The organism is Microbacterium bandirmense (assembly GCF_037204185.1).
Classification (GTDB): domain Bacteria; phylum Actinomycetota; class Actinomycetes; order Actinomycetales; family Microbacteriaceae; genus Microbacterium; species Microbacterium bandirmense.
In genome coordinates, this window is record NZ_JBBDGM010000009.1 from 1 (window position 1) to 111,873 (window position 111,873).

A 111,873-nucleotide genomic window follows, 5' to 3' on the forward strand; every position below is an offset into this window, starting at 1 on the left:
GGGTTTGAACATGAAGCGTTGGGTGGACCTAAGGGGATTCGAACCCCTGACCTCCTCGATGCGAACGAGGCGCGCTACCAACTGCGCCATAGGCCCGTGAACTCAGTCAGAATATCACGCGTTCAGCCGGTCGCACGACGAGCGAGCAGCTCGCGCACGTGCGCCTCGATCTCCGCGTCGTCGATGACCCCCATGCGCGCGTACGGCGACTCCTCACCCGCGGCGGCCGGTGACACCGGAAGCGTCGCCGGGGCCGGCGGAGCCAGTTCCTCGGCGCGACGACGCGGCTCGGCGCGCCTCGCGGCACGACGACGCTCGTCCTGGGCATCCGCGGTCGCCTGCGCGGTCTGCGCGCGCGATCCTGCCATCGTCACCATTGGCTGCGGCAGCGGCCGCGGGGTCCAGGACGCCGGACCCTGATCGTGCAGCGGCGGAGACACACGGGCGACGGGAGCCTGCACCGCGGCGGGCCGCGCACGACGGGCGGCGCTGCGCGCCACACTTGCCATGCGCGCGAGCAGAGTGATGCCGATGAGCGTCAGCAGCAGGCCGCCGATCGCCGGCATCCATCCCCCGACGGCGACAGCGTTCCAGACGCCGAAGCCGAGCGCGCCGACGCCCACCACCGACATCGCCGTCGCGGTGAGACGCACCCGGCGGCGGGCACGCGCCTGTCGGATCGCCGGATCCTGGCGCGTGGCGGCCAGCTCCCGCCGCAGTTGCTCGAGGCGCGCATGCTCCTGCTCGGCCTGCACCCGCTTCGCGAGTCGCTGCTGCGCGTGCGCAGTGCGGGTCGTCAGCTCCAGCCTCACCTCATCGGGCGTCTCGCTGGTCTCGGCGAGCACGCGCAGCGCCTGGTTCAGGCGCACCGCGTTGCGCTCAGCGGAGTAGTACTGGTGCCGTCCGCGCCAGCTGGGCAGGAAGTACAGCGCCCACAGCAGCACCGCGACCAGGACGATCACGCCCCCACTCAGCACCGGCCCATCCATAGAGACCACGGTAGGCGACCGCATCCGCCGCGCTGACACTTTCGGTCGCGTGTCGTCGCGACTTGCTCACCCCTGGCGGAGGTCGGACGGCGGAACGATCGCCGCATCCTCCGGCGCCTCCCCCGCCACCCAGCGGGCGAGCACTCCGCGGGGCACATCCTCGCGCGTCAGCGCGAAGGCGTAATGGTCGCGCCAATCGCCGTCGATGTGGATGTAGCGCCGCCGCAGACCCTCGTAGCGGAAGCCCAGCTTCTGCACGACCCGCAGGCTCGCGTGGTTCTCGGGGCGGATGCAGATCTCCATCCGGTGCAGTCCGTACTGTTCGAACGCGGCGTCGGTCGCCAGGGCGACGGCCGTGGGCGTGATCGCGCGCCCGGCGAAGCGCTCACTGACCCAGTAGCCGATCGTCGCCGAAGCCAGCGATCCACGCGCGACGCCCCATACGTTGAGCTGCCCGGCGGTCTCGCCGTCGTACTCCATCACGAAGGGGTACCCGCCGCCGTCGCGGTACTGCTGCAGCAGACGGCGGATGCTGACGCGCATGTCGAAGGTCGCGACACCCCCGGGGATCGTCGCCTCCCACGGCTGCAGCCAGGAGCGGTTGGACAGCAGCTCCTTCTGCAGCACCCTGGCGTCGCGGGCGCGCACCAGTCGCAGTCCCACCGGACCGTGCTGCAGCGGCGCCAGGGCTTCGAACTGCATGATCATCCCGATGCCTACAGTCGAGCCGCGAACTCGCGCAGCCACGGGCGCAGCTCATCGCCGAGATCTTCGCGCTCGACGGCGAGCTGCACGATGGCCTTGATGTAGTCCACCCGGTCGCCGGTGTCGTAGCGGCGCCCCCCGAAAACCACACCCACGACTCCCGGGCCGTCGGGTTCGGAGGCGAGCTCCTGCAGTGCGTCGGTCAGCTGGATCTCGCCGCCCTTTCCCGGGCCGGTGCGCTCGAGCACGTCGAACACCGCCGGCGGGAGCACATAGCGACCGATCACCGCGAGGTTGGAGGGAGCGGCATCGGCGGTGGGCTTCTCTACGAGTCCGGTGACCGTCACGACACCATCGTGCTCGGTCGGCTCCACGGCCGCCGCGCCGTACAGATGGATCTGCTCCGGCGCGACCTCCATGAGGGCGATGACGGCGGCACCGGTGCGCTCGTGCACCGCGATCATGTCGCTCAGCAGCGTCTCGCGGTCGTCGATGAGGTCATCGCCCAGCAGCACGGCGAACGCGCTGTCACCGACGTGGGTGCGCGCGCGCAGCACGGCGTGCCCCAGCCCCTTGGGCTCACCCTGGCGGACGAAGTGGATGTCGGCGATGTCGCTGGACTTCATCACGCGCTCGAGCCGACCGTGGTCGCCCTTCTGCTGGAGCCGGCCCTCCAACTCGGGCACCGAGTCGAAATGGTCGGAGATCGCGTTCTTGTTGCGCCCGATGATCACCAGGATGTCGTGGATGCCGGCGCCGACCGCCTCCTCCACGACGTACTGGATCGCGGGCTTGTCGACTACCGGCAGCATCTCCTTCGGCATCGCCTTGGTGGCCGGCAGGAACCGTGTTCCCAGCCCGGCGGCGGGGATGACCGCCTTGATCTTCGTCATGCGCCACAGCATAGTCGCGCGCGACCTCGCCGCCGCGTCGACCCGACCGGTCACCGCCCACTCGCCCCACCGTATGCTCGATGCCATGTCGACCGATATCGAACAGCAGAAGAGAGCATTGCGCGCCGAGCTTCGGGAACGTCGTCAGCTGCTCTCCGAAGCGCAGCGCGACGAGGCGGCCGTCGGCCTGGCCGCCCAGTTGGATGCGCTGGTCGCCGCGCATGGCGCCCACTCGGTCTCGTGCTTCCTCTCCACGATGACCGAACCCGAGACGCGCCTCTTCCTCCGCGGGGCGATCGACCGCGGCATCCGGGTGCTCTTGCCCATCACCCGAGCCGACGGCCTGCTCGACTGGGCCGTCGCCGACGATGCCGACGACGTGGCCGAAGGGCTGTTCGGCCTTCCCGAGCCCACCGGCGAGGTGCTCGGGCCGATCGCGGTGAACGACGTCGACCTCATGATCATCCCGGCGGCGGCCGTCGACCGTGACGGAACGCGACTCGGCTGGGGGCGGGGATACTTCGACAAGACCATCGGCTCGATGGAGAGATGTCCCCCTGTCTACGCGGTCATCTATGATTCGGAGGTACTCGATTCACTGCCGCGCGAGATCCACGACCAGCCGGTGGACGGCATCGTCACGCCGTCGCAGACCATCAGGCTCTCGACCGCGCGCAACTGACAGGGAGCCCCATGCCCACCTATGCCTACGCGTGCACCGCGTGCGATCACCGTTTCGACGCCGTGCAGAGCTTCTCCGACGACGCCCTCACCATCTGCCCCGAATGCGGCGGATCGCTGCGCAAGCAGTACGGATCCATCGGGATCACCTTCAACGGCGCCGGGTTCTACCGCACCGACTCGCGCGGAAATGGCGGTGCCGCGAAGAAGGATCAGGCATCATCGAAGACGGATTCTTCGGCGAGCTCCACTCCGGCGCCCGCGAAGACCCCGGCCTCTTCCTGAGGCCGTCACTATCCAGGGGGTTGCCATGATTCAGGGTTTCAAGGAGTTCATCACCAAGGGCAATGTGATCGACCTCGCGGTCGCGGTCGTCATCGGGGGTGCCTTCACCGCCATCGTCAACGCGGTCGTCTCTTCGATCATCAACCCGCTCGTCGAGCTGTTCTTCCAGGCCGACGAGGCCGGCAAGGTCGGCATTCAGCTGACGGGCATCTACGGCCAGGTGGTCACCTTCCCGGTCGGTGAGCTGATCTCGGCCGTCATCAGCTTCCTCGCCGTGGCGCTGGTGGTCTATTTCGTGTTCGTCGTGCCGATGAACAAGTACAAGGAGCGCCAGGCCGCGAAGAACCCCGCGGTCGAGGAAGAGACCCTGCCGACCGAGCAGGAGCTGCTCATCGAGATCCGCGACTCGCTGCGCCGGAGCAGCGCAGACTGACGCACAAGTCACGAAGGCGCCCTCCCCGCTCGTCGGGGAGGGCGCCTTTCTCATGCACGCGGGCGCGCGTCCATAGTGTCCGTGCGGGTCAGTAGTGCGGCGGCACCTCGCGCAGCATCCGATCATCGTTCGGACCGCGGCCCTCCTTCGGGTCCCGCTTCCGCTCGTCTCGGACGTGCGGCTCGGCTGTCGTCCCCTCGACGGGTGTCAGCTTCGCGCGACGCGCACCGGCGACGCGCACGATGCGCTGCCGCTCGCCGTCAGCCATCCTGATCGCGCGGATCGTCGAGATCGAGCGGCTGCGTGTCGTGCTCGGCGCGCACCGCGTCCTCGTCGATCCCGAGAACCGTGCCGATGCGCCGGGCGACCGTCGCCGGATCGCTGTACAGGTCGAAGGCGTGCACGCGCACGTAGTGCCAGCCGAGGCGGCGCAGCACCTGTGGACGCAGCCGCAGGCTCTCGCGCAGCGACTCGCCCCGCGACTCCGGATCGGACTCGATGACCACGGCACGGCCGTCATGCTGCGCGACCAGCGGAAGCAGCCCGCGGTAGTCGACGTCGACCGACGCGCCCAGCCGCCGCAGTTCGCGCGCGAGGGCGAGTGTGAGCGGGTCGGCGAGGTCTTCCAGCCGGGCATCGCGGGCGCGCGCGGCCAGCCCGCCCAGGATCGACATCAGCGTGGATGCGCCGTGTTCGAGGCGGCCCTGGTCGAAGGCCGACGGGCGGATGCACGAGACGATCACCATGGAGCGCCGTGCACGCGTCATGCCGACGGTGAGCAGACGCTCGCCGTCCTCCTGCGACAGGTCTCCGAAGTCGCTCAGTACACGGCCGTGCTTGGTGAGGCCGTAGCCGAGCGAGAAGATGACGCGGTCGCGACTCTCGGCGACCGACTCCTCGAGGGTGAGTACGGCGAACGGCTCAGCGGTGTCGCGGCCGACGAAGTCGGCGACGTCGGAGCGGCCGGCGAACGCGGATGCCACGGCAGCGCGCACGCGCTCGGCGTGACGACGGCTGGCGGTGACGACCATCAGCGTCTCGGTCGGGCGGTGCACGGCGTGCTCGACGACCAGCGTGACGACGCGCGCCACCTCGGCCTCGGGACTCTCGACGGCACCGGATACGGGGTCGGGCGCCCCCACTCCCCCTTCGACGTAGTCGACCGTGAGGCTGCCGCGACCCAGGTACGAACCCGCCCACGGCAGCGACACGATGTCACCACCGTAGAAGGCGTCGTTGATGAGCTCGGCGAGATCCTCGCCACCGGCGCGATAGCTGCGCGTGAGGGTCACCACCGGGAAGAGGTCGGCGAGCCGCTCGAAGGCCGACACGTTGTCGAAGTCGACCTCGGGCTCCCACCCGGCATCGGGCAGCGTCGCGACCGAGAACGGTGTCGGTCGCTGGGTGACGGGGTCACCGAAGGCCACGATCTGCCGCGCACGACGGATGGCCGGTGCGGCCTCGGCGAGGTTCACGGCCGCAGCGTCGACCAACAGCACGGCATCGAACTCGACCGAATCCGGGATCGCGGGCACCTCGTAGGGTGAGGCGATCCAGACCGGCGCGAGCACGCGGACCAGGTCGGGAGCGGCCGACACGATCTCGGCCGTGGTCGCCTCACCGCTCTTCAGCGCCTGACGCAGATTCGCGGCCTGCTCGGGCTCGTCGACCATGGCGATGCGCCACTGGTTCGCGAGGTTCCATGCCAGCAGCGGGCCGGCCATCGCCGTGTGCGCCTCGTCCACCAGGCGGAAGTCACGCTCGAGACGGTCGACGACCGCGGTGTTCGCGCCCAGCAGGGACCGGTCGTCCTGCAGGGCGCGCTCGAGCAGCGACTGCCACCAGCAGAACTCCAGCTCGTCGGCCACCCGATCCTCGGGCACGTGGCGCACCGAGAGGTCTGCCAGCAGCGGGCGCAGTCCCATCGCGGTCAGCGCATCGCGGATCTCGGTGCGCTCGACGAGGTTGTCGAACACCGCGGAACGCGCTGCGAGCCCCGAGAGCGTGCGCACCAGACGCGCCACCGGCAGCGCGGTCAACGGCTCTTTGCGCCCCAGCGCCGCATCCAGCTCGGCCAGCTCAGCCGAGACCCGCTGCCAGGCGACATGCACGTCGGAGAGTCCGAGCGGCACCTGCGGCGCCACGCCCGCGTCGACGTAACGCTGCCACTGGGTGCGCTGATGCTGGATGCGCAGCAGCGCCTCGTGCATCTCGGTCACGTGCGCGCCCGGCCGCACGTACTCGCGGGCCAGCTTCTTCAGGCGTCGCCGGTTCGCCGCTGACATGCCCGGCGAGTCGCGTCGCGATCCGTGCGCCTGGATGAGCTCGCCGAGCGGCCTCTCGAAGACGGTGGGGCTGAACTTGTCGAGCGAGTCGCGGATGCCGTGCAGCAGATGCACGTACTCGCCGAGCTCGTCGATCGTCGAGAACGGCCGCATGCTGGTCTGCGCGATCAGCTCGTACCCGCGCTCGAGAAGGGCGGGCACGGCGGTGCTGTGCAGCCGCCCGGCGAGCGCATGCGCGTGCTGCGCGGCCTCGGCGCTGTCGAAGCTCACGCCGTACCACGGGGAGTCGTCAGGGCCGAAGCGGAACTCGCCCAGACGCGCGGCGCGCGTGAGCGCCTGGGCCGCGTCACTGCGGTCGCCGACCAGCTTCTCGAGAGTCTCCATCGACAGCCGTGCGCCGGTCGACGGCGGCACCGGGCGCAGCGCGAGACGCGTCAGCTCGCGCGTCGCATCGAGCACGGATGCCCCCGTGCGCCCCACCGGCCCGGTCAGCGCCGAGCGGTAGTCGCGCAGCACTGCGCGCAAGCGCACCAGCGCCTCGTCGACCTCGGTGGCCTTGGGCTGCGTGGCCTTCTCACTGCGGCTGATCGCCTTGATGAGGTCCCGTCGTGACGAGGACGGCGAGACAGCGAGTCCGTCGAGCCCGATGCCCGCCAGCCGATGGGTCACGCCGTCGAGCGTGGAGCGTCGGGCCGACACCACCAGGACACGCCTGCCGGCCCGGACGAACGCGCCCAGCGCGTTGATCACCGTCTGGGTGCCGCCGGTGCCAGGAAGGGTCGCGACGACGAGGGAGTGCCCGGCGGCGATGCGCGCCAGCACGTCCTCCTGCTCGGCGTCGGCGTCGACGAGCAGACTCTCGGATGCCGGTGCGCGGTCGTCCGGACCGGTGACCGTCGGCACCTCCCTCGGCGCGGCCACCCGCTCGCGGTCGTCGCTGTGGCCGCCGAGGGCGTTGAGCACCGGATGGTCGAGATCGACCATGTCGCGCACCATGGCGCCGGCGACATCGGCGAACGTCGAGACGATCAGACGGGGATGCACCGCGAACGTGTCGATCGATTGCGTCAGTGCCCGCAGTCGGTCGATGACGGGCTGGGGTTTGAAGATGCCGCCGTCGTAGGCGAGCGCGGCCAGGCCCGTCGGGTCGAGGTCGAGCCCGAAATGCTCGCGGGCGACACGCACGAGCTCGGGATTCACCTCGAACGCACCCTGCAGCTTGAGTTCGTAGTCCGCGTGATGCCGGCGGATGGCCAGCGGACGCAGCAGCACGGGCGCGGCGAAGTCGGCCCCGCCGACGCGCCAGCGTGCGATGCCGACCGCCAAGCGCACGGTGTCGATGCCGCGGACAGCGCGCAGCTCGGTGTTCCGCGCCGTGATGCGCTCGGCAGCCAGGCGGGCCGTGCGCAGGCCGACCTCGTCGCGGAACAGGTTCGACAGCAGCGTCGAGCGGCCGGTGATGAACTGCGGCAGGCTGCCCGGGTGCGCCGTGGAGATGTCGATCCCGGCATCCGGCGCCTCAACGAAGGTCACCAGCGGGGATGCACCGCCGAGATCGGCCGCCTGGGCACGAAGGCCAGTGCGCGTCGCCTCGGCGGCGTGGGCGATGTCGACACCCGTCGAGGAGTCGCTCAGATCGCCGAGCTTCACCGTGGATTCTGCCCCCGCGGCCTCGGCGCTCTTGGAATCACGTCGCCACACATCGCCCAGCCTAAGCGGCGCGGGCCCCGCATCCGGTATCCCTGGCCGATTCACGGCGATTCGTGGCCGCGCACGCGACTTGTCCTGCACAACCTGCGGTTTCGACGAGTTGTCCACTGCGGCCGCGATCGCGGCATCCCACGATCGTCTTCGGCGGCAGGATGGGCTCATGACCTTCCGTTACGACTTCGCTCCGACCCCCTTCGGCGATGGACTCGCGGTGTTCTCGGATGCCGGCATCGTCTCCTTCGATCTCTCCGAGGCCGACGATCCGCATGCGCCATGGCTGCTCGAGCGCGTCTCCCGTCAGCTCAGCGCGGTGCCCGAGCTCGACGCCGGCGCCGCCGATGAGCTGGCGCATCTGCTCGATGAGTACTTCAACGGCGAGCCCGTCGACTTCGCTCGGCGGCTGCGACTGGACTGGCGCCTGGCCGAGGGGTTCACCCGGTCGGCGCTGCGGGCGGTGTGCGATATCCCCTGGGGCGAGACGATGAGCTACGGCGAGGTGGCCGTCGTCGCCGGCAGCCCGGGGGCGGCGCGTGCCGTGGGCACCGCCTGCCGGCTGACCCCGTTCTCGGTGATCGTCCCTGTGCATCGGGTGATCCGCTCCGACGGCACGCCCGGCCACTACGGCGCCCATCCCGAGCGCAAGCGCTTCCTGCTCGACCTCGAGCGCGAAGCCCGCTCGGGGTCGTGAACGCAGCGGACCCCGGCGTGTAGGCCGCCGGGGTCCGCTGGATCGGAGCGCACACCTGCGAGCGCGTGCTCAGTGCGCAGCAGGTGTCAGTGCTCCGGCAGGTGTCAGTGCTCCACCGCCTTCTCCGCTCCGAAGCCGGTGAGCGAACGCACCTCCATCTCTGCGGCGAGCGCCTTCGACTCCGCGGTGCGGGCGGTGACGGTGCCGAGCCAGCCGAGGAAGAACCCGAGTGGGATCGAGATGATCCCGGGGTTGCTCAGCGGGAAGATCGCGATGTCGATACCGGGGATCATCGAGGTCTCGGAACCCGAGAACACCGGCGAGATCACGATCAGGCCGATCGCGCCGATCAGACCGCCGTACATGCTCCACACCGCACCACGCGTGTTGAACCGACGCCAGAACAGCGAGTAGAGGATCGTCGGCAGGTTGGCGGATGCCGCGACGGCGAACGCCAGCGCCACGAGGAAGGCGATGTTCTGCCCCTGTGCTCCGATGCCGCCGACGATCGCCAGGACCCCGATCACGAGGACCGTGCGTCGGGCGACCTTGACCTCGCCGTTCGGCGCGGCAGTGGACTTGCCGTCCTTGTCGCGCTTGATCACGTTGGCGTAGATGTCGTGGGCGAACGATGCCGCCGCCGTGATCGTCAGTCCGGCGACGACGGCGAGTATGGTCGCGAACGCCACGGCCGAGATGAAGCCCATCAGCACGGGACCGCCCAGTGCCTGCGCGAGCAGCGGGGCCGCGGAGTTCACCCCGCCGGGCGCCTCGAGGATGTTCTCGGGTCCGACCAGCGCGCCGGCGCCGTAGCCCAGCACCAGGGTCAGCAGGTAGAACAGGCCGATCAGCCAGATCGCCCACACCACCGAGCGCCGTGCCTCCTTCGCCGTCGGCACCGTGTAGAACCGCATCAGCACGTGCGGCAGACCGGCCGTGCCGAGCACCAGTGCCATGCCCAGTGAGATGAAGTCGATCGGGTTGGCCCCGTACTTCAGCCCCGGGCCGAGCACCTTCTCGCCCGCAGGCGATTCCGCCACGGCGGCTTCGAGCAGAGTGTTCAGGCTGAACCCGTTGAGGGCCAGCACCCAGATCGTCATCGCGACGGCGCCGGCGATCAGCAGGCCGGCCTTGACGATCTGCACCCAGGTGGTGCCCTTCATGCCGCCCACCAGCACGTAGACGATCATGAGCACGCCGACCACGGCGATGACGATCGACTGCCCGACCCTGCTGTCGATGCCGAGCAGCAGCGAGACCAGCCCGCCCGCGCCGGACATCTGGGCGAGCAGGTAGAAGAAGCACACCGCGAGCGTCGTGATCGCGGCGGCCATCCGCACCGGACGCTGCTTCAACCGGAACGCGAGCACATCGGCCATCGTGAACTTGCCGGTGTTGCGCATCAGCTCGGCGACCAGCAGCAGAGCGACCAGCCAGGCCACGAGGAAACCGATCGAGTACAGGAAGCCGTCGTACCCGTTCACGGCGATCGCACCGCAGATGCCGAGGAACGACGCCGCCGACAGATAGTCGCCGGCGATGGCGAAGCCGTTCTGGGTGCCGCTGAACGAGCGTCCGGCAGCGTAGTAGTCGGCCGCGGTCTTGTTGTTGCGGCTGGCACGGATCACGATGAACAGCGTCACGGCGACGAAGGCCGCGAAGATCGCGATGTTCAGGACGGGGTCGTTCTGCGACGCCTCCGCCGCGATGACCGTCGGGTTCATGCCGTCACCTGCGCCTTCTCGAGGTCTTCACGGATCTCTGTCGCGATCGGGTCGAGCCTCCTGTTCGCGAAGGAGACGTAGGCCATCGTGATCGCGAATGTCGTCACGAACTGTCCGAGGCCGAAAAGCAGGCCGACGGTGATATCACCCCACACGCGCTGGCTCATGAAATCGACGGCGAACGCCGCCAACAGCACATATGCGAAGTACCAGATGAGGAAGAATGCGGCGAGCGGAAAGATGAAAGAGCGCTGCGTGCGCTTCAGAGTGCGGAACCGCTCGGATTCCTCGACCGCGATGTAGTCGATACCACCGCCGGATTCTTCATTGGTCAGATCTGTCATGGGGCCTCCTCGCCGCATGTCGGATACCGCACGGCGGCGCCGTGCGAGTGGTAGGGTCGACGCTACGAAACGGCTGGACGCGGTCGTCACCCCCGAAAGTTGGTACTGGTGTGAGAGCGACTGCGCAGACGGGACCCGTCGAGGAGCTCATCGCTGAGGGTGTCCGCGAGCTCGCGCAGCGCACCCACTTCCCCGTCGCGTTCGGCGGCCTCTTCGACCATGGCTCGGTGACCGTCACGAGCATCATCGGCAACCGCACCCGCAGCCTGGACGGGCTGAGCGTGCGTCCGGAGCGCGGACTGGGCGGCCGGGCGATGATCGAGTTGCGGCCGCGGATGACCAACGACTACCGCACGTCACAGCAGATCACCCACGACTATGACGTCTATGTGCTGGGCGAAGGCTTGCGCACGCTGCTCGCCGTGCCCATCATCGTCGGCGGACGCTCCCGTGGCGTGCTCTACGCGGGCGCGTGGGAGCAGTCTCAGATCGGCGGGGTGACCACGGCGCCGGCGATGGGCGTGGCGCAGCGGATCAGCGCCGAACTGCGTGTCCGCGACGAGGTCGATCGTCGCGTTCGCGAGCTCGCCCCGTCACCGGCGATGGATGCCACGCAGCGGGAGGATCTTCGCGAGAGCTTCGCCGAGCTGCGCAGCATCGCCGCCATGGTCGCCGATGACCGCCTGCGCACGCGGATCGAGGCGGTCGAGCGCCGCCTGCTCGGTCTCGCCGAGCCGCAGGGCGCCCCACCGACCGCACCGCTGCAGACCGTGCACCTCTCGCCACGCGAGCTGGACGTGCTGGCCTGCGCGGCGATGGGGGCGACGAACGCCGAGATCGCCGCTGATCTGGGTCTGCGCGAGGGAACGGTGAAGGCCTATCTGAGCGCTGCGATGTCGAAGCTCGATGCGTCGACCCGCCATGCTGCTGTGGCGCGCGCCCGCCGCCTCGGACTTCTGCCCTGAGATTCCTCTGTGGCACACGCGAATCGGTATTGCGCGCACGAATTCACGGGTCGGAAATGCGTGTTATTGATTGCTCTGCGGTTATTTTGCGAATAGCGTGTCCTGCATGGCTAGAAGAATTGTGCATCAGCTGGTTGACGATATCGACGGAACGCTTCTCGAGGTCGGCGAAGGCGAGACCGTTCATTTCTCGGTGAATGGCGTCGCGTACGAGATCGACCTGACGAACGCGCACGCCGAGGAACTGCGCGAGGCGCTCGCGCCGTACATCACGGCGGGTCGCCGCACGGCGGCATCCGGCTCCCGCACGAGTGCGCCGCGCAAGCGCGCCGCTCGCAATTCCGATTCGTCGGCCATTCGCGCGTGGGCGAAGGAGCAGGGTCTCGACGTGTCCGAGCGCGGGCGAATCTCGGCGGAGGTCCTCGAGGCGTACAACGCCGCGCACTGACACCGGGTGATGGCCGGGACCCAGCGGGGCCCCGGCCATCATGGTCAGCGATAAGGGAATGGTGCCCTCGACAGGATTCGAACCTGCGACCTGCCCTTTAGGAGAGGGCTGCTCTATCCAGCTGAGCTACGAAGGCGCATTGCAAGTCTAACCGGCCGCTCTACGCGGCCAGCGCCAGATACGGCTCCCAGCGCGGGTCACCGCGCTCGACGCCGCGCACCGTCCACGCCGTGCCCCGCGGCGGTCGCGGCGTCATGCGGAGCGCCCATCCCATCTCCTGCGGCGTGCGGTCGCTCTTGGCGTTGTTGCACGCGAGGCAGCACGCGACCAGGTTCTCCCAGCTGTCCGCCCCGCCACGCGATCTCGGCAGCACATGGTCGATGGTCGCGGCGGACTTGCCGCAGTATCCGCACCGATGCTCGTCCCGGCGCAGCACGCCACGGCGGGTGACCGGCACTCTTCGTGTCGACGGCACCCGGACGTATCGGGTGAGCAGGATCACGACGGGCCGTTCGTAGGCGACGCGTCCGGCCCAGACCGGTTCGCTCTCCACGTGTTCGATCACGCTGGCCTTGTCGTTCAGGACGAGCACGAGGGCTCTCTTGAACGAGACCACGGTCAGGGGCTCGTATCCGGCGTTCAGGACCAGTGTGCGCATCGTCGTCATCCTCTCGATCCGCCGGGATGGCTTCCCGGCACTCTCGACTCACACGACGTCACACGGGCGGCAGCGACCGCGGGGACGACGAAGGCGCTGTCTACTGCAGACAGCACCTTTCGCGCCCGGTTGCACCGAGCTGTTCCCGCGGACGAATCCGAGGCACGCGACGACCGTGCACATCCATGGTGCGGATGCCCGGTATCGGTTCCATCGGAGTCTCCTGCCCGTACGACGACGCGTACAGGCTAGCCCATCCCCCTTACGGAGCAGCGAACCGCGGGTGAAGCCCGACGAACGTGTCGGATCAGGCGTTGGCGCCCAGCCAGCCGATCGGCTCGACGCGCGACCCGTTGACCTCGACCTCGAAGTGCAGGTGCGCACCGAAGGACCGACCGGTGTTTCCGACCTTGCCGATGAACTGACCGGCCTCGACCGTCTGACCGGCCTGCACGGCACGTGTGCCGTTGGTCATGTGCGCGTACAGGGTGGAGACGCGCTGACCGCCCACGACCGAGTCGATGACGACGGCGACGCCGTAGCCGTAGTGACTCTCCGACGAGATGCGCACCACGCCGCTGGCCGCGGCGAAGATCGGGGTGCCGGCCGGAGCGACCATGTCAGCGCCGTTGTGACCATTGCCGAGCGTGCGGCTGACGTAGTACGAGCCCTGCGGGACCGGGTAGCGCACGGCTCCGGACCCGGCAGCGACCAGTCGCAGGTCGGCGTCGCTGATGCGCACGCCGGGGTTTGCCGCTGCCACTCGGGCGGCTGCCTCGGCGCGGGCCTTCGCGGCCGCTTCCGCCTTCTTCTTCGCGATCTCGTCCGGCGTGGTCGCGGAGTAGCTGCCGCGCTTGAGCGGGGCTGCGGTCGCCTCGGACGCGACCACGAGCGACTGCGCGTCACCGACGGCCATCTGCTGCAGCGTGGTCGCCTCGCTCTGCACGGAGGTCGAGGCGGCGTAGGAGGGAAGCGCGACGGCGGCGACCAGTGCGCCGACGGCCGCGAAGATCGCGACGGTGCGCATGGGCTTCACGCTGGATCGCTTCGTGCGGGTAGCGCGGGGGCGAGCGGGCTTCTTGTCTTCAGCTGTGTCAGTCGTGACGATATCTGCGGCCAAAAGGGATTCCTCCTGCGCCTCCACGCTCGGGTAAGCGTCGGCTCATCAGCAATGTCGATTCTCGGGCACGTGAGACACGGCACGTTGTGCGAACTACTCGCGAAGACGATGAGCCGAGGAGGCGATCTTCGCGATTCGTCCCCTGCGGGCTTCTTCACCGAGGACCTGACCGAGGTTACCGGAAGATAACGATCTTGTCACCCTCAGAACCTGACAATCCCCTCAACCGCGCCGATAATGCACTCTGATCAGGCGTTCGTCCCGATGAGGAAGATGTGCGATGCGAGCTCGACGGGCAGCTCCAGCCCCGCGTCGCTGCCCTCCATCTGGATCAGCACGTAACCCTCGCTGTACCGGTAGTCGCCGGTGGCGCCCGGCACGACGCCGGCGTCGCGCAGCTGCTCGAGCAGTTCGGGGTCGACCTGCGCGGGCTCGGCGAGACGACGCACGGTGCCCTGGATCGGCCCGCCCTCGGCATCCAGCTTCTTCACCAGACCGATGACCCCCTCGTCGAACGCGGGCGTCTCGATGTCGCCGAGCTGGTCGAGACCCGGGATCGGGTTGCCGTACGGAGACTCGGTCGGATGCCCGAGCAGTTCGACCAGCCGGCGTTCGACCTGCTCACTCATCACGTGCTCCCAGCGGCAGGCCTCGTCGTGCACGTACGCCCAGTCCAGTCCGATCACATCCGACAGCAGGCGTTCCGCCAACCGGTGCTTGCGCATCACGTCGACAGCCTTGCGGCGTCCGGAGTCGGTGAGCTCGAGACGGCGGTCCTCGGAGACGACCACCAGGCCGTCGCGCTCCATGCGTCCCACCGTCTGCGACACCGTGGGACCGGAGTGTCCGAGGCGCTCGGAGATCCGCGCGCGCAGGGGCACGATGTTCTCCTCCTCGAGCTCGAGAATGGTGCGCAGATACATTTCTGTGGTGTCGATCAGGTCGGTCATTCGGCCCCTCCGGAGTTCTTAGGCAAGCCTACCTTCCCGGTGCCCGACATCGGCCGTCATACGTCCGGGCGTCGTCGCGGTCGCACATAGAATCGTGACCATGGCGATCGAGATCCCCCGTGAACTCCTGCCCGTCGACGGACGCTTCGGCTGCGGCCCGTCCAAGGTGCGCCCGGCGCAGGTCGAGGCTCTCGCCGCCGCGGGTGCGAGTCTGCTCGGCACCTCGCACCGCCAGGCCCCCGTGAAGAACCTGGTCGGCAGCGTGCGCGAGCGGCTGTCGCAGCTGTTCCGTCTGCCCGAGGGCTACGAGATCGTGCTCGGGAACGGCGGATCGACGGCGTTCTGGGACGCTGCCGCATTCGGCCTCATCGAGCGTCGCAGCCAGAACCTGGTGTTCGGCGAGTTCGGCGGCAAGTTCGCCAAGGGCGCGGCAGCCCCGTGGCTGGAGGCCCCGGATGTGCGCAAGGCCGAGCCGGGCACGCTGACCTCCCCCGAGGTCGTCGACGGCGTCGACGTGTACGCCTGGCCGCACAACGAGACCTCCACCGGCGTCGCCGCCCCGGTTCGCCGCGTGAAGGCCGACGCCCTCACCGTCATCGACGCGACCAGCGCCGCCGGCGGCATCGACGTCGACATCGCTCAGACCGACGTGTACTACTTCGCACCGCAGAAGAACCTCGGCTCCGACGGCGGTCTGTGGTTCGCGGCCGTCTCACCCGCGGCGATCGAGCGCATCGAGCGCATCGCCGCCTCGGACCGATACATCCCCGACTTCCTCAGCCTGAAGAACGCCGTCGACAACTCGCGCCTGAACCAGACGCTGAACACCCCGGCACTCGCGACCCTGCATCTGCTCGACAGCCAGCTGGAGTGGATGCTGTCGAATGGCGGGCTCGACTGGGCCGCCGCACGGACTGCCGAATCGTCGGCGCTCCTGTACGACTGGGCGACAGCATCCGATGTGGCCATGCCGTTCGTCGCCGACGCGGCGCACCGCTCCCCCGTGGTCGTCACGATCGACTTCGACGACACCGTGGATGCCGCCGCCATCGCGAAGACGCTGCGCGCGAACGGCATCGTCGACACCGAGCCGTACCGCAAGCTCGGGCGCAACCAGCTGCGCATCGCGACGTTCGTGTCGATCGAGCCCGACGACGTGCGTCAGCTGATCCGCTCGATCGACCACGTGCTCGCCCAGGGCTGAGCCCGGAGGCGCAACTCAGGACTCGGTGTCGGATGCCCGATCCTGGGCATGCTCGTCAGAATCCTCGTCAGACTCGTCGTCGTTCGGCTCGTCATCCGATTCGTCGTCCGAGTCATCCGAATCGTCGGCGTCTTCGTCGAGCTCGTCGATGTCGACGCCATCGAGGTCTCCGCCGTGCAGATGCGGGGAGCCGTCGTCGTCGAAATCGGCCGCGGCGAGGTCGTCGACGTCATCGAGAGCGCCCTCGTCGCCGTCCGACTCGTCATCGTGCTCATCCTCATCGGCACCCTGCGCGGCGAGTTCGGCCTGGTGCGCACGGTATTCCGCGAGACGCTCCGCCCACGGCACCCAGTCCGGCGCCAGCAGCGATCGGTCGCCGGGCATCAGCTCGACCTCGAGCACGGTCGGGTCGGCGTCGTCGAGCTGCGCGACGCTGACCGTCCAGTACCAGCCCGGATAGCCCGGCAGGCGGTTCTCGAAGCGCAGCGACACCACACCATCGTCCTCGGCGGTGTACCCGGCCGACGGCCCGACCGTCGAGGCGGGCGTGACCTCGTGCAGCGCGGCGAGCGCGAGATCGCGCGTCGCGGCGGCCAGTTCGTCAGGCGTCGAGATCATCGGCGACCTTACGCAGCACAGCGGCCACCTTGCGGCTCTGGCCCGCGGACGGGTAACGGCCGCGACGCAGGTCGCCACCCATGTCGTCGAGCAGGCGCACCAGGTCTTCCACGATGATCGCCATGTCGTCGGCGTTCTTGCGGTTGGCCTTCGCGAGGCTCGGCGGGGCGTCGAGCACGCGCACCGAAAGCGCCTGCGGTCCGCGACGGCCATCGGCCAGTCCGAACTCGACTCGGGTGTTCTTCTTCACGACGCTGCCCTCGGGAAGGGCAGAGGCGTGCAGGAAGACGTCCTGGCCGTCATCGGAAGCGATGAAGCCGAACCCCTTCTCGTCGTCGTAGAACCTGACCTTGCCGGTGGGCATGCGAGAACCTCACTGAAAACGGTGGAAAGCCGCGCGGAGGCGCGACCCCCTCCAGCCTACCCGGCTGCGGCCGGCCGGCAGGCGATACGCTGGGAAGGATGAGCACGCACGAACCCAGCCCGGAACCGCGCACCGGAGCACTGGAACGCTTCCTGGCCTACGCCGCGTTGATCCTCGCGGCCGCATCGATCATCAGCTTCTTCGCGATCATCATCGGCACGGCCACCGGCATGAATCAGGATGCCTTCGGCGACGGTATGTGGCCGTTCGTCGCGGCCCTGCCGCTGTTCGGGCTGCCGCTGGCCTTCGTGATGATCATCGCGCTGCTGACCATCAGCTTCGTGCGCAGGGGACGCGCGGACAAGAAGTCCTGATCCGATGAGCACCCACGCACGTCCGCTCGCCGACAGGCTCGCCGCGGCGAGCGACGCGCAGCTCGAGGAGCTGCTGCGGCGCAGGGGTGTGCGTCCCGACGTCGACTGGGACGACTTCTTCGACGCCGCCGAGGCACTGCTCGAGCCGGCGTCGATCGAACGGGGCCTGAAGGCGCTCACCCGAGACGAGGCGCGACGGCTGCACGACATCGTCGACGGACGGCAGCAGGGCGACCTTCGGGCAGCGGAAGCCGGAACCCCCGAAGACCTCGCCCTGATCGACGCCCAGGGACGGGCCCCCGTCCCCGTGGCCGCGCAGGTGCACGACATGCCCGCAGTGCCCGACGCGCCGCAGGCCGCTGTGCCACGGGCATCCGATGCCGTCTCGGCGCGCGCCGCCGAGCGCGCCTTCACGACCGTGGGTGGTCTCGCCGACCTGCTGCTGGCCACCCGATCCGCCCCGCTGACGCTGGTCGCCACCGGCACTCTGAGCGCCTCGGAGCGGCGGCGCTTCGGCGAGGACGATGACCTCGATCAGCTGCGGGTCCTCGCCGAGCTGGCCGGTCTGGCGCGCCCTGTCGATCGTCGACTGCGCGTCACCACGGCGGTCGACGACTGGCTGGCCGCCTCGTTCGCGCCGCGGTGGGCGCACCTCGCCGCCGCGTTCCGTGACGCCCTGCCTGCGGGCATCCGCGTCGGCGACGGGTGGGCGCCCGTCGTCGCGTGGCCACACGCGCACCCCTGGGACCCGACATGGCCGGCCAGGGCGGCTCAGCTGGCCGATCTCGCACGACGGCTGGGGCTGCTCGCCGAGGACGGCTCCGAGCCCGAGTGGGCGGCCGCACTGCGCACGGGGTCCGAGATCGACACGACGCCGCTCGAGGCGCTGCTGCCCACCGAGGTGGACCGGCTGTTCCTGCAGAACGATCTGACCGCGATCGCTCCCGGCCCGCTGCAGCCGGCGCTCGACAACCGCCTGCGGGCCATGACCGAGCACGAGTCGGCGGCGCAGGCCTCGTCGTACCGGTTCACCGCCGACTCGATCGCCCGCGCCCTCGTGGAGGGCGAGACCGAACAGAGCATCCTGCAGTTCCTGCGCGAGGTGTCGCTGACCGGGCTGCCGCAGGCGTTGCAGTACCTGGTGGCGCAGACCGCCGCACGACACGACCTGGTGCGCGTCGGGCCCGATGCGACCGGGGGCACGATCGTGTCGAGCACCGACGCGCACCTGCTCGAGGCGATCGAGGTCGACCGCAACCTGCGCCCGATGGGTCTCGTGCGCGAGGGCGAGCATCTGACGTCGCGGGTGGGTGCGCAGACCGTCGCCTGGGCGCTGACGGATGCCCGGTACCCCGCCACCCTGGTCGATCGCGACGGCTCGGCGGTCGCGGCGACGCCCGCGCACCCGGCCCCGGGCGGGGCCGAGGAGCCGCCATCGTATGCGCCGCTGCTCGCCCGACTGCGCTCGCACCAGGGCCCGGACGCGGATGCCGCCTGGCTCGATCGCGAGCTGGAGGCCGCCGTGCGCGCCCGCGCCGTGGTGCTCGTGGAGGTGGCGATGCCCGACGGCTCCCGCCGTGAACTGACGCTCGAGGCGTCCGGCGTCGGCGGCGGACGCCTGCGCGGCCGCGACCGCACCGCCGATGTGGAGCGCACCCTGCCGGTGCACAGCATCCGCTCGGTGCGCGTGCTGGAGAGCTGACCCCGCACGGCGACGGTAGACTGGTCTGCTATGTCTGATGGCCCCCTGATCGTCCAGAGCGACCGCACCGTGCTGCTCGAGGTCGCGCACGCCGACGCAGAGTCCGCGCGGCACGAGCTGGCGATCTTCGCCGAGCTCGAGCGCGCACCGGAGCACATCCACACCTACCGCATCACCCGGCTGGGCCTGTGGAACGCGCGCGCCGCCGGACACACCGCCGACGACATGCTCGAGACGCTCGACCGCTGGTCGCGCTTCCCCGTGCCGCCCTCCGTGGCCGTCGACCTGCGCGAGACGGTGAACCGCTACGGGCGCCTGGTGATCGAGCGCGACGACGAGGGAGCACTCGTGCTGCACTCGTCCGACCCGGCGGTGCTCACGCAGGTCGCGAACAACAAGCGCATCCAGCCGCTGCTGATCGGGCATCCGTCTCCCGAGAGCTACGTCGTCGATGCATGGGCGCGCGGCCAGATCAAGCAGGAGCTGCTCAAGATCGGCTGGCCCGCCGAAGACCTCGCCGGCTATACGCCGGGCACGCCGCATGAGATCGACCTCGCCGAGGACGGCTGGACGATGCGCCCGTACCAGCGGGAAGCCGTCGACGCCTTCGCGAAGGACGGCTCGGGCGTGGTGGTGCTGCCCTGCGGCGCCGGCAAGACGATCGTCGGCGCGGGCGCGATGGCCGCCACCGGCACGACGACCCTGATCCTCGTCACGAACACCGTCTCGGCACGGCAGTGGCGCGACGAGCTGCTCAAGCGCACCTCGCTCACGGCCGAGGAGATCGGCGAGTACTCCGGGCAGGCGAAAGAGGTCAAGCCCGTCACCATCGCGACGTACCAGATCCTCACCGCCAAGCGGAAGGGCCAGTACGCGCACCTGTCGCTGCTCGACGAGATGGACTGGGGTCTGATCGTCTACGACGAGGTGCACCTGCTGCCGGCTCCGGTGTTCAAGCTCACCGCCGACCTGCAGGCGCGCCGCCGCATCGGACTGACTGCCACGCTGGTGCGCGAGGACGGCCGCGAGGGCGACGTGTTCAGCCTGATCGGCCCCAAGCGCTTCGACGCGCCGTGGAAGCAGATCGAGGCGCAGGGCTTCATCTCGCCAGCAGCCTGCTACGAGGTGCGTGTCGACCTGCCGCCGAGCGACCGGCTGGAGTACGCGGCGGCGACCGATGACGAGCGCTATCGGCTGGCGGCCTCGGCACCGGCGAAGATCGCCGCGGTGCGCGAGTTGATCGACAAGCACCCCGGCGAGCGCATCCTGGTGATCGGACAGTACCTGGATCAGCTTGAGTCGCTGTCCGACGCGCTGGGAGCCCCGCAGATCACGGGCGCGACGCCGGTGGATGAGCGTGAAGAGCTGTACCGGCAGTTCCGCGAGGGCGAGATCTCGCTGCTGGTGGTGTCGAAGGTGGCGAACTTCTCGATCGACCTGCCCGAGGCGTCGGTTGCGATCCAGGTGTCGGGGTCGTTCGGCTCGCGCCAGGAGGAGGCGCAGCGTCTCGGACGCCTGCTGCGCCCGAAGCAGTCGAACCACACGGCGAGCTTCTACACGCTGATCGCGCGCGACACGGTCGACCAGGACTACGCGCAGAATCGTCAGCGGTTCCTCGCGGAGCAGGGCTACAGCTACACGATCATGGACGCGCACGAGCTGAGCGCCGCGTAGCGGGCGGCGGGGCTCAGCGTCAGCTGCGTTCGTCGCCCGGCTTCAGGCCGCAGCGCCAGCAGGGCGCCGCGAGGTCGTCGAGCAGCGCGCCGCAGTCCGGGCACACCTTCGACAGCCAGCAGGCGCTGTCGCCGCCGTCGTCCTCACCCATACCTCGGATGCTACTCCGCCGTGCGTCATCGGGTTCACGCTCGGGCGATCGTCGCGCCGATCGCGACGCCGACCGACCCGAAGAACACCACGGCGCTGAAGATGGCGTGGAAGGTGACCAGGGCCGGGAGCCGTCCGGTGAACACGGTGCCGATGGCTCGCACGTAATCGCGCATGCCCGCGGGGGCCGCGCCGCGCACCTGCCTCGAGCGGGCGACCATCTGCGTCTCGCCGAACGGGATGCCGATGCACAGGCCGACGACCGCAAGCCACGCCCAGAGCACCCCGCCGGTGGCGACGAAGACGATCCAGGATGCGAGGCAGGCGAGCACCACGACGACATGCGTGATCACTGCTCGCGCACCGGCGCCGTGCGCATGGCGGGCCCAGCCGACCAGCAGGGCGATCCCCGCCACGGCCTGCACGATCCACGCGCCGAGGATGATCAGGTCCATGACGGAACTGTACTACTTTCGTAGTGATTTGTCACTAGAAACGTAGTGCATCTAGGCTCATCGAGTGAGCAGCATCCGAGAGCGCGCGCTCAACGCCGCCATCACCCTGGTCGGGACCGAGGGCGTGCGCGCCCTCACGCACGGCCGGGTGGATGCTGCCGCAGCGCTTCCGCCGGGATCCACCTCCAATCATTTCCGCACGCGCGCAGCCCTGCTGGGCGGAGTCGTCGCGTGGATCGCCCAGAGCGAGCGGGTGGATGCCGGCGAACCCGGCATCCACTCGGAGACGCAGCTCACCGCCGCGCTCACCCGCATGGTGGAGGTGCAGTCCGGCGCGCTGTCGGCGCGCACGCGCGCCCGCTACGCCCTGTTCCTCGAGGCCGACGACGACGCCGCGCAGCCGCTGCGCGCACAGCGGATCGGCTTCGAGAGCTGGGTGCGCGGCATCCTGCTCGAGATAGGCGGCACGGAGGCCGCCGATCGAACGCCCTTCCTGATGGCGGCGGCCGAGGGCGTGCTGCTGCACCGACTCACCGTCGATCCGAACGCTCCGGTCGCCGACGTGATCGCCCGCGCCGTGCGGGGTGCGCTGCACGATTGAGCGGCCGCGCGCCGCAGACAATCAGCCGATGCCACGGTGAAGTCACCATAATGGGGGCATGACTGATGCGCGCATCCTGGTCGTCGACGACGAACCGAACATCCGCGACCTGCTCTCTCGGGGTCTCAGCTTCGCCGGATTCAAGGTGAAGACGGTCGCCAACGGCGCGGCCACCATCTCGGCCGTCCTCGAAGAGGAGCCCGACCTCATCATCCTCGACGTCATGCTGCCCGATATGAACGGGTTCAGCGTCACCAAGCGACTGCGGGGCGCCGGATTCACCGCACCCATCCTGTTCCTGACCGCCAAGGACGACACCCAGGACAAGATCGAGGGGCTCAACTCCGGCGGCGACGACTACGTGACCAAGCCCTTCGCGCTCGACGAGATCGTCGCCCGCGCCCAGGCGATCCTGCGACGCACCATGCAGGCCGACGAGGAGTCGCTGATCCGCGCCGGCGAGCTGTCGATGGATCAGGACACCCACGACGTGTTCGTGGGCAAGGTCCCGATCGAGCTGAGCCCGACCGAGTTCAAGCTGCTGAAGTACCTCATGCTCAACCCCAACCGGGTGCTGTCGAAGGCGCAGATCCTCGACCACGTCTGGGAGTACGACTTCAACGGCGACGCCGGAATCGTCGAGAGCTACATCTCGTACCTGCGCCGCAAGATCGATCCGCACACCGAGGAATCGGTCATCCAGACCAAGCGCGGCTTCGGCTACATGCTGAAGGTCGGCAAGTCCGCGTGACGCGGAGTCGGTGACGGGAATGGCGAACGGATCCGATTCCGTCACCCTGTGGTGGCGTCGGATCAGTCTGCGCGCCAAGGTCACCGGCGTCACCGTCGCCGTGCTCGCGCTGGGTCTGGTGATCGCCGGAATCGGCACGGTGCCCATCCTGCGGGGCGCCATGATCAACAACATCGACGCGCAGCTGCCGGCCCTGGCGACCACGGGGCAGGCCGAGCGGTTCTTCGACGTCACCGCGGGTGACGACGGGATGCTCGTCTTCGCGCCTGCCGCCGATGCTCCGCGCTCGACCGACTTCGTCGTCGCGTTCTACCAGACCGACGGCACCCCGATCGCCGAGGCGGGCGGGCAATCGGCCGACTCGCGACCAGCCTTCCCCGAGACGTTCACGCTGCAGCAGGCCAAGGCCAAGGAAGACCAGGTCCTGCCGCTGAACAACCCCGACGGCCTGGAGTTCCACGCCGCCGTGTCGCCCCAGCCCGCCCAGAGCGCTCAGAACATCCTCTACGTGCAGGTCGTCGCGCTGCCGCTCGAGGAGGCCGACCGCATCGTCGGCACCTATTTCGCCGTGTACACCACGGTCGCTCTGGTGACCATCCTGCTGGCGGCTCTGCTGACACGAGTGCTGGTGACGCTCACGTTCCGCCGCCTCGGCCATGTGGAGTCGACCGCCATGGCGATCGCGGCGGGCGACTTCAGCCAGCGACTCACCGATCTGGAGCCCACCACAGAGGTGGGGCGCCTGAATGCGGCCATCAACACCATGCTCGACCGTGTCGACCGTTCGATCGCTCAACGCGATCGCACAGTGCAGAACATGCGTCGCTTCATCGGCGACGCCAGCCACGAGCTGCGCACTCCCCTGGTCAGCGTGCGCGGCTATGCCGAGCTGTACCGGATGGGCGCCATCCACGGCGACGAAGACACGGCACGGGCGATGGAGCGCATCGAGAAAGAGGCGATCCGCATGGGGGTGCTGGTCGAGGACCTGCTCGCCCTCGCGCGGCTCGATGAGGAGCGCTCGCGAGAACTGCAGATCGAGCCGCTCGACCTTCGCCCGATCGCGCGCGACGCGGCGCTGGATATGCGCGTGGCGGCCCCGGCGCGCACGGTGACCGTGATCGACACCACCGCCGACGGAACGACCGAGACCCGCACACGGCCGGCCGCGACGGCCACATCGGCCAAGCCGGCCCCGGCGCCGGGGCGGGCCGCGGGTGCGCTCGCCCGGCTGCGCCGCCGCCCGAAGGCCGGCGCACAGCCGCCCAGAACGCCGGCAGCGGACTCGCCGGTCGCTCGCCAAGGCGGCGATGGCACGACGCCGGGCGGCTTGCCGGCGATCGACTTCACCGAAGCGACAGATGCCCCGGTGCGCACGCCGCCGATCGTGCTCGGCGAGGACAACAAGGTGCGACAGGTCGTGACGAACCTGCTGGGCAACGCCCGCCGCTTCTCGGCCGAGGACGCCCCCATCGAGATCGTCGTCGGAGCGGATCGCCGACGTGGGGTCGGCACGATCGCGGTGGTCGACCACGGTGACGGGATCCCCCCGCAGATCCGGGAGCACATCTTCGAGCGGTTCTGGCGGGCCGACACCTCGCGCGCCCGGGAGACCGGTGGCTCCGGGCTCGGCCTGGCGATCGTGGCATCGATCATCGAATCGCTGCACGGCACGGTCCGGGTGGACGAGACGCCGGGTGGCGGGGCGACGTTCGTGGTGTCGCTGCCGCTCGCCCCGCCGCAGGCCACACCCGCGCACCTGCTGGAGGAGACCCAGCCGCTCGACCGCCTGGAGCTTTGACCTCTCCTCCTGCACAATCGGGGCATCCGCCGAGTTGTCCACCGGCTCCGGCATCCGCCGCTCTCACTCGCCCGACGCACTTCTAGAGTCGGAAGCCCGTTGAGAGGAGAACCCCATGTCCGTCTTCACCGTCGACACCGATGCGGTAGCCGCGGCGCACGGCGCAGCCAGGGCCACGATGGAGCGCCTGCAGAGCGAATCGACCGCCCTCATGGCGCAGCTGACGCAGCTGCAATCCACCTGGACAGGCCCCGCGTCCGTGGCGTTCCAGCAGTGCGGTGAGCAGTGGCGCGGCGCGCAGCTGCACGTCGAGCAGGTGCTCGCATCGATCAGCACCGCCCTGGGCGCCGCCGCGAACCAGTACGCCGAGGCCGATCAGTACTCGGCGAGCCTGTTCCGCTGAGCCTGAGGACGCAGAACGCCCCCTGCCGGAGCAGGGGGCGTTCTGTCTGAGCCGTGGGCTTCCGATCAGTCAGATCAGAAGTCCATGCCACCCGACGGGTCGGCCGGAACAGCCGGCGCCTTCTCGGGCTTGTCGGCCACGACCGCCTCGGTGGTGAGGAACAGGCCGGCGATCGATGCCGCGTTCTGCAGCGCCGAGCGGGTGACCTTGGCCGGGTCGATGATGCCCTGTGCGAACATGTCGCCGTACTCGCCGGTGGCCGCGTTCAGGCCCTGGCCGGCGGGGAGCTCGGCGACCTTGTGCGACACGACGCCGGGCTCGAGACCGGCGTTGATGGCGATCTGCTTGAGCGGTGCCTCGGTCGCGACACGCACGATGTTCGCGCCGGTGGCCTCGTCACCCTCGAGGGCGAGGTTGTCGAGCACCTTGGCCGACTGCAGCAGCGCGACGCCACCACCGGGGACGATGCCCTCCTCGACGGCCGCCTTCGCGTTGCGGACGGCGTCCTCGATGCGGTGCTTGCGCTCCTTCAGCTCGACCTCGGTCGCCGCACCCGCCTTGATGACGGCCACGCCGCCGGCGAGCTTGGCGAGGCGCTCCTGGAGCTTCTCGCGGTCGTAGTCGCTGTCGGTGTTCTCGATCTCGCGACGGATCTGGGTCACGCGGCCCTCGATCGTCGACGCCTCGCCGGCGCCCTCGACGATCGTGGTCTCGTCCTTGGTGACGATGACCTTGCGAGCACGGCCGAGCAGGTCGAGGGTGGTGTTCTCGAGCTTGAGGCCGACCTCTTCGGTGATGACCTGGCCGCCGGTGAGGATCGCGATGTCCTGCAGCTGCGCCTTGCGACGGTCGCCGAAGCCGGGGGCCTTGACGGCGACCGACTTGAAGATGCCGCGGATCTTGTTCAGCACGAGCGTCGCGAGAGCCTCGCCCTCGACGTCCTCGGCGATGATGACGAGCTCCTTGCCGTCCTGGATCACCTTGTCGACGACCGGCAGCAGGTCCTTGATGTTGCCGATCTTCTGGTTGGCGATCAGGATGTACGGGTCCTCGAAGACCGCTTCCTGGCGCTCGGGGTCGGTGACGAAGTAGGGGTTCAGGTAGCCCTTGTCGAAGCGCATGCCCTCGGTGAGCTCGAGCTCGGTGCCGAAGGTCTGCGACTCCTCGACGGTGACCACGCCCTCCTTGCCGACCTTGTCGATCGCCTCGGCGATGAGCTCGCCGATCTCGGGGTCAGCGGCGGAGATCGATGCCGTGGCGGCGATCTGCTCCTTCGAGTCGATCTCCTTGGCGCTGCTCAGCAGGTCTTCGGTGATGGCCGCGACGGCCTTCTCGATGCCGCGCTTGAGCGAGATGGGGTCGGCGCCGGCTGCGACGTTGCGCAGACCCTCGCGGACCAGCGCCTGGGCCAGCACGGTCGCCGTGGTCGTGCCGTCACCGGCGACGTCGTCGGTCTTCTTGGCGACCTCCTTGACGAGCTCCGCACCGATCTTCTCGTACGGGTCGTCGAGCTCGATCTCCTTGGCGATCGACACACCGTCGTTCGTGATCGTGGGGGCGCCCCACTTCTTCTCGAGCACGACGTTGCGACCGCGCGGGCCGAGGGTCACCTTGACGGCGTCGGCCAGGATGTTGAGGCCGCGCTCGAGGCCGCGACGGGCCTCCTCATCGAAAGCGATGATCTTTGCCATGAGTCTTTCGTCCCTCCCGGACGTAGGCGATGGGATTTAGCACTCAGAGTATGCGAGTGCTAACACCCAGTTTGGCACTCGACCCATGAGAGTGCAAGCCGTCGGGAGTGGGCGTTCGCCCAGCGCGGATCACTCCGCGGGGGCCTGCTCGCCATCTTCCGGCGCGTCGGTGGCGCGATCGAGACCGATCACGACGGTCAGCTGCGGCTGATCGGTGTCGTTCATGCCCGCGTAGAAGTCGCTCTGCTGCACCTCTGCCCCTCCGAGCACCTCGGCGACCCCGAGGGCTGCGGCCTCGTCGGCGGCTTCGACGTAGAACACCGTCGTCTTCTCGAACTCCTGGCTCGATCCCTCGCTGCCGAAGACGCCGTCTTCCGGCCATCCCTCGGCCAGCAGCGCCTCGCGCGTCGACGCCACCAGTCCGCCCTCGGGTGTCGCGTTCAGGATCAGCACACGGTAGGAGGTGTCGACCTCGGGAGCCGTGCCCTGCGTCTGCTGCGGAACGCTGAGGGCGGCCTCGTCAGGGCCGAACGAGATGCGGTCCATCATGACCAGCGAGACGAAGATGCCGCCGACGATGAGCACCAGCGCGACGGCCGCCGACCACAGCAAGACGACGAAGCCGTTCATGCCGGGCTGCTCGGCACGGTGCGCGCCGACGCGTCCGGACGTGCGGGGGATGTCGTCGAAACGGTCATGTGGGGGCTTTGACACCCCTCGATGCTAGCGGGGCGACCCCGAGAATCCGCACCGAGCGACCGGGCGGCGCGTCAGCCGGCGAAACCCCGCATGCGCGCCGTGCGCTGCGCACCGCGCGCGTCGCGCAGCCGGCGCAGGCGGCGCACCAGGAGCGGATCGAACTGCAGGGCCTGCTCGGTCTCGATGATGCGGCCGAGCAGCTGGTAGTACCGGGCGGGACTCATGCCCAGCTGCGTCCGGATGGTCTCCTCCTTCATGCCGCCGTGTCGCGGCCAGGCCGCTTCCAGCGTCAGGATCGCGCGATCGCGATCGGAGAGTTCCCCGAGCATGTCCTCAGGCTACGCGGCGTCGGCGCCATCACCGGCACGCCACTCCCACCACCGTCCGAGCGGATCGGCATCGGCGAGGACCTGCCCGTCGAGCGCGACGGCGAAGCCGTCGAAGTCGCCGCGATCGACGGGTGGTTGCCAGCCCTCGTGCAGACCAGGGGCGTCGATGGTGATCCACCGTGCGTCCAGGGCCCGGATGCGATCGATGAGCGCCGTCCTGGCCGAGCGCGGCAGATACACGAGCATGCCGGGCGTCGTGACGACCAGCGTCGCATCGCGCGGTGCGACGGCCACGAGCTCATCGAGTCGCTCGGCCGCGTCGCCGGCGCGCAGCAGTGGCGGGTCCTCGGCCGCGATGCGCATCGCGGCCTCGATCCGCGTGGCGCGCTCGTGCTCCCCCGGCCAGATCAGCGACCGCATCCACTCGCGATCGGCGGCGTCGCGCACGTCGACGGGCGCCAGGTCGATGCCGCCGCGCCACACCACCTCGGGCATCCTCAGCGGTGGCATGGCCCCGCGCACGACACTGGTCAGCACGACGTCGGAGGGGCCTTCGTCGGGGTCGAGACGACCGCGCTCCGCACCGTCGTCGCCGATGAACCGGTAGGAGTACCGATCGGGGTACAGGCACAGTCCGGCCGCCGCACCGAGCTCGAGCAGGGCGAGCGGGCCCTCGATCCGGCCCAGCGCCGGCAGCAGGGCGGCCAGGCGCAGCGGCTCGTTGGTCTGCACGGTGCGGCTCTGGCATCCGTCGACCAGCGCGGCGGCGTGCTCGAGCATGAACCCGCGCCACTCGGGGTACGGAGCGAGAGGCGCTCCCAGCATCCGACTGACCGCGAAGACCAGCGGCGGCTGCCGATCCTGCGGGCTGATCTGCTCCAACAGCGTCAGCATCTCAGCATCCGCCGCGATCCCCGCCGCCCACGCGGCGTACAGCGCGCTGCGGCCCGGCGCCTCGTGCTCGGCGAACCGGGTGTAGCGCTCGCGCACGGCATCCGTCATGCTCCCATTCTCGCCGACGCATCCCGGCGCCACCGGCGCCGAACCGGTGGAGAATAGAGGCATGTCGTACAGCGTGAACAAGACGGATGCCGAGTGGCGGGCCGAACTCGGCGATGACCAGTACGCGGTGCTGCGCACCGCCGCGACCGAGCGCCCGTGGACCGGCGAGCTGCTCGACGAGAAGCGCGACGGCCTCTACACCTGCGGCGCCTGCGGGGCAGAGCTGTTCCGCAGCGGCACCAAGTTCGATTCGGGATGCGGCTGGCCGAGCTTCTACGAGTCGGTGCGCCCAGAGGCCGTGGAACTCATCGAGGACCGCTCGCTGGGCATGGAGCGCACCGAGGTGCGCTGTGCTGCCTGCGGCTCGCACCTCGGCCATGTGTTCCCCGACGGGTTCGGCACGCCCACGGGCGACCGGTACTGCATGAACTCGATCGCGCTGAACTTCACACCCGACAAGTGACCGCCCTCGAATCGGTGCTGCGGCGCACCTCGTGGTCGAAGGTCACCGACGAGGCGCCCACACATGAGCAGCTGGTGCCGTTGGTCGAGGCCGCCGGACGCGTCGCCGATCACTCCTCGCTGCGACCATGGCGGCTGATCGAACTGCGTGGTGACGACCGGCTGGTGCTCGGAGAGGCGCTGGCGAGTGCCGCGGGCGACGACAAGCCCTCGACGAAGCCGCTGCGCGCTTCGCTGCTGATCGCGATCGTCGCGTCGTACCGCGCCAGCGAGAAAGTGCCGCGCTGGGAGCAGGAGGCCGTCGCATCCGGGGTGGCGCACACGCTCAGCCTGCTGCTCGATGAGGCCGGCTGGGGCGTCATCTGGCGCACCGGTGGACTCACCCGCTCGGCGCAGGTCGCGCACGCACACGGACTCGGTGAGAACGAGGAGCTGCTCGGCTGGCTCTACGTCGGCGGCAGGCCCGAGGGCAAGGATGCCGGTCGGCGCAAGCCGGTCGATGTCGACGCCGTGCTGAGTCGGATGCCTGCGCCGGGCGCGACCGACGACGCTGCTCTCCAGAAGCTCGAGAAGCCCAAGAAGGACAAGAAGGATAAGAAGCGCGCGAAGCAGGACAAGAAGCGTGCGAAGAAGGCGAAGAAGCGCGCGAAGGCCGACAAGAAGCCGAAGGGCTGAGACGCGTCAGCGTCGTCGCGGCAGCGCGACGACGACGGATGCCACGGCGACGACGATCATCGCGATGAGCTGCCACAGGGCAGGCCCCGCCTCCACCGGCCAGAGCAGGTCGATCGCGATGGATGCCGTCAGCTGGCCGAGCACGCTGCCGAGCCCGAGCAGCAGCACGCCGGTGTGCGGCACCAGCCACGCGCCGAGCAGGATGTAGGCGAAGCCGAGCAGGCCGCCGACATACAGCCACGGCTCGGTCGGCAGAGCGGCGGGCATGCCGGTGATTGCGATGCTGGCGCCGCTCGCGACGAGCAGCACGGTCGTGCCGGCGATGAAGCTCATGAGTGTCGCGGTGATCGGCGAGGCCGTGGCGCGTGCGAGGCGCCCGTTCGCCCCGGCCTGCCAGGCGATGCCGGCGCCCGCGAGGAACGGCAGCAGAAGCAGCCAGAGCGGAGCGGTGGCGAGCACATCACCGCCCAGCGAGATCGCGACCGCGACCAATGCGAGCGCTCCTCCGATGACGCGGCCTGGTGTGACCGCGACGACGCCGGAGGGACCGAAGCCGATGCGGTCGAGCAGCAGACCGTGCAGCGTCTGCCCTGCGACGACGCCGACGGTGAACAGCGAGACTCCGAGCACCCCGGCGACCAGCCCCTGCGTCGAGACGGTCAGCGCGCCGCAGGTTCCCCCCAGCAGCATCCAGAACGGGATCGTGCGTGATCGGATGCCCGTGGCCAGACGCGTCACTCCGGCTCGTGCCGAGGGGATGACGGGGATGACGATGAGCAGGAACGCGAGCCCGACGGCGAACGAGATGAGGCCGGCGACGATGCCGTCGCCGATCCGCACTCCGAGAACACCGTTGATGCGGGCTTGCACTGCCGTCATGATGCCGATGCTGACCGCTCCGCCGAGGGCGACCCAGGTGGGCAGGTGGCGCTTCTCGGTCATCCTGGCAACATTACCCGTGCGGCGATGAAGCTCCCCGATGTGGGTGGGGGTCATTACGCTGGCCGCATGTGCGCGAGCTACGGGCTGGATCCCCGGTTCACCGATGCCGAGCTGCTGGCCGAGGCCGATGAGGCTGTGCTGGACGGGCTGCGGTCGTGGGCGCAGCAGAACGCCGGCGAGACACTGCGACCCACCGGCAAGAACCTGCGCAACGTCAACCCGCTGGTGACGGCGGGCGAGGGTGGCGCCACGCTCGAGTCGGCGTGGTGGGGGTACCTCGTCGACGGCGCCCCGGCGAAGTTCCCCTCGATCAACACCCGCTCCGAGCGTCTGCAGGATCGCCCGGGCGGTCTGCGCTCCCGTGCCCTCGTGCCGGCGACCGGCTGGTACGAGATGCAGAAGCCCGATCGCGTCTGGCACGAGTTCGGACTCGGCCCCGGCGTGCTGTTCGGCATGGCCGCCGTCACCCAGCGCGGGCGCACGCCCGACGGCGAGTGGACGACGTGCTACTCGATCGTCATGCGTCCGTCACCCGCGCACCTCGCCGGAATCCACGATCGGATACCCGTGCTGATCCCGACTGCTTTCGCCGACGACTGGCTGACCGGCGAGCCGTCCCGCGAGCTCATCGATGCGGCCCTGACGGCCGCCGAGACGCTCGACGAGCGGGTCAGCGCCGCCGCCCGCCCCGATGACAAGGGCGAGGGGATGCTGTTCTGAGAGCCGACTACGGGACTCGAACCCGTAACCCCCGTATTACAAGTACGGTGCGCTACCAATTGCGCCAAGTCGGCGAGGGCCGCCACAGGCGGACCGTCACAAGCATAGTCACGGCGCGGGCGTCTCCCGCACCCCGCGTCAGGACTTCGGGGCGGGGGTGGCCTGATCGGTGGGCACCGGCGTCGGGGTGGGCGTCGGCTGGGTCGCCCCGAAGTACTCGTCACTGGCGGTGGTGAGCACGAACTGCGAGAACTCCGCCGGGTCGCCCATGGCCCCCACGTACGCCTTGCCCTCGACGACGACCAGCGCTTCGTTGTTGAGCTTGAGATCGTTCGAGCCGGGCAGCGGACCCTCCAGGGCGCGCGCCGTGGCATCCTTCGCCCACTTCACGAAGTCCTGCCCCTCGATGCACTCGCGCACCTTCTTGGCGTCGCTGACGCCGACCGCGACGGCCAGGTCGGCCAGCTGCACGTCGGTGCGACCGTTCGTGTCGATCTCGGGCTGGTCGGCCAGCAGCTCGTGGTTGTAGTCGTAGAACTGATCCTGCGAGTACGTCGCGACGCAGGCTGCCGCCGATGCGGCCCGCAGCGAGTACTTGGTGCCGTTCGAGCTCGCGGTCAGCAGCGCCACCGGGTGATACGTGACGGTGACGGCTCCCTGCTCGATCCAGGTCGCCAGCTGACGGGCGTTGGCGCGCTCGAACTCGGCGGCACCGGTCGAGAGGTAGTCGACGTAGACGTGGATCTCGGTGGGTTCACTGGCCGTCGCGGTCGGGTCGGGGGTCGGCGTCGACGACGCACCCGCCTCGGATGCCGATGGAGTCGGGGTCGGCGTCGCTCCGGTGCCGGCGGCGAGGGTGACCTCGTTCACGGTCACGCCGTCATCGTCCATGCCGCTCGGGCTGAGCTCGGGCTTCGACATCGACGAGCCGACGGCGTACGCGACGGCCGCACCGATGGATCCGACGGCGACGATCGCGACGAGTCCGATGATGATCCGTCGCACCAGGCGGGCTCGGGACTGCTGAGCCTGCACCTGCTGTGCTTTCTGCCTCACCGCATCGCGGGTGTTGCGCGCGGCGGGGACGTTCGGCGTTTCGTCGCTCGACATCGTTCCTCTTGAAGATCGGGTGGGACGGGTGCTCCCGCGGCCGCGGAGTAGCGCGGCACCGGGTTCGATGGTAACGAGGCAGCCTGAGAAATACCCAGACGCCCGCGGCCGTGCCATACTGATCTCGACCCGATGGCGGGTCACGGCGGGGGTTCCCCACCGCTTCCATCACAACGGATCGTCCGGCACGTACCTGCCGGTGAAGGAGAAATCAATGGCAACCGTGACTTTCGACGACGCCACCCGCCTCTACCCCGGCGGCTCCCGCCCCGCGGTCGACAAGCTGAACATCGAGATCGCCGACGGCGAGTTCCTGGTTCTTGTCGGCCCCTCCGGTTGCGGTAAGTCCACATCGCTGCGCATGCTCGCCGGCCTCGAAGAGGTCAACGGCGGCCGCATCCTGATCGGTGACCGCGACGTCACCGACGTGCCACCGAAGGACCGCGACATCGCGATGGTGTTCCAGAACTACGCGCTGTACCCGCACATGACCGTCGCCGAGAACATGGGCTTCGCGCTCAAGATCGCCGGTGTCGGCAAGGAGGAGCGTGCACAGCGCGTGCTCGAGGCGGCCAAGCTCCTCGACCTTGAGGAGTACCTGAACCGCAAGCCGAAGGCCCTCTCGGGTGGCCAGCGTCAGCGTGTCGCCATGGGCCGCGCGATCGTGCGTCAGCCGCAGGTGTTCCTCATGGACGAGCCGCTGTCGAACCTCGACGCCAAGCTGCGCGTGCAGACCCGCACCCAGATCGCGTCGCTGCAGCGTCGCCTCGGTGTCACCACCGTCTACGTCACCCACGACCAGACCGAGGCCCTCACCATGGGCGACCGGATCGCCGTGCTGAAGGACGGCATCCTGCAGCAGGTCGGCACGCCCCGCGACCTGTACGAGACCCCGAGCAACGTGTTCGTCGCCGGCTTCATCGGCTCGCCCGCGATGAACCTCTTCGAGGTCCCCCTCACCGAGGGCGGCGTGCAGTTCGGCACCAAGTCGGTCGCCACCGAGACCGCAGCCGTCACCAAGGCGCACGGCAGCACGGTCACCGTCGGCATCCGCCCCGAGGACATCATCGTCGCCCCCGAGGACGGCCAGGGTCTCACGGTCACGGTCGACCTCGTCGAGGAGCTCGGCGCGGACGGCTACCTGTACGGCCACACCGATGTCAACGGCAAGCGCATCGACCTGGTCGCGCGCGTCGACGGCCGTCGTCACCCGATGGCCGGCGACACCGTCGTGCTGGCGCCGGTTCCCGGCCACGTGCACCTGTTCGACATCGAGACGGGCGAGCGCCTGAACGAGCAGCCGGTCGTCTCGGCCTGACATTCGACACTCGACGGCGCGGGTCGACCTTCACGGTCGCCCCGCGCCGTCGCCGTTCGCGGCGGGGCCCGCGCCGACCTGGGAGGACGCATGACGCAGGAATCGCTGCGGATCACGGCCAGTGCCATCGACCCCGGGTTGCTGTCGCTGCCGTGGTCGACACCGCTGAGCAAATGGCCCTCCGAGCACATCGTGTCGCTGCCGAAGGGGCTCTCGCGCCACCTGGTGCGCTTCGCCGATCTGTCGGGCCGCGTCGTCGCCGTCAAGGAGACGACGGCCGAGATGGCACAGCGCGAGTACGAGATGCTCGGCAATCTGGCAGGGCACGATGTGCCGTGCGTCAGTCGCGTCGCGGTGATCGCGGGTCGCACCGACGATGACGGCAAGGCGCTGCCCGCGGCGCTGGTGACGTCTCACCTGCGCTTCTCGATGCCCTACCGCGCGCTGTTCACGCAGGTGCTCCGGCCCGATACGGCGACCCGTCTGGTCGATGCCCTCGCGCTGCTGCTGGTGCGGCTGCACAACGTGGGCTTCTACTGGGGTGATGTGTCGCTGTCGAACACGCTGTTCCGCCGCGACGCCGGTGCGTTCGCGGCGTACCTGGTGGATGCCGAGACGGGCGAACTGCACGAGGAGGGCCTGACCGACGGTCAGCGGGCCTACGACCTCGATCTGGCGCGCACCAACATCGCCGGCGAGATCATGGACCTCGCCGCCGGCGGACGCCTCGAACGCGGCCTGGACGCGCTTGAGATCGCCGATGGCATCGTGTCGTCGTACCGGTCGCTGTGGGCGGCGCTCACCGATGAGGAGTCGTTCTCGACCGACGAGGCCTGGCGCATCACCGAGCGCGTCGAGAAGCTGAACGCGCTGGGCTTCGACATCGATGAGATGTCGATGGTCACGACCCCTGACGGCACCTCGGTGCGCATCCAGCCGAAAGTCGTCGACGCCGGCCATCACCAGCGGCGCCTGATCCGCCTGACCGGCCTCGACGTCGAGGAGAACCAGGCACGACGTCTGCTGAACGACCTCGACCAGTTCCGGGTGCGCTCGAAGAAGGATCTGGCCGACGAGGAGATGTACGCGCACGAATGGCTCACCCGGGTGTTCGAGCCCGTCGTGCGCGCCATTCCCTACGACCTGCGCGCCAAGCTCGAGCCCGCCGAGGTCTACCACCAGGTGCTCGAGCACCGGTGGTACCTCTCCCAGGCGCAGGGGCGCTCGGTGCCCCTGGCCGAGGTGCTCACCAGCTACATCAACGACGTGCTGCGGCATCGGCGCGACGAGGCGACGATCATGGGCCCGCCCACCGAGACGATGGGTCTGCCCGTGGTGACCGGCGCTGTGCCGGTCTCCGACGACACTGCCGCCATCGACTGGCGTGACCTGGTCTGAGGCTAGTACCCGACGGCGAAGTTCTCCCGGCTGTGCCTCGGGTTCTCGATCTCGTCGACGAACGCGACGCCGAGGTCCGGACCGGAGATGTACGAGTCGCCATTGTCGTCGGTCACCATGACAGGACCGCCATCGCGGTACGCTCCCGTGCGCTCGCCCGGCGCCCAGTTGCCGAAGCCGCCGGCGGGGTGGATGAAGAACCAGTCGCGTCCGCTGGTGTCGGCCTGCAGGTCTTCGAGCACGCCGATCGCCTCCGAGGCCTCGGCCTTGAACTCTTCCGGGAATCCGGAGTCGATCAAGCGCGGTCCATCCGGGGCGATCAGGCTGCCGCCGGCACCGCCGACCACACCGACCCGCACGTTCTCGGGGAGGGCTGCGACGAGTTCGGCCGTCGCGGGACGCACCTTGCCGACCATGTCGCCGCGCGGGGAGAGCGCCTGGATCACGACCTCGGCCTCGTCGATCTGCTCGAGCAGGCCCGGCACGTCGAGGATGTTCCCCTCGAGGTACACCGCCCCCTCCACGCGCTCAGCCGGAACCGAGCGCGCCACGGAGATCACCGAGTGCCCGCGGCTCACCGCCTCGCGGACGATGTGCGATCCGGCGTAGCCGGTTCCTCCGATGACGACGATGCGAGACATGTGCTTCCTTCCGATCTGCGGACGCTGACATCCGGTACAAGTCGAAAGCGAGCCGGGCTTATTCCCCGGCGCGGATGGTCGCGACCTGGTACAGCGCGACGGATGCCGCGATGCCGGCGTTCAGCGATTCGGTGGCGGACGAGATAGGGATCGACACGATCTGGTCGCAGTTCTCGGTGACCAGGCGCGAGAGGCCCTTGCCCTCCGACCCGACCACGATCACGACCGGACGGTCGGCGAGCTCGAGCGCGGGCAGCGCCACGTCTCCCCCGCCGTCGAGGCCGAGCACGAACACGCCCTGCTTCTTGAACTCCTTCAGCTGGGTGGTGAGGTTCGCGACCAGGGCCACCGGCAGGCGCGCGGCGGCACCCGCGCTGGTCTTCCACGCGGCGGAGTTGACGCTCGCCGATCGGCGCTGCGGCAGGATGATGCCGTGGCCGCCGAAGGCGGCGGTCGACCGGATGATCGCACCGAGGTTGCGCGGGTCGGTGATGCCGTCGAGCGCGATGAACAGCGGGGTCTCGCCGCGGTCGATCACCTGCTCGAGCAGGTCCTGCGGGTGCGCGTACTCGTAGGGCGGCACCTTCAGCGCGACGCCCTGGTGCACGCCGTCGAACCCTGCCATGCGGTCGAGCTCCTGGCGGGTGACCTCGAGCACCGGGATCTCTCGGTGACGCGCGATCGAGAGCATCTCCTTGACCCGGTCGTCCATCTCGACGCGCTGCGCGATGTACATCGCGGTCGCGGGGATCTTGGTGCGCAGCGCCTCGAGCACCGAGTTGCGACCGGTGACGGTCTCGGTGTCGTCGCTCTGCTTCGCCCGACCCTGGCGGTTCGGGTTCGAGCCCTGACCGCCGCGGCCGCCGCCGGAACCGGACGGTCGGCCCTTACCGCCCGCGGCGGCATAGCGCTCCGCCGCGGCCTTGCGCTTGCCGGCGACGTGCCAACTGCGGTCCTCCGCCTTCGGCGTCGGGCCGCGGCCCTCGAGCGCCTTGCGCCCGAGACCGCCGGTGCCCTTGCTGGCGCCCTTCTTCTTGCTGTTGCCCGCTCCGGGGCGACCTGGCTTAGCCATCGATACTCCAATGAGTTCCGGCCGGAGTGTCCTCCAGCGTGATTCCTGCGGCGGCGATCGCATCCCTGATGCGATCGGCCGCTGCCCAGTCCTTGTCGGCGCGCGCCTGCGCGCGCTGCGAGATCATCGTCTGCACGAGGGTGCCGAGAGCGGATGCTGTGGCGTCCGTCCCGGTCATGACGGCCGGCGACGGGCCATCGAGTCCGAGGATCTCCAGCATCGAGGCCACCGCGCGCGCCGCTTCCGTGGCGGCTTCGAGATCATCGCCGTCCAGCGCGGTATTGGCGGCACGCACGGTCTCGTGCAGCACGGCCAGGGCCTGGGGCACCCCCAGGTCGTCGTCCATGGCCAGCGCGAAGGCCTCCGGGACGGTTCCGGGCGTCACGGCCGCCGGATCGGCACCGGTCGCGCGAAGCACCCGCTGTCGCATGGTCTCGATTCGCGCAAGGGCGGCTTCCGCCTCGGACCACGACGACTCCGAGAGGTCGAGACTCGAGCGGTAGTGCGCGGCGGCGAGCGCGTAGCGCACGACGAGAGGGTCGTGCTGCGCGAGAACGTCGGATGCCAGGGTGAAGTTGCCCAGCGACTTCGACATCTTCTGCCCGTTCACGGTCACCAAGCCGTTGTGCACCCAGTACTGGGCGAAGCCGTCACCGGCGGCTGTGGACTGCGCGAGCTCGTTCTCGTGATGCGGGAAGCGCAGATCGAGCCCGCCGCCGTGGATGTCGAACTCCGCACCGAGGTAGCGGCGCGACATCGCCGAGCACTCGATGTGCCAGCCGGGGCGGCCGGTGCCCCAGGGCGACGCCCACGTGGCATCCGCCGGCTCGTCCGCCTTCGCCCCCTTCCACAGCGCGAAGTCCTGCGGCGTGCGCTTTCCGCGCGGATCCGCGTCGGCAGCCGCCTCCATGTCGTCGACCGACTGGCGCGTCAGCTCGCCGTAGGCGGGCCAGGAGCGCACGTCGAAGTACACGTCGCCCGAGCCATCGGATGCCGGGTACGCATGGCCCTTCTCGATGAGCCGGGCGATGAGCTCGTGGATCTGCGGGATGAACCCGGTCGCCCGAGGCTCATAGGTCGGCGGAAGGATGCCGATCGCGGCATACGCCTGCGAGAACTCCATCTCCATCCGATACGCCAGCGCCCACCACGGCTCGGACTCGGTGGCGTTCTGCAGCACCTTGTCGTCGATGTCGGTGACGTTGCGCACGAAGGTGACGCGTCCATAGCGATACTCGAGCCAGCGACGCAGCAGATCGAAGCTCAGTGCCGCGCGGACGTGCCCGATGTGCGGACCGGACTGCACGGTCGGTCCACACACGTACATCGTCACGTTCGAGGCGTCGAGCGGGACGAAGTCGCGCAGCTGCTGCGCGCGGGTGTCATGGAGCCGGAGAGTCACCGTCCTAGCGTACCGGGGTGCCCGTGCGTCACACCTGTGGGATCACCAGTGCCACGGCGGTGACGGCGATGCCCTCTCCGCGACCGGTGAAGCCCAGACCGTCGGTGGTGGTGGCCGCAACGCTCACGGGGGCGCCGCCGAGCGCGGCCGACAGCACGGCCTCGGCCTCGGCGCGTCGGGCGCTGAAGCGGGGCCGGTTGCCCTGGAACTGCACGGACACGTTGCCGATCGCGAAGCCGGCTTCCGCCAGCATCTGGGCTGTGCGGGCGAGGAAGACGTCGGCGTGCGCCCCGGCGTACTCCGGGTGCGCGGTGCCGAAGTGCTGGCCGATGTCGCCGAGCCCGGCAGCACCCAGCAGCGCATCGACCATCGCGTGAGCGACGGCGTCGCCGTCGGAGTGCCCGGACAGTGCCGACTCCCCCGGCCACTCGAGCCCCGCCAGCCAGAGGTCTCCCTCGCCGCCGAAGGCGTGCACGTCGGTGCCGACGCCGACGCGGGGTGCGTGCGACGGGCTCAGGGACCCGTTTGTTGAACCGAGCAGCATGCACGCCCTCTCCAGATCGGACGGAGTGGTGATCTTGAAGGCCCGCTCGGACCCGGCGATGCTGCGCACCACGCCGCCTGCTGCGGCGAACAGCGCGGCGTCGTCGGTGTGCTCCTCGCCGGCAGCCTTCGCCCTGGCATACGCCGCCTCGAGTGCAGCGCGGGGAAAGCCCTGTGGTGTCTGCGCGGCCGCGAGCACGGAGCGGTCGACGACGCCGACGACGTCGTCTCCGTCGACCTGCTTGAGGGTGTCGACCACCGCAAGGGCCGGGATGACACCGGCATCCGACACCGCGGCGGCGACAGCGTCGATCAACGGGGCCGGCGTGAGCGCCCTGGCCGCATCGTGCACCAGCACGGTCGTGATCTGCGCGCCGAGCGCGGCGAGTCCCGCCGCCACCGACCGCTGCCGGGTGGCTCCCCCGGTCACGACACCGGCGAGCGGGCGCCTCTCCCCGGCGGATGCCGCGATCTCAGCATCCACGACACCCTCATGGCCGGCGGGGGCGACCACGACGACCTGCATCGGAGCGGCGGCGAAGACGCCGTCGAGGGCGTGCCCCAGCACCGTGCGGCCACCGACGTGGACGAGCGCCTTGGGTGCGCCAGCGCCCAGGCGGGTGCCGGATCCGGCTGCGACGATGATGATCGCGGTCGTGGGGGCGTCGGAATGCGAGGTCACGTGCTCACGCTACCCAGTCCGCGCGCGACGAGCAGAACGTGACACGTGTCGACGCCGTCGATCCGGACGTGAAGACGAGAAGGGCGGATGCCTCAGCATCCGCCCTTCTCGAACTCCGGTCGATCGCACTCAGGAGGCGAGCACCTCATCGAGCAGCTCTCCGGCCTTGTCCTCGTCGATCTTCTCGGCGAGCGCCAGCTCGGAGACGAGGATCTGGCGAGCCTTCGCCAGCATCCGCTTCTCGCCGGCGGACAGGCCGCGGTCCTGATCGCGGCGCCACAGGTCGCGCACGACCTCGCTCACCTTGATGACGTCACCCGACGCGAGCTTCTCCAGGTTCGCCTTGTAGCGGCGCGACCAGTTCGTGGGCTCTTCCGTGAACGGGGCGCGCAGCACCTCGAACACGTGGTCAAGGCCCTCCTGGCCGATCACATCGCGCACGCCGACCAGGTCGACGTTCTCAGCGGGAACCTCGATGATCAGGTCACCCTGAGTGACGTTGAGCTTCAGATACTTCTTCGTCTCGCCCTTGATCACGCGGTCCTTGACCTCGATGATCGTTGCGGCTCCGTGGTGCGGATAGACGACGGTTTCGCCAACCTCAAAAAGCATAAAAACGTGTCCTTTCGGCAATCTCCAGGATACCACAGCCGTTATGTACTAAGGTTCGCGCCGACGCGGTTCCGACGGCCGTCCAACCGGTCCCGGATGCCCACGCGCGACCCACTAGACTGGACGTCGACACCCGTCGCATCTCAGGAGGATCCGTGAACTCGCGCTCTGCTGCGTCCCTCGCTCCGCGCCTCATCGCCGCCGTCGCCCTCAGCGCGGCCGTCGCGCTGGGCACCACCGGCTGCACGTTCATCACGAACCAGTCCACGACCATCCCCTACTCCCCGTCCGACGGCGTCAGCGTGAACGAGACCGGCGGCGACATCATCGTGCGCAACGCCATGGTCATCGCCACCGAAGACGGCTCCGTCGGCAACCTCGTCGGGGTGTTCGTCAACCAGGGCGACAAGAGCGGCCGCATCAACATCGACATCGCCGACACCACGTTGACCGTGCGTGTGCCCGCAGGCGAGCGCGTCAGCCTGGGCGCCGACACCGACCCGCTGCCGATCGAGAACCTCGGCGTCAAGCCCGGCGCCAACGTCGAGGCGCTGTTCGTCTCCGGCGACGGTGAGGCCGTGCCCACCGCGGTCCCCGTGCTCGACGGCACACTGCCCGAGTACGCAGACCTCGCACCCACCGTCGAGGAATGATCCTCGCATCCGACTTCCTGCAGTGAAGGCCGACCCCGTGCAGGGTCGGCCTTCACCGTTTTCGTGATCGTCGGCTCTCGCTCAGCCCTCGAACCGGTAGCCCAGCCCGCGCACCGTCACCAGCATCACCGGGTCGCTCGGGTTCTCCTCGATGCGCGAGCGGATGCGCTTGATGTGCACGTCGAGCGTCTTCGTGTCGCCGAAGTAGTCGCTGCCCCAGACGCGATCAATGAGCTGCCCGCGGGTGAGCACACGCCCTGAGTTGCGCATCAGCACCTCGAGCAGCTCGAACTCCTTCAGCGGCATGCTGATCTCCGAGCCGTCCACCGCGACCGCATGCCGGTCGATGTCAAGTGTGACACGGCCCCCCTCGAGTACGCGCTCGTCGATCTCGGCCTCGGCCTGACCGACCCGGCGCAGCACGGCCCGCATACGGGCGAGCAGCTCGCGCGACGAGTACGGCTTGGTGATGTAGTCGTCGGCGCCCAGCTCGAGACCCACGACGATGTCGACCTCGGAGTCCTTCGCGGTGAGCATGATGATGGGCACGGTCGAGGTCTGCCGCACCTGCCGGCACACTTCGGTGCCCGGCATCCCGGGCAGCATGAGATCGAGCAGGATGACGTCGGCTCCGCGCTCGCGGAATGCGTTCAGCGCACCCGGGCCGTCTTCGCAGATCTCGACCTCGTAGCCCTCCCTGCGCAGCAGGTAGGCGAGCGGGTCGGCCAAGTCGGGCTCATCCTCGACGAGCAGGATCCGGGTCATGCGGTCTCTCCGTTTCGTGCTCCGACCGCCGTGGCGGATTTCTTGTCAGAGCGCTTCTTCTTGGCCTTCTTCTTGGCGCCCTTCTTTCCGACCGACGGCGCCTCGATACGGGGCAGCCGGATGGTGAAGGTCGATCCCTGGCCGGGCCGCGACCACAGTCGCACCTCGCCGCCGTGTCTCTGGGTCGCGTGCTTGACGATCGACAGACCGAGCCCCGTGCCGCCGGTGCGCCGGGAACGAGCCTCGTCCGCGCGATAGAAGCGCTCGAAGATGCGCTCCGCATCGGCCTCGGCGATGCCGATGCCCTGGTCGGCCACGGCGATCTCCACGACGTCACCGTCGATCTTCACCCCGATGCCGACGCTCGACCCCTTGGGCGAGTAGACGATCGCGTTGGCGATCAGGTTGCCCACGGCCTCGATGAGCACCTGAGCATCGCCGCGCACCCACGCGCCGCGATCACCACCCCTGGCCAGCGTGACACCGCCCGAATCGGCCTGCACGAGGTGCGCCTCGACCGACGACGCCACGACCTCGTCGATCGAGACCGGTTCGATCTGCGCGAGGCTCTCTGCCGCCTGCAGGCGCGACAGGCTCAGGATCCGTCCGGTGAGCTGCCCGAGCCGTCCCGCCTCGGCGGCGATGCGCGCGGCGAACACGCGCACCTGCTCGGGGTCGTCGGAGGCCGACTCGATCGCCTCGGCGAGCAGGCTGACCGAGGCGACGGGGGTCTTCAGCTCATGGCTGGTGTTGGCGACGAAGTCGGTGCGCATCTGCTCGAGTCGCTCACGCTCGGTGACATCACGGATGATCAGCAGCGTCAGCTGGGGGCCGATGCGGCTCGCCCGCGCCGAGACGAGCCGCGGGTCGAGCATCCCCCCGGCGGTGAGCCGAAGCGTCTCGGTCGCGCTGCCGCCCTCGCCGCGCACGGCGCGGACGAGCCGGCGCAGGTCGGCGTTGTCGAGCACGGCGCCGGATCGGATGCCGAAGCGCGCCGCGGCGTTGGATGTGGCGACGACCAGTCCGGAGGGGTCGAGCACACAGGCCGGATCATCCATCCCGTGCAGCACCTCGGTGACCCCGGCGGGAACCGAGGTGGAGGTCTCGTGGGCAGCCAGCATACGGATGCGATATGCCCACACGACCAGCAGCACGGTGCCAGCCCCGATGATCGCACCGATGGCGAGTGCGAACAGCGCGAACTGGGGCGAGGACATGGCTCCAGCGTACGGCCCACACGGTGGGTTGCTGGCCGTTCAGGCCGCCGTCATGCGGCAGGGGAGCTAGTATTCACGTTTCGGGCACCGTTTGTTAACCTTCGACCAAGACAATCGTGTCGACCTCGCGCGAGCGTGCCCGACCGGCACTCCACGCCCGTGCCGAGCCCCCGACGAAAGGTTGCGCGAGATGCGCCAAGTGTTCCACCAGTCCCTCGAGGATCTGCAGTCGAAGCTCACCGAGATCGCCGATCTGGTCACGATCGCGATCGAGAAGGCGACCACGGCCTTCGCCGAGAGCGATGTGGCGCTGGCCGAAGAGGTCATCGCCGACGACGCGAAGATCGACGAGCTCGCCGTGGCCCTCGACGAGCAGGCCATCGAGATCCTGGCCCGTCAGCAGCCGGTCGCCCGCGACCTGCGGATCGTGATCACGGCCCTGCGGGTGAGCGCCTCGCTGGAGCGGATGGGCGACATGGCCGAGCACATCGCCCAGCTCGCGCGCCTGCGCTTCCCCGAGCGCGCGGTGCCGAAGGGCCTGAAGGGCACGTTCCGCCGCATGGGCGAGCTCGACGTCGAGATCTCGCGCACCCTCGCCGATCTGCTGCGCACGCAGGATCTGCGCTTCGCAGACGCCATCCGCAATGCGGACGACGACGTCGACGAACTGCACGCCCGGGTGTTCGAGAAGGTGCTCAGCGACAACTGGAAGGGCGAGGCGACCGCGACGGTGGACGCCACCCTCGCCAGCCGCTACCACGAGCGCTTCGCCGACCACGCGGTGGCCGTCGCCAAGAAGGTCGTCTACCTCGCCACCGGCGACTGGGCGGTCGAGGAGGAGGACATCGCCGTCGCCGCCGAGGCTCAGATCAACCTCCCGAGGGAGGATGGTTCCCCGTCCGACGGAGCCTGACCCCGTCGAGGCCCCCTCACGCCGTCGAGGCCCCCTCTGATTCGCGCGAATCAGAGGGGGCCTCGACGCTGCTGGGGGGCTTCGACGACGTGGCTGAGCCCCGGGTCTACTTCTTGCCCTGAGCGGCGACCGCCGCGGCGCCGGCAGCGGCGGCCTCGGGGTCGAGGTAGCGACCGGGGGCGGTCGGGACGTTGTTCTCATCGAGCTCGTACACCAGCGGAATGCCGGTGGGGATGTTCAGCTCGGCGATGTCGTCGTCGCTGATGTTCTCGAGGTGCTTGACCAGACCGCGCAGCGAGTTGCCGTGCGCGGTCACCAGCACCGTCTTGCCGGCCTCGAGGTCGGGGACGATGGCATCGTTCCAGTACGGCAGCAGGCGTTCGATGACGAGCTTCAGCGACTCGGTGCGCGGCACCTCGCCGTCGATTCCGACGTAGCGGGGGTCGTTCACCTGGCTGAACTCGCTGTCGTCGTCGAGCAGCGGCGGCGGCACGTCGAACGAGCGACGCCACAGCTGGAACTGCTCGGGGCCGAACTCCTCGAGCGTCTGAGCCTTGTCCTTGCCCTGCAGCGCACCGTAATGGCGCTCGTTGAGGCGCCAGGAGCGCGTCACGGGGATCCACAGCCGGTCGGCGGCGTCCAGTGCGATGTCCGCGGTCTGGATGGCACGACTGAGCAGTGACGTGTGCAGCACATCGGGCAGCAGTCCCGACTCGGCGAGCAGCTCGCCGCCGCGGCGGGCCTCGTCCTTGCCCTGCTCGGTCAGGCGGACATCCACCCATCCGGTGAAGAGGTTCAGCTGGTTCCATTCGCTCTGGCCGTGCCGGAGCAGAATCAGGGTGCGCGTCATGGTGCCAGCCTATCGGCCCGCGGTGCGCGACTCAGCGGGCGTTGCGCGGATCCTCTGCGACGGGCCGGCGCGACAGCCGGGTCAGCCGCGGCACGCCGGCGGTGGCGCCCGCATCGGCCGGCACGATGACCTGCTGGGCGGCGGCGATGTCGACGCCCTCGTGCGTGCGCACGATCAGTTCGGTCACCGGGGCTCGGCGCGACAGCATCGCCAGCGCGATCGGACCGTCCTCGTAGTGCATCGCGATCGAGGTCACGTGGCCGACCTCGGCATCGCCGGCGAGCACGATGTCGCCCTGCGCGGGCATCACCACGTCGCTGCCGTCGAGCAGGAGAGCCGCGAGACGACGCGGCGGATGCCCGAGATTGTGCACCTTCGCGACCGTCTCCTGCCCGCGGTAGCAGCCTTTCGACAGGTGCACGGCGCTGCGGATCCAGTCGGACTCGTGCGGGATGGTGCGCTCATCGACCTCGTTCGACCAGCGCGGCCGCCATGCCGCGATGCGCAGCGCCTCCGCGGCCAGCGCTCCCGCGAACGGCGCCGTCAGCGCCGCGGGATCGTCGACGACGGCGACGCTCCAGGCGTAGTCGGATGCCGGATGCCCCTCCACCGCGGCGTACTGGTGGCCTCCCGGCTGCACCTCGTGCCACGGGTCGCGCCAGATCAGCGGCGTGCCGTTGGGCGCGGAGGGGGTCAGCCGCGCCTCCGCGGCGCCGCCCGCGAAGAAGCCCGCCAATGCGGCGTCGGAGCGCACCGTGACCGTGACGCGGGAGCGGAAGACCATCCGCTGCAGCCAGACGGCGAGCTTCTCGGCATCCGCCTCATCGGCGATCAGCCAGACCGACGCACCGTCCTCGAACACCGCGGCGGCGTGCTCGACACGCCCCTGCGGGTCGAGCACGAGCAGCTCGGTGCTGTCGCCGGCGCGCAGCCGTGCGACCGACTGCGAGGTGATGGAATCCAGCCAGGTCAGCCGGTCCTCGCCGGCGACCTCGATGAGGGTGCGGTCGGTGAGCGGCACGACGGCCTCGCCGGCGGCGAGCCGTCGCTGCTCGATGAGCGGGCTGCCGAAGTGCACGATCACCGCGCCGTCGCGAACGGCGCCGGGAAGCGCGTCGAACGCCGCCATGTCAGACCTTCGCCAGGCGCGCCGAGGCGTGCGACTTCAGGTTCTCGCCGAGGGCGGCGATGTCCCACGCCCACAGCAGGTGCGCGTCGACGAGTCCGTACATGCGGCTCGCGGCCGTGTACTGCTTCCCCCCGGCGGCGCGCACGACGGCATCCGTCGCGATGTCGATGCGGGGGCCGGCGATGCGGCCGAGGTACAGCTCGAGGGTGCCGTCGGAGTGTGCTACCGAGACCTCGATCGGGAATCCGTCGTCGGTGCGCAGCGCCTCGACGTCGTCGACGGTGCGCGCCGGCGCCGTCTCGGCGGGCGGCAGCAGGGCGGGGCCGGGATCGGATGCCTGGCGTGGGCGCGCCAGGCGCCAGAACCCGGTCTCGGAGAGCAGGGCGATCGGTTCGTCGTCACCCTCGAGGCCGAGGAACGATGCCGACGCCGCGTAGTTCAGGAACGGCCCGCCGTCATGGCTGAAGCTCACCCGGTGCGAGAACTCGCCCTGGAAGCGGTGATTCCCCGCGGTGTACTCGATGACACCGGTGCCCTCCCAGACGCCGAGCAGCCACGACAGCGGCGCCAGCTCAGCGGGGAGATCCGTGGGCAGCTCGATCACGGCGGAACGGAATCAGCGCTGGCCGCGGAACAGGTTGACGAGCACGACGCCGGCGACGAAGGCGATCGCGAGGCTCGCAAGGCCCAGCAGGCCGAGGAAGAAGAATTCGAGCGCGACGAGGTCCATGCTCGACAGTCTAGTCACCCTGTTGACCACTCGGGTCCGTCCGAGACCGTGGGAGTGCAGTCAGAGGGCGGTCGCGAGCGCCGCGATGGCGAACGCAGCCGACACGATGCCCATCAGCACCAGCGATCCCACGATGCTCGCCGACACCCGCACGATGTATCCCTGGGGTCGGGCGTAGGCGAGCTGCACGGCGAACGACAGCAGCACGACGCCGCCGAAGGCGATCAGCAGCCAGCCGGTGCGGATGTCGGCAGGCAGCGCGAAACCCAGCACGAGCGCCGTCACCAGGGCGACGCTCCACACCGCGATCACGCCGTGGAAGGCGTTGCGCGGAGCCAGTGCCACATCCTGCATGACGCCCATCGTACTCGGCGACCGCTCGGATGCCGTCGTCGCATGGCGCAGACGGCGGCTCTCACCCCGTTAACATGAATCCGTGGTCCTCCTGCTGGCACTCACCCCGGCCCCCGACGCGGAGCCGGTGCTGCCAGCGCTCGGGCTGCTCTCGCACAGCATCCGCCGGCATCCGATCGACAGCTCCCACCTGCTGTCGCTGCCCGACTGCGACGCGATCCTCGTCGACGGGCGCAGCGACCTGCTCGCCGCCCGCGCCGCGTGCCGTCTGCTGCGCACCGCCGGCAGCGAAGCACCTGTGCTGCTCGTCGTCACCGAGGGCGGACTGAGCGCGGTGACACCGGATTGGGGCTTCACCGAGCTGATCCTCACCGGTGCCGGTCCCGCCGAGATCGATGCCCGCATCCGTCTGGCGCTGGCGCGGGACAGCGACGAGGCGCCCGCGCGCGTGCAGGCCTCAGGCATCACGATCGACGAGCATTCGTACTCGGCCAAGCTGCACGGTCGCCCGCTGGACCTCACGTACAAGGAGTTCCAGCTGCTGCACTTCCTGGCCACGCACCCCGCACGGGTCTTCACCCGCGAGCAGCTGCTCAGCGACGTGTGGGGGTACGACTACTTCGGCGGCACACGCACCGTCGACGTGCACGTGCGGCGGCTGCGCGCGAAGCTCGGCGAGGCGGATCAGATCATCGGCACGGTGCGCAACGTGGGCTACCGCTTCAACCTGCACGAGGAGCCCGCGGCCGGCGAGGACTGAGTTCGCCCATTCGACACCGGGGGATGCGAGGATGTACCCCATGATCGATCCCGCCCTCGTCGAAACCGGACTCGAAGACGCCGAAGACGATGACTTCGACGCGCATGAGACACCGGATGCGATCCTGCCCGATCACCGCTACCACGACCGCGAGGTGAGCTGGCTGGCGTTCAATCAGCGCGTACTGGAACTGGCTGAGGACCAGGCGCTCCCCGAACTGGAGCGGGCGAACTTCCTGGCGATCTTCGCCAGCAACCTCGACGAGTTCTTCATGGTGCGCGTCGCCGGCCTCAAGCGCCGCATCCTCACCGGTCTGGCGGTGCCGACCAACGTCGGCCGCGCCCCCAGCGACGTGCTCGCCGACATCTCGAAGGAGGCGCACGCCCTGCAGCTGCGTCACGCCGCCGCCTGGAGCGATCAGGTCAAGCCTGCGCTGGCGGACGCGGGGATCGAGATCACCGACTGGGACGATCTGACCGATGCCGAGCGGGCAGCGCTGGGCGAGTACTTCCAGGCGCAGGTCTTCCCGGTGCTGATGCCGCTGGCCGTGGATCCCGCGCACCCGTTCCCGTACATCTCGGGTCTGTCCCTGAACCTCGCGATCCGCATCCGCAACGCCCGCACCGGCCGTCAGGACTTCGCACGACTCAAGGTGCCGCCGATGCTGCCGCGCCTGATCGCGGTGCCCGGTGGCGGTCAGATCCTGCGCTTCATCCGCCTCGAGGAGCTGATCGCGAACCACCTGAACGATCTCTTCCCCGGCATGGAGGTGCTCGACCACCACGCGTTCCGCCTCACCCGCAACGAAGACGTCGAGATCGAGGAGGACGAGAGCGAGAACCTCATCCAAGCGCTCGAGGCCGAGCTGCTCAAGCGACGCTTCGGCCCGCCGATCCGGCTCGAGATCACCGACGACATGGACGACGTCACCCTCGAGCTGCTGATCAAAGAGCTCGACATCACGGGCCAGGAGGTCTATCGGCTGCCCGGGCCGCTCGACCTGCGCGGACTGTTCGACCTGTCGCGCATCGACCGGCCCGACCTGCGCTATCCCCCGCACCTGCCCACGACCGCCGTGGCTTTCCAGCCCGGTGACAGCAACGAGCGACCCGACATCTTCCGCGCGATCGGCAAGTCCGATGTGCTGGTGCATCACCCGTACGAGTCATTCGCGACGAGCGTGCAGGCCTTCCTCGAACAGGCGGCGCGCGACCCGCAGGTGCTGGCCATCAAGCAGACCCTGTACCGCACCTCGGGCGACAGCCCGATCGTGCAGGCGCTCATCGACGCGGCCGAGGCCGGCAAGTCTGTGCTGGCGCTGGTCGAGGTGAAGGCCCGGTTCGACGAGGCCGCCAACATCGTCTGGGCCCGCAAACTCGAGAAGGCCGGCGTCCACGTGGTGTACGGCCTGGTGGGGCTGAAGACGCACTGCAAGCTGGCCCTGGTGATCCGCGAGGAGGACGGCGCGCTGCGTCACTATTCACACGTCGGCACCGGCAACTACAACCCCAAGACCAGCCGCATCTACGAGGACTTCGGTCTCTTCACCGCCGACCCGCTCGTCGGGCGCGACCTGACCCGCCTGTTCAACGAGCTGAGCGGCTACGCGATCGAGAAGAAGTTCAAGCGCCTGCTCGTCGCCCCGCTGCACCTGCGCAAGGGGCTGCTGCGGCACATCAACAACGAGCGCAAGAACGCCGAGGCCGGCAAGCCCGCCCGAATCCGCATCAAGGTCAATTCGATGGTCGACGAGCAGATCGTCGACGCGCTGTACCGGGCGAGCATCGCCGGCGTGAAGATCGAGGTGTGGGTGCGAGGCATCTGCGGACTGCGCGTGGACCTGCCAGGGGTCAGCGACAACATCACGGTGCGCAGCATCCTCGGCCGCTACCTCGAGCACTCGCGGCTGTTCATGTTCGACAACGACGGCGACCCGATCGTCTACATCGGCAGCGCCGACATGATGCACCGCAACCTGGATCGCCGCGTCGAGGCGCTGGTGCGACTGCAGGAGCCCGCGCACATCAGCGAGCTGCACGACCTGTTCGATCTCGCGATGGATCCTCGCACCAACTCGTGGCACCTCGGCACGGGCGGCGTCTGGACCCGCGCGGAGTCCAGCGACGACGCACCCCTGATCGATCTGCAGGACCGCACGATGGCCAATGTGCAGAGCCGTCGCCGTCGCAAGCAGACCCGCCGATGAGCGACACCGCGGTCTACGCGGCCGGCGCGGTGGTCTGGCGTCTGATCGACGACAAGCTGCGCGTGCTGCTGATCCACCGCACCAAGTACCGCGACGTGACCCTGCCCAAGGGCAAGGTCGATCCCGGCGAGATGCTCGCCGAGACCGCGGTGCGCGAGGTGCGCGAGGAGACCGGCATCCGCGTCAGTCTCGGCGTGCCGGTCGGGATCAGCAAGTACTGGATGCGGCCGAAGCGACAGAAGATCGTGCACTACTGGGCCGCCCATGCGACCGACGATGCGATCCGCGCGTCGACCTTCGTGCCCAACGGCGAGATCGCGGCCGTCGAGTGGGTGAGCCTGAAGAAGGCGCGCCGGCGTCTGAGCTATCCGGTCGACGTCGAGATCCTCGAGAACTTCGCGCAGCTGGTCGACGACGGTGTGCTGCACACCTTCCCGCTGATCGCGCTGCGGCATGCGAAGGCGGTCGGGCGCTCGGACTGGCAGGATGCCGACGCCGCGCGCCCCCTCACCGAGAAGGGCATCCGGCAGGCGAAGGCCGTCGTCGCACCGCTGCGCGCGTTCGGCGTGCGCCGGATCGTCACCAGCGATGCACTGCGCTGCCGGCAGACCGTGGCACCGCTGGAGAAGAAGCTCGGTCGCGAGGCGCGCGTCACCGCCAAGATCAGCCAGGATGCCTGGGAGGACGGCACCGCCGACGTGCGTCACGTCGTGGGGAACCGCGTGCGCTCACGCAAGCCCGCCGTACTGTGCAGTCACGGACCGGTGCTGCCCGCCGTCGTGTCGGAGCTGGCGCTGGCGACCGGCACCGTGCACGGCTCGTACATCGACAGTGCCAGCGACCTCGGAATGGCCGCCTTCTCGGTGGTGCATCTCTCGGCGACCAACCCCGGTTCGGGCATCATCTCGATCGAGACGCACGAACCCAAGGTCTAGGCGTCCGATTCCGTTCACCTTCCGTTCACCCGCCTGGGAGAGTCTCGTTAACCGTCGCTCGTAGCGTCACTGTGTGCCCGGCACCGGGCATCCAAGAATCCCCGATCGAACGGACCCACAGTGAAGATCTCCCGCATCGCTCGAATCGGCGCCATCGGCGCCGTGGCCGCCCTCGCTCTCACCGGCTGCGCCGCGAACGAGGCGCCGGCCGCCGACGGTTCGGCCGCCCCTGACGCGGCATCGACGCTCGAGGGCACCCTGCGCGCCACCGGCGCCTCGTCGCAGGGCGCAGCCCAGGAGGCCTGGGTGGCCGGCTTCCAGACCGCCAACACCGGCGTCACCATCAACTACGAGCCCACCGGTTCGGGCACCGGTCGCGAGAACTTCCTCGCCGGCGCCAGCGACTTCATCGGCTCGGACCGCGCGTTCAAGCTCGATGAGTTCGCCGAGGGCGGCTTCCAGATGTGCGCATCGGATGCCATCGTCGAGGTCCCCCTCTACATCTCGCCCGTCGCCGTCGCCTTCAACCTCGAGGGCATCGACTCGCTGAACCTCGACGCGAAGACGATCGCGGGCATCTTCGCCGGCCAGATCACCAACTGGACCGATCCGGCGATCGCCGAGCAGAACGAGGGCGTCGCGCTGCCCGACCTCGCCATCTCGCCGGTGCACCGCTCCGACGACTCGGGCACCACCGAGACCTTCGCCACGTACCTGGCGGCGACCGCCTCCGACATCTGGACCTTCGAGCCCTCGGGCGAGTGGCCGATCCAGGGCGGCGAGGCCGCTCAGGGCACATCGGGCGTCGTGCAGGCGATCACCGCCGGCAACGGCGCGATCGGCTACGCCGACGCCTCGCAGACCTCCGAGCTCGGTCAGGTGCACGTCGGCGTCGACGGCGAGTACGTCGCCTACTCGGCCGACGCCGCTGCAGCGCTGGTCGAGAGCTCGCCGCTGGAGGAGGGCCGCGGAGCCGGCGACCTCGTGTTCGCCGTCGACCCGGCTGCCGCACCCGCCGGCTCGTACCCGATCGCCCTGGTCAGCTACCTGATCGCCTGCGAGGAGTACGAGGACGCGAACACGGCCGCCCTGGTCAAGTCGTACTTCGAGTACATGGCCAGCGAAGAGGGCCAGAACGCCGCTGCCGACAACGCCGGCAGCGCCCCCATCTCGGCAGGGCTGCGCGACAAGGTCCTCGCCGCGATCGACACGATCAAGGTCGACTGATACACACGATGACAAGCGACTGATCCGATGCCCTCGCACCCCAACCGGGCGCGAGGGCATCGGAGAGTCCGCGATACAGCATCCGACGGCGCGGCATCCGATCCGCACCCCACCCGATTCCACCCGAACAGCAGGAGAACATGACCACGACGACCAGGCCGGCGCGGACCGCGCCCCCGATCAAGGCGAAGCAGCGTCTCGGCGACCGGGTCTTCTCGGGCACCGCGCTCGGCGCAGGAATCATCATCCTCGTCGTGCTCGCGGCGGTCGCGGCGTTCCTGATCATCCAGAGCATCCCCGCGTTCGCGCCCGACACGACCGACAACCACATCCTGAACGGAGGCTCCTTCTGGGCCTACGTCGGGCCACTCGTGTTCGGCACCGTGTGGGTCTCGTTCATCGCGCTGCTCATCGCCGCACCGATCTCGATCGGCATCGCACTGTTCATCTCGCACTACGCCCCGCGCCGGCTCGCCGGCCTCCTGGGCTACATCATCGACCTGCTCGCCGCTGTTCCCTCGGTGGTCTTCGGCCTGTGGGGCGGTCTGGTGCTCGCGCCGCTGCTGCAGCCGATCTACGCCTGGCTGAACCAGTACATGAGCTGGGTCCCGTTCTTCGGCGGGCAGGTGTCGTCCACCGGAAAGACGATCATGACCGCCGCGCTCGTACTCGCGGTCATGGTCATCCCGATCATGACCGCCATCTGTCGCGAGGTGTTCCTGCAGACCCCGAAGCTGCATGAGGAGGCCGCCCTCGCCCTCGGCGCCACCCGCTGGGAGATGGTGCGCATGGCCGTGCTGCCCTTCGCCCGCGGCGGCATCGTCTCGGCGACGATGCTCGCGCTCGGTCGCGCGCTCGGAGAGACCATGGCCGTGACCATGGTGCTCTCCCCCGCGGCCGTCTACAGCTTCCTGGTGCTCACCGCCACCAACCCGACCCCGATCCCGGCGAACATCGCCCTCGCGTTCCCCGAGGCACACGGCACCGGCGTGAACACGCTGATCGCGACGGGTCTCATCCTGTTCATCGTGACCTTCGCGGTCAACGCGCTGGCCCGCTGGATCGTCTCGCGCCGCGCCGAGTTCTCGGGAGCGAACTGACATGACCACGCAGACCCCGGATCGAACCGTCATGACGACGCAGACCACCAACTCCGCCCCACTCACCGCCGGTCGCCTGGCGCGCTGGGCGCCGTGGGCGCTGCTGGGGGCATCCCTCGTCGTCTCCGTCGCCGTCTTCGCCGTGGCATCCCCCACCGGCAACCCCGCCGACTTCAACATCGCCGGCGCCGTCATCGTGGGCGTGCTGCTGTACATGGTGCTCATCACGGTGATCTCCTCGATCGCCGAGAGCCGTCGCAAGGCCGTCGACCGGCTGATGACCGCGCTGGTCGCCACCGCGTTCACGGTCGCGCTGCTGCCGCTGATCTCGCTGCTGTGGACGGTCGTCACCAACGGCATCGCCCGCTTCGACGCCGAGTTCTTCAGCTATTCGATGCGCAACATCGTCGGCGAGGGCGGCGGCATCGTGCACGCCATCTGGGGCACCGTGCTCATCACCATGATGGCCGCGCTGATCGCCGTGCCGGTCGGGCTGATGACCTCGATCTACCTCGTCGAGTACGGCCGGGGGCGCATCGCGAAGGGCATCACGTTCTTCGTCGATGTGATGACCGGCATCCCCTCGATCGTGGCCGGTCTGTTCATCTACTCGGTGTTCGCCCTGATCATCCGGCCAGGGATCTCGATGGGCTTCATGGGCTCCCTCGCGCTGGCGGTGCTGATGGTGCCCGTGGTGGTGCGAGGCAGCGAGGAGCTGCTGCGCATCGTGCCCAACGAGCTGCGCGAGGCCGCCTACGCGCTCGGCGTGCCGAAGTGGCTGACGATCCTCAAGGTCGTGCTGCCCACCTCGATCGCCGGCATCACCACCTCGGTCATGCTCGCCATCGCGCGCGTCATCGGCGAGACGGCTCCTCTGCTGCTGACGGCCGGGTTCACGGCCAGCCTGAACACGAACCTGTTCAGCGGCCAGATGATGACGCTGCCCGTGTTCGCGTACAACTCCTACATGAATCAGGGCACGAACCCCGACGCGTCGCTCGCACGCGCCTGGGCATCCGCCCTCACCCTCATCCTGATCGTCATGCTGCTGAACCTGATCGCGCGCCTGATCGCGAAGTGGTTCGCCCCGAAGACCGCCGGCCGCTGAGCCGCTCCCCCGAAGGAATCCCGATATGTCCAAGAGCATCGAAGTCAACGACCTCAACGTCTACTACGGCGACTTCCTCGCCGTCGAGGGCGTGTCCCTCGAGATCCAGCCCCGCAGTGTGACGGCCTTCATCGGCCCGTCCGGCTGCGGCAAGTCCACGTTCCTGCGCACGCTGAACCGCATGCACGAGGTGATCCCCGGCGCGCGCGTCGAGGGTGAGGTGCTGCTCGACGGCAACGACCTGTACGGGCCCGGCGTCGACCCGGTGCTGGTGCGCCGGCAGGTGGGCATGGTCTTCCAGCGCCCGAACCCGTTCCCGACCATGTCGATCAAGGAGAACGTGCTCGCGGGCGTCAAGCTGAACAACGGCAAGATGTCGAAGAGCGACCAGGACTCGCTCGTCGAGCGGTCGCTGCGCGGCGCGAACCTGTGGAACGAGGTCAAGGACCGTCTCGACAAGCCCGGTTCGGGGCTGTCGGGTGGCCAGCAGCAGCGTCTGTGCATCGCCCGCGCGATCGCCGTCGAGCCCGAGGTGATCCTGATGGACGAGCCCTGCTCGGCCCTGGACCCGATCTCGACCTACGCGATCGAGGAGCTCATCGGCGAGCTGAAGAACGACTACACGGTCGTCATCGTCACGCACAACATGCAGCAGGCCAGCCGCGTCTCCGACAAGACGGCGTTCTTCAACATCGCCGGCACCGGCAAGCCCGGCAAGCTGATCGAGTACGACGAGACCTCGACGATCTTCACCACCCCGAGCGTGCAGGCCACCGAGGACTACGTCTCCGGCCGGTTCGGGTAGGTCGCGGCGCGGCCGGTTTCGGCACTGCTGCGCCCCGTGCCGGATTACTGACGGCCATCCGTTCGGACCGCGTGTCGTGCGTGCGACACGCCGTGCGGACGACCACTCTTCAGTAATCCGGCACACTCACTCGTCCTGCACAATTTCAGATCGAGCCAAGTTGTCCCCCGTCACCGGGATCGTGCACTTCCGCGAGCGCATGATGTCGGATGCTCGGACGGGTGACGTTCCAACTAGCCTCGACAGCACTCGCCGAAATCGGTCCGATCGCCCGTGCCGGCGATCTGCGCGCACGGGGTGTGTCACGTCGCGAGATCGCACGTGCGGCGGAGGCGGGTGAGATCCGCAAGGTGCGACGTGGCGTATACGCCGCCGTCGGCACGGACGATTCCTGGATCCACGCCGCCGAGCACGGCGGAGTGCTCAGTTGCGTGACGGCGGGGCGGATGCTGGGACTGTGGATTCTGGAAGACGGCGACGAACTGCACCTCTGGTTCGGCCATGCCGGCAATCCCCGGGTCTGCGGGCGTCACTCCTGCGAGCCGCACCCGCACTGGGATGACGGCGAGAGCAGGCTCGGCGAGCCCCCGCCTGTCCGCAACGTGCTCCTTCAGATCGCCCAGTGTTCCGAGGAGGAGACGTTCTTCTGCGCCCTGGAGTCCGCATTGCGCAAGTCGATGCTGGGCGTCGGCGACATCCGATGGCTGGCAGAGCGTGTGCCTCAATCCGTGTGCTGGCTGCTCGGGTTCGCCCGTGCCGACGCCGACAGCGGACTGGAGTCGCTGATCCGCCTCCGCCTGCACCGGCTCGGCATCTCGGTGCGCACTCAGGTGCAGATCGACGGGGTCGGCGAGGTGGATTTCGTCATCGGAGATCGTCTGATCATCGAGGCGGACGGCAAGGAGAACCATGACGACGGAGAGGTCGATCCGGCGAGGCCGCAGATCTCACTGCGCCACAAGGACCTGATGCGTGACGCACGGGCTGCCGCTCGCGGCTACGAGACGCTGCGCTTCAATTACGCAATGATCGTGCACGACTGGCCGACGGTGGCAGCCGCGATCCTGGCGAGAATCGGTGTCGGGGCGCACCTGTACCGCCGTCCGACATGTGTCTGATTACTGATCAGCACCGGGCCGGTCGGCGCGTCGTCGCCGCGACACGCCGCGGGGCCGGCGGTGCATCGGTGATCCGGCCCGCATTCAGCGCGGCGAGAGCAGGAACGCATTGAGCTCGGCGGTGAGGGCGGGGTCGGATGCCAGGGGCGCGCCGTCCACGGCCGTGATCGCCACCGCCTGACGGATGCTCGAGACCAGCCACGCGGCGTCGGCCGTGGCCAGGTCGGTTGCCGACAGCTTCGCATAGCGGGTCGCGAGACCCTGCGATTCGAGGTGTTCGAAGACGGCGAGCTGGGTGGTGCCGTGCAGGATGCCGGCCGACGGCGCCGTGGTGAGGAATTCGTCGCCGCAGCGGATGATCAGCGACGCGGTCGGCGCCTCGAGCACGTAGCCGTCGCGGGTGACGAACACCGCATCGTCGGCGCCGCGCCGGCGCGCCTCGCGGAGTGCGGCCATGTTGACCGCGTACGAGAGCGTCTTCGCCCCGAGCAGCAGCCACGGCGCCCGCTCCCCCGCCCCGAGGTCGTAGCCGCGGTCGAGCGTCACCACGCGCACCCCGTCACGGCGCACAGCCGTGTAGTCGGGCGCGGAGGATGCTGTCGCCCAGGCGGTCGGTGCGGGGCCGTGCTCCACCCCGCGGCTGAGGATCAGCTTGACCACGCCCTCGCCCAGCGGCGCGTGTGCGGCGGCGGCCGTGACGGCCTGCCGCCACTGCTCGAGGTTCGGGGCGGGCAGGTCGCACAGCCGGGCGGAGTGCGCCAGGCGCTGCACGTGCGCCTCGACCTCGTTCGGATGCCCGTCGACGACGCCGATCGACTCGAAGACGCCGTCGCCGCGCTGCGTGCTCAGCTCTCCGACGCTCAGCGCGGGGGCGGTGACGTCGATCGGCGTGAAGGTGCCGGAGTAGTCGTCGCGGGTGTCCGCCGCATCCGCGGGAGCGATCATGAGTGCGTAGCGCTGTGCCATCCGCCCAGCCTACGACCCCGGGAATACCACCGCCTCAGACGCGTTACACTTGATCGGCCGGGCCGCATAACCCCGGGCTCCAAATTCTGCCGCTGCGAGCGGCCTTCCGCCGAGAGGCGTTCTTGCGGTCCGGCTCTTTCCTGCCCTGATCCGGGCGCGCGTCGGCGATGTCAGACGAGGTTGCCACGGCGCCACGCGCCGGCAGCTGCCGTCAGGTCCTCGGCGTAGGCCGTCAGCCGCAGCGCACGCCGGGTGAGCTCACCCGCCCGATCGGGCTCTGTGGCCTCGTAATCGTCGGCGATGTGCGTGGCACCGGATGCCTGCACACGGCAGTACGACGAGGCACGCTCCAGAGCGATGGCGAAGTCGCCGCGGAACACCCCGCGCAGGATCGTGTCGACCAGCGCGACCAGCTCGTCGGGGTTCGCCGGCGCGGGAGCCCCGGCGATGACAGCATCCGCCGTGCGCAGCTCGTGCCTTCCGCGCTCGTACAGCAGCGCTGTGAGCGGCGCGTCGGATCGGATCGCGATCTGCAGCAGGTACAGACGCCACAGTGCCCCCGGCAGCGAACGCGCCGGCGCGTGCGACCACAGCTCGGCGATCTCATCGATGCCGTGCTCGGCGGCGAAGCCGATCAGCCGGTCGGTGACGACGCCGCTCTCGTCACTGCGGGCGCGCTCGAGCAGAGCGGATGCTGTCGCGTGCGCCACGCGCGACTTCTCGGCCGGGTCCTCGCGTCCGACGAGGTTGTCGAAGGCCGCGGTCGGTCGGCGGACGGGGCGGTGGAACTGCTCGGGCATCCCTCCAGGGTACGCGCGGTGGTCGGGCACGGGCGCGGTGATCTGCTGCTGGTCTTCGCGGGAGGAACCTGCCAGACTGGGACCGTTGTTTGTTAGGCCTACTGCCTAATTAATGACGAACCGTTCTTGATCGCAACCGAAGGAGTTTGTGTGAAGCACCGATACCCCGCCCTCGCGGCGGCGGGGCTGATCGCGGGAACGCTGCTCGTGGCAGCGCCGGCGACAGCATCCGAATCCGACCCCACCCCGACCACGACGCTCAACGGCTACCGCAACGTCGGCTATTACGGCCAGTGGCGCGCGAACGGCGAAGCCGGCGCGACCATCAAGCGTCTCTTCATCGACACGCCCGCCGGCCAGAACCTCACCCACCTGAACTACGCGTTCGGCAACATCGCCGGATCGCAGAGCGCCATCGACGACGCCATCTCCGCGGGCACGCAGGGCCTCGCCGACGTCGATCCCTACACCTGCTTCATCTCCGACGGCATCGCGCCGGCGTCCGGCGAGACCGAGACCGCCGGCGACGCCGACAGTTCGTGCACAGCTACACCGCCGAGGAATCGGTGCTGGGGATCGCCGACACCCCCGACCAGGCCCTGGCCGGGAACTTCAACCAGCTCCGGCAGCTCAAGCGCCTCTATCCCGACATGAAGATGCTGGTGTCACTGGGCGGCTGGTCGTGGTCGAAGTCGTTCTCCGATGCGACGGCGACACCCGAACTGCGCGAGAGGCTCGCCGAATCGTGCATCGACCTGTACATCCGCGGCAATCTGCCCGAGATCGACGGACGCGGTGGCGACGGCGCGGCCGCGGGGATCTTCGACGGGTTCGACCTCGACTGGGAGTGGCCCGGCGCACCGGACTGGTCGCAGGAAGTCGGCAACAGCGTCGACCCCGAGAACGACAGGGCGAACTTCCTCGCGTTCGTCGGCGAGCTGCGCGCACAGCTCGACGCTCTCGAGCCCGAGACCGGCGACGACTACGAGCTCAGCGCGTTCGTGCCCGCCAGCCCGACGGTGATCAGCGCCGGCGGCTGGAACGATCCGGCCCTGTGGAAGCTGCTCGACTTCGGCAACCTGCAGGGATACGACCTGTGGGGCTCGTGGTCGGCCGAGACCGGCCACCAGGGGAACATCCACGGCGACCCCGACCACAACTGGGGCCTGGGCATCGACTCGATCGTGGCGAGCTACGTGAACGCCGGTGTTGATCCTGGGCAGTTAAACCTGGGCCTGGCGGCCTACGGGCAGGGGTGGCGCGATGCCCAGCCGCAGCCCTGGACACCCGCGACGGCAGGCCACGGCCAGCTGTCCTGGGATGAGCTGTCGGCGCGCGACCTCGAGTTCCACCACGAATACACCGCCGACGGATCGTTCGACGCCACCTGGGCGTACGACGCCGAACGGCAGGAGTTCTGGTCGCTCGACGACCCGACCGCCGCAGCGGAGAAGGCCCGCTGGGCGATCGCGAACGGACTGGGCGGCGTGGACTACTGGGACATCGGGCAGGACGTCGACGGCGACCTGTCGATCGCAGCGGCCGCCGTGCTGCGCGAGGCCGCCGAAGGGCCCGTCGCGGGCGACGGTGCCCTGCTGTGCGAGGTCGGCGGCGATGCGCAGCCGTGGAACGCCGGCGCGACGTACCGTGCGGGCGACCTGGTGTTCCTCGACGGCAGGGTGTCTGAGGCGCAGTGGTGGGCGAAGGGCTCCGAGCCCGGCGCATCGACGACGGGGCCGTGGGCCACGCTGACCGCCTGCGGCGTGGATGCCGGTGAGCTGCAGCAATGGTATGACGACACCATCTACACGAAGGGCGATCAGGTCGTCCACGAGGGTGTGACCTACACCGCCAAGTGGTGGACTCGCGGTGAGGCACCTGGGTCGGCGTGGGGGCCGTGGCGCTGAGCGCCGGTCCGTCGATCCGCTGACACGCGCGTCGGCGGGCAGCTCGTGGGAAGCTGCCCGCCGGCGCGCGTCTACTTGTCGCTCATGCGGTGGCGATGACGATGACCGGGTCGCTGGACGGAGCGCCCGTCGGCGAACCGCCTAGGGGCTCGACGGTCACCGCGATCACGTCGCCGCCCTGCATCGGCTGGTCGAGCAGTGCGGTCGCATTCCCTCTGGAGGTGTCGAAGACGCCGGCGGAGATCGGCTGATCTCCGCGCACGAACCACAGCTCATAGCTCTCGTCGTCGGGCAGGTCGTCGATGCCGCGCGTGACGAGCACCGCCTTGCCGAGCTCATCCGACCAGTGCGCGGTGGCCGAACCGCCGCTCTCGAGGTCGACGGTCGCCTCTTCGGCGTCGTCCGCAGACCGGATCTGCTCCAGCGCGACGACCGATGCCGGGCGCTGCAGCTGCGACACGATCTGCGCCGTCCCCACGCCGACGCCCACCAGCAGCACCAGGCAGGCCGCCAGGGCGAAGATCAGCCGGCGACGACGGTGCACGCCGCGCACGGGTGCCGGTTCGGCGTCGGCGGGCGGCTCGGCGGGTGGCGTCGGGTCGTCCGCACCTGATGCCGGGGATGCGTCCTCGCCCTGCGAGGTCGTCGAGATGCGCTTCATCAGTTCCGCGCGGATGCCCGTTGGAACGTCGACCGGCGGCAGCGCGTCGGCGAGCGCAGCCGCGGTGTCGAGATCGGCGTCGGCGAGCGCCTGCCATTCGGGATGCTGCGCCAGGGCTTCCTGGAACCGCCGCTCGTCAGCATCCGACAGCGCGTGCAGGGCATGCCCGGCGGCGAGCTCGGAGAACTCCTGCTCGTTCATGTCGACACCCCCAGTTCGCCGCGCAGCCGCGACATCCCGTCTCTCATTCTCGTCTTCACCGTTCCCAGCGGTGCACCGGTCAGCGCGGCGATCTCGCTCTGCGAGTATCCGCCGTAGTAGGCCAGCACGAGCGCCTCCTGCTGTGCCTCCGGCAGAGCGACCAGGGCACGGGCGACCTGCTGTCCTTCGAGTCGCGACTCGACCTCTTCCGCGACCAGGTCGCGCGCGGCGTCGAGATCGCGGATGCCGACGCGCACGTCGCGGTCGGCGCTGGACTGCGAGGAGCGCACCCGGTCGACGGCCCGGCGATGTGCGATCGTGAGAACCCACGACCTTCCCTGCCCTCTGTTCGGAGCGAAGCGCCCGGCGGATTGCCAGATCTCCAGGAAGACCTCCTGCAGCACTTCCTCGCTCTGCGAGCGATTCACGACGACCCGGAGTATCAGCGCGAAGACCCGCGGGGAGAGCATGTCGTACAGCTCGGCGAACGCGCTCTGGTCGCCGTCGGCGACGCGCAGCAGAAGGTCGGCGACACCGTCGCGCGCGGAGCCGTCCTCAGGCACGTCCACGCCATCGATGACCATCTCGACAAGCATGCCGCATCCGCTCCTCCCGCTCTCGCACGCCACTCCGTCACCCGAAGGTGAATGAGAAGGCGCGCACTCCCGGCGTGAGTTCGAGGGTCAGGATGCCGTCGTGGGCTTCGCCCTCGACGAGCGGGTACGAGCGGGGCGTGCCGTCCACCCGGATCGTCGTGCTGGTGCCGTCATCGAGACGGGCGACGATCTCGCCGGAACCGGCGAGCACGACGCGCACCTCGGATGCCCGGTACGACAGTCGGATGCCCGCCTCGCCGCCTGCCGCGGGGGTGACGTACTGCGTGTCGACCTTCCATCGGCCGTCCAGCGCGAACGAGTCTTCCGGCATCGCCCCGGGGAACTCGAACTCCTCCCGGCCGGCGCCGTAGTCACCCGCTCCCCCGTAGTTGACCTCCTTGGACCAGCCGAGGAAGGTCTCACGGGTGGTCGATCCGATCTCCGGCGTCGTGTCGGTCACCTCGGTGGGCTCAGGCAGCGCGATGCCGGGGTCGGCGTCCTGCAGCAGCTCTCTGATCATCTTCTCGGTGGCCGCGTAGTTGCCCTCGCCGAAGCTGATGTGCCGCACGGTGCCGTCCGCGTCGATCAGGTAGTGGGCGGGCCAGTACCGGTTCCGGTACGCGGTCCAGGTGGACAGGCTGTTGTCGAGCGCGACCGGGTATTCGATCCCGAAGTCCTCCGCTCCCGCGCGGACGTTGCCGATCTGCTTTTCGAAGGCGTACTCCGGCGAGTGGATGCCGATCACGCGCAGACCGGCGTCACGATACGTCTCGTCCCAGGCCACCACGTGCGGGATGGAGCGCTGGCAGTTGATGCACGAGTACGCCCAGAAATCGATCAGCACGACCTCTCCGCGCAGATCCTGCAGATCGATGGCCGCGCCTTCGGGCGTGTTCAGCCACGCCTCGATGCCGCGGATGGCCGGCGCGGTTCCGCATTCCTCCAGCACCGTGGCGCCGTTCGTGCAGTTGTCGAGCTCGCGGTTCTCATCGGTGACGAGTCCACCCAGGTCGAGAGCGTCGCCCTGGCGCTCGGCGAGATCCTGCTGAAGGCCGGCGGTGTAGTCCGGCAGCAGTCGCTGCAGCATCTGCGGAACGTTGAAGACCAGCCCGACGGCGAGCGCGATCATCGCGATACCGGCGGTGATCCGCAGCGCGCGCTCCCTCGTGCGGAAGGCGCGGATGCGCTCGACGAGGCCCCGCCCGGCGAGGGCGAAGAAGAGCAGCGGCACGGCGACCCCGATGGCGAACGACACGGTGAGCAGCACGGTGTCGATGCCGATCCGCCCGGTGGACCCGGCGACGATGATGGCCGCCAGAACCGGCCCTGCGCACGGGACGAACACTGCGCCGAGCGCGAGTCCGACACCGAACCCTCCACCGCGGTTGGCCACCTCTCTGCGGGGGATCCATTGGAACGGCTTCTCGAGGAGCTGCTCCAGGCGCGGGACGATGAGCGCGATGCCGAGCAGCAGGAGCACGGCGATGCCGACCCAGCGGATCACATCCTGCGGCAGGTCGAGCAGGCCGAGGATCAGCGAGCCGACGAGGGTGACCAGGCTGAAGCTGAGCATGAGGCCCGCGATCACCAGATAGGGACGGCTGCGACGAGCCGGAGTGACCTCGCCGTCGTATTTCGCGGACTGCGCCCCACCCGTCAGGAAGATGACGGGGAGCACCGGCAGGATGCACGGTGAGATGCCGGTGATGAGACCGCCGAGCAGCCCGATGATGATCAGATCCATGATCCGCCTTCCGTCGCTGATTCTTCGGATCTGATCCGGGATCGGATTGGCGCCGGACGGACTTGAAACTTATCTCGCTCCGATCCCATCCGATCGCGATGGGTCTCCGAACAACCTCCAACGCCGCGGGTTCACCGCGGCACCGAATCCCCGGAGGTTGAAATGCTCAGCACCAAGAAGAAGATCACCGCAGCTCTCTCGCTCGGCTTCGCCGGCGTACTCGTCCTGGCCGGATGTTCGATGGGCGGCGAGACCGAGTCGGCGCCGGCCGAGCCCGACGCGCCCGCGGCGACGGAGGAGGCGACGGACCCCATGATGGACCCGGCGGCGAACCTGGTCGGTCCCGGCTGCGAGGCCTACGCCGAGCAGGTTCCGGATGGCGATGGCTCGATCCAGGGCATGTCCCAGGATCCCGTCGCCGTCGCAGCATCCAACAACCCGCTGCTCACCACGCTCGTCTCCGCGGTCAGCGGCCAGCTGAACCCCGACGTGAACCTCGTCGATACGCTCAACGGCGACGAGTTCACGGTGTTCGCACCCGTCGACGACGCTTTCGCGAAGATCGACCCCGCCACCATCGAAGCGCTGAAGACCGACGCCGACACGCTGAGCTCGATCCTCACGTACCACGTCGTCCCCGGCCAGATCGCTCCCGCCGACATCGAGGGCATGCACACCACCGTGCAGGGCGCTGACGTCGAGGTCACCGGTTCGGGTGAGGAGTGGATGGTCAACGACGCGAACGTCATCTGCGGTGGTGTACAGACCGCCAACGCGACGGTCTACCTGATCGACTCGGTGCTGATGCCCCCGGCCGAGTGAGAGACCGGCCCGTGCGCCGTGGGGACGACGCGCAGGCCAGTGAACGGGGCGAGCGGGAGGGGAGCTTCGTTCCCGGGTAACGTGCCCGTCGACTCGTCGGCGGGCACGTTCTCGTGGTGAGTACAAGAAGTGCCCCCGGGGAATTCCGACATCCCGACCCACCGGTTAAAAGCCGGTTGCTCTGCCTCTGAGCTACGGGGGCAGATGCCGGCGCATGAGTCGCCGGCACCGCGTCCGAGTCTAAACCACAGCATTCCCCTGCGCGCTCGGAAGGCATCCGACCACGTCCCGTGCACCCGTGGGAGGATCGAGGACATGAGCGCTCTCGACGACGTACTGACCCGCATCGAGCAGTGGCCGGTGGAGAACGCCGCTGCCGCCGTGATCTCCGCCGACGGTGCCGTGCTCGCCTCGCACGGTGACCTCTCGCAGCCGTACCGGCTCGCCTCGGTCACCAAGCCGCTGACGGCGTACGCCGCGCTGATCGCCGTCGAGGAGGGAGTGTTCACCCTCGAGGATCCGGCAGGGCCGGAAGGATCGACGGTGCGGCACCTGCTCGCGCATACCTCGGGGCTGGACTTCTCCGAGGACAAGGTGCGCGCAGCCCCCGGCACCCGGCGGATCTACTCGAACCGCGGATTCGACGTGCTCGCCGACACCCTGGCCGCCCGCGCCGAGATCCCGTTCGCGACGTACCTGGACGAGGCGGTGTTCGCTCCGCTCGGGATGACCGATTCCCGGCTGGACGGCTCGGCGGGGGCCGGCGCCGTGGCATCCGTCGCCGATCTCGCCCGCTTCGCCGCCGAACTGCAGCATCCGACACTGCTGGCGGCGCAGACGCTCACCGAGGCGACCACGGTCGCCTTCCCCGGCCTCGACGGCGTGCTGCCCGGCTACGGCACGCAACGTCCGAACGACTGGGGGCTCGGCTTCGAGCTGCGCGACGGCAAGAGCCCGCACTGGACGGGCAGCGGCAACTCCCCCGCGACCTTCGGCCACTTCGGGCAGTCCGGGACGTTCCTGTGGGTCGACCCGCAGGCCGGCATCGCCTGCGTCGCAGTCGCGGACCGCGACTTCGGCCCGTGGGCGGTCGAGGCCTGGCCGCCGTTCTCGGATGCTGTACTCGAGGCCCTGCAAGACTGAGCAGACCGCGTGACAGGGCGACTGGGAGCCGAACGTCGGTTCTCAGGATTCAAGACCGACATTCGGCTCCCCGCCACGTGCTCGGTGCCTCCGCACCGCGTCGCGGTTGGAGCAGCGCACCGAGCAGTAGCGCTGGCGACCGTTGCGCGTCACATCCGCGAACACGTTCGTGCAGGGTGAGGCTGCGCAACGCCCGAGCCGGTGCATCCCCCGCTCGGTCAGATGAAGGGCGGTGCCGACGCTGAAGACCGCCTCCAGCACATCCGGAAGCGAACGGCCCGCATCACGGTAGTGCAGATGCCACCCCTCCCCGTCGTGATCCGTCAACTGCGGGTAGGCGGCCGCTGCGGCCATCTGCGTGTTCAGCGCAGCGGCTCGCGCCGCGTCGTCGGTGGCGTCCACGACCGCCAGCCAGCGATCAAGGACGGCACGGGTGCGGGCGTGGTCGTCGGATACCGAGTCGAACGTCATCGTCATGCCGAATTCGCGTGCGCGCTGCTCGATGCCATCACGGTCTTGCGGCCAGTCATTGGCGAGGGAAGCCGCCAGCAGAACAGCGTACTCGCCGTAAGGGTTGAGATGCATAAGGCCATTACATCACCGTGGAAGCATGACCGCATCACGCACCTTGCCCATCAGGATCCCGAACCGCACGCCGCTGCACGAGCACGGCTGGGTCACCGAATCCTCGCATCGCACGTCCGTGGGCGTGGTCGTGTACGTCCACTGCGCGGCCTGCGGCACCCGGCGGGTCGACCTTGATGACAGCACGGGCCTGCCTCCCGTACCCCAGAGCGCGGAAGTCGCGGGCCGTTCGAGCAGGCGATGCGGTCGCCCGGCAGTCTCCGGCGGGTGATGCCGACCGCCGATTCCTCAGCGCGGCACGTCGATGACGCGCTCGGCGCCCGTGACAGACGCCGACACAGCGCCCGCGGCGGCCTCCGCCACCTCCGCGCAGAGGGAGGCGACCTCCGCAGCCGGCGCCCACACCTCGAATTCCGCCACAGCAGCGTACGTCGTCTCACCGAACACGGCGCCGTGTTCGGTGACCCACGCACGCAGCAGGTTCTCGATCCGCCCGGCGTCGGCGTGCGCCACCGGGATCGCGACCTGCGACAGCAGCATCCGATCGACGAGCGAAGCGAGATCCAGCGCCTCGGACACCGCCGACGAGTAGGCGCGCACCAGCCCGCCGGTGCCGAGCTTGATGCCGCCGAAGTAGCGGGTGACGACCGCCACGACGTCAGTGAGGTCCCGCCGCCGCAGCACTTCGAGCATCGGGATCCCGGCGGTGCCGGAGGGCTCGCCGTCATCCGATGAGCGAGCGCGGTCGGCGTGCAGGCCCGTCACCTGGGCGCTGCAGTTGTGCCGCGCGTCCCAGAACCGCTTCTTGATCTCGGCGATGACCGCGTCGGCGTGCTCGGGCGAGGTGACCGGCGCCACGTGCGTCAGGAATCGCGACTTCTTGATCACCAGCTCATGATCGACGGGCGCCGCAATGCTCGCGGGCAGCGAGAGCGAGCGATCGGACACCGCTCCAGGCTATGGCTTCAGTTGCGCTTCAGCATCCAGCCGACAGACTGTCAGCATGCGGATACTGCTGGTCGATGACGAGGTGCGGCTCGCCGACGGCATCCGCCGCGGACTGGAGGCCGAGGGCATGGTCGTCGACGTCGCCCATGACGGCCTCGCCGGACTCGACCGCGCGCGCGACGGCGACTACGACGCGATCGTGCTAGACGTCATGATGCCCGGCATGAGCGGATACCGCGTGTGCCAGGCGCTGCGCGCCGAGGGTGACTGGACGCCGGTGCTGTTCCTCACCGCGAAGGACGGCGAGTGGGACGAGGTCGAGGGCCTCGATACCGGTGGCGACGACTGGCTCACCAAGCCGTTCTCCTATCCGGTGCTCGTGGCTCGGCTGCGCGCGCTGGTGCGGCGGGGTGCACGCGAGCGGCCCGCCGTGCTCGAGGCAGGCGACCTGCGCTTGGACCCCGCCGCACGGCGAGTGTTCCGCGGTGAGGAGGAGATCTCGCTGACCGCGCGGGAGCTCGCCGTGCTCGACTTCCTGCTGCGCCGCCGCGGTGAGGTCGTGACCAAGCGCGAGGTGATCGCCAACGTGTGGGGCGACGACTTCGTCGGCGATGCGAACATCGTCGAGGTGTACATCGGGCATCTGCGCACCAAGATCGACCGCCCGTTCGGGCGCGACGCGATCCAGACCGTGCGCGGCGCCGGCTACCGACTGTCCGGCACGGGCGACTGACGGTGGCGTCGCCGCTGAGATCGATCCGCGCCCGGCTCACGCTCGGTGCGCTGATCGTGGTGGCCATCGCCCTGGTGCTCGGCGCGGTCGTGGCTGTGCAGCTCGTGCGGGTCTCGCTCACCGACGGCGTCGCGCAGACCCTGCAGCAGGACCTCGAGACGATCTCGGACCGACTCGATGATGGCGACATGAGCATCGACGACATCGACGACGACGTGCTGGTGCGCGTGCAGGGCGACACGGACGACGATGACGACGGGCCCCGCGACGAGGTCAACGATTCGGACGCGTCTGCTCTGCCGATCGTGCCCGAAGACACCACGGTGCGCGTCCAGGTCGACGGCGACCCCTACCTGGCGGCAGGCGCCGACAGCGACCGGGGGGCACTCACCGTCGCCCGCTCGCTGGAGGTCGTCGATGACGCGGTCGCCGCGACCGGCGTCGTGCTGGCGGTCGCCGTGCCGCTCGTGCTGGCGCTGGTCGGGGTGGTGCTGTGGGTCGTCGCCAGCCGTGCGCTCGCGCCTGTGGAGCGGCTGCGCGCTCAGGTCGACGCGATCGACGCGACCGATCTCGACCGGCGTGTGGACGCCGGGCGTGACGACGAGCTGGGTGCGCTCGCGCGCACCATGAATCGGATGCTGGATCGCATCGAGCACTCGCAGATCACGCAGCGCCGGTTCGTGAGCGACGCCTCGCACGAGATGCGCTCCCCGCTCGCCACGATCCGTCAGCACGCCGAACTGGCGCAGGCCCACCCCGAGGCCAGCTCACTGGAGAACCTGAGCGGCGTGGTGCTCGACGAGGGGGCGCGGATGCAGGAGCTCGTCGAAGGTCTGCTCGTGCTCGCGCGGCTCGACGAGGGGCGAGGGGGCGCGATGGCACTCACCGACCTCGACGACCTCGCACTGGCCGAGGCGCAGCGGCTGCACGGCATCGGCGTCGGGGTCGACGCACGCGGGATCGGACCGGGACGCGTGCTCGGCAGCGAGCCGCTGCTGGCACGGGCGGTGCGCAACCTCGTCGACAACGCCGCGCGCCACGCGCGCACCCTGGTGACGATCCGCGTGGCGGAACGCGAGGGTCAGGTGGTGCTGCAGGTCGAGGACGACGGCACGGGCATCCCGCCCGCGCAGCGCGAGCACGTCTTCGACCGCTTCGCGCGGCTCGACGAGGCCAGGGCCCGGGATGCCGGTGGCAGCGGTCTCGGACTCGCCATCGTCCGCGAGGTCGCGCTGGCGCATGGCGGCACCGTGACCGTCGGCGACGGCGCGTCAGGGGGCGCGCTGTTCACCCTGTCGCTGCCCGGCACGGCGTCCTGAAGACGCCTTCAGCACTCTTCAGCAGCGCTTCACCGGCCGCGTCGCAGAGTGGAGTCATGAACAGCAGCGAGAACACCCAGCCCCTGTCCGAGGACGCGACCCCGGCCACGACCGAGCACAAGCCGCGGCATCGCCGCAACCTGCTGATCGGCCTCGGCGCCGCGGCGGCCCTGATCGCCATGGGCGGCGGCGCGTACGCCGTCGGCGCCGCGATGGATGACGACGATGACGACGACCGCGTCGGCGTTCAGGTCGCCGATCACGATGGTGCGCACCGCGACGCCTCCGACGACGTCAGCGATGACGACGGCACCGTCGATGAGCGGGGCGAGAGCAGCTCGTCGAACGCCGCCGCGCCGGCATCCGATCCCGCGACGCTGCGCGCCGCCGCAGAGCAGGCCATCGCGCACGTCGACGGCACCGGTGTCACCTCGATCGACGTCAAGTGGCGCGGCTACGAATTCGACGTGCTGCGCACCGACGGCACCGAGGTCGAGGTCTTCATCGGCCCCGACGGCGCCGTGCGCACGGATGACGACGATGACGACCGCAGCGACGACCCGGTGCTCGACCTGGCGCAGCTCGGCGACATCCTCGCCGCGGCCCAGTCGGCGGCGAGCGCCGAGACCGGCATGGAGGGCACCGTCGATTCGATCTCGACGAGCGATGACGCCTCGAAGCGCTACGAGGTGGACCTCGACCTCGACGACCGCCGCGACGTCGAGGTCGAGCTCACCGCCGATCTGAAGACAGTCACGGTCGAGATCGACGACTGACCGCGCGATCCGCCGAATGCCGGCGTGGCCTGACGGGCCGCGTCGGCATTTCTCACGTCCCGGCGTCGGCCGGCGCTGTCAGCTCGATGAGCTTGCGGAGCGTGTTCAGGTTCCGCGCCGTGCCGGCGGTGCCCAACGCACGATCGAGCACGCCCTTGGTGAGCTTCGTCGAAGCCACGCCGCCATCGCCGTAGTCGATCCACAGGTCGGGCCCGATCAGCGCCGCCCGCTCCCCCGGCTGCAGGCGTGGCGTCAACTGCTCGACCGCCCCGGGAGCGGCTGCGTCCTCGAGGAACATCACGTGCACCATCTTGTCGAGCGCAGCGTCCGGGAACGGGTTCGCCGCCAGCGCCGCGACGAGCTGATCGTGCGTGCGCAGGATGACCGGAGTGTCGACGCCGAAGCGCTCGGCGATCAGCATCCGCACCTCGGCACAGGCGGCGGCATGATCGCCGTCGACCTCGCAGATGATGTTCCCGCTGGCGATGTACGTCGACACCGACTGCAGCTCCGTGCGCTCGGCGAGCAGCGAGCGCAACTCGGCCATCGGCACCCGGCCCGTGCCCGAGACGTTCACAGCACGCAGCAGCAGCGCGCAGCGCTCAGCCCCGGCGGTGCCTGTCACAGGGCGTCGCCGTCGACGGCATCCGCACTCACGGCAAGCACGGCGCCCGCGTGCGCGAGCTCGGCCAGCGCCCGCTCGCTCGACTCCTCGCCGACACCCGCAGTCAGGTCGGTGAGCACCCGCACGTGCACGCCGTGTGCGATGGCGTCCAGCGCCGAGGCGCGCACGCAGTGATCGGTCGCGATGCCGACGATGTCAGCGTCGGTCACCCCGTGCGCGGCCAGCACCTCGGCGGTGCTCGCACCCTCTTCGGTCGTCCCGTCGAACATCGAGTACGCGGGCACGCCCCGCCCCTTGCGCACGTGATGCGTGATGGCGTCGGTAACCAGCAGCGGGTCGTAGTCGGCCCCCGCGGTGCCGGCGACGCAGTGCACGGGCCACGAGTCGACGAAGTCGGGCTCGGCGGCGAAATGCCCGCCGTTGTCGCCATCGGCGTCATGCCAGTCGCGCGACGCGACGATGACGGCGTAGTCGGAGGCGCGTGCGGTCAGCAGCTCGGATACGGCGGATGCCACCGCGTCACCGCCCGCGACCGCGAGCGCTCCGCCCTCGGTGAAGTCGTTCTGCACATCGACGATCAACAGTGCCCTGGTCATGCTTCGAGGGTACGCCGAGCTGTGCGCATTTGACTTGCCCACCCCGCTTGGTACGTTGGAGAAGCGGGCCGGATACGCTCGCTGCGCTGCCGCCGTTCGCGAGCGCCCGCCCGTTCGGGGCATCAGATGCCCCGCCTGCAGGGCGCGCCACGACTGCGCCTCGTCGTGAGCAGCGCCGTGTTCCTTCCGGCTCCCGCACGGACGGCTGCGCCGTTCGCGCATGCGCGAATCACCTCGCCGGGCGAGGGGTGATGCCGCGCGCGTGCTCACTGACGATAGGAACTGTATGCCGGCCTGCGCAACTCCCGCTCTTGCACCCGACCTCACCCTCATCTCCGGGCCCCTCAAGGCCACTCTGCCCTCCCGTTAGCACTCTCCCGTCCCCGTGCTCCGGTCTCACCGCCGGCCCTTCGACCAGAGAGAAAAACGTGGAAACCCTGCAAACACTTTCCGGACCGATCGTGGTCCTGCTCATGCTGCTGTTCTTCGGCGGCAGCCTGTACATGTCGCTGCGCATCCGCAAGCGCACCGAGAACGCCGACGGCTACATGACCGGCGGCGGCAAGATCGGGTTCGGCATCTCGGCGGCATCCATGACCGCCACCTGGATCTGGGCGTCGTCGATGTACGCCTCCGCCACCTCCGGCTACACCTACGGCATCTCCGGCCCCATCCACTACGGGCTGTGGGGCGCGCTGATGATCCTGCTCATCTACCCCTTCGGCAAGCGGATCCGCAAGGTCGCGCCGAAGGCGCACACCATCGCCGAGGTGATGTTCGCTCGGCACGGCCGCTCCAGCCAGCTGATGCTCGCCGGCTCCAACGTGCTCGGCAGCGTCATCAGCCTCACCTCCAACCTCATCGCCGGTGGCGCGCTGATCTCGATGCTCTCGCCGTTCACGTTCAGCCAGGGCATCCTCGCCATCGGCGCCGGCGTGCTGCTGTACACGCTGTGGTCGGGCTTCCGCGCCTCGGTGCTGACCGACTTCGCGCAGGTGTGCGCGATGCTGGGCGCGGTGATCGTGATCATCCCGGTGGTGTTCTTCGCCGCCGGCGGGCCGAGCCTGTTCGAGACCGGTGCGTCGAACCTCACCCCGCAGCAGGGCGACTTCTTCTCGTCGGATGCGTTCTTCAACCAGGGCGCACCGTACATCGCCGCCGTGCTGGCTTACGCGATCGGCAACCAGACCATCGCCCAGCGCCTGTTCGCCGTGCGCGAGGACCTCATCAAGAAGACGTTCATCACCGCGACCTTCGGCTACGGCGCCACCATCATCGGCATCGGGATGCTCGGAGTCATCGCCCTGTACGCGGGGATCACGCCCGAGGGCGGCGACGTGAACAACCTGATCCCGCAGATGGCCGCGACATACCTGTCACCGCTGCTGCTGTGCGTGTTCTTCGTGATGATCATCGGCTCGCTGTCGTCGACGGCCGACGCCGATCTGACCGCCCTGTCGTCGATCGTGATGGCCGACATCTACGGTCAGAACATCGCCGGCAAGAAGAAGGCCAACCCGCGCACGATGGTGCTGATCGGCCGCATCACGATGGTCGTGGCGATGGTGGCCGGGCTCTACTTCGCCGGCAGCCAGTTCAACATCCTCGACCTGCTGGTGTTCGTCGGCGCACTGTGGGGTGCCCTGGTGTTCCCCGTGATCGCGAGCTTCTACTGGAACCGCGTCACCAACCTCGCCTTCTCGGTGTCGGTCGTCGTCGCACTCGCTGCGTTCCTGCCGGTGCGCTTCGAGTGGGTCGACCTCACCGGCCCGATCGGGATCGTCTCGGATGTGCTCTCGACGATCGGCATCGGCGTGGTGCTGGGGCTCATGGCGTTCGGCTTCTTCGGCAAGCGCGTGGCGCTCATCGTGGGAGTGGTGGCGACACTGGCATCCGCCCCCTTCGCGATCGGGTTCCTGCACACCTACCCGGTGCTGTCGGGCTCGCTCATCGCCTACGCGGTCTCGACCATCGTCTGCGTCACCCTCACCCTGCCGAGCAAGAAGGAGGACTTCGACTTCGACCTGATCAAGCAGCGCACGGGCGACTTCGATTCCGTCGACACCGACGAGCTGAACACCGAGCTCGCCGAGCTGACCGAAGCCGAGCAGCCGCTCAACGTCGAGAACGAGAGTAACTGACATGGAACTGTCGACCATCGCACTGACCGCCTACGTGCTGGTGTGGCCCGTGATCGTCGCGGGAACCCTCACCGTGATCGTCCGCGCCTTCGTCAAGGAGGCCAAGAAGGCCAAGGCCGAGGGACGCTCGATCATCTGATCGCGCCGCCGGCTGAAGCACGAGAAAGGCCCGGGATGCTGAGCATCCCGGGCCTTTTGCGAGCCACCTGTCAGGATCGAACTGACGGCCTTCCCATTACGAGTGGGATGCTCTACCACTGAGCTAAGGTGGCGTGCGCGGTGAACCGCGGCACGATCAACGATCCTACTATGCCGAGGCCGTCACCGCGAAACCGGGCGGTGGCTCATCGGCCATCTCAGCCCCGCGCGGCGATCGCCGCGGCATCCACTCCCGCCGGCAACTCGCCGAAGAGGAACCCGCCGGCATCCTCGCCGAGGCGCGAGGCGATGAACCCGTCCGCCACGGCGGCCGGGGCGTGCTGCACCAGCAGCGCCCCCTGCAGCGCCAGCGCCAGTGCGCTGACCAGCCCGCGGGCACGGCCCTCGGTGGCAGCATCCGACGCCACCGATCGCACCAGCGCACGCGTGCGGTCCAGGTGCGCGTCGAGACGGACATCCGCCCCGCGCGCCGACGTCACCTCGGCGTCGAACGCCTCGAAGGCCTCGGGCTCGCGGCTGAGCGTCCGCAGCACGTCGAGGGCGATGACGTTTCCCGAGCCCTCCCACACCGCCATGACCGGCTGCTCGCGGTAGCGCATCGCCAGCGGGAAGTCCTCGGTGTAGCCATTGCCGCCCAGACACTCCAGCGCCTCGGCGGCGTGTGCGGGACCGCGCTTGCACGCCCAGTACTTCATCACGGCCGTGCCCAGACGCGCGAAGGCGGTGTCCTGCGCGGACGCATCGTCGTCGTACGCACGGGCCAGGCGCAGCGCGGCGGCGGTGACACCCTCGACCTCGAGCTGCAGATCGGCGGTCACCCCGGTCATCGCCGGCTGATCGATCAGCATCCGCCCGAAGGCGGCCCGGTGCCGCACATGCCAGGCGGCCTCGGCGACCGACTGGCGCATGCCGGCGAGGGAGCCGAGGATGCAGTCCAGCCGCGTGTTCGTGACCATCTCGATGATGGTGCGCACGCCGCGACCCTCCTCACCGAGCAGATGGCCGACGGCGCCCGCGTACTCGACCTCGCTGGATGCATTCGCCGCGTTGCCGAGCTTGTCCTTGAGTCGCATGATGCGCATCGCGTTGCGGGTGCCGTCCTCGCGCAGCCGCGGCAGCAGGAAGCACGACAGGCCGCCGGGGGCCTGGGCGAGCACGAGGAAGCCGTCCGACATGGGGGCGGAGCAGAACCACTTGTGGCCGGTCAGCTCGTAGCGCCCTCCCCCGATCGGCACCGCCACGGTCGTGTTCGCCCGCACGTCGGACCCGCCCTGCTTCTCAGTCATCGCCGTGCCGAACAGCGCACTCGTCTTGCCCGGCGCGAGGTCGGCCGAGTACGAGCGCGACAGCAGCCGCGGCATCCACTCGGCGGCGACCTCGGAATGCTGCGCGATGACGGGGGCCGCGGAGTGCGTCATCGACACCGGGCAGGCGTGCCCCGGCTCGATCTGCGCGTACAGCATGAAGGTCGCGGCCCTGGCGACGTTCGCGCCCGGTCGCGGGTCGGCGACCGCGCTGGTGTGCGCTCCGTCGGCGACGGCCGCCGAGATGATGCGGTGGTACGACGGGTCGTACTCGACCTCGTCGATGCGATGACCCCAGCGGTCGTGCGTGCGCAGCTCGGGCTTGTGCCGGTTCGCACGGCGCGCGTGGTGCTGGAACTCGGCCGTGCCGACGTGCGTCCCGGTCGCATGAAGCGCGGTGGCCGCCCACCCCGCGTCGTGCCGCGTCACACCCTCGACGAGGGCGACGTTGGCGGCGTACTCGTCGATCCCCACACGGGCGGGGGCCTGATTGAAGACTTCGTGCGTGCTCACGATCACTCGCCGCGTGGATCGGCGGATCCGGCTCGGGACGTGGTGTCGGATGCCGACCGCGCGCCGACCGCGCGCAGGCAGAGTGCGGTGATCGCGGCGACGATGGCATCGGGCACATCGTCGTCGATCGTGACCGGCGCGAGTGGCCCTGCGAGAGCCTCGCCGATGGCTCCGACGAGCCCGGCGGCGGTGATCCGCGGATCCTGCGGCGCGAACTCCCCTTCGCGCACGCCGTGCATCACGATCTCGGTGAGGATGCCGGCGTAGCCGCGGCGATAGATCAGTCGTTCCTCGTCGATCGCTCGGCCGACAGGCTCGACCAGCAGGGCCCACGCGAAGCGACCACCGCGCAGCGCCCGCGTCGCGAACATCTCGATCACGGCGATCAGCCGGCCGGTGGCGTCCGCAGGCTCGGCGGCCGCCACGGCCTGGTCGACCGCCGCCATCTCCGCACCGGCGATGCGGCGGAACACCTCCGCCAGCAGGTCGTCGAGCCCGGCGGTGTAACTGTACAGTGACCCCGCGCTCATGCCCGCTCGCGCGGTCACCGCCTTCACCGATGCGGCGCCGAAACCGGAGTCGCGCACGATGGCGGTCGCGGCCTCGATCAGGTCCTCGCGGCGCCCTGCTTCTCGGCGATGTGCCATCCGTGCCTCCTCGCAGCGGTCACCCAGGTGTTGAACGGTGGTTCAACACTACGACCCCGTCACTCGCAGCGCAGACCGTCTTCCGGCACGGTGCCGTCGATGAGGAAACCCTCGACGGCGGCATCCACGCAGGAGTCGCCCTTGTTGTAACCCGTGTGCCCCTCGCCGACGCGCGTGACCAGCACGCCGTTCTCGAGCTGCTCGGCCAGAGACTCCGACCACTCGTAGGGAGTCGCCGGGTCGTTGGTGGTTCCGACCACGACGATCGGCCCTGAGCCTGATGCCGGGATCTCGTCACGGGTGCCGGTGGGCGGGTACGGCCAGACCTCGCAGGGGTCGGGTCCGTCCCAGTACGGTGCGAAGGTCGGAGCCTGCTCCTGCACCTTCTGCATCGCCGCGTCCTCCGCGGCGGGGTCGTCTTCGACCGGATAGTCCATGCAGTTGTACGCACGGAACGCCTCGGCGGAGTTGTCGAGGTACGTGCCGTCGGGACCGCGGCTGTTGTAGCTGTCGGCCAGCGCCATCATCACCGAGGGGTCGCCCTGCAGCGCGGCGGTGATGCCCTGCGTGAGGTAGGGCCAGCTCTGCTCGCTGTACAGCGCCGTGATGGTGCCGGTGACCATGGTGTCGACGGTCAGCATCCGCCCGTCGCCGTTCTCGAGCGGCGTGCGCGCGATGCTCGCCAGCAGCGCCTGGAAGTCGGAGATGGCCTCATCCAGGGAGCCGCTGAACGGGCAGTCGGCGGAGCCGAGGCAGTCCTGCATGTACGCCCGCAACGCGGATTCGAAGCCGGCTGCCTGCGTGGTGCCGACCTGCAGGCCGGGCACCGAGGGGTCGATGGCACCGTCGAGCACGAGGCGCTGCGCGCGCTCGGGGTACAGCTTGGCGTAGGTGGCGCCGAGGAAGGTGCCGTACGAGTAGCCGAGGTAGTTCAGGTGGCTGTCGCCGAGTACGCCGCGAATGAGGTCCATGTCGCGCGCCGAGTTGACCGTGGTGATGTAGGGCAGGATGCCGTCGCTGTTCGCCTCGCAGGCGTCGGCGTACTCCTGGTTGCGGACGTTGATCTCGTCTTCCCATTCGGGGGTGCCGCGCTCGGCCTGCAGCACGCCGTAGTTGTACTCGTCCATCTGCTCGTCGTCGAGGCACTGCACGGCGGTGGAGCGCCCCACGCCGCGCGGGTCGAAGCCGATGACGTCGAAGCGCTCGATCAGGTCGGGGCCCACCGCGTACTCAAGGGAGTCGGCGACGAAGTCGTAGCCGCTGCCACCCGGGCCGCCCGGGTTGATCAGCAGCGAGCCCTGGAAGTCGCCCTTCGCCTGATGACGCACCAGCGCGAGGGAGATCTCGGCGTCACCCGGGTTCTCCCAGTCGAGTGGCGCGGTGACCTCGGTGCAGTCGAAGCGTGAACCGCACTGCTCCCAGGTGAGCTCCTGCGAGTAGTACGGCATCAGCTCGGGGGCGATGTCGGACGCGTCGGGCGCACGGGTCTCTGAAGCGGGCATCTCGGGGATCTGAGAGTAGAGGCAGCCCGAGAGGGCGACGGATGCCACGGCGAGTCCCGCGATGAGGGCGCCCAGGCGGCGCAGACGCGACGGACGCGGCCGGCGGATCTCGGTTCGGTGGTTCACGGTGTCCTTCCACTGGAGACGGTGACGAGCAGGCTCTCGAGCGCGAGCAGCGGGGCGACGTTGCGCTCCAGCGACTCGCGGGTGTCGGCGATGGCATCGAGTACGAGGATGCTGCGCTGCACCGGCCACGCGGTGGCCAGCGCCTCGAGCTCGGTGAGCAGCTCGCGGTTGATGAGGTCGTCGCGGCGGCCGAACTGCAGCATGACCACATCGCGATACATCGACTGCAGGTCGGTGAGCACGCGGTCGATGCCGTCGCGCAGGCTGCGGGTCGCCCGCTTCTTCTGCTCGTCCTCGAGCGCCGAGATCTGCGAGCGCAGCGCGGGTGGAACCGCCTGCCCCTCGGCGACGCCGACGGTGCGCAGCAGGGCCGCCCGCTCGGCGGCGTCCCGTTCGGCGGTGAGCGACTTCGCGTCGTCGGTGGCGGCCTGGATGATCTGACCGGCGACCTCGACGGCCGTGCCGACACCGCGCACGCCGAGCACGGCGCGCAGGCTCTCGTCACGTCGACGTCGCGCGTCGTCGTGACCGGCCAGTCGCTGCGCCATGCCGATGTGCCGCTGCGCGTGCCGGGCGGCCCGCTCGGCGACCGCCTCGTCGGCGCCGGTGCGCAGCGTGATCAGCCTGGCGACGTCGGCGACCTCGGGCTCACGCAGCCGCAGTGCGCGCACGCGGGAGCGGATGGTGGGCAGCAGGTCGGCCTCGCTGGGCGCGCAGAGCACCCAGACGGTCTGCTCGGGTGGCTCTTCGAGCGCCTTCAACAGCACGTTCGAGGTGCGCTCGACCATGCGATCGGCATCCTCGACGACGATCACCCGGTACCGGCCGGCGGACGGGGCGAAGTACGAGCGCTCCACCAGGGCGCGCGCCTCTTTGATCGTGATGATCACCTTGTCGGTGCGCAGCGCCGTGACGTCGGGGTGCGTGCCGGCGAGCACCTGGCGCATCGTCGCCTCGTCGTCCGGATCCTCGGCGATGAGGGCCGCGGCGAACGCGTATGCGAGCGTCGAGCGCCCCGACCCTGGAGGGCCGGTGATCAGCCAGGCGTGCGACAGCGACGCCGGATCGGATGCTGCCTGCCGCAGCGTCTGCACGGCGGCATCCTGCCCCCACACGTCCGCCCACGGGAACGGTGCGGTCTGGACGGCGGTCATGGGGTCCAGCCTATCGACGGCATCCGACAGCTGACTGCACGGCGGACGACCGCGTGCGCTCCACGCGGGGAAGTACGCCTCCCGCGGATGGAATCCGCGAATTCGTCCGCGCGAAGCGCACATTTCCGCGCGAAGCGCACACGATCAGAGCAGGGTCGAGACACGGGCGCGCACGAGCACGGCGATGTCTTCGGGGTCGGCGGTCGCGTCGACGACGAGGAAGCGCTGCGGCTCGGCCGCGGCGAGGGCGAGGAAGGCCTCGCGCACGCGCGTGTGGAACTCCTCCTTCTCTGCCTCGAGCCGGTCGAAGGGCTTGTCATCGGCATCCAGCCGCCGGCGGGCCTGGGCCGGCTCGATGTCGAGCAGCACGGTCAGGTTCGGCAGGGCACCACCCGTCGCCCACAGTGACAGATCGCGCACCTCGATGGCATCCAGCACCCGTCCCGCGCCCTGATAGGCGACGGACGAGTCGAGGTAGCGGTCCTGGATGACGACCTCGCCGCGCTCCAGCGCGGGCCGCACGACGGTCTCCACGTGGTGCGCTCGGTCGGCGGCGTACAGCAGTGCCTCGGCGCGCGGGGCGATGTCGCCACGGTGGTGCAGCACGATGTCGCGGATGAGCACGCCCACCTCGGACCCGCCCGGCTCGCGGGTCTGCAACACCGCGCGTCCCCGCTCACCGAGCCAGGACGCCAGCAGTGCGGCCTGTGTCGACTTGCCCGATCCGTCGCCGCCCTCGAAGGTGATCCAGATCCCTTCGGGTGCGGTCACGAACTCGCCTTCGCCTTAGCCGCGGCGTTGGCCGCCCGAGTCGCGGCGGCCTTCTTTGCGGCGGCGGAGCGTGCCGCTGCCTTCACTTCGTCTCGCTCCGCTCGCTCAGTACGGCGCTCGGCGTCGGTCACTTCGTCTCGCTCCGCTCGCTCAGTACGTCGCTTGGCGGATGCCTTCGCAGCCGTCTTCTTCGCAGGCGCCTTCTTCGCAGTGCTCTTCTTAGCCGGAGCCTTCTTGCCGCGCTTGGCGGCGGGGCCCTTGGCACGCTTGTCGGCGAGCATCTGCACGGCGATCTCGTAGGTGATCTCGTCGGGTGTCTGCCCGCGCGGGATCGTCACGTTGGTCTCGCCGTCGGTGACGTAGGGGCCGAAACGTCCGTCGCGCACTCGGATCGGCTTGCCGCTGACGGGGTCGGCGTCGAACTCCTTGAGGGCGCTGGAGGCCTTCCGCGCGCCGTACTTCGGCTGCGCGTACAGTTCGAGCGCCTGCTCGAGGGTGATATCGAAGATCTGCGATTCGCTCTCCAGCGAGCGCGAGTCGGTGCCCTTCTTCAGATACGGGCCGAACCGGCCGTTCTGCGCGGTGATCTCATCACCGGATTCCGGATCGGCGCCGACGACGCGCGGCAGGCTCAGCAGCTGCAGCGCGGTGGCGAGGTCGACGGTGTCGACCGACATCGAGCGGAACAGCGACGCGGTGCGCGGCTTCGGCGCGGCATCCTTCTTCGCCGACTTCTTCTTGGGCTTGGCGTCGGCGACCTCACCGGTGGCGGTGTCGACGGCGTCGTCGTCGGAGACCGGATCGCTCTCCTGCACGTACGGTCCGAAGCGGCCGTCCTTGACGACGATGATCTTGCCGTTCTCGGGGTTCTCCCCCAGCACGCGGTCACCCGCGACCGGGGCGTCGATCAGCTCCTGCGCCTTCTCGGCGGTCAGCTCATCGGGGGCCAGGTCCTCGGGGACGTTGACGATGCGCGGCTTCGCCTCGGGGTTCGCCGGATCGGCGACCTCGAGGTAAGGGCCGTACTTGCCGAACCGCAGCGTGGCGGTGTCGGTGATGCGGGTGGAGTTCAGCGCCCGCGCGTCGATCTCGCCGAGGTTGTCGACGACCTGACGCAGGCCGACCTGCGAGTCGGAGCCGTAGTAGAACGAGCGCAGCCACTCGACGCGGTTCTGCTCGCCACGGGCGATGGCATCGAGGTCGTCTTCGAGCGCGGCGGTGAAGTCGTAGTCGATCAGGTCGGCGAAGTGCTGCTCGAGCAGACGGACCACACTGAAGGCCAGCCAGGTCGGCACGAGCGCCTGACCGCGCTTGGTGGCGTAGCCGCGGTCGATCACAGTGCCGATGGTGCTGGCGAAGGTCGATGGGCGGCCGATGCCGTGCTCTTCGAGAGCCTTCACCAGCGATGCCTCGGTGTAGCGGGGCTTGGGCGTCGTGCGGTGGCCCTTGGCGACAGCATCCGACATCGCGACCTCATCGCCGACGGCGACGGCGGGCAGCGACTGGTCGTCGGCCTTGTCCTGCGAGTTGCGCTTCTCGTCGCGCCCCTCTTCGTACGCCTCGAGGAAGCCGCGGAAGGTGTAGACCGTGCCGGATGCCGTGAACTCGACCTTCTGTCCGTCGGCGGCGGCTTCGAGCGTGACCGTGGTGGTCTCGTATTTGGCATCCGCCATCTGGCTGGCGACGGTGCGCTTCCAGATGAGGTCGTAGAGCCGCTGCTCGTCGCGGTCGAGGCCGGAGGCCACCGACGACGGCGTGCGGAAGGTGTCGCCCGAGGGGCGGATCGCCTCGTGCGCCTCCTGCGCGTTCTTGCTCTTCGACTTGTACACCCGGGGCTTGAGCGGCACGGCGCCGTCGCCGTACAGCGCGACGGCCTGGCTGCGGGCCGCCTGGATCGCCTGCGTGCTCAGCGCGACCGAGTCGGTGCGCATATAGGTGATGTACCCCTTCTCGTACAGGCGCTGGGCGACGCCCATGGCGTGCTTGGCGCTCATCGAGAGTTTGCGTCCGGCCTCCTGCTGCATGGTGGAGGTGGTGAACGGGGCGTAAGGGCTGCGGGTGCCCGGCTTGGCCTCGACCCTGCTGACGGTCGCGGCGCCGGCGGCCTCGACCGCTGCGGCGAGCGCATTCGCCTGCTGCTCGCTGAGCACGACGACGGCTTTCTTGAGCTTGCCGGTGTCGTCGAAGTCGGTGCCGCGGGCCAGCTGGCCGCCGTCGACGCGCACGAGACGGGTCGAGAAGGCCTGTCCCGTGGCGGATGCCATCGCCTCGACGTCCCAGTACTCGGCCGAGACGAACGCCATGCGCTCACGTTCGCGCTCGACGATCATCCGGGTGGCGGCGGACTGCACGCGGCCGGCCGACAGACCGGACTTGACCTTGTACCAGAGCACGGGTGAGACGTCCCAGCCGTATAGACGGTCGAGGATGCGCCGGGTCTCCTGCGCGTCGACCAGGGCGAGGTCGAGCTCGCGGGTGTTGCCGACGGCCGATTGGATGGCGTCCTTGGTGATCTCGTGGAAGACCATCCGCTTGACGGGGACCTTCGGCTTGAGGGTCTCGAGCAGGTGCCAGGCGATGGCCTCACCCTCGCGGTCCTCATCTGTGGCGAGCAGAACTTCGTCGGCGTTCTTCAGCGCGCGCCGCAGTTCGGCGACCGTCTTCGTCTTGCGGTCGGAGACGACGTAATAGGGGTCGAAGTCGTTCTCGACGTCGATCGAGTACTTGCCGTACGCCTTCTTGTCGTCGGCGGGGATGTCCTTCTTGTCGGCCAGGTCGCGGATGTGACCGACCGAGCTGAGCACCTCGTAGCCGTCGCCGAGGTACCCCTGAATCGATCGCATCTTCGTCGGGGACTCGACGATCACGAGCTTCTTGCCTGCAGCCAAGGGTGCATCCTTTCTTCGAAGCACACCATACACACCGCTCTCCCGGTGTGAGCCGAGAGCTCGACGACGGTTTCGTCGCAGCGGGGTGAGGGGGTTCGTCGTCATGTTCTCTCGGGAGGCCCCGCTCGGGCTCGTGAGACGGCGACGAGACCAGAGTACGCGGATCTGACCTCCACTGTCGCCGTGAGTGCGTCGATGCGGCACGCCGAGAGGCGCGCGTCGGATGCTGCGGCGACGCGCGCCGCCAGCACGCACGGGTCGTCGTCGCTCGCGACGGCGCCGGATGCGGCGTCTGCGGCGGCGAGCGCGGCGGCATCCGCAGCACCGGCAGTGCGCTGGGCGGTGACCGCCGCGCCGCCCACGGCGGCGAGCCCCAGCGACAGCGTCGCGGCGACCGTCAGCACGCCGGCGGCGAGTGCTGTTCCTGCCATGTTCCTCCTCGTTTCCGTTGCTCAGAGCCCGCCCGCGAGGGCACAGCTCGAGGCGCGCAGCGGCACGGAGATGATCCGTCCCACGCGCAGGTCGACCGATGCGGTGACGCACACCAGGTCGCCGGTGGCATGCGAGACGGAACTCGCGCCGTCGACCGCGGTCGAGACGACTCCGGCTACGCGGGATGTGCTCTCGCCACGGCCGATCAGCCGGGCGGCATCCGCCGCGGCATCCTGCAGCGACACCTGCGTCGCCGCCGCGCTGAGCGCTCCGACGCCGAGCATCAGCGCCAGCAGCGCGGCGGGCAGGGCGACGGCGAGTTCGGCCGCGACGGAGCCGCGCTCACCGCGCAGCCCGCCGCGACCGTCATGCGAGCGCATCACGACACCGTCAGCGCCCGCCGCACGAGATCGGTGAGGATGCCGCGCACCTCATCGCTGCGCATGATCACCACGAGCAGCCCGGCGAAGGCGACGGCGGCCATCGTCGTGATCGCATACTCGGCGGTCGCGGCTCCCGTCTCATCGGTGAACAGGGATGCTGCCCGCCGGCGGGTCAGCGCGGGCAGGGCTCCTGCTGTCGGCAGTTCGTTCTCATTCATCGTCTTCCTTCTCTCTCCGTGGGCGGCTCTCGCCCGGGGTCCGTTTCAGATCGGGGTCAGTGTCAGATCGGCAGCGGCGTGGAGCCGAGCACACTGAGCATGAGCGGCGCCACGCCGAGCAGCAGGAATGCCGGAAGTGTGCATGCGCCGAGCGGCAGCAGCAGCTTCGACGACAGCCGAGCGGCCCGCACGCGTCCCTGCACCCTGGCGTCGTGACGCTGCTGGGCTGCCGAGGCGCGCAGCAGCTCGCCGGCCGGAACACCCGCGGCCCGCGAGAGCTCGAGCACCGTGTCGGTCGCGCTGCGGTCGGCCGACAGATCGGCGGGGCTGTGCTCGACCAGGCGCAGCGCCCTCGGGATCCCGACGCCGCCGGCGAGCGCCACCGCGACGAGCTCGGCATGCATGCCGGGCGTGCCCGGTTCCGGTTGCGCCGCGCGCACCATCCGCGCCGTCCACCACCGCGCCAGCAGCACCAGCACGATGCCGAGACCGACGCAGATCGCTCCGAGCGGGTTGGTGAACAGCACGCCGATGGTGTCGAAGCCCAGCGCGAGGCCGAGCAGCAGACCGACGAAGGGAAGCCAGAGCAGCAGTCGCGCCGTGCCCGTGGGCTCGGCGAGGGCGATGCGCACGTCGTCTGCCGCCGAGGCGGCGTCGTGCAGGGATTCGGCGAGCGCACGCAGCACGTCCGCCAGGGGTGCGCCCACGGTGGTCGCGATCTCCCAGGCCGCCGCGACGTCCGACCACGCTCCGCCCTCGGCCTCGATGGCACCGACCAGCTCCGCACCATCACGACAGCGCTCGATCACCCGTCCGGCGACCGGGTCGCCGCTGTCGGCCAGATGCTGCCAGGCGGTCATCGGGCGAGCCCCAGCCTGCAGCAGCACGGCAAGAGTGCGCACCGCTGCAGCCGCATCACCGGAGCGCGCGGCACGGGCATCCGATCTCGCGCGGCGGAGCAGCGGGATCACCACGGGGCCACCTCCTCGATGCCGAGGCGCTCGCCGGCGAGCACGAACCGTCCGGCCTGCGCGATGCGGCGCCTCCCGTCGGCGTCGCGTTGCAGGTGCAGCACGACGGTGAAGGCGCTCACCACCTGGCGGGCCAGGGCCGTGGCATCCATCCCCGCGAGCGCACCGAGAGCCTCCATGCGCGCGGGAACGTCGACCAGTCCGCTGGCGTGCAGGGTGCCGGCGCCGCCGTCGTGGCCGGTGTTCAGCGCGGTGAGCAGCTCACGCACCTCCTCTCCTCGGCACTCCCCCACCACCAGCCGGTCCGGCCGCATGCGCAGCGATTCACGCACGAGCACCGCCAGGCTGATGCGACCAGCGCCCTCGAGGTTGGCCTGTCGTGCCTCGAGCGACACGTGATGTGGATGGCGGGGGCGCAGCTCGGCGACGTCCTCGATCGTGACGATGCGCTCAGCGCGACCGACCTCCGACAGCAGAGCGGCCAGCAGGGTCGTCTTGCCCGTGCCGGTGCCGCCGGTGATCAGCACGTTCGCGCGCTGCGCGACCAGCCCGCCCAGCCACGCGCGCTGTGCGCCCGAGAAGGTGCCCGAGGCGGCGAGCGCGTCGAGGTCGGCGCCCAGCACGCGCGGCACGCGGATCGACAGGGCCGTACCCGAGGTCGATACCGGGGCGAGCACGGCATGCACGCGGATGCCCGAATCGAGCCGAACGTCGACGCACGGTGACTGGTCGTCGAGATGCCGCCCGCCCGCCGCGACCAGCGCGACGGCGAGATCGCGCACCTCGCGCTCGGATGCCCGCCACTGCGGCACCGGCTCGGCGCCGTCGCCGCGGTCGACGAACAGCCCGTGCGCGCCGTTGACGAAGATGTCGGTGGCACGGGCATCCCGCACATGCTCCGCCAGCGCACCGAAGGCGGGGTCGACCGCGAGCGCGGCAGCATCCGATGTCCCCGTCGGCGTCGCCGAAGGCGCGGTGCCGCGGGGTGTGAGCACGAAGGGATCAGCCATGCCGACGACGCTAGATGGGCCCGCCGTCGCAGAATCGCCGGGATCCCGGCCGCTGTGCACAACCCGGCGAATCCGTCATCTGTGCAGGAGGAGCGGGGTCGAGTCGCAGGGCCTCCCCACCGGGTGTCGGATCGGCCCGGGAAACGCGCAAGGCGGCACCTCACGGGGGGAATGAGGTGCCGCCCAGGCGCAAGCCCGCATCGGGGGTATCGGGCGCGCTGAAGCCGGATATCAAAATCGGCTGTCGTCAGTGTATGCATTAGTTAGCGGTGTTGCCAAGCGACACGCAGTACCGACTTTCGACAGTAGGCTTCCTCGGACCTCCCGAGTAGATTCGCCGTGTCACCGTCGTGCCCCGACACGACGCCCTATCCGCGCAAAGGAGCGAGTGCCATGAGCAGCCAGATCGACCACCTCCTCGACGAATCGCGGAGTTTCCCGCCGTCTGAGGAGTTCACCGCCCAGTCCATCGACGATCCCGCCCTGTACGAGCGCGCCGCCGCCGACCGCGAGGGCTTCTGGGGCGACCAGGCCCGCGAGAACATCACCTGGCACAAGCCGTTCTCGCGCGTGCTCGACTGGTCGAACCCGCCGTTCGCGAAATGGTTCGACGACGGCAAGCTCAACGTCGCCTACAACTGCCTCGACCGTCACGTCGAAGCGGGCCTCGGCGACCGCGTCGCCCTGCTATGGGAGGGTGAGCCCGGCGACGAGCGCCGCATCACCTACGCCGAGCTGACCGAAGAGGTCAAGCGCGCCGCCAACGTGCTCACCGACCTCGGCATCGGGCAGGGCGACCGCGTGGCCATCTACCTGCCGATGATCCCCGAGGCGATCGTCTCGATGCTCGCCGTCGCCCGACTCGGCGCCATCCACTCGGTCGTGTTCGGCGGCTTCAGCGCCGACAGCCTGCGCTCGCGCATCGACGACGCCGGCGCGAAGGTCGTCATCACCGCCGACGGAGGCTACCGAAAGGGCAAGGTCTCGGCACTCAAGCCCGCCGTCGACCAGGCCCTCGCCGACCGCAACGGCGAAGGCGAGCAGCAGACCGTCGAGCACGTGCTCGTGGTCAAGCGCGGCGGCAACGACGTCGACTGGAACGACGAGCGCGACATCTGGTGGCACGACGCCGTTCCGGCCGCATCCGCCGAGCACGAGGCGCAGGCGTTCCCCTCGGAGAACCCGCTGTTCATCCTGTACACCTCGGGCACCACCGGCAAGCCGAAGGGGATTCTGCACACCTCCGGCGGGTACCTGACCCAGGCCGCCTACACCCACAAGTACGTCTTCGACCTGCATCCAGAGACCGACGTGTTCTGGTGCACGGCCGACATCGGCTGGGTCACCGGCCACAGCTACGTGACGTACGGACCGCTGGCGAACGGCGCCACCCAGGTGCTGTTCGAGGGCACCCCCGACTCGCCGCACCCCGGCCGCTGGTGGGAGCTGGTGCAGAAGTACGGCGTGACGATCCTGTACACCGCGCCGACCGCGATCCGCTCGTTCATGAAGCTCGGACGGCAGATCCCCCAGAAGTTCGACCTGTCGAGCCTGCGCCTGCTCGGCTCGGTGGGTGAGCCCATCAACCCCGAGGCCTGGATGTGGTACCGCGAGGTCATCGGCGCCGGCAAGACGCCCATCGTCGACACCTGGTGGCAGACCGAGACCGGCGCGATCATGGTCTCGCCCCTGCCCGGCATCACCGCCACCAAGCCCGGCTCGGCGCAGGTGCCGATCCCCGGCATCTCGATCGACGTGACCGATGATGACGGCAACGAGGTCGGCAACGGCAACGGCGGGCTGCTGGTGATCACCGAACCGTGGCCGAGCATGCTGCGCGGCATCTGGGGCGACCCCGAGCGGTTCAAGGAGACCTACTGGGAGAAGTTCGAAGACCAGGGCTACTACTTCGCCGGTGACGGCGCCCGCCTCGACGAGGACGGCGACCTGTGGCTGCTGGGCCGCGTCGACGACGTGATGAACGTCTCGGGGCACCGCCTCTCGACCACCGAGATCGAGTCGTCGCTGGTGGCGCACGAGGCCACCGCGGAGGCGGCCGTGGTCGGCGCGTCCGACGAGACGACAGGTCAGGCCGTCGTCGCGTTCGTGATCATCAAGCAGAGCTACCTCGACGCGCATTCACCCGAGGGCCTCACCGCCCTGCTGCGCTCGTGGGTGGGCGAGCAGATCGGACCGATCGCGCGTCCCCGCGACGTGTACATCGTGCCGGAGCTGCCGAAGACCCGCTCGGGCAAGATCATGCGGCGTCTGCTGCGTGACGTGGCCGAAGGCCGCGAGGTCGGCGATGTGACGACGCTGGCCGACACGCTCGTGATGAGCACGATCTCGAGCCAGGTCAAGTAGGCCTTCACCTTCGCCGAGGCCCCCTCTGCTCGTCGAGACCCCCTCGCAGTTGCGTAGCTGCGAGGGGGTCTCGATGTTGCGAGGGGGCCTCGGCGGAACCCGTCAGGCGAGGGTGAAGGTCACCTCGACCTCGACGGGCGCGTCCAGCGGCAGCACGGCGACGCCGACGGCGGCGCGCGCATGGGCGCCCGCCTCGGCGAAGATCTCGCCGAGCACCTCGCTGGCTCCGTTGATGACGCCGGGCTGGCCCGCGAAGGCGGGGTCGGATGCCACGAACCCGCCGACCCGCAGCACGCCGCCGATCCGGTCGACGCCGCCCGCAGCGGCCGCCGCCGCGGCGAGTGCGTTCAGCGCGCAGGTACGCGCGTAGGCCTTGGCATCCTCAGCATCCACCTCGGCGCCGACCTTGCCGGTCGCCGGAAGCGCGCCGCCTTCGAACGGGAGCTGACCCGACGTGTAGACGAGGTCGCCGTGCACGATGGCCGGCACGTACGCGGCCACGGGCGCGGCGACGGCGGGCAGCTCGATGCCGAGCTCCTGCAGACGGGCGGAGACGCTCACTGTGCTTCCCCTTCGAACTGACGCGATGCCTCCGCCGCGGCCGCAAGGCCGGCGTTGGCGGTGGAGTCCTGCGTGATCGGGCGCTTGAAGTAGGCGACGAGGCCGCCCTCGGGCCCCTGGATCACCTGCACGAGCTCCCAGCCCTGCTTGCCCCAGTTGTTGAGGATCGCCGCCGTGTTGTGGATCAGCAGCGGTGTGGTCAGATACTCCCACGTGGTCATGGCACTCCTGCGCGTCGGCGACCTCCGGCATCGGATGCCGGCGTCGAGGCTTCTATTCAGGGAATTCCCCTACCATCAAGCGTATGCCTCAAACGAAACGCACGGTGAAGGGTGTGCTCAGCGGCCTGCTGGGCCTGGTCGGCCTCAGCGTCGTCGCCGGAGTCCTGGCGACCGCCGCCGTCACCCCCGCCATCGCAGTCGCCGGTGTCAGCGGCTCACAGGCCATGACGCTGTTCGACAACCTGCCGAGCTATCTGAAGCCCACGGCACCGATGGCTCCGACGACGATCTACGGCAATGACAAGGACGGCAAGCCGTTCGAACTGGCGACGTTCTACGAGCAGAACCGCGTGCCGGTCACCTTCGACCAGGTGTCTCCGCTGCTGTACGACGCGGTGCTGTCGAGTGAGGACAAGAACTTCTACTCGCACGGCGGCGTGAACCTGCTGCAGACGATGAAGGCAGCGATCGAGAACTTCACCGGCGCCTCGTCGCGCGGTGCCTCGACGATCACGCAGCAGTACGTCAAGAACGCACTGATCCAGCAGTGCGAGCAGGGCGTCCCGCCCAACGCGCCCGACTACGACGAGCAGATGCAGGCATGCTTCACCGAGGCCGCGCAGGCCAAGGGCGCCGAGGGCATCGAGCGCAAACTGCAGGAGATGCGCTACGCGGTGCAGATCGAGAAGGACTACTCGAAGAACGAGATCCTGCTCGGCTACCTGAACGTGTCGAACTTCGGCGGCACCACCTACGGCATCGAGGCCGCCGCCAACCGCTACTTCGGCACGACCGCCGCCAAGCTCACCCTGGTGCAGGCGGCTGCCCTGGCCGGCATGGTTCAGGAGCCGAACCTGCTGCGCATCGACCGCCCCACCGAGGGCACCTGGTCGGAAGGCGAAGGCGAGTCGCTGGTCAGGCACAACACCAAGGAAGACGGCTACGCGACGACCAAGGACCGCCGCGACTACGTGCTCGGCCAGATGCTCGAGAACGGCCAGATCACCAAGGAGGAGCACGACGCGGCGGTCGCCACCCCGGTGGAGCCGCAAATCAAGCAGGCCACGCAGGGCTGTGCGGCCGCGGGCGACAACGCCTACTTCTGCCAGTACGTCAAGGCGGTCATGGAGGACGACGAGGCCTTCGGCGCCACCCCCGAGGAGCGACTCGAGAACCGGCTGCGCGGTGGACTGAAGATCTACACGTCGCTCGACATGCGGGTGCAGGGCCCGGCTGTGCAGGCCGTGCACGACCGTGTGCCCGCATCGATGCCGGGGATCCTCGTCGGCGGTGCCGGCGTCTCGATCGAGGCGACCACCGGACGCATCCTCGCAATCGCGCAGAACACCAGGTTCAGCGAGTCGGCGAACGCCAAGCTCGCCGAGGGCGAGTCCGCGCAGGTGTTCGCCGCGGACCGCGCCCACAACGGCTCGTCGGGCGGGTTCGAGACCGGATCGACGTACAAGCTGTTCACTCTGCTGCAGTGGCTGGAGGACGGTCGCTCGGTCAACGAGGTGCTCGACGGACGTGCGAGGGTGTACAGCCCGTTCACGCGATGCGGTGACAAGCTCACCAACACCGCCATGATCGAGAACTTCGCCAACGGCCGTGGCTCGGTCAGCAGCGTCCGCCGGTTCACGGCCGCGTCGCTGAACACCGGCTTCCTGGCGATGGCACAGCAGCTCGATCTGTGCGACATCAACAAGATGGCCAAGCGTCTCGGCGTGCACTACGGCGATATGGGGGATGTCACCACCGACGGCAACGCCCCGAACGATCCGTTCCCCACGGTGCTCGGCTCGAAGTCGATCGCTCCGATCCAGATGGCCGGCGCCTACGCGACGGTCGCCAACAAGGGCAAGTTCTGCGAGCCGCGCGTGATCGACAAGATCGTCGGCCAGGACGGCAAGGAGATGCCGCTGCCCGAGACCAGCTGCACCCAGGTGATCTCGCCCGAGGTCGCGGCGACCGCGGCGTTCGCACTGCGCGGTGTGATGGAGGGCGGCACCGGTTCAGGGGCGAACCCGTACGACGGTGTGCCGGTGATCGGCAAGACCGGTACCGCCGAGAAGTCGCACACCATGCTCGTCGAGTCGAGCACCAAGGTGACCACCGCGGTGTGGGTCGGAAACGTCAACGGTCGCGAGGACCTGGGAGACTTCAGTGCCTACGGCACCCGTCTCAACGACATCCGCTACCCGCTGGCGCGGGACCTTCAGCGCGCAGCCAACGCCGCGTACGGCGGCGACCGCTTCCCGGAGCCCGATCCCAACCTCACGCGCCGCGTGATGAAGGATCTGCCCGATGTCGTCGGCATGACGATCGAAGAGGCCGAGAAGACCCTCGAAGAGGCCGGCTTCTCGGTGCAGGTGGGCGACGAGGTGGACAGCACCCACCCCAAGGGCACCGTCGCTGAGCAGGACCCGGGTGCCGGCCGCGTGGCCGGCGGCACCACCGTGACCCTCAGCCCCAGCAGCGGGAAGGCTCCCGAGACCGAGGTCGGCACGGCCGTGCCGAACGTCGTGGGGGTGAAGTACGGGCCCGCCAAGGCTGCCCTCGAGGCGATGGGCTTCGAGGTCGACGACGAGGGATGCCGGGGCAACTCCGACATCTCGAGTCAGAATCCGCCCGCCGGCACCGCCGCGCCCGGCGGCACGACGATCACGCTGACGTGCGAGGGCGAGTAGGAATGACCGCTCGCCGCGGCGCGAACCCGGCCCTCATCGCGCTCGGCGCGGTGGGGGCCGTCGGCGTCGGCGCCGCGGTTTGGGGCATCGGCATCGAACGCTACCTGTTCACCGTGCGCGAGGTGACCGCCCCGGCCCTCGCGCCGGGAAGCGCCCCCGTGCGGGTGCTGCACGTGTCTGATGCGCACATGGCTCCGTGGCAGCACCGCAAGCAGGACTGGCTGGCATCGCTGATCGCGCTCGAACCGGATCTGATCGTCAACACGGGCGACAATCTGGGTCACCGGGACGCACTCGTGGGCATCCGACGCGCGTTCGCGCCGTTCGTGGGCATCCCGGGGGTCTTCGTGCACGGCTCGAACGACGTGCAGGCCCCCTCACCCCGCAACCCCTTCAAGTACTTCGCCGGTCCCTCGAGGACGCACGCCGTGTCGAACCTGCTCGACACGGAGGCAATGGACGCGTACTTCACCGACGAGCTCGGCTGGCACGGCCTGAACAACGCCGCGGCACGGCTGGAGGTCGCGGGGAACAGCATCGACTTCTTCGGCGTGAACGACGCGCATCGCGGCTGGGATCAGCTGGACACCCTGCCTGACGCTCTTGCGGCGCTGGGCTCGGCACCGGGCCGATCATCGCGCATCGGCGTGACGCACGCACCATATCAGCGAGTGATGAACGAGTTCGTCGACCTCGGTGCGGATGCCATCTTCGGCGGCCACACGCACGGCGGTCAGGTCTGCCTGCCCGGCTACGGCACGATCGTGGCGAACTGCGACATCCCGCTGAAGCAGGCCAAGGGTCTGAGCACGTGGTCGCACGGCGGCCGCACGGTGCCGCTGAACGTCAGCGCAGGCTGCGGACACTCGATCTACGCCCCCGTGCGCTTCGCCTGCCGCCCCGAGGCGACCCTGCTGACTCTGACGGCGCGCTCGGCCTGACGCGGGCACGCCCGGCGGACGGCATCGATTCGGCACCTGCCCACGAGGCATGTAGACTTGAACGGTTGCAATCACGGGGTGTGGCGCAGCTTGGTAGCGCGCTTCGTTCGGGACGAAGAGGCCGCAGGTTCAAATCCTGTCACCCCGACTCAATGCCGCGAGACCCCGCCCGGAGGGCGGGGTCTCGCGGCATTTCCGTCGGTGTTCCAGAGAGGCCCCACGGCGCGGAGGCTCCACGCGCCGCCCGCCTTCCCAGCGTGACGCACCTTCCCAACGAGCGGCGCGTGGAGTGCGCCGTGGGGAAGCACCCCGTCGCGACGTGTGCACCAGGCGAGGCGCGCCAGCGCCGAGCCGCCCCGTCCGCACGCGATGCGGCGAAGCCGCGAGCCCGCATCCACTCACTCCCAGCTCCCTCTCCTAAACTGGAGCCATCATGACTACCCCTCGCCTGGTCGCCTTCGACCTCGATGACACCCTCGCGCCGTCCAAGGGCCAGATCGACGACCGCATCGCCGACCTGCTGCGCGAGCTGCTGCGCCGGGTCGACGTGGCGATCATCTCGGGCGGCAACGAGGAGCAGTTCCGCAACCAGGTGATCGCCCGACTCACCATCCTCGACGACGTCGACCACAGCCGTCTGCACCTGCTGCCCACCTGCGGCACCCGCTACCTGCGCCACGACAGCACCGCCTACACGACCGTGTACGCGCACGATCTCTCCGACACCGAGAAGTCCGCCGCGCTCACCGCACTGCGCGAGGAAGCCGAGCGCCTCGGACTCTGGGAGAGTGAGACCTGGGGCGAGATCCTCGAGGACCGTGGATCGCAGATCACCTTCTCGGCCCTGGGCCAGCAGGCCCCGCGTGACGCGAAGCACGCCTGGGATCCGACCGGCGAGCGGCGCGCCGCTCTGAGGGACGCCGTGGCACCCCGCCTGCCCGGACTCGAGGTGCGCTCCGGAGGCTCGACCTCGATCGACATCACCCGCGCCGGGATCGACAAGGCGTACGGCATGACCCGGTTGGCCGAGCTCACCGGCATCCCCCTCGCCGACATGCTCTTCTACGGCGACCGTCTCGACGAGGGCGGCAACGACTACCCCGTGCTCGCGATCGGTGTGCCCTCCGTCGCCGTCGAAGGCTGGCAGGACACCGCCGACAAGCTCGACGCACTGCTGGCGACGCTGCCCGTTCCGGCCGCGCGCTGACAGCATCCGACCCGACCGCCGCCACAGCCCGAGAACAGGCGATGCGCCCCGGAGCAGGTCGATCTCGGAGAAACCGGCCTGCGTCGGAGCGGATCACCTGATCCGGGCGGACCCGCCCGGATCGTCAGCCGGCGACGACCTCCGCGGCCGCCCCGGCGACGGTGCCGCCGACCGGCACCAGGCGCGACAGCTGCGTGACGTGCTTCGGCTCGAGCTCGGCGAGCGACGACACCCCGAGCAGGCGCATCGTGCGCTCGATCTCGACCCGCAGGATCTCGATGGTGCGGTCTACGCCCTGCCGGCCGCCCGCCATCAGGCCGTACAGGTAAGCCCGGCCGATGAGGGTGAAGTCGGCGCCGAGGGCGACGGATGCCACGATGTCGGCGCCGTTCATGATGCCCGTGTCGACCATGACGGTGAAGTCATCGCCCACGGCCTTGCGCACGTGCGGCAGCAGACGGAAGGGAATCGGCGCCCGGTCGAGCTGGCGTCCGCCGTGGTTCGAGAGCACGATCCCGTCGACACCGGCGTCTCTCAGACGCACCGAGTCCTCGACGTTCTGCACGCCCTTGATGATGATCTTGCCGGGCCAGAGATCACGGATCACGGCAAGGTCGTCGTAGCTGATGGTCGGGTCCATCGCGGCGTCGAGCAGCTCGCCGACGGTGCCGCCCGTGGTGCTGAGCGAGGCGAACTCGAGCTTGGGGGTGGTGAGGAAGTCGTACCACCACCACGGGCGCGGAATGGCGTTGATGATCGTGCCGAGCGTGAGCTGCGGTGGGATGCTGAACCCGTTGCGCTTGTCGCGCAGGCGGGCCCCGGCGACCGGGGTGTCGACCGTGAACTGCAGGGTGTCGAAGCCCGCGGCGGCGGCGCGGCGCGTGAGCTCGTACGAGATCTCGCGATCGCGCATGACGTACAGCTGGAACCAGTTGCGTCCGGGGACCGGCCCCTGCGGCTCTCGAAGGGTGGCGGCCTTCACGCCCTCGATCGAGGTGGTGCCGAGCGTGGAGAGGGTGAACGGGATGCCCGCGGCAGCAGCCGCACCGGCGCCCGCCTCCTCACCCTCGGTCTGCATGAGACGCGTGAAGCCGGTGGGCGCGATGCCGAACGGCAGCGCCGACGGCCCGCCGAGGATCTCGACCGAGGTGTCGACCGTGGGAGCGGGGGCGAGGATGCCGGGGTGGAACTCCACGTCCTCGAACGCCTGACGTGCGCGCGCCAGCGACAGCTCGCCCTCGGCGGCGCCGTCGGTGTAGTCGAACGCGGCCTTGGGGGTGCGTCGCTTGGCGATGTCACGCAGATCGTAGATCGTCAGCGCGGCATCGAGTCGGCGCTTCCTGCCGTTGAACTCGGGCTTCTTGAACTTCATGAGCTCGAGCAGCTCGACCGGGTTGGGCACCTGGCGCTTGACCATCGGTGTTCCTCTCGTGTGGGCGGGCCCTTCGACAAGCTCAGGGACCCGGATTGCGGGCGGGCCTCGGGGACCCGGAGTGTGGGGTCAGTCGTTCTCGGTGAGCACCGCGCGGCGGTCGGGCACGAGTCCGGCGGCGGTGTAGTAGCCGGTGATGTGGGCCCGGATCAGGTGGCTCGCCGCATCCGCGTCGCCGGCGTCGATTGCGGTGACGATGTCCCGGTGTTCGGTGCGCAGGTGCGCGACCATACTCGTCCAGTCCTCGATCCGCGCCGACCCCTCGAGCACGTACGACTCGATGGAGGTGCGCAGACCCGCCATCATCGCCGTGATCACCGTGTTGCCGGAGGCCTCGGCGAGAGCGTAGTGCAATTGGGCGTCGAGGGCGAGGAACTCCGGCGCCGAGAGTCCGTCGTCGTCCATGGCATCGAGCAGCGCATGGACGGCATCCATGTCTCGCGCGGCGTCGGCGGCGAGTGCCGCTGCGACGGCGTCTTCGAGAACGAGTCTGGTCTGGACGACATCGGCCAGGGGGAATCCCTGCGCCGCGACCTGCAGTCGCAGCAGTGTCGACATGCCACCCGAGGGCGTCGCGATGACGATCGCGCCCGCCTGCGGCCCCGAGCCGGTGGCGGTGCGGATCAGTCCCATCACCTCGAGCACGCGCAGCGCCTCGCGCACGCTGGAGCGGCCGACGCCGAGGTCTGCGGCCAGGTCCCGTTCGGAGGGCAGCCGGTCGCCCGGCCCGAGGGTGCCGATCAGCAGGTCGTTCTCGATGCGCTCGAGCACCGTGCGCCACGCACGCTGGGTCGCGACAGTCTGCGGCATCCGTCCTCCTGTGGTCTGACCACAGGCTACCCGGTGTGGTCAGACCACGCAAACCGGCTCTCAGCCGAGGATTCCGCCGGACTCCTCCAGATAGCAGTTGCCACACAGCGACTCATAGGTCACCGCGGCGCCGTCGATCGCGACCTGGTCGCCGTCGAAGACGAACCGCCCGTCGATCAGCCGACCGTTGAACACCGCCTTGCGACCGCAGCGGCAGATGGTCTTCAGCTCCTCCAGCGAATGCGCGATCGCCAGCAGTCGCGCAGATCCGGGAAAGGCATGAGTGCGGAAGTCGTTGCGGATGCCGTAGGCCATCACCGGGATGCCGTCGAGAACCGCGATTCGGAACAGGTCGTCGATCTGGTCGGCCGACAGGAACTGTGCCTCATCGATCAGCAGGCACGCGACATCCTCGGGGTCGGAGGGCAGCAGCTCGTCAGCGCCCTCGTTGCGCACCTTCTCACGCTCGGCATGGAACAGGGCACGCGCGTCGTCGTTCTCGCCGATCAGGAAGTCGACCTCGCGGGTGACGCCCAGCCGGCTCTCGATCTGCGAGGCGCCCTTGGTGTCGATCTCGGGTTTGGCCAGCAGCACGCGCTGTCCGCGCTCCTCGTAGTTGTACGCGGCCTGCAGCAGCGCGGTCGACTTACCGGAGTTCATCGCGCCGTAGCGGAAGTACAGCTTCGCCACGGTCGCTCCGTCAGGCCGTGAGCGAGAGGGTGGATGCCGTCGCGTCCATCGACTGCTCGGCGGCGGCGGCATCGTCGTTGAGCTTCTCCCCCATCGTCGGGATCAGCTCACGCAGTGTGGGCTCCCAGCCGGCGTACTGCTCGGGGAAGCACCGCCTGAGCAGGCCCAGCATGATCGGAACGGCCGTCGACGCCCCCGGAGACGCACCCAGCAGACCGGCGATCGAGCCGTCCTCAGCGGCGACGACCTCGGTGCCGAACTGCAGGATGCCACCCTTCTCGGGGTCCTTCTTCATCACCTGGGCACGCTGACCGGCCTGGATCAGCGTCCAGTCGCCATCCTTCGCGGTCGGCATGAAGGTGCGCAGACTGTCGACCTTCTTGCGGTGGGTCTTCGCCAGCTCGCCCAGCAGGTACGTGATCAGGTCGGGGTTGGCGAACGCGACGCGCAGCATCGGCCACAGGTTGTGCCCGCGCACCTGGCCGACGATGTCGAACCAGGAGCCGTTCTTGAGGAACTTCGGGCTGAAGGTCGCGAACGGCCCGAACATCAGCGAGGCCTCGCCGTCGACGACGCGGGTGTCGAGGTGCGGCACCGACATCGGCGGGGCGCCGACGGATGCCTGCGAATACACCTTCGCCTTGTGCTGGCCGACGATCGCGGGGTCGGAGGTCTTCAGGAACTGTCCGCCGATCGGGAAGACGCCGTAGCCCTTGATCTCGGGGATACCCGAGCGCTGCAGCAGCTTGAGCGCCCAGCCGCCCGCCCCGACGAACACGAACCGCGCCTTGACCTGGCCGGGCGTGCGGCCGATGGTGTGACGGTACTTGAGCAGCCAGGTGCCGTCGGACTGCCGCTTGAGGCGACGCACCTCGTGATCGGTGCGCACCTGCACGCCCGAGGCAGCGAGGTGGTCGAAGAGCTGGTGGGTGAGCGCGCCGAAGTCGACGTCGGTGCCCGAAGGCACCCGGGTCGCGGCGAACGGCTCGCCCTTGCGGCGCTTCTGCATCAGCAGCGGCGCCCACTGGTTGATGACCCGTGAGTCCTCGCTGTACTCGATGCCATCGAACAGCGGCTGCTGCTTGAGCACCTCGTAGCGCGACTTGAGGAAGGCGACGTCCTTCTCACCGCGCACGAACGTCATGTGCGGGGTGCTGTTGATGAACGTGGATGGTCCGTCGAGCACACCGCGGTCGACCAGCGTCGACCAGAACTGGCGGCTCTGCTGGAACTGCTCGTTGATCGAGATCGCCTTGGCTGGGTCGAGAGACCCGTCCTTGCCCTGCGGCATGTAGTTCAGCTCGCACAGGGCCGCGTGACCGGTACCCGCGTTGTTCCACGGGTTCGAGCTCTCCTGCCCGACGTCGCTCAGTCGCTCATAGGCGACGATCTTCCAGTCCGGCTGCAATTCGCGCAGCAGGGTACCCAGTGTGGCGGACATGATGCCCCCACCGATCAGAACGACATCGACGGTTTCAGTCACCAGATCAGTCTAGCCGTCAGCATCCGACCGCTTCTCCGCGCGTCACGCGGTGACGGGCGCGAGACGCCGCGTGAGCTCCTCGGCGATCTGCACGGCGTTCAGCGCGGCACCCTTGCGCAGGTTGTCGTTGCTGATGAACAGCACCAGGCCCTTGCCCTCGGGGGCGGACTGGTCGGCGCGGATGCGTCCGACGAAGCTCGGGTCCTTGCCTGCCGCCTGCAGAGGGGTGGGAACCTCGTCGACGATGACGCCGGGAGCGGATGCCAGCACCTCGTAGGCCCGGGCGGGAGTGATGTCGTTCGCGAATTCGGCGTTGATCGACAGCGAGTGGCCGGTGAACACCGGCACGCGCACGCAGGTGCCCGCGACGCGGAGGTCGGGCAGACCGAGGATCTTGCGGCTCTCGTTGCGGAGCTTCTTCTCCTCATCGGTCTCGTTGTCGCCGTCGTCGACGACGGACCCCGCCAGCGGGATGACGTCGAACGCGATCGGGGCGACGTACTTCTCGGGCTGGGGGAAGTCGACCGATGATCCGTCGTGCACCAGGCGCAGCGTATCGCCCTGGGCGAGCACGCCCTCCACCTGGCCGAGCAGCTCCTGTGCCCCGGCCAGCCCCGACCCCGAGACGGCCTGATAGGTCGACACGATGAGTCGCTCAAGGCCGGCCTCGGCGTGCAGCGCCTTCAGCACCGGCATGGCCGCCATCGTGGTGCAGTTCGGGTTGGCGATGATGCCCTTGGGACGCTCGTCCATGGCATCCGGATTCACCTCGCTGACCACCAGCGGCACCTCGGGGTCCATGCGCCATGCGCTGGAGTTGTCGACCACGACGGCGCCGACGGCGGCGAACTTCGGCGCGTACGCGCGGCTCGCGGTCGCACCGGCGGAGAACAGCGCGATGTCGATGCCCGCGGCATCCGCCTTCTCGACGTCTTCGACGATCACGGTCTCGCCACCGTACTCGATCGCCGTGCCCGCGGAACGGGACGACGAGAACAGGCGCAGTTCGCGGATCGGGAACGCGCGCTCGGCGAGGATGTCGCGCATGACGGTGCCCACCTGGCCGGTGGCGCCGACGATCGCGATCGAGAATCCGGAATCGGAGATGCGGGTCATTGAATGGGTCCTTGGCGTCGAGACGGATACGCCAGGCTCAGCGCCCAGGATGCGGATGCTGCGCCTGGCGCCGGTGTCAGGGTTGCGGCGAGTCTACCCCGTCGCTGTCGGGTGGGGATGCTGTGCGTCAGCGGCCGGTGCCGGCGTGGACGATGGCCTCGATCTCGCTGTCGAGGCCATAGGCGCTGTGCACCGTGCGGGCGGCCTCGGCGAGATCGGAGCCGCGCAGCACGACCGAGATGCGGATCTCGGAGGTCGAGATCATCTCGATGTTGATGCCGCCGGCGCTGAGCGCCTCGAACAGGATCGCCGATACCCCCGAGTGGGTGCGCATGCCGGCGCCGACGACCGACAGCTTGCCGATCTGGTCGTCGTGCAGCAGGTTCTCGAAGCCGACGTCGCTCTGCTCGGCGGCCAGCGCCTTGATCGCGCTGGAGGCGTCGGCCTTCGGCAGGGTGAACGAGATATCGGTGCGACCGGTGGATGCGGCCGACACGTTCTGCACGATCATGTCGACGTTGGCGCCCGACTTCGCGACGATCTTGAAGATCTCGGCGGCCTTTCCAGGCACGTCTGGCACGCCTGCGACGGTGATCTTCGCCTGGCTCAGGTCTGTGGCGACGCCGGCGACGATGGGTTCTTCCATGGCTTCTCCCTCGGATGGGCGCGGGGCCTGCATGCCCTCGCCGAGAACATAGGTGCCCTCTGCCGACGAGAACGTCGAGCGGGCGTGGATGAGCACGCCGTGGCGACGCGCGTACTCGACGGCGCGGATGTACAGCACCTTGGCGCCGTTGGCCGCCAGCTCGAGCATCTCCTCGCTGGAGATCCGGTCGAGCTTGCGGGCACGCGGGATCACCCGCGGGTCGGCGGTGAAGATGCCGTCGACGTCGCTGTAGATCTCGCAGACATCGGCGTTGAGAGCCGCGGCCAGGGCGACGGCCGTGGTGTCGGAACCGCCGCGGCCGAGCGTGGTGATGTCGCGGGTGTCGCGGTTGAAACCCTGGAACCCGGCCACGATGACGATCGCGCCCTCGTCGAGCGCTTCGCGCAGGCGCACCGGGGTGACATCGACGATGCGTGCCTTGCCGTGGTGGGAATCGGTGATCATGCCGGCCTGGCTGCCGGTGAACGAGCGTGCTTCGAAGCCCATCGAATGGATGGTCATCGCCAGCAGCGCCATCGAGATGCGCTCACCGCTGGAGAGCAGCATGTCGAGTTCGCGGGGCGCGGGGATCGGCGCGACATCATGAGCGAGCTCGAGCAGCTCGTCGGTGGTGTCACCCATGGCGCTGACCGCCACGACGACGTCGTGTCCGGCACGACGGGTGTCGACGATGCGCTTGGCCACGCGCTTGATGCTCTCGGCGTCGGCGACGGACGAGCCGCCATACTTCTGCACGATCAGTGCCACTGATAACTCCCCGGGACTGCGGGCGGTTTCACCCACCAGCCATTGTACGGACGACGTCCATGCGCGATCACGCATGTGACGGCTCGCCGGCTCTACAGAGCGGGTGCCCGCGGCTTGAGACGGCCGCCGGTGGCGGCGAACCAGCATCCGATCAGCACGATCGGCAGCCCGATGATCAACCCCGGCGTCACCGGCTCGGCCAGGAACACGGTGCCGAGGATCAGCGCGACGATCGGGTTGACGTAGGTGAACAGCGGCGCGCGCACTGGCCCCACTTCGCGGATGAGCGCGAAGAAAGCGACGAAGGCGACGGCCGTGCAGATGATGCCGAGCAGCAGCAGCGACACCGTCGATCGCACGGTGGGCACCTCGTGCTGCGTGAGCAGCGCCGCGGGAAGATAGCCGATGCCGATCGCGAGCAGGGCGAGGGTGATCGTGCCGATCGAGGGAACGTCCGAGAGCTTGTGGGCGATCACGAACGGGGCGATCGCGTAGAGCAGCGCGGTGAGCAGGATCTCACCGATCGCGAACGCGCTCGCCCCGTCGCGCGGGAACAGTCCAGGCCCGGCGACGACGACCGCGACGCCCGCGAAGCCCAGCAGCAGCCCGCCCAGCCGGACAGGTGCGAGCGCCGAGCGGTCACCGCGCACGAGTGCGATGAGCACGGCGAACAGCGGGACGGTGGCGACCAGCAGCCCGGTCAGGCCCGAGGGCAGCTGCGTCTCGGCATGGCTGAGAAGCAGGAAGGGTCCCGCCATCTCGATGAGTCCGAACGCGAGCACCCAGGGCCAGTGCTTCCAGGCTGCTCTGAGCGCACCGGCGCGGATCGCGAACGGCAGCAGGACGAGCGCGCCGAGCAGCGTTCGCGCTGAGACGACGGCCGGCGGCGAGTACGAGGCGACCGCCTCTTTGATGAACAGGTAGGTGATGCCCCAGACGACCGCCATGACGGCGAACAGCAGCCAGCCCTTCCGGGTGAATCCCGGATGCTGGGTGATCACAGCCGTCGACGGCCTTCGAAGGCGCGCCCCAGCGTCACCTCGTCCGCGTACTCGAGATCGCCGCCGACGGGCAGGCCGGATGCCAGCCGTGAGACGGCGATGTCCATGCTGGTCAGCAGCCGGCTGAGGTAGCTGGCGGTGGCCTCGCCCTCGAGATTGGGGTTCGTGGCGAGGATGACCTCCTGCACGGTGCCGTCGGCCAGGCGGCTCATCAGCTGCGCGATGCGTAGATCGTCGGGTCCGATGCCGGCGATGGGGCTGATGGCTCCGCCGAGCACATGGTAGAGCCCACGGAACTCGCGGGTGCGCTCGATCGCCGCGACGTCCTTCGCGTCTTCGACCACGCAGATCAGCTCTGGGTTGCGGCGCGGGTCGCGGCAGATCGCGCAGCGGTCCTGCTCGGACACGTTGCCGCAGATCTCGCAGAATCGCACGCGTGCGCGCACCTCGGTGAGCAGTTCCGACAGCCGCGCGACGTCGAAGGACGGGGTCTGCAGGATGTGGAAGGCGATGCGCTGGGCGGATTTCGGTCCGATGCCGGGAAGCCGACCGAACTCGTCGATCAGCTCTTGGACGATGCCGTCGTACATCAGTTGAACCTCGTCGGGGGCTGATAGGGCTCTTCGCGCAGGAACTTCGCTCCGAGCACCTGGCGGATCACGGCCTCACCGCGGCGCTCGACGCCGTCGGGTGCGGAGCGCTGGGTGGCGGATGCCGGGACGGCAGCCTCAGCACGGCCGGTGGCCTGAGCCTGCCCTCGCGTCACCGGTTCGGTCTGAGGCGGTGATGCCTGAGGCGCCCGCGCCGGCCGGGATGCTTGCGGGCGCGCTGCCGGTGGACCGTCGTACAGCGGGTCGTAGGGCGGCTCGTCGTCGAACGGAGGGTGATCGTCGTACGGCGGCCGCTCGTCGTCGGGGAGCGGTGGCGCCTCGGCGGAGTCGACCCTGCCGTCAACGGGTGGCTGCGGTGCGGACGCCGCGGCTTCGACGTCGGCGGGTTCATCGTCGACGGGAAACTGGGGCTGTGTGGCGATCGGCGCGGGCGCCGTCTGCACGGAGGTGGGATCAGCGCGCGGGATCGGGGCGACGGCCCATTCGCTGACCGCGGCGGCGGACGGCCGCGACGCGGGGCGCGCGGAGTCGGATGCTGTCGCCCGGCCGACCGATTCGGGTTCGCTCATCGGGTTCGCCCAGCCCGCTGCCGGAGCGTCGTCACCGGCCGGCGATGGACCAGCGTCAGGGGAACCAGGACCCGAGGAACCAGGACCCGAGGAACCAGGACCCGAGGGACGGGGGCCCGACGGACCCGCGTCGACGCCACCCCCTCCCCCAGACGGAGGAAGCGGTGCCGGACGGTACTTGACGGTGACACCGAGCTCCTGCTCGATGGCGGTGCGCAGATGGTCGGATGTGCCGTTGCCCGGGGTGGTGCCCTTGAAGCGCGAGACATCGCTGGGACTCGAGAAGCCGACCGTGAGCACCTCGCTGTCGGTGTCGAAGGCGAGCGGCTGAATCGCCGTGGCCATCAACCACGAGGAGCGGCTGATGGATTCGAGACGCTTCAGGACCGCGGACCAGGATGCGGTGATCCGCTCGAATGTCACGGGTCCGCTCGTGGCAGGCGCAGGGGCATGGGCGGAGGAAGCCGTGTCACCGGCCTGCTGCTCGGCAGGCGACGCCGGCTGCTCTGGCATCGGCGCCGCAGTCGGCGCTGATGCGGGAGTGGGCGCAGACGCTGCGGTCGGCTCGGACGCTGTGGTCGGCTCGGACGCTGTGGTAGGAGCGGCAGGCTTCGTCGCCGGCGCCGTCGTCGGCGTCGGTGCGGCGGCCGCCGGCGCAGCACTCGGCGCCGGCGCAGCACTCGGCGCCGGCGTCGCAGAAGGCTTCGTCGCAGGAGAGACCGGCGCATCAGCATCCGAACTCGCGCCCGCGAGCACCCGCGCGACCATCAGCTCGAGGTGCAGGCGCGGCGACGTCGCGCCGGCCATGTCGTCGAGCGCCTGGCTGACAAGGTCAGCGGTGCGCGAGAGCCGGGTCGCGCCGAAGGCGCGCGCCTGCTGCTGCATGCGCTGCATCTCATCGGCAGGGATGCCGCGCAGCACGGCCGACGCGCCGTCACCCACGGCCTCGATCACGATGAGGTCGCGCAGTCGCTCGAGCAGGTCGTCGACGAAGCGCCTCGGATCCTGCCCGGTCTGCACGACGCGGTCGACCGCGGGGAACGCCGCGGCGGCATCGCTCGCAGCGAGCGCGTCGACGATCTCATCGAGCAGCGCCGCATGGGTGTACCCGAGCAGAGCGACCGCGCGCTCATAGGTGACCTTGCCGTCCTGAGACCCGGCGATCAGCTGATCGAGCAGCGACAGCGTGTCGCGCGGCGAGCCGCCGCCGGCCCGCACCACCAGCGCGAGAACCCCATCGTCGACCTGCACGCCCTCTTCGGCGCACAGCTTCTCGACGTACTCGAGCATCGCCGCGGGCGGCACCAGCCGGAACGGATAGTGGTGCGTGCGCGACCGGATCGTGCCGAGCACCTTCTCGGGCTCGGTGGTCGCGAAGATGAACTTCACGTGCGCGGGCGGCTCTTCGACCAGCTTCAGCAGAGCGTTGAAACCCTGCGGCGTGACCATGTGCGCCTCATCGAGGATGAAGATCTTGAACCGGTCGCGGCTGGGCGCGAACGTGGCGCGCTCGCGCAGGTCGCGCGCGTCGTCGACGCCGTTGTGGCTGGCCGCGTCGATCTCGACGACGTCGAGCGACCCGCCGCCCGAGCGCGAGAGCTCGACACAGCTCGGGCACACGCCGCACGGGGTGTCGGTCGGCCCTTCCGCGCAGTTCAGGCAGCGCGCCAGAATGCGGGCTGACGTGGTCTTTCCGCAGCCGCGCGGACCGGAGAACAGATACGCGTGCCCGACCCGGTCACCGCGCAGCGCGGTCATCAGAGGGTCAGTCACCTGGGACTGCCCGATCATCTCGCCGAAGGTCTCGGGCCGGTAGCGGCGGTAGAGGGCTGTCGTCACCCGTCCAGCCTACGGCGTGCCGCCGACGTTGCAGGCGGGAGTGCCGGCTCGGGTGACCGTCTCGGGCATGGGGATCAGTCCTCGTAGACCTCGAGGATCGGGATCGAGGTCGTCGTCACCGGCACGGATGCCGAGAGTCGCGTGCCGTCGTCACGGCGGGCATCCTCGAACTGGCGCAGCGTGGGGCGACCAGGACGCACCGGGCCCTGGCCGACGAGCGCGACGACGACCGGCTCCCCGACCGCCGCCCGGAGCGCGGAACCCCGCACCGTGAACTCGATCGGATCGCCGGAGCGCACCTCCAGGCGCAGCGCATCGCGCGTGACGGTGACGAGCATCTCGGAGCCGCGCCACTGCAGCGGATACGACAGCTCGGGCCAATCCGAGGGCAGGCGCGGATCGAAGCTGAGCTCGCCGTCGTGGTCGCGCATGCCACCGAAGCCACTCACCAGCGCGGTCCAGACCCCGCCGGCGGATGCCACGTGCACGCCGTCCGCGGCGTTGTGGTGCAGATCGGCGAGGTCGACGAACAGTGCGTGCTCGAAGTACTCCCTGGCGAGGTCCTGATACCCGACCTCGGCCGCCATGATCGACTGCACGACCGCAGACAGGGTCGAATCGCCCGTGGTCAGCGGGTCGTAATAGTCGAAGTCGGCCAGCTTCTCCTCGGCGGTGAAGTGGTTGCCCTGCAGGAACAGCGCCAGCACGACGTCGGCCTGCTTGAGCACCTGGAACCGGTAGATCACCAGCGGGTGGTAATGCAGCAGCAGCGGCCGCATGTTGGCCGGCGTGCCCTCGAGGTCCCACACCTCGCGCTCGAGGAAGAACGCATCCTGCGGGTGGATGCCGAGACCTTCGCTGTACGGGATGTGGATCGCCTCGGCGGCCCGCTCCCAGGCATCCGCCTCTCCCTCGTCGAGACCCGTGCGCTCGACGAGATCAGCGTAGGCGGCAGGGTCCGCCGCCTGCATCTCGCGGACGATCCGCGCGGCGAAGCGCAGGTTGTACCTGGCCATCACGTTCGTGAAGAGATTGTCATTGACGACGGTGGTGTACTCGTCGGGTCCGGTGACCCCGTGGATGTGGAAGGAACTGTCACCGTTCGTCCCGCGCCAGAATCCGAGGGTCGCCCACAGCCGCGCGGTCTCGACGGCGATGTCGGCGCCCTCGCGCAGCAGGAAGTCGAGGTCGCCGGTGGCCCGCACGTACTTGCCCAGGGCGAAGCTGACGTCGGCGTTGATGTGGTACTGCGCGGTGCCCGCGGCGTAATACGCCGATGCCTCCTCGCCGTTGATCGTGCGCCAGGGGAACAGCGCCCCGGCCTCGTTCAGCTGCGACGCCCGGCGCCGCGCCGCCGGCAGCATGAGCACCCGCGCGCGCAGCGCGTTCTTGGCCCACTGCGGCGACGTGTACGTGAGGAAGGGCATCACGTAGATCTCGGTGTCCCAGAAGTAGTGGCCGCTGTAGCCCGAGCCGGTCAGGCCCTTGGCCGGCACGCCCGTGCCGTCGGCCCGCGATGCCGCCTGCGCAAGCTGGAACAATCCCCAGCGGGTGGCCTGCTGCAGGTCGTCGTGCCCGGCGATGCGCACATCCGATCGCGCCCAGAACTCGGTGAGCCACGCCGACTGCGCCTGGAACAGGGCCTCCACGCCCTCCACGACGACGCGGTCCAGCGAACGACGGCAGCGGTCGACCAGCTCGCGGGCGGGCACGCCGCGCGAGCTGTGATAACTGACGATCTTGCTGATCCTGATCGGCACGCCGGCCTTCGCCTGCACGCGGAAGACGTTCTTGGCGATGTCGGGTTCGATCAGCGACCGGGCGCTGTAGTCGTTCTCGGTGTCGACGATGTGATCGGCGACCACGGCGACGGTCATCCCCGAATCGTTCACCCGGTACGACAGCGCCGAGCGCAGCCCGTCCTGCCAGTACTCGACCGGCTGCAGCACCCGCTCGGTGATCTTCTCGGCCTTGCGGGGGTCGAAGCCCTTGCGCTCGGACTTGGTCGCCATCGGGTCGCCCGCGTAGATGCCGGCGCCGTCCTGCCGGTTCAGCAGCTGGCAGCTGATCGTCACCGGGGCGTCGGCGTTCTCGACCGTGACTTCAAGTCGCAGCACCGCCAGATGCCGCTCATCGAAGCTCACCATCCGCTCATCGCGCATGCGCACCCGCTTGCCCGACGGCGTCACCCACACCACGTTGCGGGTCAGCACGCCGGTGCGCATGTCGAGCACCCGCGAGTACTCGTGCATCTCGGTCTCATCGAATGACAGCGGCTCGTCGTCGATGTAGACGCGCATCACCTTGGCGTCCGGTGCGTTGACGATCGTCTGCCCCACCTCGGCGAAGCCGAACGCCTGCTCGGCGTGCCGGATCGGCCAGGTCTCGTGCAGACCGTTGATGAACGTGCCGTGCTCGTGCGCTCCGCGCCCCTCGATGTGGTTGCCGCGCAGACCGAGGTAGCCGTTGGCGACGGTGAAGATCGTCTCGGCGACCCCCTCCTCGTCGTACTTCCTCTCGATCAGCCGCCAGGGGTCGACGGGGTAGCGTTCGCGATCAATCATTGTTCTCCAGCAGACGGGACAGGTCATCGACGATGTGGGTCGCACCGGCGGCGCGCAGGGTCTCGGGGCCGGCACCGCGGTCGACGCCGACCACGTCCGCGTAGCCGGCGGATGCCGCCGATGCGACGCCGGCGACGGCATCCTCAACGGCAACGGCAGCGGCGGGATCGACTCCCAGCATCCGAGCGCCCTCGCGGAACATGTCGGGGGCTGGTTTGGAGGCGAGGCTCTCGCGCTCGGCGACGACGCCGTCGACGACGATGCGGAAGAAGTCGCGGATGCCCGCGGTGCTCAGCACCTCTTCGGCGTTCTTCGAGCTCGACACCACACCCATCGGCACGGCCGCGTCGCGCAGGCTCTCCAGCAGCGCCAGCGAACCCGGGTACGGCGCGATGCCGCCGCTGCGCAAAGCGGCAGCGAAGGCGGCGTTCTTGCGGTTGCCGATGCCGCACACGGTCTCGGCCTCCGGCGGGTCGGTGACCTCGCCCCACGGGATCTCGACGTTGCGGCTGTGCAGCAGGCTGGCGACACCGTCGTACCGCTTCTTGCCGTCGACGTACGCGAAGTAGTCGGCGTCGGTGTACGGCTCGGTGATGCCCCAGCGGGCGAAGACCTCGTCGAAGACCTGCTGCCAGGCGCGCATGTGCACCTCGGCGGTCGGGGTCAGCACGCCGTCGAGATCGAACAGCACGCCGGGGACGCGGCGCAGATCAGGCAGCTCTTCGGGCACGGGATCTCCTCACTCGGGTGTGCAGGATCAAGCGTAGTGATGTCGGGCGCTGGTTCCGAAGGGGTTGCGCAGCTTGTCGGGCGTCGGAGTTCTCAGACGATCCTGCACACGTGCGGCGTGTCGCAGCTGCGATCGGGATGACACGCCGCTGTGCGGCGCAATGCTCTGAGATCTCCGACAGCAGCAGACGCGACGTTCAGACCGCGCTGAGCGTCTGACGGGCGATCTCGAGCTCTTCATCGGTCGGAACGACCAGCACGTCGACACGTGACGCGTCGGTCGAGATGCGGCGGATGCCGTGCGTGCGCTCGGCGTTGCGGTGCGGGTCGACCTCGACGCCGGCGAAGCCGAGGGTGGCCAGCGCGTCGGCGCGCACCGTCACGGCGTTCTCGCCGACACCGGCGGTGAACGAGATCACGTCCACTCCGCCGAGCTGGGCGATGTACGCCCCCGCGTACGCGCGCAGCCGGTGGATGTACACGTCGTAGGCGAGGGTGGCCGCCTCTTCACCGGCCGCGCGGCCGGCGAGGATGTCGCGCATGTCGCTGCGTCCCGCCAGCCCGAGCAGTCCGCTGCGCTTGTTGAGAAGCTCGTCGAGCTCGTTGACGCCGAGGCCCGCACGCCGTTCGAGGTGCAGCAGCACGGCGGGGTCGATGTCGCCGGTGCGCGTGCCCATGACCAGGCCTTCCAGCGGCGTGAAGCCCATCGACGTCTCGACCGACCGCCCGCCGTCGACGGCTGTGACGGATGCACCGTTGCCGAGATGGAAGATGAGCTGTCGGATGCTGTCGTTCGCCCGCCCGACGAACGCGGCGGCATGCTCGCTGACGTACTTGTGGCTCGTGCCGTGGAATCCGTAGCGGCGGATACGGTGTTCGTGGGCGACTGCCGCGTCGAGCGCGTAGGTGTACGCGGGGGGCTCGAGTGTCTGGTGGAACGCGGTGTCGAACACCGCCACGTGGGGCACCTCGCTGAACGCGGCCTTCGCCGCGCGGATCCCGGCGAGGTTGGCCGGATTGTGCAGCGGCGCGAGCACGATGAGGTCTTCGATGTTGATCTCGACCAGCGGCGTGATCACGGTGGGTTCGAAGAACCGCGCGCCGCCGTGCACGACCCGGTGGCCGATCGCCACCGGCGGGTGCTCGTCGAGCGACGGTCCGTGCTCGGCGAACAGCGCCAGCATCGCGGCGAACGCCTCGTCGTGGTCGGCGACCCGGCGCTCCTCCTCGTAGCGGGCCTCGAGGATGGTGGGCGCCGGCTCGCCGGGGGCGGCGACGGTGTGCACGGTGTGGCCGACGATCCCCACGGGCTGCCCGATCCGCTCGATCAGCCCACCGGCGAGCTCGACCTCGCGGGTCATGTCGATCAGGCTGTACTTCAGCGACGATGATCCGCTGTTGATGACGAGCACGTGACTCACGCCGATGCCTCCTGCGCCTGGATGGCGGTTATCGCCACGGTGTTGACGATGTCGTCGACCAGGGCGCCGCGGCTGAGGTCGTTGATCGGCCTGTTCAGCCCCTGCAGTACCGGGCCGATCGCGACGGCACCCGCCGAGCGCTGCACGGCCTTGTAGGTGTTGTTGCCGGTGTTCAGGTCGGGGAAGACGAACACGGTCGCGCGGCCTGCGACCGCCGAGTCGGGCAGCTTCGCCTTGGCAACCGCGGCGTCCGCTGCCGCGTCGTACTGGATAGGCCCCTCCACCGGCAGCTGCGGCTCTCGCTGACGCACGAGCGCGGTCGCCTCGCGCACCTTGTCGACGTCTGCCCCCGTGCCCGATTCGCCGGTGGAGTACGACAGCATCGCCACACGCGGCTCGATGCCGAACTGCCGTGCAGTGGCGGCCGACGAGATGGCGATGTCGGCGAGCTGGATGCTGGTGGGGTCGGGGATCACGGCGCAGTCGCCATAGACGAGCACCCGGTCGGCGAGCGCCATGAAGAAGACGCTTGAGACGACATCGACGCCGGGCTTGGTCTTGATGATCTCGAACGACGGGCGGATCGTGTGCGCGGTGGTGTGCGCGGCACCCGAGACCATGCCGTCGGCGAGGCCGAGGTGCACCATCATCGTGCCGAAGTACGACACGTCGGTGACGGTGTCGGCGGCCTGCTCGAGGGTGATGCCCTTGTGTGCGCGCAGGCGGGCGTACTCGACGGCGAAGCGCTCGACCAGCTCGGGGTCGGTGGGGCTGAGCACCTGGGCAGCCCCGATCTCGAGCCCGAGGGCCGCGGCGCGGGCGCGGATCTCGGTCTCGTCGCCCAGGATCGTGAGGTCGGCGACCTGCCGCGCGAGCAGGATGGCGGCGGCGCGGAGGATGCGGTCGTCGCCGCCCTCGGGCAGCACGATGCGCTTGCGCCGGCTGCGGGCCCGCTCGATCAGCCCGTACTCGAACATCAGCGGCGTGACCACGGTCGATTCAGCGAGCCCCATCTCGATCGTCAGCTCGGAGATGTCGACGTGCGTCTGGAACAGTGCGAGGGCGCTCTGATGACGCTGGGTGCTCTCGGCCGTCACCCTGCCGCGCGTGTTCATGATGCGCACGGCGGTGTCGTAGGTGCCGAGGTCGGTGGCGATGATCGGGATGCTGAGCTCGAAGCCGTCGATCAGCTGGAGGATCGGGTCGGGCAGCGGGAACGGCCCGTTCAGCACGATGCCGGCAAGGTCGGGGAAGGTGCCCGACGCCGCGGCGAGCAGGGTCGCCAGCAGGGTCTCGGTGCGGTCGGCGGCGATCACCACGACGGCACCCTCGGTGAGCCTGGGCAGCACGTTGACCATCGACATGCCTGCGATGACGATGCTGTACGCGTCGCGGCCCAGCAGCCCCTCGCCGCCGCGCACGAGAGTGCCGTCGACGGCCTGCAGGATGCCGCGCATGGATGGTGCGACGAGGGCACGGTCCTCGGGGATCGCCCACACCGGGGTGCGGGTGTCGTCGATGCGCTCGATGATCTCGGCGAGCGCGTCGGGCTCGGCGCGATTGACGATGATCGCGAACAGCTCGGCGCGCTCGGTGGCGATCTCGCTTCTGGCCAGCGCCGCCAGCTGCTGGATCTGGGCCGGCGTGCGAGCGGTGGTGGTGCCGAGCTGCTCGGCCTGGTTCTGCCGGTCGCGGCCCGAGAGCACCAGCAGCATCGGCACGCCCAGGTTCGCGGCGACGCGCGCGTTGTAGCCGAGCTCGGCGGGGCTGGCGACGTCGGTGTAGTCGCTGCCGATCACGACCACGGCATCGCACTGCGCCTCGACGGCTTTGAACCGGGCGACGATCGTGCCGAGGGCCGCATCAGGATCACGACGGACATCGTCGTAGCTGACCCCGATGCACTCGTCGTAATCAAGATGCACGCCGTCGTGCGCGAGCAGCAATTCGAGCACGAAGTCACGCTCGTCGGTGGATCGCGCCACCGGCCGGAACACCCCTACGCGCTCTGACACGCGCATCAGCGCATCGAGCACGCCCAGCGCGATCGTCGACTTGCCGGTGTGCCCTTCGGCCGAGGTGATGTAGATGCTGCGTGCCACTCGGCCAGCCTAGGCGCTGGCCTTGTCAGCTGCCGCGTTGGCCGCTGTTTGATCGCGCCTGGTACTGCTGGATAACTTCCAGTTAACTGGAATAACCGCTAGATTAGTGGCCATAGGAGGCACTGACATGGCCTACAGCATCGACCGACAGCGATCGACCTTCGGTGAGCACCTGCGAGCGTGGCGGATGGTGCAGGGATTGACCGCACAGCAGGTCAGCGAACGCGCAGACATCTCCCTCACCACGCTGCGCAATCTGGAAAGGGGCGACGGCGGCGTTCGCCTGGAGACCGTGCTGCAGGTCGCCCGCGCCCTAGGAGTCCTCGACTCACTGGTGGAGAGCATCGACCCCCTGCGCACGGACCTCGGTCGGGCCCGCTCCGACCTCATCCACCGGAAGCGCGTGCGATGACCGACATCATCGTGCATGTCGACCGCCGCGGAGAGTCCGTTGTCGCAGGAACCGCCCACTTCACTCGTGAGCGCCGAGGCGTGACGACGACGTTCACCTACGACTCCGCTTATCTGTCAGGGGCCGGCAACCAGCCAATCGATCCTGGACTGCCGCTGTTCTCCGGCAACCAGTACCTGTCACGCCTCCCCGGGACGTTCGGCGACAGCGCGCCGGATCGGTGGGGGCGGAATCTCCTCACTCGCAGAGAGCGCCAGCTCGCCGCCGACGAAGGTCGGACAGCACGGTCGTTCGATGACGTCGACTTCCTCCTCGGAGTCAACGACGAGACACGTCAGGGCGCTCTGCGCTACTCGCGTCCTGGCAGTGACGTGATGCTCTCACCCCGAACTGATGTGCCTCGGCTCGTCGAGCTGCCGGCACTCCTGCGCGCGAGCGACGAGGTCACCGCCGATGGCGAGGATGTGACTGCGTACAAGAAGCTCCTCGCAGCCGGGACGGCGTCGCTGGGCGGAGCGCGTCCGAAAGCCGCTGTGCAGCTGGCCGACGGCACCCTGGGCATCGCGAAGTTCCCACACCCAGAGGATCGGCTGGACGTCATGGCCTGGGAGTGCATCGTTCTCGACCTCGCCGAGCGGGCCGGGATCGGCACGCCGAGCCGTCGGCTGGTGAAGATTGGAGGGCGCCACGTCCTACTGCTTTCCCGTTTCGATCGTTCCTCGGCGACCGGCGAGGTGCAGCGCATCGGCTATATGAGTGCGATGACGATGCTGGAGGCGACGGATGGCACGTCGGGTGACTATGCCGACGTCGCGGAACGTCTCGCGGATTTCTCCGCGGCTCTACGCGCGGACCGTCGAGAACTCTTCGACCGGGTCGTGCTGAGTGTCGCGGTGCACAATACCGACGACCACT

The 111,873-nt window shown here is 69.3% G+C and carries 110 protein-coding genes and 6 tRNA genes (1 of these 116 only partly in view); 45 read left to right on the forward strand and 71 right to left on the reverse strand.

Annotated elements, in window-relative coordinates; translation table 11 throughout:
- Positions 1-23: 23 nt before the first annotated feature.
- The 4 genes from WDU99_RS11345 to galU all read right to left on the reverse strand — a co-directional run bounded on the left by WDU99_RS11345 (position 24) and on the right by galU (position 2,587).
- Positions 24-96 (reverse strand) — tRNA-Ala (locus WDU99_RS11345).
- 26 nt (positions 97-122) lie between these two features.
- A complete protein-coding gene (locus WDU99_RS11350; RefSeq protein ID WP_337332579.1) occupies positions 123-989 on the reverse strand; it encodes a hypothetical protein in 867 nt (288 codons plus the stop codon).
- A gap of 66 nt (positions 990-1,055) precedes the next feature.
- The gene (locus WDU99_RS11355; protein ID WP_337332580.1) at positions 1,056-1,697 is read right to left on the reverse strand and encodes a GNAT family N-acetyltransferase; all 642 of its coding nucleotides are present in this window, start codon (positions 1,695-1,697) and stop codon (positions 1,056-1,058) included.
- An 8-nt stretch (positions 1,698-1,705) separates the two neighbouring features.
- Complete coding sequence (galU, locus tag WDU99_RS11360; RefSeq protein WP_337332581.1) at positions 1,706-2,587, reverse strand: UTP--glucose-1-phosphate uridylyltransferase GalU; 882 nt, start codon at positions 2,585-2,587, stop codon at positions 1,706-1,708.
- Between the two features lie 85 nt (positions 2,588-2,672).
- On the opposite strand from galU, the gene WDU99_RS11365 reads away from it, so the two are divergent.
- Genes WDU99_RS11365 through mscL form a run of 3 tightly spaced genes read left to right on the forward strand, consistent with a single transcriptional unit; the run spans position 2,673 to position 3,986 of the window.
- The gene (locus tag WDU99_RS11365; protein WP_337332699.1) at positions 2,673-3,269 is read left to right on the forward strand and encodes a 5-formyltetrahydrofolate cyclo-ligase; all 597 of its coding nucleotides are present in this window, start codon (positions 2,673-2,675) and stop codon (positions 3,267-3,269) included.
- An 11-nt stretch (positions 3,270-3,280) separates the two neighbouring features.
- Entirely contained in the window at positions 3,281-3,553 is a 273-nt protein-coding gene (locus tag WDU99_RS11370; protein ID WP_337332582.1) for an FmdB family zinc ribbon protein, read from the forward strand.
- 25 nt (positions 3,554-3,578) lie between these two features.
- Positions 3,579-3,986: a large conductance mechanosensitive channel protein MscL gene (gene mscL, locus WDU99_RS11375; RefSeq protein WP_337332583.1), complete on the forward strand. Its 408-nt coding sequence runs from the start codon at positions 3,579-3,581 to the stop codon at positions 3,984-3,986.
- A gap of 88 nt (positions 3,987-4,074) precedes the next feature.
- On the opposite strand, the gene WDU99_RS11380 is transcribed toward mscL, so the two are convergent.
- Positions 4,075-4,254, reverse strand: a complete 180-nt coding sequence (locus WDU99_RS11380) for a hypothetical protein (protein WP_337332584.1) — start codon at positions 4,252-4,254, stop codon at positions 4,075-4,077.
- Entirely contained in the window at positions 4,247-7,981 is a 3,735-nt protein-coding gene (locus tag WDU99_RS11385) for an AAA family ATPase (protein ID WP_420064010.1), read from the reverse strand. The genes WDU99_RS11380 and WDU99_RS11385 overlap by 8 nt, the downstream gene beginning before the upstream one ends.
- 160 nt (positions 7,982-8,141) lie before the next feature.
- Here WDU99_RS11385 and WDU99_RS11390 point away from each other — a divergent pair, with 160 nt between their 5' ends.
- Positions 8,142-8,669, forward strand: a complete 528-nt coding sequence (locus WDU99_RS11390; protein ID WP_337332585.1) for a methylated-DNA--[protein]-cysteine S-methyltransferase — start codon at positions 8,142-8,144, stop codon at positions 8,667-8,669.
- A gap of 104 nt (positions 8,670-8,773) precedes the next feature.
- Here the strand turns inward: WDU99_RS11390 and WDU99_RS11395 are convergent, their stop codons facing one another.
- Together WDU99_RS11395 and WDU99_RS11400 are read right to left on the reverse strand one after the other, a co-directional pair.
- The gene (locus WDU99_RS11395) at positions 8,774-10,393 is read right to left on the reverse strand and encodes a solute symporter family protein (protein WP_337332586.1); all 1,620 of its coding nucleotides are present in this window, start codon (positions 10,391-10,393) and stop codon (positions 8,774-8,776) included.
- A complete protein-coding gene (locus WDU99_RS11400; RefSeq protein WP_337332587.1) occupies positions 10,390-10,737 on the reverse strand; it encodes a DUF485 domain-containing protein in 348 nt (115 codons plus the stop codon). Before WDU99_RS11400 ends, WDU99_RS11395 begins: the two co-directional genes overlap by 4 nt.
- A 110-nt stretch (positions 10,738-10,847) precedes the next feature.
- Here WDU99_RS11400 and WDU99_RS11405 point away from each other — a divergent pair, with 110 nt between their 5' ends.
- Positions 10,848-11,702 carry a LuxR C-terminal-related transcriptional regulator gene (locus WDU99_RS11405; protein WP_337332588.1) on the forward strand — a complete coding sequence of 285 codons (855 nt, stop codon included), beginning with the start codon at positions 10,848-10,850 and terminating at the stop codon, positions 11,700-11,702.
- A 106-nt stretch (positions 11,703-11,808) separates the two neighbouring features.
- On the forward strand, positions 11,809-12,150 hold the full coding sequence (locus WDU99_RS11410) for a histone-like nucleoid-structuring protein Lsr2 (protein WP_337332589.1): 342 nt from the start codon (positions 11,809-11,811) through the stop codon (positions 12,148-12,150).
- 59 nt (positions 12,151-12,209) lie between these two features.
- Here WDU99_RS11410 and WDU99_RS11415 read toward each other — a convergent pair.
- The 4 genes from WDU99_RS11415 to WDU99_RS11430 form a co-directional block, all read right to left on the reverse strand.
- Positions 12,210-12,286, reverse strand: a tRNA-Arg gene (locus WDU99_RS11415).
- 24 nt (positions 12,287-12,310) lie between these two features.
- Positions 12,311-12,808, reverse strand: a complete 498-nt coding sequence (locus tag WDU99_RS11420; protein ID WP_337332590.1) for an HNH endonuclease — start codon at positions 12,806-12,808, stop codon at positions 12,311-12,313.
- Positions 12,809-13,115: 307 nt separating this feature from the next.
- Positions 13,116-13,835 (reverse strand): M23 family metallopeptidase, encoded by a 720-nt coding sequence (locus tag WDU99_RS11425; RefSeq protein ID WP_337332591.1) that lies wholly within the window; start codon positions 13,833-13,835, stop codon positions 13,116-13,118.
- 341 nt (positions 13,836-14,176) lie between these two features.
- On the reverse strand, positions 14,177-14,878 hold the full coding sequence (locus tag WDU99_RS11430) for an iron-dependent transcriptional repressor DtxR (protein ID WP_337332592.1): 702 nt from the start codon (positions 14,876-14,878) through the stop codon (positions 14,177-14,179).
- Between the two features lie 100 nt (positions 14,879-14,978).
- Between WDU99_RS11430 and serC the strand changes: the two genes are divergently transcribed.
- A complete protein-coding gene (serC, locus tag WDU99_RS11435; protein ID WP_337332593.1) occupies positions 14,979-16,082 on the forward strand; it encodes a phosphoserine transaminase in 1,104 nt (367 codons plus the stop codon).
- A 15-nt stretch (positions 16,083-16,097) separates the two neighbouring features.
- On the opposite strand, the gene WDU99_RS11440 is transcribed toward serC, so the two are convergent.
- Positions 16,098-16,700, reverse strand: a complete 603-nt coding sequence (locus WDU99_RS11440) for a DUF3027 domain-containing protein (protein ID WP_337332594.1) — start codon at positions 16,698-16,700, stop codon at positions 16,098-16,100.
- A complete protein-coding gene (locus WDU99_RS11445) occupies positions 16,684-17,064 on the reverse strand; it encodes a cold-shock protein (protein WP_337332595.1) in 381 nt (126 codons plus the stop codon). Before WDU99_RS11445 ends, WDU99_RS11440 begins: the two co-directional genes overlap by 17 nt.
- A gap of 98 nt (positions 17,065-17,162) precedes the next feature.
- Here WDU99_RS11445 and WDU99_RS11450 point away from each other — a divergent pair, with 98 nt between their 5' ends.
- From WDU99_RS11450 to WDU99_RS11460, 3 genes are read left to right on the forward strand one after another with little or no spacing between them, the layout of a single operon-like run.
- Positions 17,163-17,438 (forward strand): multidrug ABC transporter ATPase, encoded by a 276-nt coding sequence (locus WDU99_RS11450; RefSeq protein WP_337332596.1) that lies wholly within the window; start codon positions 17,163-17,165, stop codon positions 17,436-17,438.
- Positions 17,439-17,442: 4 nt separating this feature from the next.
- Positions 17,443-19,140: a helicase-associated domain-containing protein gene (locus WDU99_RS11455; protein WP_337332597.1), complete on the forward strand. Its 1,698-nt coding sequence runs from the start codon at positions 17,443-17,445 to the stop codon at positions 19,138-19,140.
- Positions 19,141-19,170: 30 nt separating this feature from the next.
- The gene (locus WDU99_RS11460) at positions 19,171-20,814 is read left to right on the forward strand and encodes a DNA repair helicase XPB (RefSeq protein ID WP_337332598.1); all 1,644 of its coding nucleotides are present in this window, start codon (positions 19,171-19,173) and stop codon (positions 20,812-20,814) included.
- A gap of 19 nt (positions 20,815-20,833) precedes the next feature.
- Here the strand turns inward: WDU99_RS11460 and WDU99_RS11465 are convergent, their stop codons facing one another.
- On the reverse strand, positions 20,834-20,965 hold the full coding sequence (locus WDU99_RS11465) for a hypothetical protein (protein ID WP_337332599.1): 132 nt from the start codon (positions 20,963-20,965) through the stop codon (positions 20,834-20,836).
- 34 nt (positions 20,966-20,999) lie between these two features.
- A complete protein-coding gene (locus WDU99_RS11470; protein ID WP_337332600.1) occupies positions 21,000-21,419 on the reverse strand; it encodes a hypothetical protein in 420 nt (139 codons plus the stop codon).
- Positions 21,420-21,483: 64 nt separating this feature from the next.
- On the opposite strand from WDU99_RS11470, the gene WDU99_RS11475 reads away from it, so the two are divergent.
- From WDU99_RS11475 to WDU99_RS11490, 4 genes are all read left to right on the forward strand, one after another.
- A complete protein-coding gene (locus tag WDU99_RS11475) occupies positions 21,484-22,020 on the forward strand; it encodes a TetR/AcrR family transcriptional regulator (RefSeq protein WP_337332601.1) in 537 nt (178 codons plus the stop codon).
- Positions 22,021-22,078: 58 nt separating this feature from the next.
- Positions 22,079-22,771, forward strand: coding sequence for a response regulator transcription factor (locus WDU99_RS11480; protein WP_222446441.1), 693 nt, complete (start codon positions 22,079-22,081; stop codon positions 22,769-22,771).
- Between the two features lie 19 nt (positions 22,772-22,790).
- On the forward strand, positions 22,791-24,572 hold the full coding sequence (locus tag WDU99_RS11485) for a sensor histidine kinase (protein WP_337332602.1): 1,782 nt from the start codon (positions 22,791-22,793) through the stop codon (positions 24,570-24,572).
- A 115-nt stretch (positions 24,573-24,687) separates the two neighbouring features.
- On the forward strand, positions 24,688-24,975 hold the full coding sequence (locus tag WDU99_RS11490) for a WXG100 family type VII secretion target (RefSeq protein ID WP_337332603.1): 288 nt from the start codon (positions 24,688-24,690) through the stop codon (positions 24,973-24,975).
- 74 nt (positions 24,976-25,049) lie between these two features.
- Here WDU99_RS11490 and groL read toward each other — a convergent pair whose 3' ends face one another.
- From groL to WDU99_RS11510, 4 genes are all read right to left on the reverse strand, one after another.
- Positions 25,050-26,666, reverse strand: coding sequence for a chaperonin GroEL (gene groL, locus WDU99_RS11495; RefSeq protein WP_337332604.1), 1,617 nt, complete (start codon positions 26,664-26,666; stop codon positions 25,050-25,052).
- Between the two features lie 129 nt (positions 26,667-26,795).
- Positions 26,796-27,380, reverse strand: coding sequence for a LytR C-terminal domain-containing protein (locus WDU99_RS11500; RefSeq protein WP_337332605.1), 585 nt, complete (start codon positions 27,378-27,380; stop codon positions 26,796-26,798).
- Between the two features lie 56 nt (positions 27,381-27,436).
- Positions 27,437-27,694 (reverse strand): DUF3263 domain-containing protein, encoded by a 258-nt coding sequence (locus WDU99_RS11505; RefSeq protein WP_337332606.1) that lies wholly within the window; start codon positions 27,692-27,694, stop codon positions 27,437-27,439.
- 9 nt (positions 27,695-27,703) lie between these two features.
- A complete protein-coding gene (locus WDU99_RS11510; protein WP_337332607.1) occupies positions 27,704-28,696 on the reverse strand; it encodes a DUF2332 domain-containing protein in 993 nt (330 codons plus the stop codon).
- 61 nt (positions 28,697-28,757) lie between these two features.
- Here WDU99_RS11510 and msrB point away from each other — a divergent pair, with 61 nt between their 5' ends.
- Both msrB and WDU99_RS11520 read left to right on the forward strand, forming a co-directional pair.
- Positions 28,758-29,159 carry a peptide-methionine (R)-S-oxide reductase MsrB gene (gene msrB / locus WDU99_RS11515; RefSeq protein WP_337332608.1) on the forward strand — a complete coding sequence of 134 codons (402 nt, stop codon included), beginning with the start codon at positions 28,758-28,760 and terminating at the stop codon, positions 29,157-29,159.
- Positions 29,156-29,833, forward strand: coding sequence for a nitroreductase family protein (locus tag WDU99_RS11520; RefSeq protein ID WP_420064008.1), 678 nt, complete (start codon positions 29,156-29,158; stop codon positions 29,831-29,833). The genes msrB and WDU99_RS11520 overlap by 4 nt, the downstream gene beginning before the upstream one ends.
- Positions 29,834-29,839: 6 nt before the next feature.
- Here WDU99_RS11520 and WDU99_RS11525 read toward each other — a convergent pair whose 3' ends face one another.
- Positions 29,840-30,775, reverse strand: coding sequence for a DMT family transporter (locus WDU99_RS11525; protein ID WP_337332609.1), 936 nt, complete (start codon positions 30,773-30,775; stop codon positions 29,840-29,842).
- 66 nt (positions 30,776-30,841) lie between these two features.
- Between WDU99_RS11525 and WDU99_RS11530 the strand changes: the two genes are divergently transcribed.
- Positions 30,842-31,495, forward strand: coding sequence for an SOS response-associated peptidase family protein (locus tag WDU99_RS11530; RefSeq protein ID WP_337332610.1), 654 nt, complete (start codon positions 30,842-30,844; stop codon positions 31,493-31,495).
- Position 31,496: 1 nt separating this feature from the next.
- Here WDU99_RS11530 and WDU99_RS11535 read toward each other — a convergent pair.
- Positions 31,497-31,569: transfer RNA gene (locus tag WDU99_RS11535), tRNA-Thr, on the reverse strand.
- A 64-nt stretch (positions 31,570-31,633) separates the two neighbouring features.
- Positions 31,634-32,605 (reverse strand): DsbA family protein, encoded by a 972-nt coding sequence (locus WDU99_RS11540; RefSeq protein WP_337332611.1) that lies wholly within the window; start codon positions 32,603-32,605, stop codon positions 31,634-31,636.
- Positions 32,606-32,819: 214 nt separating this feature from the next.
- Between WDU99_RS11540 and WDU99_RS11545 the strand changes: the two genes are divergently transcribed.
- Positions 32,820-33,923, forward strand: a complete 1,104-nt coding sequence (locus tag WDU99_RS11545) for an ABC transporter ATP-binding protein (protein ID WP_337332612.1) — start codon at positions 32,820-32,822, stop codon at positions 33,921-33,923.
- Between the two features lie 90 nt (positions 33,924-34,013).
- Positions 34,014-35,321, forward strand: a complete 1,308-nt coding sequence (locus WDU99_RS11550) for a DUF4032 domain-containing protein (protein ID WP_337332613.1) — start codon at positions 34,014-34,016, stop codon at positions 35,319-35,321.
- A gap of 2 nt (positions 35,322-35,323) precedes the next feature.
- Here the strand turns inward: WDU99_RS11550 and WDU99_RS11555 are convergent, their stop codons facing one another.
- The 5 genes from WDU99_RS11555 to WDU99_RS11575 form a co-directional block, all read right to left on the reverse strand.
- The gene (locus WDU99_RS11555; protein WP_337332614.1) at positions 35,324-35,962 is read right to left on the reverse strand and encodes an NAD(P)-dependent oxidoreductase; all 639 of its coding nucleotides are present in this window, start codon (positions 35,960-35,962) and stop codon (positions 35,324-35,326) included.
- A 58-nt stretch (positions 35,963-36,020) separates the two neighbouring features.
- Positions 36,021-37,034: a 23S rRNA (guanosine(2251)-2'-O)-methyltransferase RlmB gene (rlmB, locus tag WDU99_RS11560; protein ID WP_337332615.1), complete on the reverse strand. Its 1,014-nt coding sequence runs from the start codon at positions 37,032-37,034 to the stop codon at positions 36,021-36,023.
- A complete protein-coding gene (gene cysS, locus WDU99_RS11565; protein WP_337332616.1) occupies positions 37,027-38,436 on the reverse strand; it encodes a cysteine--tRNA ligase in 1,410 nt (469 codons plus the stop codon). Before cysS ends, rlmB begins: the two co-directional genes overlap by 8 nt.
- Before the next feature lie 28 nt (positions 38,437-38,464).
- Positions 38,465-39,661, reverse strand: a complete 1,197-nt coding sequence (gene ispD / locus WDU99_RS11570) for a 2-C-methyl-D-erythritol 4-phosphate cytidylyltransferase (RefSeq protein ID WP_337332617.1) — start codon at positions 39,659-39,661, stop codon at positions 38,465-38,467.
- Between the two features lie 129 nt (positions 39,662-39,790).
- Entirely contained in the window at positions 39,791-40,273 is a 483-nt protein-coding gene (locus WDU99_RS11575; protein WP_337332618.1) for a CarD family transcriptional regulator, read from the reverse strand.
- Positions 40,274-40,428: 155 nt separating this feature from the next.
- On the opposite strand from WDU99_RS11575, the gene WDU99_RS11580 reads away from it, so the two are divergent.
- Positions 40,429-40,926 (forward strand): DNA modification methylase, encoded by a 498-nt coding sequence (locus WDU99_RS11580; RefSeq protein ID WP_337332619.1) that lies wholly within the window; start codon positions 40,429-40,431, stop codon positions 40,924-40,926.
- Positions 40,927-41,007: 81 nt separating this feature from the next.
- Here the strand turns inward: WDU99_RS11580 and WDU99_RS11585 are convergent, their stop codons facing one another.
- Positions 41,008-41,691: a response regulator transcription factor gene (locus tag WDU99_RS11585; RefSeq protein ID WP_337332620.1), complete on the reverse strand. Its 684-nt coding sequence runs from the start codon at positions 41,689-41,691 to the stop codon at positions 41,008-41,010.
- Positions 41,688-42,908: a sensor histidine kinase gene (locus tag WDU99_RS11590; RefSeq protein ID WP_337332621.1), complete on the reverse strand. Its 1,221-nt coding sequence runs from the start codon at positions 42,906-42,908 to the stop codon at positions 41,688-41,690. The genes WDU99_RS11585 and WDU99_RS11590 overlap by 4 nt, the downstream gene beginning before the upstream one ends.
- A gap of 190 nt (positions 42,909-43,098) precedes the next feature.
- On the opposite strand from WDU99_RS11590, the gene phoU reads away from it, so the two are divergent.
- Positions 43,099-43,821, forward strand: coding sequence for a phosphate signaling complex protein PhoU (gene phoU, locus WDU99_RS11595; protein WP_337332622.1), 723 nt, complete (start codon positions 43,099-43,101; stop codon positions 43,819-43,821).
- 106 nt (positions 43,822-43,927) lie between these two features.
- Here the strand turns inward: phoU and WDU99_RS11600 are convergent, their stop codons facing one another.
- The 4 genes from WDU99_RS11600 to WDU99_RS11615 form a co-directional block, all read right to left on the reverse strand.
- A complete protein-coding gene (locus WDU99_RS11600) occupies positions 43,928-44,671 on the reverse strand; it encodes a phosphoglyceromutase (RefSeq protein WP_337332623.1) in 744 nt (247 codons plus the stop codon).
- A 31-nt stretch (positions 44,672-44,702) separates the two neighbouring features.
- Positions 44,703-45,800: a CAF17-like 4Fe-4S cluster assembly/insertion protein YgfZ gene (gene ygfZ, locus WDU99_RS11605; protein WP_337332624.1), complete on the reverse strand. Its 1,098-nt coding sequence runs from the start codon at positions 45,798-45,800 to the stop codon at positions 44,703-44,705.
- Between the two features lies 1 nt (position 45,801).
- The gene (locus WDU99_RS11610) at positions 45,802-46,404 is read right to left on the reverse strand and encodes a nitrobindin family protein (protein WP_337332625.1); all 603 of its coding nucleotides are present in this window, start codon (positions 46,402-46,404) and stop codon (positions 45,802-45,804) included.
- Between the two features lie 186 nt (positions 46,405-46,590).
- A complete protein-coding gene (locus tag WDU99_RS11615) occupies positions 46,591-46,884 on the reverse strand; it encodes a hypothetical protein (protein ID WP_337332626.1) in 294 nt (97 codons plus the stop codon).
- A gap of 82 nt (positions 46,885-46,966) precedes the next feature.
- Here WDU99_RS11615 and WDU99_RS11620 point away from each other — a divergent pair, with 82 nt between their 5' ends.
- The 8 genes from WDU99_RS11620 to WDU99_RS11655 all read left to right on the forward strand — a co-directional run bounded on the left by WDU99_RS11620 (position 46,967) and on the right by WDU99_RS11655 (position 56,143).
- The gene (locus WDU99_RS11620; RefSeq protein ID WP_337332627.1) at positions 46,967-47,644 is read left to right on the forward strand and encodes a winged helix-turn-helix transcriptional regulator; all 678 of its coding nucleotides are present in this window, start codon (positions 46,967-46,969) and stop codon (positions 47,642-47,644) included.
- A 40-nt stretch (positions 47,645-47,684) separates the two neighbouring features.
- On the forward strand, positions 47,685-49,850 hold the full coding sequence (locus WDU99_RS11625) for an RNA degradosome polyphosphate kinase (RefSeq protein WP_337332628.1): 2,166 nt from the start codon (positions 47,685-47,687) through the stop codon (positions 49,848-49,850).
- The gene (locus WDU99_RS11630; protein WP_337332629.1) at positions 49,847-50,785 is read left to right on the forward strand and encodes an NUDIX hydrolase; all 939 of its coding nucleotides are present in this window, start codon (positions 49,847-49,849) and stop codon (positions 50,783-50,785) included. The genes WDU99_RS11625 and WDU99_RS11630 overlap by 4 nt, the downstream gene beginning before the upstream one ends.
- Positions 50,786-50,905: 120 nt before the next feature.
- Positions 50,906-52,012 (forward strand): phosphate ABC transporter substrate-binding protein PstS, encoded by a 1,107-nt coding sequence (locus WDU99_RS11635; protein WP_337332630.1) that lies wholly within the window; start codon positions 50,906-50,908, stop codon positions 52,010-52,012.
- Positions 52,013-52,152: 140 nt separating this feature from the next.
- The gene (pstC, locus tag WDU99_RS11640; protein WP_337332631.1) at positions 52,153-53,112 is read left to right on the forward strand and encodes a phosphate ABC transporter permease subunit PstC; all 960 of its coding nucleotides are present in this window, start codon (positions 52,153-52,155) and stop codon (positions 53,110-53,112) included.
- 1 nt (position 53,113) lies between these two features.
- The gene (gene pstA, locus WDU99_RS11645; protein WP_420064009.1) at positions 53,114-54,220 is read left to right on the forward strand and encodes a phosphate ABC transporter permease PstA; all 1,107 of its coding nucleotides are present in this window, start codon (positions 53,114-53,116) and stop codon (positions 54,218-54,220) included.
- A gap of 25 nt (positions 54,221-54,245) precedes the next feature.
- Positions 54,246-55,025, forward strand: coding sequence for a phosphate ABC transporter ATP-binding protein PstB (pstB, locus tag WDU99_RS11650; protein WP_337332632.1), 780 nt, complete (start codon positions 54,246-54,248; stop codon positions 55,023-55,025).
- Between the two features lie 221 nt (positions 55,026-55,246).
- Positions 55,247-56,143 carry a type IV toxin-antitoxin system AbiEi family antitoxin domain-containing protein gene (locus WDU99_RS11655; protein WP_337332633.1) on the forward strand — a complete coding sequence of 299 codons (897 nt, stop codon included), beginning with the start codon at positions 55,247-55,249 and terminating at the stop codon, positions 56,141-56,143.
- Between the two features lie 84 nt (positions 56,144-56,227).
- Here the strand turns inward: WDU99_RS11655 and WDU99_RS11660 are convergent, their stop codons facing one another.
- A complete protein-coding gene (locus WDU99_RS11660; RefSeq protein WP_337332634.1) occupies positions 56,228-57,109 on the reverse strand; it encodes an aminotransferase class IV in 882 nt (293 codons plus the stop codon).
- Between the two features lie 170 nt (positions 57,110-57,279).
- On the reverse strand, positions 57,280-57,909 hold the full coding sequence (locus WDU99_RS11665) for a DNA-directed RNA polymerase subunit beta (RefSeq protein ID WP_337332635.1): 630 nt from the start codon (positions 57,907-57,909) through the stop codon (positions 57,280-57,282).
- A gap of 150 nt (positions 57,910-58,059) precedes the next feature.
- On the opposite strand from WDU99_RS11665, the gene WDU99_RS11670 reads away from it, so the two are divergent.
- Together WDU99_RS11670 and WDU99_RS11675 are read left to right on the forward strand one after the other, a co-directional pair.
- Positions 58,060-58,563 carry a hypothetical protein gene (locus WDU99_RS11670; RefSeq protein WP_337332636.1) on the forward strand — a complete coding sequence of 168 codons (504 nt, stop codon included), beginning with the start codon at positions 58,060-58,062 and terminating at the stop codon, positions 58,561-58,563.
- The gene (locus tag WDU99_RS11675) at positions 58,449-59,816 is read left to right on the forward strand and encodes a glycosyl hydrolase family 18 protein (protein WP_337332637.1); all 1,368 of its coding nucleotides are present in this window, start codon (positions 58,449-58,451) and stop codon (positions 59,814-59,816) included. The genes WDU99_RS11670 and WDU99_RS11675 overlap by 115 nt, the downstream gene beginning before the upstream one ends.
- A gap of 82 nt (positions 59,817-59,898) precedes the next feature.
- Here WDU99_RS11675 and WDU99_RS11680 read toward each other — a convergent pair whose 3' ends face one another.
- From WDU99_RS11680 to WDU99_RS11690, 3 genes are read right to left on the reverse strand one after another with little or no spacing between them, the layout of a single operon-like run.
- Positions 59,899-60,678 (reverse strand): anti-sigma factor, encoded by a 780-nt coding sequence (locus WDU99_RS11680; protein ID WP_337332638.1) that lies wholly within the window; start codon positions 60,676-60,678, stop codon positions 59,899-59,901.
- Positions 60,675-61,274: an ECF RNA polymerase sigma factor SigK gene (gene sigK, locus WDU99_RS11685; RefSeq protein ID WP_337332639.1), complete on the reverse strand. Its 600-nt coding sequence runs from the start codon at positions 61,272-61,274 to the stop codon at positions 60,675-60,677. The genes WDU99_RS11680 and sigK overlap by 4 nt, the downstream gene beginning before the upstream one ends.
- A 37-nt stretch (positions 61,275-61,311) precedes the next feature.
- Positions 61,312-63,018, reverse strand: a complete 1,707-nt coding sequence (locus tag WDU99_RS11690) for a cytochrome c biogenesis protein CcdA (RefSeq protein WP_337332640.1) — start codon at positions 63,016-63,018, stop codon at positions 61,312-61,314.
- 162 nt (positions 63,019-63,180) lie between these two features.
- Here WDU99_RS11690 and WDU99_RS11695 point away from each other — a divergent pair, with 162 nt between their 5' ends.
- Positions 63,181-63,840 (forward strand): fasciclin domain-containing protein, encoded by a 660-nt coding sequence (locus WDU99_RS11695; RefSeq protein WP_337332641.1) that lies wholly within the window; start codon positions 63,181-63,183, stop codon positions 63,838-63,840.
- A gap of 130 nt (positions 63,841-63,970) precedes the next feature.
- Here the strand turns inward: WDU99_RS11695 and WDU99_RS11700 are convergent.
- A tRNA-Lys gene (locus tag WDU99_RS11700) sits at positions 63,971-64,042 on the reverse strand.
- A 113-nt stretch (positions 64,043-64,155) separates the two neighbouring features.
- Between WDU99_RS11700 and WDU99_RS11705 the strand changes: the two genes are divergently transcribed.
- Complete coding sequence (locus tag WDU99_RS11705) at positions 64,156-64,983, forward strand: serine hydrolase domain-containing protein (protein WP_337332642.1); 828 nt, start codon at positions 64,156-64,158, stop codon at positions 64,981-64,983.
- 42 nt (positions 64,984-65,025) lie between these two features.
- Here WDU99_RS11705 and WDU99_RS11710 read toward each other — a convergent pair whose 3' ends face one another.
- Positions 65,026-65,568 (reverse strand): CGNR zinc finger domain-containing protein, encoded by a 543-nt coding sequence (locus WDU99_RS11710; RefSeq protein WP_337332643.1) that lies wholly within the window; start codon positions 65,566-65,568, stop codon positions 65,026-65,028.
- 288 nt (positions 65,569-65,856) lie between these two features.
- On the reverse strand, positions 65,857-66,516 hold the full coding sequence (locus tag WDU99_RS11715; protein ID WP_337332644.1) for a YigZ family protein: 660 nt from the start codon (positions 66,514-66,516) through the stop codon (positions 65,857-65,859).
- Positions 66,517-66,571: 55 nt separating this feature from the next.
- On the opposite strand from WDU99_RS11715, the gene WDU99_RS11720 reads away from it, so the two are divergent.
- The 3 genes from WDU99_RS11720 to WDU99_RS11730 are packed head-to-tail and all read left to right on the forward strand — an operon-like array spanning position 66,572 to position 69,344.
- The gene (locus WDU99_RS11720; protein WP_337332645.1) at positions 66,572-67,249 is read left to right on the forward strand and encodes a response regulator transcription factor; all 678 of its coding nucleotides are present in this window, start codon (positions 66,572-66,574) and stop codon (positions 67,247-67,249) included.
- A gap of 2 nt (positions 67,250-67,251) precedes the next feature.
- Positions 67,252-68,568: a sensor histidine kinase gene (locus WDU99_RS11725; protein WP_337332646.1), complete on the forward strand. Its 1,317-nt coding sequence runs from the start codon at positions 67,252-67,254 to the stop codon at positions 68,566-68,568.
- 56 nt (positions 68,569-68,624) lie between these two features.
- Complete coding sequence (locus WDU99_RS11730; protein WP_337332647.1) at positions 68,625-69,344, forward strand: hypothetical protein; 720 nt, start codon at positions 68,625-68,627, stop codon at positions 69,342-69,344.
- Positions 69,345-69,396: 52 nt separating this feature from the next.
- On the opposite strand, the gene WDU99_RS11735 is transcribed toward WDU99_RS11730, so the two are convergent.
- Positions 69,397-69,969 carry a DUF1697 domain-containing protein gene (locus WDU99_RS11735; protein WP_337332648.1) on the reverse strand — a complete coding sequence of 191 codons (573 nt, stop codon included), beginning with the start codon at positions 69,967-69,969 and terminating at the stop codon, positions 69,397-69,399.
- Positions 69,966-70,565, reverse strand: a complete 600-nt coding sequence (locus WDU99_RS11740; protein WP_337332649.1) for an isochorismatase family protein — start codon at positions 70,563-70,565, stop codon at positions 69,966-69,968. Before WDU99_RS11740 ends, WDU99_RS11735 begins: the two co-directional genes overlap by 4 nt.
- A 473-nt stretch (positions 70,566-71,038) precedes the next feature.
- Here WDU99_RS11740 and WDU99_RS11745 point away from each other — a divergent pair, with 473 nt between their 5' ends.
- Together WDU99_RS11745 and WDU99_RS11750 are read left to right on the forward strand one after the other, a co-directional pair.
- The gene (locus tag WDU99_RS11745; protein ID WP_337332702.1) at positions 71,039-72,706 is read left to right on the forward strand and encodes a sodium:solute symporter family protein; all 1,668 of its coding nucleotides are present in this window, start codon (positions 71,039-71,041) and stop codon (positions 72,704-72,706) included.
- Between the two features lies 1 nt (position 72,707).
- Positions 72,708-72,845 carry a putative transporter small subunit gene (locus WDU99_RS11750; RefSeq protein WP_337332650.1) on the forward strand — a complete coding sequence of 46 codons (138 nt, stop codon included), beginning with the start codon at positions 72,708-72,710 and terminating at the stop codon, positions 72,843-72,845.
- A gap of 61 nt (positions 72,846-72,906) precedes the next feature.
- On the opposite strand, the gene WDU99_RS11755 is transcribed toward WDU99_RS11750, so the two are convergent.
- The 12 genes from WDU99_RS11755 to WDU99_RS11810 all read right to left on the reverse strand — a co-directional run bounded on the left by WDU99_RS11755 (position 72,907) and on the right by WDU99_RS11810 (position 84,784).
- A tRNA-Thr gene (locus WDU99_RS11755) sits at positions 72,907-72,978 on the reverse strand.
- A gap of 84 nt (positions 72,979-73,062) precedes the next feature.
- Positions 73,063-74,682 (reverse strand): acyl-CoA dehydrogenase family protein, encoded by a 1,620-nt coding sequence (locus WDU99_RS11760; protein WP_337332651.1) that lies wholly within the window; start codon positions 74,680-74,682, stop codon positions 73,063-73,065.
- A 2-nt stretch (positions 74,683-74,684) separates the two neighbouring features.
- Complete coding sequence (locus WDU99_RS11765; RefSeq protein WP_337332652.1) at positions 74,685-75,329, reverse strand: TetR/AcrR family transcriptional regulator; 645 nt, start codon at positions 75,327-75,329, stop codon at positions 74,685-74,687.
- 59 nt (positions 75,330-75,388) lie between these two features.
- The gene (locus tag WDU99_RS11770) at positions 75,389-76,957 is read right to left on the reverse strand and encodes an alpha/beta hydrolase (RefSeq protein WP_337332653.1); all 1,569 of its coding nucleotides are present in this window, start codon (positions 76,955-76,957) and stop codon (positions 75,389-75,391) included.
- The gene (locus tag WDU99_RS11775; protein WP_337332654.1) at positions 76,954-78,111 is read right to left on the reverse strand and encodes a DNA polymerase III subunit delta'; all 1,158 of its coding nucleotides are present in this window, start codon (positions 78,109-78,111) and stop codon (positions 76,954-76,956) included. The genes WDU99_RS11770 and WDU99_RS11775 overlap by 4 nt, the downstream gene beginning before the upstream one ends.
- A 144-nt stretch (positions 78,112-78,255) precedes the next feature.
- A complete protein-coding gene (tmk, locus tag WDU99_RS11780) occupies positions 78,256-78,882 on the reverse strand; it encodes a dTMP kinase (RefSeq protein ID WP_337332655.1) in 627 nt (208 codons plus the stop codon).
- The gene (gene topA / locus WDU99_RS11785) at positions 78,879-81,770 is read right to left on the reverse strand and encodes a type I DNA topoisomerase (RefSeq protein WP_337332656.1); all 2,892 of its coding nucleotides are present in this window, start codon (positions 81,768-81,770) and stop codon (positions 78,879-78,881) included. The genes tmk and topA overlap by 4 nt, the downstream gene beginning before the upstream one ends.
- A gap of 101 nt (positions 81,771-81,871) precedes the next feature.
- Positions 81,872-82,201: a helicase gene (locus WDU99_RS11790; RefSeq protein WP_337332657.1), complete on the reverse strand. Its 330-nt coding sequence runs from the start codon at positions 82,199-82,201 to the stop codon at positions 81,872-81,874.
- A 21-nt stretch (positions 82,202-82,222) separates the two neighbouring features.
- The gene (locus WDU99_RS11795) at positions 82,223-82,582 is read right to left on the reverse strand and encodes a TadE family type IV pilus minor pilin (RefSeq protein WP_337332658.1); all 360 of its coding nucleotides are present in this window, start codon (positions 82,580-82,582) and stop codon (positions 82,223-82,225) included.
- On the reverse strand, positions 82,582-82,803 hold the full coding sequence (locus tag WDU99_RS11800) for a DUF4244 domain-containing protein (protein WP_337332659.1): 222 nt from the start codon (positions 82,801-82,803) through the stop codon (positions 82,582-82,584). The genes WDU99_RS11795 and WDU99_RS11800 overlap by 1 nt, the downstream gene beginning before the upstream one ends.
- 62 nt (positions 82,804-82,865) lie before the next feature.
- Complete coding sequence (locus tag WDU99_RS11805) at positions 82,866-83,777, reverse strand: type II secretion system F family protein (RefSeq protein ID WP_337332660.1); 912 nt, start codon at positions 83,775-83,777, stop codon at positions 82,866-82,868.
- Positions 83,771-84,784, reverse strand: a complete 1,014-nt coding sequence (locus WDU99_RS11810; protein WP_337332661.1) for a TadA family conjugal transfer-associated ATPase — start codon at positions 84,782-84,784, stop codon at positions 83,771-83,773. The genes WDU99_RS11805 and WDU99_RS11810 overlap by 7 nt, the downstream gene beginning before the upstream one ends.
- Before the next feature lie 393 nt (positions 84,785-85,177).
- On the opposite strand from WDU99_RS11810, the gene acs reads away from it, so the two are divergent.
- On the forward strand, positions 85,178-87,148 hold the full coding sequence (gene acs, locus WDU99_RS11815; RefSeq protein ID WP_337332662.1) for an acetate--CoA ligase: 1,971 nt from the start codon (positions 85,178-85,180) through the stop codon (positions 87,146-87,148).
- Between the two features lie 102 nt (positions 87,149-87,250).
- Here the strand turns inward: acs and WDU99_RS11820 are convergent, their stop codons facing one another.
- Both WDU99_RS11820 and WDU99_RS11825 read right to left on the reverse strand, forming a co-directional pair.
- Positions 87,251-87,709 (reverse strand): RidA family protein, encoded by a 459-nt coding sequence (locus WDU99_RS11820; RefSeq protein WP_337332663.1) that lies wholly within the window; start codon positions 87,707-87,709, stop codon positions 87,251-87,253.
- The gene (locus tag WDU99_RS11825) at positions 87,706-87,930 is read right to left on the reverse strand and encodes a Sp36 family protein (protein ID WP_337332664.1); all 225 of its coding nucleotides are present in this window, start codon (positions 87,928-87,930) and stop codon (positions 87,706-87,708) included. The genes WDU99_RS11820 and WDU99_RS11825 overlap by 4 nt, the downstream gene beginning before the upstream one ends.
- Before the next feature lie 83 nt (positions 87,931-88,013).
- Between WDU99_RS11825 and WDU99_RS11830 the strand changes: the two genes are divergently transcribed.
- The 4 genes from WDU99_RS11830 to WDU99_RS11845 all read left to right on the forward strand — a co-directional run bounded on the left by WDU99_RS11830 (position 88,014) and on the right by WDU99_RS11845 (position 92,765).
- Positions 88,014-90,617: a transglycosylase domain-containing protein gene (locus WDU99_RS11830; protein WP_337332665.1), complete on the forward strand. Its 2,604-nt coding sequence runs from the start codon at positions 88,014-88,016 to the stop codon at positions 90,615-90,617.
- A 2-nt stretch (positions 90,618-90,619) separates the two neighbouring features.
- Positions 90,620-91,558 (forward strand): metallophosphoesterase, encoded by a 939-nt coding sequence (locus WDU99_RS11835; protein ID WP_337332666.1) that lies wholly within the window; start codon positions 90,620-90,622, stop codon positions 91,556-91,558.
- A gap of 74 nt (positions 91,559-91,632) precedes the next feature.
- A tRNA-Pro gene (locus WDU99_RS11840) sits at positions 91,633-91,706 on the forward strand.
- Positions 91,707-91,991: 285 nt separating this feature from the next.
- On the forward strand, positions 91,992-92,765 hold the full coding sequence (locus tag WDU99_RS11845) for an HAD-IIB family hydrolase (RefSeq protein WP_337332667.1): 774 nt from the start codon (positions 91,992-91,994) through the stop codon (positions 92,763-92,765).
- A 124-nt stretch (positions 92,766-92,889) separates the two neighbouring features.
- Here WDU99_RS11845 and WDU99_RS11850 read toward each other — a convergent pair whose 3' ends face one another.
- The 13 genes from WDU99_RS11850 to pta form a co-directional block, all read right to left on the reverse strand.
- Positions 92,890-94,182, reverse strand: a complete 1,293-nt coding sequence (locus WDU99_RS11850; RefSeq protein ID WP_337332668.1) for an alpha-hydroxy acid oxidase — start codon at positions 94,180-94,182, stop codon at positions 92,890-92,892.
- An 84-nt stretch (positions 94,183-94,266) separates the two neighbouring features.
- Positions 94,267-95,007: a FadR/GntR family transcriptional regulator gene (locus WDU99_RS11855; RefSeq protein WP_337332669.1), complete on the reverse strand. Its 741-nt coding sequence runs from the start codon at positions 95,005-95,007 to the stop codon at positions 94,267-94,269.
- A 60-nt stretch (positions 95,008-95,067) separates the two neighbouring features.
- On the reverse strand, positions 95,068-95,697 hold the full coding sequence (locus tag WDU99_RS11860; RefSeq protein ID WP_337332670.1) for a thymidine kinase: 630 nt from the start codon (positions 95,695-95,697) through the stop codon (positions 95,068-95,070).
- A gap of 10 nt (positions 95,698-95,707) precedes the next feature.
- Positions 95,708-97,180, reverse strand: coding sequence for a malate:quinone oxidoreductase (locus WDU99_RS11865; RefSeq protein WP_337332671.1), 1,473 nt, complete (start codon positions 97,178-97,180; stop codon positions 95,708-95,710).
- Between the two features lie 42 nt (positions 97,181-97,222).
- The gene (locus WDU99_RS11870) at positions 97,223-98,296 is read right to left on the reverse strand and encodes an aspartate-semialdehyde dehydrogenase (protein WP_337332672.1); all 1,074 of its coding nucleotides are present in this window, start codon (positions 98,294-98,296) and stop codon (positions 97,223-97,225) included.
- Positions 98,297-98,423: 127 nt separating this feature from the next.
- Positions 98,424-99,710, reverse strand: coding sequence for an aspartate kinase (locus WDU99_RS11875; protein ID WP_337332673.1), 1,287 nt, complete (start codon positions 99,708-99,710; stop codon positions 98,424-98,426).
- Positions 99,711-99,802: 92 nt separating this feature from the next.
- On the reverse strand, positions 99,803-100,711 hold the full coding sequence (locus tag WDU99_RS11880) for a DMT family transporter (protein ID WP_337332674.1): 909 nt from the start codon (positions 100,709-100,711) through the stop codon (positions 99,803-99,805).
- Positions 100,708-101,301, reverse strand: coding sequence for a recombination mediator RecR (gene recR, locus WDU99_RS11885; protein ID WP_337332675.1), 594 nt, complete (start codon positions 101,299-101,301; stop codon positions 100,708-100,710). The genes WDU99_RS11880 and recR overlap by 4 nt, the downstream gene beginning before the upstream one ends.
- Entirely contained in the window at positions 101,301-103,730 is a 2,430-nt protein-coding gene (locus WDU99_RS11890; RefSeq protein WP_337332676.1) for a DNA polymerase III subunit gamma and tau, read from the reverse strand. Before WDU99_RS11890 ends, recR begins: the two co-directional genes overlap by 1 nt.
- A gap of 74 nt (positions 103,731-103,804) precedes the next feature.
- A complete protein-coding gene (locus WDU99_RS11895; RefSeq protein WP_337332677.1) occupies positions 103,805-106,294 on the reverse strand; it encodes a glycoside hydrolase family 65 protein in 2,490 nt (829 codons plus the stop codon).
- On the reverse strand, positions 106,287-107,024 hold the full coding sequence (locus WDU99_RS11900; RefSeq protein ID WP_337332678.1) for an HAD family hydrolase: 738 nt from the start codon (positions 107,022-107,024) through the stop codon (positions 106,287-106,289). Before WDU99_RS11900 ends, WDU99_RS11895 begins: the two co-directional genes overlap by 8 nt.
- Before the next feature lie 196 nt (positions 107,025-107,220).
- Positions 107,221-108,444, reverse strand: coding sequence for an acetate/propionate family kinase (locus WDU99_RS11905; protein WP_337332679.1), 1,224 nt, complete (start codon positions 108,442-108,444; stop codon positions 107,221-107,223).
- Positions 108,441-110,546, reverse strand: coding sequence for a phosphate acetyltransferase (pta, locus tag WDU99_RS11910; protein WP_337332680.1), 2,106 nt, complete (start codon positions 110,544-110,546; stop codon positions 108,441-108,443). Before pta ends, WDU99_RS11905 begins: the two co-directional genes overlap by 4 nt.
- A 127-nt stretch (positions 110,547-110,673) precedes the next feature.
- Here pta and WDU99_RS11915 point away from each other — a divergent pair, with 127 nt between their 5' ends.
- Positions 110,674-110,958 (forward strand): helix-turn-helix domain-containing protein, encoded by a 285-nt coding sequence (locus WDU99_RS11915; protein ID WP_337332681.1) that lies wholly within the window; start codon positions 110,674-110,676, stop codon positions 110,956-110,958.
- A protein-coding gene (locus WDU99_RS11920) for a type II toxin-antitoxin system HipA family toxin (RefSeq protein WP_337332682.1) crosses the window boundary here: on the forward strand, positions 110,955-111,873 show its 5' portion. Its footprint extends 350 nt past the window's final position; 919 of the gene's 1,269 nt are visible here — the first part of the coding sequence; it begins with the start codon at positions 110,955-110,957; its stop codon lies off the right edge, out of view. The genes WDU99_RS11915 and WDU99_RS11920 overlap by 4 nt, the downstream gene beginning before the upstream one ends.

Coding starts and splice junctions, on each gene's coding strand:
- WDU99_RS11350 (WP_337332579.1), bottom strand. CDS start 989: ATGGATGGGCCGGTGCTGAGTGGGGGCGTGATCGTCCTGGTCGCGGTG.
- WDU99_RS11355 (WP_337332580.1), bottom strand. CDS start 1,697: ATGATCATGCAGTTCGAAGCCCTGGCGCCGCTGCAGCACGGTCCGGTG.
- galU (WP_337332581.1), bottom strand. CDS start 2,587: ATGACGAAGATCAAGGCGGTCATCCCCGCCGCCGGGCTGGGAACACGG.
- WDU99_RS11365 (WP_337332699.1), top strand. CDS start 2,673: ATGTCGACCGATATCGAACAGCAGAAGAGAGCATTGCGCGCCGAGCTT.
- WDU99_RS11370 (WP_337332582.1), top strand. CDS start 3,281: ATGCCCACCTATGCCTACGCGTGCACCGCGTGCGATCACCGTTTCGAC.
- mscL (WP_337332583.1), top strand. CDS start 3,579: ATGATTCAGGGTTTCAAGGAGTTCATCACCAAGGGCAATGTGATCGAC.
- WDU99_RS11380 (WP_337332584.1), bottom strand. CDS start 4,254: ATGGCTGACGGCGAGCGGCAGCGCATCGTGCGCGTCGCCGGTGCGCGT.
- WDU99_RS11390 (WP_337332585.1), top strand. CDS start 8,142: ATGACCTTCCGTTACGACTTCGCTCCGACCCCCTTCGGCGATGGACTC.
- WDU99_RS11395 (WP_337332586.1), bottom strand. CDS start 10,393: ATGAACCCGACGGTCATCGCGGCGGAGGCGTCGCAGAACGACCCCGTC.
- WDU99_RS11400 (WP_337332587.1), bottom strand. CDS start 10,737: ATGACAGATCTGACCAATGAAGAATCCGGCGGTGGTATCGACTACATC.
- WDU99_RS11410 (WP_337332589.1), top strand. CDS start 11,809: ATGGCTAGAAGAATTGTGCATCAGCTGGTTGACGATATCGACGGAACG.
- WDU99_RS11420 (WP_337332590.1), bottom strand. CDS start 12,808: ATGCGCACACTGGTCCTGAACGCCGGATACGAGCCCCTGACCGTGGTC.
- WDU99_RS11425 (WP_337332591.1), bottom strand. CDS start 13,835: ATGCGCACCGTCGCGATCTTCGCGGCCGTCGGCGCACTGGTCGCCGCC.
- WDU99_RS11430 (WP_337332592.1), bottom strand. CDS start 14,878: ATGACCGACCTGATCGACACCACAGAAATGTATCTGCGCACCATTCTC.
- serC (WP_337332593.1), top strand. CDS start 14,979: ATGGCGATCGAGATCCCCCGTGAACTCCTGCCCGTCGACGGACGCTTC.
- WDU99_RS11440 (WP_337332594.1), bottom strand. CDS start 16,700: ATGATCTCGACGCCTGACGAACTGGCCGCCGCGACGCGCGATCTCGCG.
- WDU99_RS11445 (WP_337332595.1), bottom strand. CDS start 17,064: ATGCCCACCGGCAAGGTCAGGTTCTACGACGACGAGAAGGGGTTCGGC.
- WDU99_RS11450 (WP_337332596.1), top strand. CDS start 17,163: ATGAGCACGCACGAACCCAGCCCGGAACCGCGCACCGGAGCACTGGAA.
- WDU99_RS11455 (WP_337332597.1), top strand. CDS start 17,443: ATGAGCACCCACGCACGTCCGCTCGCCGACAGGCTCGCCGCGGCGAGC.
- WDU99_RS11460 (WP_337332598.1), top strand. CDS start 19,171: ATGTCTGATGGCCCCCTGATCGTCCAGAGCGACCGCACCGTGCTGCTC.
- WDU99_RS11465 (WP_337332599.1), bottom strand. CDS start 20,965: ATGGGTGAGGACGACGGCGGCGACAGCGCCTGCTGGCTGTCGAAGGTG.
- WDU99_RS11470 (WP_337332600.1), bottom strand. CDS start 21,419: ATGGACCTGATCATCCTCGGCGCGTGGATCGTGCAGGCCGTGGCGGGG.
- WDU99_RS11480 (WP_222446441.1), top strand. CDS start 22,079: ATGACTGATGCGCGCATCCTGGTCGTCGACGACGAACCGAACATCCGC.
- WDU99_RS11485 (WP_337332602.1), top strand. CDS start 22,791: ATGGCGAACGGATCCGATTCCGTCACCCTGTGGTGGCGTCGGATCAGT.
- WDU99_RS11490 (WP_337332603.1), top strand. CDS start 24,688: ATGTCCGTCTTCACCGTCGACACCGATGCGGTAGCCGCGGCGCACGGC.
- groL (WP_337332604.1), bottom strand. CDS start 26,666: ATGGCAAAGATCATCGCTTTCGATGAGGAGGCCCGTCGCGGCCTCGAG.
- WDU99_RS11505 (WP_337332606.1), bottom strand. CDS start 27,694: ATGCTCGGGGAACTCTCCGATCGCGATCGCGCGATCCTGACGCTGGAA.
- WDU99_RS11510 (WP_337332607.1), bottom strand. CDS start 28,696: ATGACGGATGCCGTGCGCGAGCGCTACACCCGGTTCGCCGAGCACGAG.
- msrB (WP_337332608.1), top strand. CDS start 28,758: ATGTCGTACAGCGTGAACAAGACGGATGCCGAGTGGCGGGCCGAACTC.
- WDU99_RS11525 (WP_337332609.1), bottom strand. CDS start 30,775: ATGACCGAGAAGCGCCACCTGCCCACCTGGGTCGCCCTCGGCGGAGCG.
- WDU99_RS11530 (WP_337332610.1), top strand. CDS start 30,842: ATGTGCGCGAGCTACGGGCTGGATCCCCGGTTCACCGATGCCGAGCTG.
- WDU99_RS11540 (WP_337332611.1), bottom strand. CDS start 32,605: ATGTCGAGCGACGAAACGCCGAACGTCCCCGCCGCGCGCAACACCCGC.
- WDU99_RS11545 (WP_337332612.1), top strand. CDS start 32,820: ATGGCAACCGTGACTTTCGACGACGCCACCCGCCTCTACCCCGGCGGC.
- WDU99_RS11550 (WP_337332613.1), top strand. CDS start 34,014: ATGACGCAGGAATCGCTGCGGATCACGGCCAGTGCCATCGACCCCGGG.
- WDU99_RS11555 (WP_337332614.1), bottom strand. CDS start 35,962: ATGTCTCGCATCGTCGTCATCGGAGGAACCGGCTACGCCGGATCGCAC.
- rlmB (WP_337332615.1), bottom strand. CDS start 37,034: ATGGCTAAGCCAGGTCGCCCCGGAGCGGGCAACAGCAAGAAGAAGGGC.
- WDU99_RS11575 (WP_337332618.1), bottom strand. CDS start 40,273: ATGCTTTTTGAGGTTGGCGAAACCGTCGTCTATCCGCACCACGGAGCC.
- WDU99_RS11585 (WP_337332620.1), bottom strand. CDS start 41,691: ATGACCCGGATCCTGCTCGTCGAGGATGAGCCCGACTTGGCCGACCCG.
- WDU99_RS11590 (WP_337332621.1), bottom strand. CDS start 42,908: ATGTCCTCGCCCCAGTTCGCGCTGTTCGCACTCGCCATCGGTGCGATC.
- phoU (WP_337332622.1), top strand. CDS start 43,099: ATGCGCCAAGTGTTCCACCAGTCCCTCGAGGATCTGCAGTCGAAGCTC.
- WDU99_RS11600 (WP_337332623.1), bottom strand. CDS start 44,671: ATGACGCGCACCCTGATTCTGCTCCGGCACGGCCAGAGCGAATGGAAC.
- ygfZ (WP_337332624.1), bottom strand. CDS start 45,800: ATGGCGGCGTTCGACGCGCTTCCCGGCGCCGTTCGCGACGGCGCGGTG.
- WDU99_RS11615 (WP_337332626.1), bottom strand. CDS start 46,884: ATGCAGGATGTGGCACTGGCTCCGCGCAACGCCTTCCACGGCGTGATC.
- WDU99_RS11625 (WP_337332628.1), top strand. CDS start 47,685: ATGATCGATCCCGCCCTCGTCGAAACCGGACTCGAAGACGCCGAAGAC.
- WDU99_RS11630 (WP_337332629.1), top strand. CDS start 49,847: ATGAGCGACACCGCGGTCTACGCGGCCGGCGCGGTGGTCTGGCGTCTG.
- pstC (WP_337332631.1), top strand. CDS start 52,153: ATGACCACGACGACCAGGCCGGCGCGGACCGCGCCCCCGATCAAGGCG.
- pstA (WP_420064009.1), top strand. CDS start 53,114: ATGACCACGCAGACCCCGGATCGAACCGTCATGACGACGCAGACCACC.
- pstB (WP_337332632.1), top strand. CDS start 54,246: ATGTCCAAGAGCATCGAAGTCAACGACCTCAACGTCTACTACGGCGAC.
- WDU99_RS11660 (WP_337332634.1), bottom strand. CDS start 57,109: ATGGCACAGCGCTACGCACTCATGATCGCTCCCGCGGATGCGGCGGAC.
- WDU99_RS11665 (WP_337332635.1), bottom strand. CDS start 57,909: ATGCCCGAGCAGTTCCACCGCCCCGTCCGCCGACCGACCGCGGCCTTC.
- WDU99_RS11680 (WP_337332638.1), bottom strand. CDS start 60,678: ATGAACGAGCAGGAGTTCTCCGAGCTCGCCGCCGGGCATGCCCTGCAC.
- sigK (WP_337332639.1), bottom strand. CDS start 61,274: ATGCTTGTCGAGATGGTCATCGATGGCGTGGACGTGCCTGAGGACGGC.
- WDU99_RS11690 (WP_337332640.1), bottom strand. CDS start 63,018: ATGGATCTGATCATCATCGGGCTGCTCGGCGGTCTCATCACCGGCATC.
- WDU99_RS11695 (WP_337332641.1), top strand. CDS start 63,181: ATGCTCAGCACCAAGAAGAAGATCACCGCAGCTCTCTCGCTCGGCTTC.
- WDU99_RS11705 (WP_337332642.1), top strand. CDS start 64,156: ATGAGCGCTCTCGACGACGTACTGACCCGCATCGAGCAGTGGCCGGTG.
- WDU99_RS11710 (WP_337332643.1), bottom strand. CDS start 65,568: ATGCATCTCAACCCTTACGGCGAGTACGCTGTTCTGCTGGCGGCTTCC.
- WDU99_RS11720 (WP_337332645.1), top strand. CDS start 66,572: ATGCGGATACTGCTGGTCGATGACGAGGTGCGGCTCGCCGACGGCATC.
- WDU99_RS11730 (WP_337332647.1), top strand. CDS start 68,625: ATGAACAGCAGCGAGAACACCCAGCCCCTGTCCGAGGACGCGACCCCG.
- WDU99_RS11740 (WP_337332649.1), bottom strand. CDS start 70,565: ATGACCAGGGCACTGTTGATCGTCGATGTGCAGAACGACTTCACCGAG.
- WDU99_RS11745 (WP_337332702.1), top strand. CDS start 71,039: ATGCTGCTGTTCTTCGGCGGCAGCCTGTACATGTCGCTGCGCATCCGC.
- WDU99_RS11750 (WP_337332650.1), top strand. CDS start 72,708: ATGGAACTGTCGACCATCGCACTGACCGCCTACGTGCTGGTGTGGCCC.
- WDU99_RS11765 (WP_337332652.1), bottom strand. CDS start 75,329: ATGGCACATCGCCGAGAAGCAGGGCGCCGCGAGGACCTGATCGAGGCC.
- WDU99_RS11775 (WP_337332654.1), bottom strand. CDS start 78,111: ATGACCGCCGTCCAGACCGCACCGTTCCCGTGGGCGGACGTGTGGGGG.
- WDU99_RS11790 (WP_337332657.1), bottom strand. CDS start 82,201: ATGGCAGGAACAGCACTCGCCGCCGGCGTGCTGACGGTCGCCGCGACG.
- WDU99_RS11795 (WP_337332658.1), bottom strand. CDS start 82,582: ATGCGCTCGCATGACGGTCGCGGCGGGCTGCGCGGTGAGCGCGGCTCC.
- WDU99_RS11800 (WP_337332659.1), bottom strand. CDS start 82,803: ATGAATGAGAACGAACTGCCGACAGCAGGAGCCCTGCCCGCGCTGACC.
- WDU99_RS11810 (WP_337332661.1), bottom strand. CDS start 84,784: ATGGCTGATCCCTTCGTGCTCACACCCCGCGGCACCGCGCCTTCGGCG.
- acs (WP_337332662.1), top strand. CDS start 85,178: ATGAGCAGCCAGATCGACCACCTCCTCGACGAATCGCGGAGTTTCCCG.
- WDU99_RS11825 (WP_337332664.1), bottom strand. CDS start 87,930: ATGACCACGTGGGAGTATCTGACCACACCGCTGCTGATCCACAACACG.
- WDU99_RS11830 (WP_337332665.1), top strand. CDS start 88,014: ATGCCTCAAACGAAACGCACGGTGAAGGGTGTGCTCAGCGGCCTGCTG.
- WDU99_RS11835 (WP_337332666.1), top strand. CDS start 90,620: ATGACCGCTCGCCGCGGCGCGAACCCGGCCCTCATCGCGCTCGGCGCG.
- WDU99_RS11845 (WP_337332667.1), top strand. CDS start 91,992: ATGACTACCCCTCGCCTGGTCGCCTTCGACCTCGATGACACCCTCGCG.
- WDU99_RS11850 (WP_337332668.1), bottom strand. CDS start 94,182: ATGGTCAAGCGCCAGGTGCCCAACCCGGTCGAGCTGCTCGAGCTCATG.
- WDU99_RS11855 (WP_337332669.1), bottom strand. CDS start 95,007: ATGCCGCAGACTGTCGCGACCCAGCGTGCGTGGCGCACGGTGCTCGAG.
- WDU99_RS11870 (WP_337332672.1), bottom strand. CDS start 98,296: ATGACCCGCATCTCCGATTCCGGATTCTCGATCGCGATCGTCGGCGCC.
- recR (WP_337332675.1), bottom strand. CDS start 101,301: ATGTACGACGGCATCGTCCAAGAGCTGATCGACGAGTTCGGTCGGCTT.
- WDU99_RS11895 (WP_337332677.1), bottom strand. CDS start 106,294: ATGATTGATCGCGAACGCTACCCCGTCGACCCCTGGCGGCTGATCGAG.
- WDU99_RS11915 (WP_337332681.1), top strand. CDS start 110,674: ATGGCCTACAGCATCGACCGACAGCGATCGACCTTCGGTGAGCACCTG.